This window comes from Methylotetracoccus oryzae (genome assembly GCF_006175985.1).
In the GTDB taxonomy this organism is placed as follows: Bacteria; Pseudomonadota; Gammaproteobacteria; order Methylococcales; family Methylococcaceae; genus Methylotetracoccus; species Methylotetracoccus oryzae.
This window is the reverse complement of the sequence record NZ_SRSH01000003.1, coordinates 57,672-173,014: the sequence shown is the minus strand read 5'-3', so window position 1 is coordinate 173,014 and position 115,343 is coordinate 57,672. Positions and strand designations below refer to the sequence as shown.

Genomic DNA, 115,343 nt, shown 5'->3' with positions numbered 1-115,343 from the left:
ACGATGCCGACGGCGAGATACACCGCGATCACGACCAGGGACACCATCGCCGGGGTGCTCCGCGAAACCGTGCGCCAGGGGCGACGAAAGTGCTCGCGGCGACGCATCACGAGCACCAGGGCCCCGGCCATGACCAGCACCAGGAAAAACAGGCCGTCGGTCCAGAACAGGGTCGGGATCAATGCAGGCGTACCCGGGGATCGACGAGGGTATAGGAAATGTCCGTCAGCAGGAGCCCGAGGATGTACAGCGTCGAACCGAGGTACACCATTGAGCGGACGATCGCGAAGTCCTGCTGCTGGATCGCGTCGATCGTATAGCTGCCCAGGCCCGGAATCGCGAAGAAGGATTCGTTCAGCAGACTGCCGGTGAACAGCAGCGGGAGCAGCACGACGATACCGGTCAGGATCGGGATCAGGGCGTTCCGTAGTACGTGCGTGAACAGCACCCGAAGTTCGCCCAGCCCTTTCGCCCGCGCGGTGCGCACATAGTCCTTCTCGACTTCGTCGAGAAAGAGCGTCCGATACCAGCGCACGCCGGACCCGATCCCCGAAATGACGCTGATCGTCAGCGGCAGGATCAGAAACCGCCAGGCATCGCGACCTCCGTCGTAGCCCGAGATCGGCACCAGCTGCAGCAGCTTTCCGAACAGATATTGGCCCCCGATGATGTAGAACAGCGACGACACGGACATCAGCGCAACGCACAGGGCCATGCCCCAGAACTCGAGATAGGTCAGCCGGAACAGCACGACCAACAGCGCCAGCGAGACATTGACCGTGACACCGAGCACCAGCGACGGCGTCGCGATCGCGAGCGAGGGCCACATTCGGGTCCTTATGTCGGCACCGATGTCACGACCCTGGTCGGAGCGACCGAAACGGAACAGAAACAGACCGACGGACTTCTGGTAGAAGATCGTCTCGGTGACCTGGGCCGTTCCTTCAGCGCCCTCATTCCAGAGCAGCGGCAGGTCGTAGCCGCGCTCGTGCTTCCAGTCGAGGATGGCCTCCGGCCCCACCCGTTTCTGCCCGAGCTGCATGCGCGCCATGTCGTCGGGTGTGTTCACGACAAAGAACAGCAGAAAGGTCAGGATGTTGACTCCCAGCAATAGCGGGACGGCGTACAGCAGGCGTCGGATCAGATAGGCGCTCACAGCGCGCTGGCCCTCTGGCGTCGGCGATAGCCGTGCCAGGCCGGCACCAGCGCCGCGAAGAACAGGATCAGGCCGACCAGCAATGGCCAGACCCGGGGGCGGTTCCATTCCCGTTGGCGCGCCACCCGCTGCGCCGGTTCGATCAGCTGGTATTTGAGTTCGTTATTCGCCATCAGATTGGGCTTCAGATTGCGGAACCAGGCGTGATGCAGCGCAAAGCTCTTGGGATGGTAGCCGAAGATCCAGGGCGCGTCGTGGCGGACGATCTCCTGTAACTGCTGGATCACCTCCAGGCGCGCAGGCCCGTCGTCCATGTTCCGCATGCGCTCGAATAGCCGGTCGAAGCGTTCGCTCTGGTAGTTGGCCGCATTCTCGCCACCGAGCCCGGCCTTGCGGTTCGGCCCATACAGCAGAAAGAAGAAGTTCTCGGGATCGGGATAATCCGCGTTCCAACCCCACTGAAAGATCTGCGCATTGCCGTTCGCCATCTTCTGCTGGAACTGGTTGTAGTCGGTGGCCCGCAACACGAGCTGGATGCCGAGCTTGTCGAACTGCTTTCGATACCAGTTCAGCAAGGATTTGTCGTCCGGCCCGCGCGCCGTAATGTCCAGATACAGCACCAGGGGCTTGCCGGTCACCGCGTCGACACCGCGCGGATAGCCCGCCTCGGCCAGCCGTTGCCGGGCTGCCTCGATGGACTTGCGGCGTGGCGCATTCCCGACCCAATCATAGACGTAGGGATTGATGCCGCGCGGTCCATCAAGATGACCGAAGATCCCCGGCGGCACCATGCCCTGCGCGGGAATGCCCCGACCATTCATGAAGATCGTGATGAACTCCTCGTAGTCCAGCGCGATGCTCAGCGCCTGCCGCAGTTTGCAGTGACGCTCGTCCAGTCCACCGATGACGGGATCCAGCAGATTGAACCCCATGTAATACGAGGAAGCGGCAACCGCTGTCTCGAGCGAGATGCCCTGAGCCTGCATCTCGCGCGTCAGTTCGGCATTGCCCTGCGCGCTGAACTGCACGGCCTGATCGAAATTGTCCGAGGCCAGGCCCGACGAGTCGTAGTAGCCCTGCAGAAACTTGTTCCAGTAGGGGATCGTCTCCTTTTCCAGCGCCAGCACCACGCGATCGATGAAGGGCAAGCGATTGCCGGCATTGACCAGCAGGCCCGATTCCCGATCGCCGGGCTCGCCCTCGGTCGGGTAAAACTCGTCATGAAAATAGGGATTCCGGCCCAGCACGATCCGCCGGTTCGGATTGTTCTCGATCAGCTGGTAGGCGCCGGTGCCGACCGGATACCAGTCCAGCGTGACGTTCTTCGCCACCAGTCCCGGCTGACTATAGAAGCGCTCGGCCTCCCACGGCATCGGAGCGAAGAACGGCATGGCCAGCCAGAAACGGAACTGCGGATACTTCCCGTGTAGGCGCACCCGATAATGGTGAGCGTCCACGACCTGCACCCCCTCCAGGGCGTAATCACGCAGATCGAGCACGGTCCCGGGGCCTTTCGCATCGAGATCGCGCTTCAGCACGTCGGCCAGTTCCCTGAACCCGACGATGTAGGTCTTCATCAACTCGGCAATGGGCGAGTGCAGTTGCGGATGAGCCAGACGCTTGACCTGGTGTGCGTAATCGTCGGCCGTCAATTCCCGGGTCGCAAGCTCACCGAAGTCGTCGAGCCTGGCGATACTCGCCAGTTGCTCGTCGGTCAGCGCGTGATAGCGATAAGCGCCCTCGGAATCGCGCACGAACGCGGGGTGCGGCTGGAAACGAATCCCCGGCTTCAGACGGATCGCATACTCGCTGTAGGCGATGGCGGCCTCCGGCGCATCGTCCGGCAGGACCTTCAGATCCCGGTCCAGATAGCGAACCGTCGGCAATACAACAGCAGTGAGCGGCTCGAGGGCATACGGCCGCTGCAGATAGTGGTACTGGAGTGGCGGCTCGTAAACCTGCCCTATGATCCGGAATTCGTCCGAGCTGTAGGCGCGCGCCGGATCCAGATGTTTCGGGCGCTCCGAGAACGAGGCGAACAGCGTGCGTCCGGATGCCGCGCCCGCTGGATAAGGGCTGTTCCAGGGCCCCTCGCCGCAAGCCGTCAACAGGATGGCGATGGCAGGCAAAAGGACGGCAGCAAGGCAGCGAGGAAAGGCGGGCAACGGCATCGAACGGCGGAAGAATGAGGATCAGACGGGGCTGACCGAGCGGGTCGATTATACGCGACGCGAAGCGATGCCCACCGCACCCGGGGCGATGCTGGACACCGCGTGACGGGGCGGACATACTGGGCCGCTTCAAAAATTCGCACAATACGGAGGAAGCCAACGATGGGGTTCATGCAAGGCAAGAAGGTGTTGATCGTCGGCGTGGCCGGCAATCGTTCGATCGCGTGGGGCATCGCTCAGGCGATGAAGCGCGAAGGCGCCGAACTCGCGTTCAATTACCAGAACGAAAAGTTACGCGAGCGCGTCGAGGGACTGGCCGCTGAATGCGGCTCCTCCATCGTCCTGCCCTGCGATGTGTCCAGCGACGACGAGATCTCGGCGCTGTTCGAGCAGCTGGGCCAGCAGTGGGACGGACTGGACTGCATCGTCCACTCCGTGGCTTTCGCACCGCGCGACGCGCTGGAAGGCTCTTACATCGACTCGGTCACACGCGAAAACTTTCGCACCGCGCACGACGTCAGCTCCTACAGCTTCGCCGCGCTCGCCAAGGCGGGCCGCGCGTTGATGGCGGGAAGAAACGGTTCACTGCTGACCCTGAGCTATCTCGGCGCCGAGCGTGCGCTGCCGAACTACAACGTCATGGGCGTCGCGAAGGCCAGCCTCGAAGCGAACGTGCGCTATCTGGCCTACTCGCTGGGGCCTGAAGGCACGCGGGTCAACGCAGTGTCGGCCGGCCCGATCCGGACGCTGGCCGCATCCGGCATCAGCAACTTTCGCGACATGCTGGCCAAGGCGGAATCGGCCGCGCCGCTGCGCAAGAATGTCACCATCGAGGAAGTCGGCAACGCCGGGGCGTTTCTGTGCTCCGATCTGGCCTCCGGCATTACCGGCGAGATCGTCTATGTCGATGCGGGCTACAACATCGTGGGCCTGCCGGCGTTCTAGCCGCACGGGCCATTCGCTCGATATTGCGGTGTGCTGAACGCGGGACGCGCTGACTGGATTCGGCGCTTTCCGCGCAGCGCCGCTGCGGAGGAGGAAGCAATCCCGGCCGACTTCCGACGACACCCACAGTGACCGAGCGATGTTGGAAATTGGGCGCTCTGACTTAAGGCCAGGACACGCATTGCGCAAACCCGGTCAGTCAGGTTGTGCCGGAGATTCCGCCCGTTCCGAACGGGCACCGAGCCCCCCGAATCCTTACCCCGCTGATCCTCTCCGGCACGGTGCCAGATTACCGTCACGGTTCCGACTGACAACAGTGAATATTCCCGGTGCGGACTGTGAAATGCGTCACAGCCACTCCGAAACCAGCGCCATTCACCCGATATTGAGGGGGTTCCGGTTCGCATGGGGCCCAGCCGCGGGCGACTTCACCGGCCCTCAAACAGCCTCGCCGACGGCATCACCGGAGCTTTTCGCGCCGGATCACGTTTCAGTTTTCACCCGCCCGTCGCGTTCATGTGGCGAATGATGACCGGCTGCGCGGTCAGATCGAAATGGTGGCGCTCGGGCTTCAGGTCCATGGCCGCCACGATGGCCTGCCGCAGGCGCTCCGTATCGCCGGGGTGACTTCGAATCACGCGCTTCAGATCGACCGAGTGCTCGTTGCCGAGACACAGCAGCAGCCGACCCTCCGCGGTCACCCGCACCCGGTTGCAGCTCCCGCAGAAATTGTGGCTGTGCGGTGAGATGAAGCCGACCCGCGTGTCGCTGCCGGCCAGGCGGAAGTAGCGCGAGGGTCCGCCCGTCGTTTCGGGCGAGGGCAACAGCGTGAAATCCCGGTCCAGGGCTGTCTTGATCTCTTCACTGGAACAGAAGTCTTCGCTCCGATCCCGACCATCGACGAACCCGAGCGGCATCTCTTCGATAAAGCTGATATCGGTTCCGCTATCCCTGGCGAAGCGAACCAGCTCCACAACCTCGTCGTCGTTGCGGTGCTTCATGATCACGGCATTGAGTTTGATACGTGCGAAACCGGTGGCGACGGCCACTTCGATCCCCCGCAACACCTGCGTCAGGTCACCGACTCGGGTAATGGCCCGAAAACGTTCCGGGCGCAAGGAATCAAGGCTGACGTTGATCCTGCGCACACCAGCGGCTTTCAGTCCCGCCGCGTTCTGTGCGAGCTGCGAGCCGTTGGTCGTGAGCACCAGCTCGCGCAAACCCGGCAGGCGGCCGATCGCTTCGATCAATCCCAGTGCACCACGTCGGACCAGTGGCTCTCCGCCGGTGATCCGGATCTTGCCGACGCCCAGTTCGGTGAAGGCGCGAGCCACCTCTTGGACTTCCTCCAGACTCAGGATCTGTGCTCGCGGCAGAAACGTCATGTCCTCCGCCATGCAGTATTGGCAGCGAAAGTCACAACGATCGGTAATCGAGATCCGAACATAGTTCACGGTCCGACCGAAACGGTCGGTCAGGAGGGTGGGAGGGGCGCTGGTCATGGTCGTTCGCGAGGTTGCACGGCGCAGTTCGGTGTCCGGCGGAAATTTTTACATGCTTTTGACCGGCGCGAGTAACAAAATGCTCGGGAATTTTCTGGTGGGCGGCCGGTCGGAGAGTCGCGTATGACTCAACACCCTACGGCGGCGATGATCAGCAGGTTACTTGATGCGCCGCAAACCACGATGCTTGGAGTTTGCTTGAAAAACACATATTCTTTGCACTCCCTGAACGCGACCTGCTGGGATTTGGCAATCGCACATCCATGACCGAACTCCTGCGCTGGCTTCAAACGGGCTCCGCCCTGTCCGAAGATAACGCCAGCTTCATCGAGGACCTCTACTCCAAGTACCTGCGCGATCCGGCTTCGGTGGACCCGAGCTGGCAGCGGACGTTCGCGACGATGCCCTCCGCCGGGCTGGCCGAGCGAGCATCGACGCGCCCCCCATCAGGCGAAACGCGACCGGCCGAGGCATCGAAGGCCCAGTTGCGCAAACAGACCGCAGTGGACCGGTTGATCGACCAGTACCGAACGCTGGGTCATCAAGCTGCCGATAATAACCCGCTGAAACACGCCGGGTTACCGTCGATCCGTGAACTCGAGCCTGCGACCTACGGGCTGGAGCAGACCGATCTCGACCAACTCTTTTACGTCGATCTCCTGAAGGACGACCAGCAACTGACGCTGCGCGAAATCCTCGCGATACTCCGAGAGACCTATTGCGGTCCGATCGGTGTCGAGTACATGCATGTCATGGACACCGAGATCAAGAACTGGCTGCAGACCCGGCTCGAAGGCACCCGCGCCCGGGGAAGCTTCGATGCCGACGAGAAGCGGTGGCTACTGAAGCTACTCGTGGCCGGCGAAGGGATCGAAAAATATCTGCATCGCAAGTACGTAGGACAGAAGCGCTTCTCGCTGGAAGGCGGGGAGGTCCTGATTCCGCTGCTCGACGACATCATCCAGCGGTCGGGGGCGAACGGAACGCGCGAAATCGTCATTGGTATGGCTCACCGCGGTCGCCTCAATGTGCTGGTCAACATTCTCGGCAAAAAGCCCTGCGAATTGTTCAAGGAATTCGAAGGCATCGCGCCGCAAGACCAGTTCGTCGGCCATAACGGCGACGTGAAGTATCACATGGGTTTCTCGTCCGATGTGGTCAGCCCCGGTGGCCCCGTGCATCTGGCCCTGGCTTTCAACCCGTCGCATCTCGAAATCATCGGCCCGGTTGTCGAGGGCTCGGTGCGGGCGCGTCAGGATCGTCTCGGGGACGACGGCGAACAGCAGGTGATGGCGATCCTGATTCACGGCGACGCCGCTTTCGCTGGTCAGGGCGTGGTCATGGAAACGCTGAACATGGCCGAGACGCGCGCCTACACGACGGGTGGCACGATCCATATCGTTATCAACAACCAGATCGGTTTCACGACGAGCAATCCCTTCGACGCACGTTCGACCCTCTACTGCACCGACGTCGCCAACATGGTCCAGGCGCCGGTGCTGCACGTTAATGGGGATGACCCGGAGGCCGTGCTGTTTGCGGCGCGTCTGGCTGTCGACTATCGGATCGCGTTCAACCGCGACATCGTCATCGACCTGATTTGCTACCGCCGGCACGGGCACAACGAAGCCGACGAGCCGGCCGTGACCCAGCCGGTGATGTACCAGTTCATCCGGCAACACCCCCCGGTGCACCGTCTCTACGCCGAGCGCCTGATCGCGGAAGGCATCGTTACCCCGGACGATTTCCAACGGATCGACGACGAGTATCAGGCATCGCTACAGGAGGGTGACGAAGCGCTGATCCGGCCGACGATCGCCGACGCCGCAAGCTACACGAAGACCCGCTGGGACTACTACCTCGATCAGACCTGGACGACGCCCTGCGAGACGGGTGCCCCGCTGGAAACCCTGCAGCAGGTTGCCGAGCGCATGCTCGCAGTCCCGCCGGATATGGAAGTCCACCCCAGGACCGCAGCCATCCTGCAGGCGCGCCAACAGATGGCGCTCGCGCTCAGCCCAGTCGACTGGGGTTTTGCCGAGAACCTGGCGTACGGAAGCCTGTTGTGGGATGGCCGCAGCGTCCGCCTGACCGGACAGGACGTCGGCCGCGGCACCTTCTTCCACCGCCATGCGACCATCTACGACCAGAACACCGGCGAGGTCTATGTTCCCCTCCAGAACCTGAAAGCGGGACAGGGCCACTTCCGTTTGTTCGACTCCCTGCTGTCCGAGGAAGGCGTGCTCGGCTTCGAGTACGGCTACAGCACCTCGGAACCCGAAACCTTGGTGATCTGGGAGGCGCAGTTCGGGGATTTCGCCAACGGTGCGCAGGTCGTTATCGACCAGTTCATCTCCTCGGGCGAGACCAAATGGGGACGCTTGTCGGGCCTGGTGATGCTGCTGCCGCACGGGTACGAAGGTCAGGGGCCGGAGCATTCATCGGCGCGCATCGAGCGTTACCTGCAACTCTGTGCCGAGCAGAACATCCAGGTTTGCGTGCCCACGACGCCGGCGCAGATCTTTCATCTGCTGCGCCGACAATCGCTGCGCCGTTTCCGCCGCCCGCTGATCGTCATGACGCCGAAAAGCCTGCTGCGCCACAAGATGGCTGTCTCCAACATCAGTGAACTCGCCGACGGCCAGTTTCGGAACATCATCGGCGAATGCGAGCCGCTGGACCGGAACGCCGTGACGCGCGTGCTCCTGTGCACCGGGAAGATCTTTTACGATCTGTTCGAGAATCGCCGGAAGGAAAACCTCGACCATATCGCCATCATCCGGGTCGAGCAGCTCTACCCGTTCCCGATGGACGAATTCCTCGCGGAGCTGGCCAGCTTCCCGAACGTCCGGGAACTCATCTGGTGTCAGGAAGAGCCTGAGAACCAGGGCGCATGGCACCAGATCAAGCATCGGTTCCTCGGCGTCATGGAAGGCGACATCGCGCTGAGCTATGCGGGGCGGCCGATGTCCGCCGCCCCCGCCGAAGGCCACTTCAAGCGCCACATCGAGCAGCACCGCAAGGTCATCGAGGACGCGCTGTTCGGATCAATCGGATCCGGAGAATCTCTGGGAATCGTTCATGCGTATCGAAGTCAACGTACCCAATCTGCCTGAATCCGTCAGTGACGCCACGCTGCTCGACTGGCACAAGAAGCCAGGCGACAGGGTCAGCCGAGACGACAATCTGATCGACCTGGAAACCGACAAGGTCGTGCTCGAGGTACCGGTCCCCGAGAACGGCATCTTGCAGGAGGCCGTCGGCAACCGCGGTGACGTGGTCACCAGTGGCCAGTTGCTCGCGGTCATCGAGACGGATCCGGGCGCGGCCGTGTCGCCCTCCGCGGCTGTTGCCCTGCCCGAGATCATCGCCGAGCCCCCGCCGGCGCCCGCCCCCGCTCCGGCCGCAGTCGTGACCGCAGCGCCGTCACGCCTCGAGACCGTTCAGCAACCCTTGAGTCCGGCCGTGCGCCGACTGGTCGTCGAGTACGGTCTCGATCCCGCGCAGATACTCGGCAGTGGCCGCGAGGGCCGGCTGACCAAGCAGGACGTGCTGGATTATCTGGCACGCACCAACGGTGAACAGCCCGCCGCCGCGCCGGCAGTGCCATCCCCGAGTTCTGAGGTCACGGGCGCTGGCGCAACGTCACGCGGCGATCGTCGTGTGCCCATGAGCCGATTACGCGCCCGAATCGCCGAGCGACTGCTGGAAGCCCAACGCACCACTGCCACGCTGACGACCTTCAACGAGGTCAATCTGCAGCGCATCTACGACGTCCGTAACCGCCTGAAGGCGCGCTTCGAAGAACGCCAGGGCGTCAAGCTCGGGTTCATGTCCTTCTTCGTCAAGGCGACGGTCGAGGCCCTGCAACGCTTTCCGATCATCAACGCATCGCTGGAAGGCGAGGACATCGTCTACCACGACCGCTACGACATCGGCATCGCCGTCTCGACCGACCGCGGGCTCGTCGTGCCGGTGCTTCGCAACGCGGACCAACTCAGCTTCGCCGCCATCGAAAAGTCGATCAACGAATTTGCCAAGCGGGCCCGCGAAGGCAAACTCACGATCGAGGAACTTTCCGGCGGGACCTTCACGATCACCAACGGCGGCATCTTCGGGTCGATGCTCTCGACGCCGATTCTGAACCCGCCGCAGAGCGCGATTCTCGGTATGCACGCCGTCAAGGAACGTCCGGTGGTCGAGGACGGGCAAATCGTCATTCGCCCCATGGTCTATCTGGCGCTGTCTTACGACCACCGCATCATCGACGGCCGCGACGCGGTGCTGTGCCTCTACACGATCAAGGAACTGCTGGAGGATCCTGACCGTCTGCTGTTGGGGGTTTAGGCGCGGCGACAGCGACGTGCGGTCGCCTTCCGCGACCGCGGTCTTCCGTTCGCCATTAACCTCGCCGGAAGTCGCACCCCATGGATCCGCTCAGTCTCGCCCTCTTCCTGCTGCTCTGGTGCCTCGGCTTCCTGCTGCTCTGGCGGGTCGACAGCCCGTCGCCTACCGTCCCGGACTGCCCGGCCGCTAGCCGAACCGTCTCGGTCATCATTCCGGCCCGCAACGAGGCGGTCAATCTCGGGCCGTTGCTGCAGTCGCTGCGAGCACAGACGCTGCCACCAGCCGAGGTCATCGTCGTCGACGACCAGTCCACCGACGGCACCGCAAACGTAGCGCTCTCAGGAGGTGCCCGCGTCATCACGGTGCCCCCCCTTCCCGAGGGCTGGTGCGGCAAGCCGTGGGCCTGTTGGCAAGGCGCGCACCGCGCCACCGGCGCGGTACTGGCTTTTCTGGATGCCGATACGCGCCTCGAACCCGACGGCCTGCGACGCCTGATGGGCACACAGGCTGAGGGCGGCGGGCTGGTCTCGGTACAGCCTTACCACCGGATGAGCCAACCCCATGAACAGCTCGCCGCCTTCTTCAACATCGTCAGCTATGCCAGCCTGGCTTCCGCCGGCCCCTTCGGGCGGCATCGCATGAACGCTGCGGCTTTCGGGCCTTGCAACATCTGCACGCGTGAGGACTATTTCACCGCGGGAGGCCATCGGGCCGCTGCCGGTGCGGTGATCGAGAGCCTACCGCTGGGGCGAGCCTTCGTGGAAGCCGGGCTTCCGCTTCGGAGTCTCGGCGGCAAGGGCACCGTGTGGTTTCGAATGTACCGAGGGGGACTGCATGCGCTGGAGGAAGGCTTCGGCAAGAGCTTCGCCGTCGGCGTGACGCAGGGCCCGCCCTGGATTACGGTGTTGATCAGCGGCTGGCTGATCGCCGCCTTCGAACCCATCCGGCATCTGATTCAGGCTGGCATCGTCGGAAATGCGGGCACACTGGCCGTCTGGTCTGCGTGCTATTTGCTGTTCGCCGCTCAGTTGCACTGGATGCTGGCCCGGCTCGGCAATTTTCACTGGACGACGGCCTTGGCCTATCCGGTACCGCTGATGTTCTTCGTCTACGTCTTTCTTCGCGCGCAGTTGATCGCACGGCTGACCGGCAAGGTCACGTGGAAAGGTCGGACCATCGACACATGAAGCCGTCGAAAACCGTGGCGGATCGATCGGGCAACGGGCCATGAGGCTGATCTACTTGCCGACCGGGGCAACTGTTCTACTGGACATTGCCGCCTGGCTCGTCATTCATCTGGGTGTTGCGGCGGGTCTCTCGGCACTCCCTCTGCGTCATTTCCATACCGACGCGCGCTGGTTCCGCCCGCGTTTCTGGGAACGGGACGGTGAGTTTTACGCCGCAGCGTTCCGGATCCGCTCCTGGAAACGCCATTTGCCCGATGGCGCGCCCCTGCTGGGCCGACTCGGTTTCCCGAAGCGCCATCTCACCGACACCTCCACGACTCATCTGGAGACCTTCATCGCCGAGACCTGTCGTGCCGAAGTGGTTCACTGGATCATTCTGGCCTGCGCACCCTGGTTTTTCTTCTGGAACAAGCCGGGCGTGGGCGTGCTGATGCTCGTCTATGCCGCGATAGAAAATCTGCCATTGATCGCAACCCAGCGCTACAACCGCTTTCGTCTATTCCGTGTCGTCCGGAAGCGGAGAGCCGCGAGTGCGCGTTGAGACCCCCACTGCGGTGCGACTCGAAGGCGTCGTTCGTCGCTATGGCGAGCTGGAAGCCGTCCGCGGCATCGATCTGACCATCGGGCGCGGGGACTTCTTCGGGCTCCTGGGTCCCAATGGCGCGGGCAAGACGACGACCCTAGCCATGATCTGCGGACTGATCGATCCTACGCGGGGTCGCATCCTAATTGAAGGCGATGCGCGGCGGCCGCTCGCCGGAGCCACGAAGCGGAAACTCGGGCTGGTACCCCAGGAGTTCGCGTTCTACCCCACCCTGACCGCCCGCGAGAATCTGGCCTTCTTCGGCCGCATTTACGGGCTCGCCGGCCACCGGTTACGCGAACGGATCGACGCGGTGCTGAACATCGCCCAACTGCAGGAGCGGGATCGAGAGCCCATCACCCACTATTCCAGTGGCATGAAGCGGCGGCTCAACATCGCGATCGGCTTGTTGCACGAACCCGAGATTCTGATACTGGATGAGCCTACCGTCGGTGTCGATGCGCAAAGCCGCAGCGCCATCCTGGAAACCCTGCGCAAGCTCAATCGGGATGGAACGACCGTGCTGTACAGCACGCACTACATGGAAGAAGCGGAACGGCTCTGTAATCGCGTCGCGATCATCGACCAGGGGCGGGTGATGGCCACGGATGCGCCGCGCGAGTTGGTGCGGGCACTGGCCGCCGGTCTCATCGAGCTGCAACTCGGCGTGCCGGCCACTGCCGACTTCCTGACGAGCTTGCGACAACTCGGGACGGTCGAACTCCCGGGTCCCGATGCCATGACGCTCACGGTCAGCTCGCTCCAACCCGAAGTGGCGCTGCCCGAACTACTCGGTCTGGCCCAGGCGGCCGGCCTGCCGATTCGGCGACTACACCTGCTCGAACCCAATCTGGAGGCCGTCTTCCTTGCCTTGACCGGTCGACAATTGCGGGACTGAGGCTCATACCGACATGCTGTCAGCGATTGCCGCCATTGCCGTTAAGGAACTGCGTCTGCTGTGGCGCGATCGCCAGGCGCTCGCTCTGTTGTTTCTGATGCCGGCCTTTTTCATCCTGGTCATGAGTGTGGCGCTGGAAGGCGTGTTCGATGCCGGCACCCGCAGCCACCCGCTGCAAATCCTGATCGTCAACCAGGATCGGGGAGAAGCAGCCCGCGACACCCTTGAACTGGCGCGTGCGCTCGAAGGCATCACCCTGGTCGAAACAGGGCCTGGCGGTCCATGGACGCGGGACGACGCCGAGGCCGCGATTCGGCAGGGACGCTTTCACTTTGCGCTGCTGTTCGGACCCGATTACAGCGACCGCATCGCCGGAATCGAAACAGGGACTGCCGCTGCGCCTTCATCGGAAGGCAACCTGCACCGTTCCAACGAAACGGTTGCGCTGGCCCTGATCGTCGACCCGGCCATCAATCGCCAATTGCAGACCATGGTAGCCGGCACGCTGACCGGCATGATCGAGCGCGTCCGCCTGGGGACCCAGTTGCCGGCACGTTTCGAGGAGGCTTTCGGCGCTGAGGCAGACGACGTCCCTCCCCCCACGGTGGGAGATCCTTCGGCAGCCCCTCCGGATCCGGCCGATGAGGTAGCGGCGGTACTGGGCGACGATGCGCAGCGCGTCGAGCTTGTGTTGCAGCCGCCCAGCGGCTTCGATCGCGCACGACGACCCTCGGCAACCGAGCAGAATGTGCCGGCGTACGCCATCTTCGGCGTGTTCTTCATCGTGCTGACGATCGCCAAGAGCTTCCTGCGAGAAAAGCTCGACGGCACCTTCGTCCGCTTGTTGACGGCACCGGTGCGGAAAAGCGTCCTGATCATCGGCAAACTGATGCCTTACCTTCTGGTCAATCTGCTGCAGATCGCCCTGATGTTTGCCGTCGGTGCGGCTGTCTTCGGCATGCATCTCGGCAATCTGCCTGCCTTTGCCCTGTTGTCCTTCGGCACGGCAGCCGCCGCCAACGGCCTTGGCCTGCTGGTCGCGGCGCTGGGGCACAGCGAGGCGCAGGTCGACACCTTGGCCGTACTGCTCGCGATCACGTTGGCCGCGCTCGGCGGGATCATGGTTCCGACTTTCGTGATGCCCGAGGGACTGCAGCAACTCTCCCGCCTCACCCCGCACGCCTGGGCCTTGTCCGGCTATCAGGATGTGATCGTACGCGGACTCGGTGTCAGCGACATCCTGACCGAGACCGCCGTGCTGCTGGGCTTCGCATCGATCTTCTGGGTCATCGGGCTTTGGCGCCTGCGGCTCAACTAGCGACTGATCCGACAACCCGCGCGGCGATCTTTGGGTTGAGCCCTCTGACGGACAGGGTGCTAATCACGCTTAATCCGAGCGTTTCGGGGGCCCGGAATCCGACACCCCGTCAAGTCTATCGCACCTGTAGCGCCGTTGCGCCCGAGGTATTCAACGCGGGTTACGACCCGTCCCCGGTCCACGCCACTCCCATCGCCGTGTCGGAACAGCGCGTCATGAACGCGCTCGCTGCCCCGCGGACCCTCACTCCGGCTGCCCGCGCTCTGCAATGAACTGTGAGACGCGTCCGCGCAACGCGGCAGGCTCACTTCCGGGACAAGCCCACGAGCGAAAGCCAGGACACCCGCCAGCCTATCCTCGCGATTGAATACCCGCCCGAGTCGTATCGGGAACCCTTACCGGGGTCCCTTCGACGCGATCCCCCCATCTACGTAGATATACGTATTGGTCGTCACGCAGCGATGCGGGACACTTGAAATCCCTACCACTTGCGGCATAACCGGACTGAAGTGCGGGCCACTCTTCGAACTCCGTGGCACTGGCCAAGCCGGGCGGCAGCCAGGGCAGCCATTCAATGCCGGCATTACCGTGTCGCCCGCATGAGCGGCATCGGTTGGCGGAAGATACGCCGAATGGTGTAAGGCCCGCTTGACAGCGCACGCCGGCCAAAACATCGGATGACTGTTTTTAAAGCCATTTTTCACAATGGCACGACCCATGCTTTACATAGACGCGTTGAAACAGCACGGATTTCAGACCGCCTATGCAGCGGGTTGGCACTCGCCCGAGCGACGTCGGGGTCACATCGGTGGGCCTGGCCGAACTCGAAACGCAGATTGACCCTGTGGCTCGCCCTGGGTTTTGAGCTCCGCCGGGGCGCATCAGGTGCACTTGAACGAGTGGCCGGCGCCGCGCGGGACTCCCGGACAGAATCCGCGATTCGTCACACGATCGATGTTGCTGTAAGTGAAACGTTTATGCCGGGGTTACCGCGCGCGAGTGCGGGAAAGGTGACCTTCCCCCCAGGGTCACCGATATCCCGGCTCCCTATTACAAGAGCCGGTCGCGCGGCCTCACCGCGCGACCGGCACGCGACGAAATGGCGCGGGCCCCAAAACGGGCCTGCCTCCGCTTCGGCGCGCGGGTAGCCGGCGGCCGGGGGGCTGCGCGCCCACTGTTTTGTGCCGGGGTTGCCGCACGCAAGTGCGGGAAAGGTGGCCTTCCCCCCAAGGTCGCCGATACCCCGGCACCCTGAACCACAGCCGGTCAGGCGCGGATTTTCCGCCCGACCGGCACGCGCCGAAACGGCGCGGATCCCAACGGGTCCGCCTCCCTTTCGGCGCGCGGGTAGCCGGCGGCCGGGGGGCTGCGCGCCCACTGTTTTGTGCCGGGGTTGCCGCACGCAAGTGCGGGAAAGGTAGCCTTCCCCCCAAGGTCACCGATACCCCGGCACCCTGAACCACAGCCGGTCAGGCGCGGATTTTCCGCCCGACCGGCACGCGCCGAAACGGCGCGGATCCCAACGGGTCCGCCTCCCTTTCGGCGCGCGGGTAACCGGCGGCCGGGGGAGCTGTCTGCGCGCCCACTGTTTTGTGCCGGGGTTGCCGCACGCAAGTGCGGGAAAGGTGGCCTTCCCCCCAAGGTCGCCGATACCCCGGCACCCTGAACCACAGCCGGTCAGGCGCGGATTTTCCGCCCGACCGGCACGCGACGAAACGGCGCGGATCCCAACGGGTCCGCCTCCCTTTCGGCGCGCGGGTAACCGGCGGCCGGGGGAGCTGTCTGCGCGCCCACTGTTTTGTGCCGGGGTTGCCGCACGCAAGTGCGGGAAAGGTAGCCTTCCCCCCAGGGTCACCGATACCCCGGCACCCTGAACCACAGCCGGTCAGGCCGCGGACTCTCCGCCGGACCGGCACGCGACGAAACGGCGTGGGTCCCAACGGGTCCGCCTCCGCTTCGCCCCGCGGGTAGCCGGCGGTCGGGGCGCCGCCCGCCCACTGTTTTGTGCCGGGGTTGCCGCACGCAAGTGCGGGAAAGGTGACCTTCCCCCCAGGGTCACCGATACCCCGGCACCCTTCTTCAGCGTTCCGGTCCCCGCGCGCGACCGGGTCATCGCATCCTTACCGGCGGCTCTACGTACCCGCGAAACCGCGCGGACCTTAAAGCTGCCCGACGCAGCCCATGCAAGCCCATGAGTTAGGAACACGGTTCGCAGATTTACCCTTCCGGAAAATGGCCGTCGATGTAGAACCAGCGACCGCCCTCGCGTGCGAAGCGGCTGATCTCATGGATGCGAAAGGCGCGCCCGTTAACCCTGTATCGTGCTTCGAATTCGACGATCGCATGGTCCGCATCGATGGGGTCTGATCGCTTGACCCGCAAGCCCAGCCATGTCGTGGGCGGCCCATCGGCCGCCGCATCCGCGGGCCGAGTGCTTGGATGCCAGGTGTCGGTCAAATACTCGTGCAGCCCCAGCACATGCGCCGAATAGCGGGAGCGCATCAGTGCTTCAGCAGTCGTCGGCCGATCACCCAGATGGTAGCGGCCGCAGCAGGCCGTGTAGCTTTCACTGCTACCGCAGGGACAGGATTGGCCGGAGGTTCCGCTCATGCGCGCGGTCGCAAGGCATAAGCCTGATCGAAAGCGAGTTCGAGTGCCGGCGACACTCCGCGCAGCCCATCGACGACCGCCATCGCCCAGTCGAAGTATTCCTGCCTGCGCTCCAGGGTCCAGCCGACGGGCGGGGATTCGGCGACGTCGCGCAGATTGCAAATCTTGTCCGCGAGTTTGACGAGCTTTGCCGCATCCGACAGCACGGGAGAATGCTCGATCTGCAGGCGCTTGCGCTCATGCTGCGGCAACCGTTTGTCGTCGGTGACCTCAAGCACGATGGCGCAGATCTCAGGACCGAAGCGCTGTTCGATATCCATCGGTTCCGCTACCGTGTCCTCGATCGTATCGTGCAGCAGCGCCGCACAGATCACGGTTGGATCGGTCACGCGACCCTCGCGGACCAGGATCTGGGCCAGCGCGATCGGGTGGTTGATGTACGGTGCCTGTTCGGCGTTTTTGCGGCGTTGATCGCGGTGCATGTCCGCGGCGAATGCCAGTGCATCAAAAATGAGCTTGAGGGACTCGGGCTCTGGAAACATGGCGCACGACCACTCGGAACAAGGGGCTCGCGTCAAAATGTACCGCAAAACTCGTATCGAACGAAGCTGTGGAAGGCTGCGCATGCGCGAACCATAGCCCCTCCCCCCGTTTTCGGTACCACCATGGCGGTGTACGCGGCACCTGTCGCTGCCTGCCCGAATTCTGCATAATGAAACAGCAAATTATTGACCGAAAGCGGTATTCGACAGGCGCGGGAAATACGCTCGATGCGGCACACCACACTCCGATTCAACAGCATGGCGATCCCGCGCGACCAGGCGACTGACGCGCACCGACCGGTGAAGCGGCTCTACGTCTTTGTTGCCGCACTGCTCGTCCTGGTCATGATGAGTGCCCCGGAACCTGCGACCGCCGGAGAGGTGACCTGCACCAGCGATGCCGGCGACACAGCCCTCTGGTTCTCCCCGCGGACACCGCAACCTGGCGAACCCCTCCGCATTCTTGCCGTCTCGGCGACCGACGCACTCGATGACATCATGGTCGTCAGCGATCAGGGCATGACCCGCCGGCTGTCGACGACCGCCCGCGGTGGGCCGCCCTGGAGCGCCGAAGCCGTTTTCGACGAGCTGGATGCCGGACACTACGTGTTCCAGGCCAGATCCAACGGGGCTCTGATCGCGTGTTCCGAAGTCACGGCGCGGCGCCCGATGAGCGGACCGGCGGACCGCGGCTGGGATCGAAAGACCGAGGCCTTCTACGCGGCCTGGATCGAAAAGCTGTTCGACGCGCCGCCGGGTGAGAATCTGAGCTTTCCCTCGCTGGAGCCGGTTCTGCGCAATGCCGAACGGAACTTTCTGTATGGCCATCTCGGCTGGGACGAGGACCGGCGTCTGCCGGCAGAACCCGATTGCGCTGACCTACCCTATTTCCTGCGCACCTACTTCGCGTGGAAAGTGGGCCTCCCGATGTCCTTCCGGACCTGCAGCCGGGGCTCTTCCGCAGCGCCGCCGCAATGTGGCGCTCCCGTGATCGAGACGGGATTCACCGGACAGCCGGCCGCTACCGCAAGCTTCCAGCGAGTGGCGCGACGGTTGGTTGACACCGTGCACTCCGGCAGTGCGCGCACCGGCCTGAGCGACAATCAAACCGATTTCTACCCCATCCCGCTGCGGCGGGAGACCTTGTGGCCGGGCAGCGTGTACGCCGACCCTTACGGTCACGTGCTGATCCTGGTCAAGTGGCTACCGCAGACGGCCAGTCAGAGTGGTTTGTTGCTGGCCGTCGATGCGCAGCCCGACAACTCGGTCACGCGCAAGCGCTTTTGGGAAGGCACATTTCTGTTTGCCGGGGGCATCCGCAGCGCCGGCCCGGGATTCAAGGCCTTCCGACCGCTGGCCGTCGACCGCGACGGCGCGGGCCCCGCGCGGTTGTTGTCGAATCTGGCCTTGCTGGATGATCCGCGCTTCCCACCGTACTCGGCCGAGCAGCGCGACCTCGGCGGCGAAGACTTTTATGCCCGCATGAGTCAGTTGATCAATCCGCGCGGGCTCGATCCGGAGCAGGCCTACACCGACACGCTGGATGCCCTGCTCGAACAGGTTCAGACGCGGATCGAATCGGTCGAGAACGGCGAGGCCTATCGCCGCCGCAACCCGCGAGCGGTCATCCCGATGCCCAGCGGCGCGGCAATTTTCGAGACCATAGGCGCGTGGGAGGACTATGCCACCCCCTCCCGCGACATGCGGCTGCTGATTGCCATGAACGTGCTGGCGGCTGTGCCGGAGCGTATCGTCCGCTACCCGGAACTCTACCGACTCGATGGCCGCTCCCCCGGGGCCGCCAGGCAGGAAATCGAGGCCCTGCATGAGCGCAGCATCGCTCAGCGCGAAATCACCTACCACCGCAGCGATGCCAGTGCCTGGACCTTGACCCTGGCCGACTTGTTCGCCCGCCAGTGGGCCCTCGAGGCCGCGTACAACCCCAACGACTGCGTCGAGCTGCGCTGGGGAGCGGATCCTTCGTCAGCGGAAGCCGCGACCTGCCGGTCTCATGCCCCGGCCGACCAGCGCGCGCGCATGGAACAATACCGCGTCTGGTTCCACGAAACGCGACGACCACCGCGCTGACCGCGTTCCTGTCGGCCCGAGCACCGATTTCATCCAATCCCCTTCATCTTCAGGATGCCCATGTCGAAGATCAAGACGATCGCCCTGTGCGCATGTTTGTCCCTGAGCGGTTGTGGTGGCCAGAAGAAGCCGCCGCCGGTCTTGCCGTCCCCGGTCGCCGAGGTTCCCGTCTCGGTGCCCGTCAAGCGGCCGCCGCCCTTGAGTCCGACGAAAAGGGCCATCGTCAACGTCGCCAAGGCGGAGTGGGACTACTTCGGCCAGCAACGCATCGTCTATCAGGGCAACGAGGAGAGCATCCCGCACGTCGGGTTCTGGGAAGATGACGACAGCCATGTGTTCCGGGTCAACATGTACTGGAGCGCCGTCGGCATGCCCGGGCTCGACGGGAATGACTGCAAGCAGCCGTGGTCTGCGGCGTTCATCAGCTATGTCATGCAACGGGCGGGCGTACCGTCCTTCCAGTTCCCACCGGCCCGCGCGCATTGGGTGTATCTCAAGCACTTCGTTCGCGACAATGGGATGCCGGGGCAGGGCTTCGTTCCGCACGGCATCCGGGAGTACCGGGCCCAGCCCGGCGACCTGATCTGCGCAACCCGTGAGCACTACGGCGCGCCCATGCTTCGAGGTCCCGCCGATGCCTCCTTTCTGGACAACAACAAGCTGCATTGCGATATCGTCGTTACGCGCGAGGGCTCCACGCTCGAAGTGATCGGGGGCAATGTGCGCAACTCCGTATCCAAGAGCGTCCTGACTCTCGACGGCAGCGGGTATCTGCAACCCATCAAGCGCCGCCCCTGGTTCGTCGTCGTTGAGAATCGGCTGTAACGCGATGCGACGCACGAGATCGGTCGCCGCCGCGTGCGGGCCCGACCGCTACCACACTGGCCTGCACCGATGATGCGTGGTCGCGATCCGGCGACGCTGGAACTGAATCGGGCACTGGGTTGGCTCGGCGCAGGGGCACTGCTGGCCGGGTCGGTCATCGGTACCGGCATCTTCCTGGTGCCGTCCACGATGGCGCGGGAAATGGGCTCGGTTCCGGGTGTCTTCTTCATCTGGGTATTCGGCGGTCTACTTTCCTTGGCCGGCGCACTGAGTTACGCCGAACTGGGCGCGGCCTATCCGGAGGCCGGTGGGGAATACGCCTACCTGCGTCGGGCTTACGGGCCGGTCTGGGGCTTTCTGTACGGCTGGCAACAGATCGCGATCGGCAAGACGGGGTCGATCGCCAGTATCGCCACCGGCTTTGCGCTGTTCCTCGGCTTTTTCTTTCCCTGGCTGGCGTCGGAACTCGGTTCGGTCGGTGGCTGGAGCTTCAACGGGACGCAGGCTGTCGCGCTGACGACCGTCATCGTACTGACCGCGGTGAACTATCTCGGCATCGCGGTGGGCGGCAACGTGCAGACGGTCCTGACGGCCCTGAAGGTCGCAGCCATCCTGGCGCTCGCGGCGCTGGTCCTCAGCAGCGGCGGCGGCTCCTGGGCCGAATTCCCGGTGCTGGCTGCGGAGCAGGGCAAGGGCGGCGCGGCGCTGGTCGGTGGCTTTTTCGCTGCCCTGTCGGCTGCCCTGTGGGCCTATGACGGCTGGAACAACGTCAACATGGTCGCAGGCGAGGTCCGCGACCCACAGCGCGTGATTCCCAGGGTCCTCGTGTTCGGCATCATCATGGTCATGGCCGTGTACCTGCTGATCAACGTGGCCTACTTCTATGCCCTGCCACTCGCAAGCCTGCAGCATTCCACCCACGTTGCGCAGGACGTCGCCGAACGCCTGTTCGGTCCCTGGGGTGCTGGTGCAATCACCATCGCCGCGCTGATTTCGACCCTCGCGGCCCTGAACGGCGCGATTCTTTCGGGGGCACGGGTATCCTATGCGATGGCTCGCGACCGGCTGTTCTTCCGCCACATGGCCGACCTCAACCCTAACCATCGCACACCTGCCAAGGCCCTGCTGTTGCAAGCCCTTTTCGCGTGCGGACTGATCGTGCTGTTCGGACACGACAAACTGGCCTTCGAACGCCTGTTCAACTTCGCGATCTTCGGCATGTGGGGCTTCTACGGCATCACTGCCTTCTCGGTCATTGCACTGCGACGAAGTCAGCCGTATGCGCTGCGGCCTTATCGCGTTCCGGGCTATCCCTGGGTCCCGCTGTGTTTCGTCGCCGTCGCCGCCGCATTCTGCTGCAGCATGCTGATCCAGAGACCTGGAGACACCGGCCTGGGCATCGCCCTGCTGATCGCCGGATTGCCGTTCTACCGGTTCTGGAAGTCAGGCACCCGGGACTCATGCCGCGGCGAGACCAAGCCCCAGGACTGACCCGTCCACCCCATTCGCGGCATATCTTCAAGGAGCAAGTTCGGTAACAATAGGGAACTGATACCGGCAAACCACCCGATAGAGCGCGATGATCGACGATGGATGGAAGGGAAAGGCGCTGCACGAACTGTCACCGGAAGCCTGGGAGAGCCTGTGCGACGGTTGCGCGAAGTGCTGTCTGCACAAGATCGAGGACGAGGACACGGGGGAAATCCTGTTCACGAGCGTCGCCTGCCGCTTGCTCGACATCGACCGGTGTCGCTGTACCGATTATGCGAACCGCAGCGAACGAGTGCCGGAGTGCCTGCAAATCCGCGATGCCCTAGACCACCCCCAGTGGCTGCCGAGCACCTGCGGCTATCGTCTGGTCGCAGAGGGCCAGGATCTGCCCGACTGGCACCCCCTGATCGCGGGACGAGCCGACGCCGTGCACCGCGCCGGTATCTCGATCAGGTCCTTCGCAATATCCGAGGAGCAGGTCGGCTGCGTCGAAGAGCATGTGATCGAATGGCTGCGCTAATGATCAGGCGTTTACCCAGGCCCCAGGTTACGACACCGCGATGAAGGATCTGAAACCAGTGGCCGGAACCTACGTGCAACGGGTCGAACAGGCGCTGATCCGCGACTTTGGTGCGCGCGGGGAAGGTCTTGAACAACTCGCCCAATCGGTTGCCACCGAACTCCCCGACGAAATCAGCGCGCTGTTACAGCAAGCAGCCGCGCAGCTGAACAGTCCGCTGCCTCCCGACCAATCCCTCAAGGTCGAGGACGCGCTGACCCTGGCATTCCTTTGCGGACGCTTGCTCGAGCAACTCGACCAGTTCCGGAGGACACGAGCTGAGGCCTTGGTCCATCTCGGCACCGACGGCCGCACGGTCACCGACCCCGAGCCGGCAGACCTCGACCGATTGTCCCGTTTCATGGTGCTCCGGGACCGCTGGCTCCGCAAGGCGGCCGACTTCTCGCTGAAGCTGCTGGTCACTGCTGTCGTGATCCTGGTGCTCGGTTTCGCGCTGGGACTCATCTAGGGGCTCGTGCGCCTCCGCTACCGGCAGCGATGACCACGAAGACCCGCATCGAATGGACCGAGATGACATGGAACCCGGTCACCGGCTGCACCAAGCTGAGCCAGGGTTGCAAGCACTGCTATGCCGAGCGCATGGCCACGCGGCTCCAGGCCATGGGCAACCCGCGCTATCCCGACGGTTTCGAGCTCCGCCTGCACGAAGACCTGATCGATGCGCCCCGCCGCTGGAAGAAGCCGTCGCGAGTGTTCGTGAACTCGATGAGCGATCTGTTTCATGAAGACATCCCGAAAGGCTTTATCCAGCGGGTTTTCGCGACCATGGCCAGTTGCCCGCAGCACACATTCCAAATCCTGACCAAACGCAGCCAGCGGCTGGCACACTTGGCAAGAGCGCTGCAATGGACGCCGAATGTCTGGATGGGCGTCAGCGTCGAGAACGCCGCCGTGACGCACCGAATCGAGGATCTGCGCACCGTGCCGGCTGCCAGGCGATTCCTGTCCTGCGAGCCCCTGATCGGCCCGCTAGAGAATCTCGATCTGAGCCGCATGGATTGGCTGATCGTCGGCGGGGAGTCGGGGCCCGGGGCCAGGCCGATGCAGGCTGAGTGGGTTCGGGACCTACGCGATCAATGTCGCAGGTCCGGTACCGCATTCTTTTTCAAACAGTGGGGAGGCGTGCGCAAGGATCTGACCGGACGCCTGCTGGACGGTTGCCTCCACGACGCGATGCCCACCTCGCCCCTGGAGGCTCTCTAGGCCATGCCGCGACGCGTCCAGCAACGCCGCATCAAAGGTTGGCGCAAACCAGCAGGCGCCGTCAGCGTCGCGCGACCGAGCCGCTGGGGTAACCCCTTTCCGGTCGAGCATGGAGATCACGCAACGGCGGTGGCACGTTTCGAAGACTATCTGCGCAACCACCCCGCGTTGATCGCCGCCGCACGCGAGGCGCTGCGCGGCAAGGATCTGATGTGCTTCTGTCCGCTGACGGAGCCCTGTCACGCCGACGTCTGGCTCAGAGTGGTCAACGAGATCGTCCCGCCGGCACCGGAACCTCAGACAACTGCTTCGCCTGCCACCACGAAGGATAACGGACCATGATTCATCATTTCTCGCTCACGGCCCGGAGCCCGGCACATGTCGCCGCAGTTCTGGCCGAAGTGCTCGGCGGCCGCAGCTTTCCCTTCTCGATTTTCCCCGGAAGTCATATCGCCATTGCCGACGACCCCTCCGGCACGGCCATCGAAGTCTACCCACTGGGCACGGAACTCGTCCCCGGCGGGCGGACCGACGCAGTGCATGCCGTCACGAATCCGCAGCCCGACATTTTCAGCGGCACCCATGCCGCAATTTCAGTGAGCCGGTCGGAGGAGGAAATCCAGGCGATCGGCCGTCGCGAGGAATGGCGTGCCGTGACCTGCGAGCGGCGGGACTTCCGGGTCATCGAGTTCTGGGTGGAGAATCGCTTCCTGATCGAACTGCTGACCCCGGCGATGACGGAGGACTACCGCCGCGCCATGACCCCGGAGCACCTGAAGGAATCCGCACGGTATCTCGGGGCGAAGTGAACCGGGGCCCCGAATGCCCCCGCCTTCTCGAACCAGGTCCACCGTCGATGAAGAGGAGACTCCACGGGTTGCGCCATCGTTTGAAGACACTTGACACCCGAGCCAGGAACTCGGAAATTAGTCGCGGAATTCGCGCCGGCCCCGAACTCTCAGCGGGGCGGACCGCACGGGTCACTTGCAGAGCCGCCTGCTACAATACAGCGCCTTACCACACGGCTGCTACCGGCTCGCTGGCTGTGACGATGCAGTTAGCCGACGGGTTTCCCCGAGACATTCCGCCCTTCGCGGCGACGAAGGTTCGTCTGGGCCGCAGTCGCAAACAGATTCAGTCAGATAGGTTTAGATGATGCAGCGAAAGAATACAGTCGGCGTCAAGGTGGGTGAGGTCCAGATCGGTGGCGGTGCCCCCGTCGTGGTCCAATCGATGACCAACACCGACACGGCGGACATCAACGGTACGGTCCAGCAGGTTTATGAACTGGCGCGCGCCGGTTCGGAACTGGTCCGCATCACCGTCAACAACGAGGAATCGGCCGCCGCGGTCGCCCGCATCCGCGACGAACTCGACCGGCGTGGCTGCACGGTGCCGCTGATCGGCGACTTCCACTTCAATGGCCACAAATTGCTGGCCAAATACCCCGACTGCGCCGAGGCGCTGGGCAAATACCGCATCAACCCCGGCAACGTCGGCCGGGGCTCGAAACGCGATCCGCAATTTGCGCAGATGATCGAGTTCGCGTGCCAGTATGGCAAACCGGTCCGCATCGGCGTCAACTGGGGCAGTCTCGATCAGCAGGTCCTCGCACGCCTGCTGGACGAGAATGCACAGTTGAACGAGCCCAGACCGCTGCCCGAGGTCATGCGCGAAGCGGTGATCACTTCGGCGCTGGAAAGCGCGCACCGGGCGCTCGAGTTGGGCCTGCCCAAGGACCGCATCGTGCTGTCATGCAAGATGAGCGGCGTTCAGGAATTGATCGCGGTCTATGAATCGCTTTCATCGCGGTGCGACTACGCGTTGCATCTGGGCCTTACCGAAGCCGGAATGGGGTCCAAAGGTATCGTCGCATCGACGGCAGCGCTGTCGGTCCTGATGAACCAGGGTATCGGCGACACCATCCGCATCTCTCTGACGCCCGAGCCGGGTGCCGACCGCACGCTGGAAGTCATCGTCGCGCAGGAAATACTGCAGACGATGGGCATACGGTCGTTCACGCCGATGGTCATCTCCTGCCCCGGTTGCGGCCGCACCACCAGCGATTATTTCCAGAAGCTGGCGCAACAGATCCAAAGCCACCTCCGCCACAAGATGCCCGAGTGGCGCAAGGTCTACCGCGGCGTCGAGGACATGAATGTGGCCGTCATGGGCTGCGTGGTCAACGGCCCGGGCGAGAGCAAGAACGCCAATATCGGCATCAGTCTGCCCGGCACGGGGGAACAGCCGGTGGCGCCGGTCTTTGAAGACGGCGTAAAGACGGTCACGCTGAAAGGCGATCATATCGCCGAAGAATTTCAGGCACTGGTGGAGCGCTACATCGATAGCCACTACGGTCGCGTCGACACCGACGCGGCCGCCTGACAGCGGCCTGGCCGCAGCCATTCCGCCCGCGGTGCTTTCGGACCGCGGGCGCGCGCTTCCGAACCCGCTTCATTCGTCCATCGTGATCACGACCGCGTCACCGCCGAGACTCAGCATGAGCCCCGTTCGCTTCGCCTTGAGGTGCATGATCACGCCATTTTCGTTCTGTAGCCACAGATCGCCTTTGCTGGCGTCGCCCAGCGCGAAGCCCACCCGGCCCTGCGCGTAAGCTCCGGGAAAGGCGGCCAGGGACTTGAGGTTGTAGACCTCGCCCGAGGCATTGATCGACGAAACCCCGATACCGCCAACGCCCAAACCGCCGACCGTGAAGGCATGTTCACGGCCATGGAAACTCAGCGTTCCGTGCCCACCCCCGGCGCTGCCGATGTAGGCAACCTGAACCTCTTCCATCGTCACATAACCGCTGAGCGGCTTGCCCTGAAGACTCAGTAGGGGTGCATCCTCTCCCGGGCGTGTCGCGCAGCCGCTCATCAGCAGCGCCGCACCAAGCGCCGCGACGCTGGCACGGAGCCATGGCGACACACCGCTAATGCGCAACCGTTCATTTTCTATAGACATGTCATTACTCCCATACGCAGTCCGTTGTGATTCAGTCTGAGTCTTCGCCTAATGATGATGCGCATGGTCCCCAGGTGGTGGCTGCGACAGATCGTTCATCAGGGAATGCCAGCGAGCGCGGAGCGTCGCAAAATCATAGCCGGACTCCGTGAGCCTCATTCCCCGGTCGGTCATCAATAATCCCATGATCAGAACCAGTAACCCGGAGACACGGAGTAATTCGTTCAGGACCCGTCGCGACAACAAATGTGCGAAGAAGCCGAAACCGAGCAACGGTCCCAGCGTGCCCAGCCCGAACAAGGCCAGAATCAGCGCCCCCTCCCGCGGACTGCCCGTCCCTGCCGCCATGACATACATCGCCTGCAGTGCTCCGCACCCGAGCAGAAAACCTGACATCAGGCCGATCATCAACGGCTTGGGTTGCCGTCGGATTCCGCTCTGCACCCCGCGCATGACCGCTTGCGGAAAGGCCCAGTTCAGCCACGCCATCCCCGAGAACAGCTTGAGCATGCGAATGCCCCAAAGGATCAGATAGACGCCGGAGATCGCCGCGACCACACCGCGCATGAAGGGCGTGATGGTCAACAGAGCACCAAGCGCTCCGAAACCTGCGCCCAGCAGCGCGTACGATACGGTCTTGCCGGCCCCGTACAAGGCATGGGCCGCGATCAACGAGCTCAGTGTGCGCGGTTCACCGCCTGTCGTGTACGACACCACGAAGCTGCCGCACATGCCGATGCAATGAAAGCCCGTCAGAAACCCGACCGCGACGAGCATCGCGTAACCGATTTGCGGGTCGTGCATTTTCGCCATCACACCGGGCATGATGGCGATCCCCCAGTAGACCAGCCCGCCGACCAGGGTCAACACCACCGCGTACTTTGCGACGGATAGCAGCCAAGCGCCGGTCCGCCCCATCGGCGGCGCAGCCAGACCGACCGTCGTGGCAACATAGCCCTTGTCCTCGATGGCCGCCAGAATGCGGCTCAGGCGAAGAACAGCATCGTCATACCGCACCACGATGTCCGAGGTGCCAAAATGGGCACTGACGTCAGTGATGCCATCCAGGGCCTTGACTGCGTCCTCGATTGTGGTCTCGCAGCCACTGCACTGCATACCCTCAATTCGCAAGGATTCGGAACGTATGGTCATCTGCAACTCCATTGAACAGGTGTGGCCCGAACCGCCCGGCAACGGCCCCGGTCCGTGCCGCCACCCGGCACCGTCTTTGGCGCGAAGCTTAGCATGCGTCGCTGATCGCAGGCGCGTGAGATCCGGCGCAGAGCCGAAGAACGTTGGGCTTCCCTGGTATGCGATACCAGACATGGCCTCATGTTGCCTGGGGGACGCCTCCGAGACCCGGACGGCTTCCCGCACGGAGGCCGACGGGAACGCGAGCAGCGCGCGGACCATGCGCCGGTCGCGGGCATGCACCGCGAGCCAGGATGACAGCGGCCCACAAACAAACTTGGTTAGAATATGGCGTGCGGATACTACGACGTTTTGTGTAGCTCCTTGATCGTTCATGCCTCGCCCGTCTGTAGCGGATGCTAAGGCGGATGGAGGCCGTCCCGGAGCCACGCTGGACTGCGCTGGGCAAACAAGAACTACTTTCACGCCGTCAAACGCCGGCGCGCTGCGCCGGGTTGGTTGGTCCCTTCCACCGCGATACCGAGACCTGAATGCCACCTACTCTCCTTTCCATCAATAACTATCTCTATCGACGCGGCGGGGCCGAGGTCGTTTTTCTCGAACAAAACCGGCTGTTCGAGGAAATCGGCTGGCGAGTCATCCCCTTTGCGATGAAACATCCCAAGAACGAACCCTCCAAATGGACCGACTATTTCGTCGAAGAAATCGAGTTCGGTGAGAAATATTCCCTTTGGGAAAAGGCCCAGAGGGCGGCGAAGATCACGTACTCGCTCGAAGCACGAAAAAAAATGGCCAGTCTGTTGGCGCGGACCCAGCCGGACGTGGCTCATGCCCATAACATCTACCATCACATCTCGCCCTCGTTTTTCGGGACGCTGAAAGCCCATGGCGTTCCTAGCGTACTGACGCTGCATGACCTGAAAATCGCGTGCCCCGCCTACAAGATGCTCGCGCATGACGGCGTCTGCGAACGCTGCAAGGGCGGGGCGATCTGGAACGTCGTCCGTCACCGCTGCGTCAAGGAGTCCTTGAGCCTGTCGGCGGTCGTGTTCATGGAATCCGCCGTGCACCGCTTGCTTGGCTGCTACTCGCGCGACGTCGACCGCTTCGTCACCCCAAGCCGGTTCTACCTCGAGAAGTTCGTCGAGTGGGGATGGCCCCGGGAACGTTTCACCTACATCCCCAATTTCGTCGACATGAATCACCTGAAGCCCCGTGGGGAACCCGGCACCGCCTTTGCTTATTTCGGGCGCCTCGGACCGGAAAAGGGCCTGGCAACCTTCGTCGAGGCCGCGGCACTGGCAGGCGTTCGCGCCTGGATCATCGGCACCGGGTCGGAGGAGCCGCGGCTGCGGGCCCTTGCCGAGGCTCGCGGCGCCGATGTGGAATTCCTCGGTTACCGGACCGGAGAGGATCTGTTCGATCTGATTCGCGCGGCCCGGGCCGTGGTCCTGCCATCGGAGTGGTATGAAAACGCGCCGATGAGCGTGCTCGAAGCCTATGCGCTGGAGCGTCCGGTGATCGGCGCCGACATCGGTGGCATTCCGGAACTGATCCGGCCGGGCGAAACCGGAGATGTCTTTCCCAGCGGCGATGCTCATGCGCTGGCCGACAGGCTCCGCAGCTATAGCAGCCTGTCAGCGACACACATCCGGGAGATGGGAAGGACCGGGCGCGCCTGGGCGCTCAGCGACTTTACCGCCGAGCGCTACCGCGACCGTCTGTTGAGCCTCTACCAAGAAATGGGAGCAACCGCTGCATGAGACCGAAGATCAAGATCATGTGGCTGGGCCTGCGCGGCTTTCCCGGCATTCAGGGCGGCGTGGAAATGCACGGTGAGAAACTGTGTCCGCTGCTGGCTGAACTCGGCTGCGACGTGCATGTCATCGTGCGCTCACCGTATCAGCCAAAAGAGTTCGGCGATACCTGGCACCAGGTGCGGTTTCATCGGCTGTGGGCACCCCGCTCCAAATCGCTGGAAGCAATAGTACACAGTACCTTGGGCGTGCTGTACGCCGGCCTGATCAACCGTCCCGAGATACTGCACATACAGGCGGTCGGACCGGCACTGGTCACCCCACTCGCCCGCCTCCTCGGACTCAAGGTGGTCGTGACGCACCACGGGCCCGATTACGAACGGCAGAAATGGGGACGCATCGGCAAACTGAGCCTGCAACTCGGCGAGCGACTGGGCATGCTCTGGTCGAATGCGCGCATCGTGATCTCTCAGGGGATCGCGAATGCCGTCCGGACGAAATACGGTCGCGAATCCACGCTGATCCCCAACGGCGCCACACTGCCGGACCGCCCCGAGGCGACCGACTGTATCGACTCCTTCGGGTTGGAACGGGGGAAGTATGTGCTGCTGGTGAGCCGGCTCGTGCCGGAGAAGCGTCATCTGGATCTGATCGAGGCGTTCAACCAGGCCGCGGTACCCGGCTGGAAGCTCGCGCTGGTCGGGTCTTCCGATCATCCCGACGACTACACGCGCGCGGTGCTGGGAGCCGCCGAAGCCACACCCAATGTCGTCTGTACCGGCTTCCAGACCGGCGCGGCCTTGGCGCAACTCTACACGCATGCGGGAATCTTCGTGCTGCCTTCCTCACATGAAGGTCTGCCCATTGCTCTGCTCGAGGCCTTGAGCTATGGTCTGACCGCGGTCGCCAGCGACATTCCCGCCAATCTGGAAGTCGATCTGCCGCCCGAGAATTACTTTCCGCTCGGCGACGTCGAGAGTCTGGCCCAGCGTATCGTCCATTTCGCGGCGCAGCCGATCACCGCGGAAGAGCAGGTTTCACGCCGTGACTGGGTGGCACAACGTTACGACTGGGACGATATTGCGCAGAAGACGGCGAGTCTTTATCGGCAGGTCGTGGGTCAGGAATAGCGCCGCGTCGGGCTCAATCGTCGTCAGTCTTCGGCTGAACGGCGCGGTGCCTTAACGGAAGGTCGAAAACGGGCCAGCACGTCCAGTTGGTGCACGATGATCCCTAACTGTCCCGCCGCGAGCTGCCGGCTGCGGGTAGCAGTCCAGCAGGCAAGCCGGGCCGGGTCGAGGGCACCGCGTTCGCCCTCGCCACGGATGAAGCCGAGCATCGCCTGCAGGCACACGCTGTCGCGATCCCGATAGGTATTGCGAAGCGGCGTCAGGTTCCAATCGGACGAACCGTAGGCAACGGTGTTCCAGTCCGGTGTGGCGAGGGCTGCCAGCAGCCGGGTGCCGGAATGGGCGCCGCCCGTCGCGGTGCCCTCCACTCGCCGCTCTTCCATCGAACGATCATATCGGTCGAGCAGTTCCTGCTCGAAACCCGGATCGTCGAAGGAGGGAAAGAGGAAGGTACCGCCATCGTAGTTCAAGCTGGCGTACCAGTACCCCCCGGGAATCAACCACTCTTCCAGCTTGCATCGCACCGCCGACGGATCGAGCAAATCGACGACGGCGTGGGCCGTGATCAGATCGTAGCGCGCCGGTGGCGGATTGAACTCGGCGATACGGCAACAGGCGAACTCGACGTTGACCGTTCTGGCTATCGACTCCCCTCGCAGCCAGGATCCCTTGTCCTTGACCACGAGATCGGCGTTCCGGAGTTCATCGACGATACGCCGGCGGGCCGTCGCCAGTAGGTCAGGATCCTGATCGAGCGCGGTGATGGCTAGATCGAGATTCGGAAACCAGCGCAACAGCCTCCGAATCATTGCACCGGTACCGCTGCCAAGGTCCAGACAACTCAGCCGCCCGCGTGCATGGCACTCGTCAACGAGCACCTGCCGCACCGAATCATTCAGACTGCGCTCGTCGAGGAAGAACTTGGCATCCAGAAAATCCCCGAACGGAATCGCCTGTTCGTCCTGTCGTCTCATGGTGAGTAGCCTGCGAAATCCCGGTCGTTTTCCCACAGGGTAACGCTCAAGCGCGCATCGCCCAGCGCCAACCGACCGGCCAGATCCTCCTGCAGGATGCGGGCAAAGCGTTCGAGGCTCGGGTTCAATCCGCCGAAGGTGATCTGGTCGTTCAGCGTACGATCACGATATTGCCCGATCACGCCGAGCAGGCTTCGCTCCAGGTCGACGATATCGATCAGATAACCGTGTTCGTTGAGCTCTCGCCCTTCGATCAGCACCTCGATCCGATAGTGATGGCTGTGCAGTTCGTTTTCCTCGCCCCAATCCCCTCCAATCAGAAAGTGCTGGGCGATGAAGTCGCGCGAGATCGAAAGTCGGTACATGGCCCGTGATCGTCACGAATATGTCAGAAGAACTTGCAATGCCCCGGCGGACGGCTCGGCCGCCAGTTCGAAGGCTTCCTGGCAACGCGCTGCCGGCAGGCTGTGGGTCACCAGGCGCTCGGGCCCGATCCTCCTGATCCAGTCCCATGCCAAGGCCAAGCGCCGCGCCTTGGTCCACCGTCCGGTGAGCCCGGGCGCGAGTGTGCTGACCTGGCTCGAGATCAGGCGGATGCGCCGGCGATGGAATGCCCCGGACAGGTCCAGCGCAGGACCGGACCGCGCATACCACGAAGCGACGACGATGCGCCCATCGAATACGGTTCGCGCCATCGCGTCGTTCAGCGCGCCAAGGTTACCCGAGACTTCGACCACGCCGTCGAAATCGTCTTCTCCCGACAGCTCCCGCGGCAGCTTCGGGACCGACTCGGCCACCGTGTCTGCCCCGAGCACGACCGACCACTGCCTTCGGGCCGCCACCGGATCAACGGCGGCCAGCCTTGCCAGCGGGAAAGCGGCCAGAATGGCCGTGGTCAGCAGGCCCACCACACCCTGCCCGGTGACCAGCAGGCGTTCGCCGACCAAGGGCGCAGCGTCCATGACGAAATTGAGCGCCGACTCCATGTTCGGCAGCAAGGCGGCCGCCTGCGACAAGACACCGTCGGGCACCGGCCAACAGTCGGCCGTGTCGGCCAACACGTGGTCCTGGTGCGGATGGAACAGAAACACGCGTTGCCCCACCCATCGTTCCTCCGCCGAAGAACCCCCGCGGACCACCCGTCCGACCAGCGCGTAGCCATAATGCAGTGGATAGGACCAGCCTTGCCTGCTCAGCGCCGGTATCGTTTCATCGAGCGCGACGCCGCTGGGGAAGTCGCCGCGAAAGATCATCGACTCGGTCCCCGGGCTGATCGCGCTCAACTCCGTCTGCACCACCACCTGGCCCGCACGCGGGTCGGCGACCTCGATCTCCCTGCCCTCGACACATCCCGGGGCGACATGCATCAGCGCGAGGGCCTTCAACCGACGTCTCCGAACGTCCCAAAAGCGATGATGTCGTTGTCGAGTGTGTGGTAACGGCAGGCGCGAAGCCCCAAAGGCCGGCCGGAGGCATCCTGCTGTAAGCCTTCCACGGCGCGCACGCCGCCGATCAGCCGCGGAACGATCGTGATCACGCAATAGTCGACGAGACCGGTGCGCAGGAACTGCGAAATGATCTGCGCGCCCCCCTCGACCATGATCGTTTGGAGACCGAGGCCTTCCAGCGCCTGCAGTGCTTCAAACAGATCGACGCAACCCTGCGTGTCGGCGCTCACGGCCAGAACCTGGGCCCGCTCGCGTAACCGAACGGCCTTTTCGGACGCGCCGGCCCCGCTCGTCGTGACAATGATCGGCCGCGGATCGCTGCCCGACAGCACGCGCGCATCCTCGGGAATCCGCAGTTGGGAATCAAGGATCACCGGACGCGGACTTGCCCCGGCACACAGCCGGACATTGAGGAGCGGATCATCGCTGATCACGGTGTTGACGCCGACCACGAGCGCATCGTGGCGGGACCGCAGGTGATGCGTCAGCCGCAGCGAGGCGGGACCGCTCAGAGCGCAGGCCGATCGCGTGGACAGAGCGATGCTACCGTCGAGACTCTGCGCATAGCTCAGCGTCACGAATGGGCGCGTCCCAGGTGCCCCTGCCCCACGGCGGGCGGCCAGGAGTTGCCACAAGGCCCCCAGAAAGGCAAAGTCCTCCGCGTCCCGCGTCGGCGGCTCGAACGACAGCCAATGGTCCATCTTGTCCGCCTTCGTCCGCAGATACCGCACGTTTTCGGTATGGTGCGGAATCTCGATGGGCACACGTTCGGAAATTCGAATGCCGTAAGACTCGAGTTCCTCGATCTTCCGCGGATTGTTGGTTAGAAGGCGCACGCTCTCGATACCGAGGTCTCGCAGCATCAGCGCGGCCACGGCATAGTTTCGCTCGTCGGCGCCATGCCCCAGCCGCAGATTTGCTTCGACCGTATCCAAGCCTTCGTCCTGCAGGTTATACGCCCGCAGCTTCTGAATCAGACCGATGCCCCGCCCTTCCTGGCGCAGGTAGAGCAGCACGCCGCAATCTGCCTTGCCGATGCGTTCCAGGGCCTGCTCGAGTTGCTCCCCGCAATCGCAGCGCGTCGACCCGAACACATCGCCAGTCAGGCACTCCGAATGGACCCGCACGAGGACATCCGCGGCGCCCTTCACATCGCCATGCACCATGGCCACGTGTTCGCGGTGATCCAGCGTGCTGCGGTAGCAATGCAGTACGAACTGGCCGTGCCGGTTCGGCAGGCGGGCGCGGACCAGGTCTTCGACGGTGGGATCAGGCCGGGATTTCATGAGTTGAGGAAACAAGCAATGGCAAACGGCGCCTCAATGAACCGCGACCGTTGAGCGCCGTAACGTGGCAACGGAGCGGTGGGCTGGCTCCATGATGATCAGCGTCGCGTTCGACGTCCAAACAAACAGTGCGAGGGACCGGCGCCTGCAGGTACGTCCTGCAGTTTTGCGCCAAACACGGCAACGGGCAAAGAGGCTAGGCCCGGCACATCAGCCGTCTCCGCACTCCAGCAGGGAATGGGATTCTTCGTCGAGTTCATGCACAGCAAGCCGCGAGAGCTCGCTCAAGCCAAACCCCCCGTCGCGATTATGTTGAATGATGGCCCGCCGCATCCGCGGGTCCCAGAACTTCTTGACGTGGTCGGCGATCGAGTGAACCGCGACTCGCCGTTCAGGCTCCGCTTCGAAAAAGACCGCTATGTCGTTGACCATTTTGACCAGATTCTCGATTTGCATCACTTCGGCGCTCCCGCCCTCCTGCAATTTGACGAACCAATACCCGGTTACCCCCGGCATTCTAAGCCAAGCCGCCGCTGCAGGCGACGTGTTGTCTGCGCAGCGCTCAGGGCGTTATGGCCAAGGCCGCGAGTGGCGTCTTCCCGACGATAGCGACGGCTGTACCACAAGCCTGTCGCCCGACACGCGTTCGGAGTGATTGACTGGGCGCGCCCCTGCCTCAGGGAACCTTGCGGAACCGACCCGAACGCCCGCTAGCCGATGACGCGCTGGGGGTAGGCGTAAATGGTGTGCACGCCTTGCCGGGCGAACCCGATAAGCGTGACGCGGGATTCTTCGGCCAGCCGAATCGCAAGGCCGGTAGGCGCCGAGATAGCCGCCATTAAGCCGATGCCCGCCGCCGCACATTTCTGAACCATCTCGTAACTGGCGCGGCTGGTCACGATGACGAAGCCGGCTTCCCGATCGATGGATCGCCGCGATAAAGCACCGATCAGTTTGTCCAGCGCGTTGTGTCGCCCGACGTCTTCCCTGACCGTCTGAATACCTTGCCCGGGAAGCACCCAAGCGGCGGCGTGCACCGCCCCGGTCAGTCGGTTCAGTGTCTGGTGGTCGCGCAAGGCGTCCAGCGCCCCGTGGACATCGGCCGGCGACACGCGGACCGTGCTCTCCACCGGCGCCGGGTGCCGCACGGCCTGCCTTAGGCTTGCAGTGCCACACAGCCCGCAGCCTGTTCGACCGGTCAGGTTCCGCTCGCGGCCGGAGAGCCGCTCGCAACGCTGCTCCGGTATACGCATGCGGACCTCGATGCCTTCCGCTCGCGGAATGACCTTTGCGGATTGCATTTCCGACGGCGAAGCGATGATGCCTTCCGTCAACGAGAACCCCAGCGCAAAGTCCTCGAGATCGAGCGGAGTGGCCAGCATGACAACGTGCGGCGTCCCGTTGTAGACGAGGGCCACGGGCACCTCTTCGGCCACCTCGTCGGAGGCGGGGAACGGCGCCCCGCCCTCCGCTCGCATCACGGCGATCTGCCGGTGGCTCAGCCAACCGAACTCGCCGGCGAGCGCGAGTGTCATGGAGCGCGACCTCTAGCCAGCCCCGGCCCCAGCCTTCTCCAGCAGCGCCAGCTGTTCCTCGCTGAACGCGCGGTACTCACGCTGCCAGTCGGACGGAGCGCTGACCGGCGTGACCTGAACGGCGGTGACCTTGTACTCCGGACAATTCGTGGCCCAGTCCGAATTGTCGGTCGTGATCACATTGGCACCGGATTCCGGAAAGTGGAAGGTCGTGTAGACGACACCGGGCTGAACCCGTTCGGAGACGCGTGCCCGCAGCACGGTGTCACCGGAGCGGCTCTTGATGCCGACCCAGTCGCCGTCCTTCAACCCGCGCAGCTCCGCATCGTGCGGATGGATTTCGAGCCGATCCTCTTCGTGCCAGCGGGAATTCTCCGTACGTCGTGTCTGGGCGCCGACGTTGTATTGGGACAGGATCCGTCCCGTGGTCAGGATCAGCGGATAGCGGCTGGACGTGCGCTCCGGTGTCGGCACGTATTCGGTCGGCATGAACAAACCTTTGCCGCGCACGAACTGCTCGGAATGCATGATGGGCGTGCCCTCGGGGGTGGCGTCATCACACGGCCACTGGACGCTGCCGAGCGCGTCGATTTTCTCGTAGCTGACGCCCTTGAACGTCGGTGTCAGCCGGGAGATCTCGGCCATGATCTCCCGCGGATGCCGGTAATTCATCGGATAGCCCAGCGCGTTCGACAGCATCTGCGTGATTTCCCAGTCCTCATAGCCCGCCTTCGGCGGCATGACCTGACGCACCGGGGAGATGCGGCGCTCGGCGTTCGTGAAGGTTCCATTCTTTTCCAGGAACGAAGACCCCGGTAGAAAGACGTGGGCAAACTTTGCCGTCTCGTTCAGGAACAAATCTTGGACGACTACGCACTCCATCGCCTTCAGCGCAGCCAACACATGCTGGGTATCGGGGTCCGACTGGGCAATGTCCTCGCCTTCCACATAAAGACCCCTGAACGAGCCATCCAGAGCCGCCGCGAACATGTTCGGTATGCGCAGTCCCGGCTCACCTTCCAGCGTAACGCCCCATTCCTGCTCGAACATCGCCCGGGTCTCGAAATCCGAGACATGCCGATAGCCCGGGAACTCGTGGGGAAACGAGCCCATGTCGCAGGATCCCTGGACGTTGTTCTGCCCGCGCAGCGGATTCACGCCGACGCCTTCCCGGCCGACATTGCCGGTTGCCATCGCCAGGTTGGCGATGCCGATGACGGTGGTCGAGCCCTGGCTGTGCTCGGTCACACCCAATCCGTAATAAATCGCGCCGTTGCCGCCCGTTGCGAACAACCGCGCGGCGGCCCGCACCGACTCGGCCGCGACGCCGGTGACGTTCGCGGTTGCCTCCGGGGAATTCCGCTCCTGCCGTACGAAGTCGCGCCATTTGTTGAAGGACGCGACATCGCAGCGCTGCTGGATGAAGGCTTCGTCGGTCAGCCCTTCTGTCACGATCACATGGGCGAGCGCATTGATCAGAGCAACGTTCGTGCCGGGCCGCAACTGCAGGTGGAAGTCCGCCGCGACGTGGGGCGACTTCACCAGATCGATGGCCCGCGGGTCGATCACGATCAATTTCGCGCCCTGCCGCAGACGCTTCTTCATCATGGAACCGAACACGGGGTGACCGTCAGTCGGATTGGCGCCGATCACGACGATGACGTCGGCCTTCATGACCGAATCGAAAGTCTGCGTCCCGGAGGACTCGCCGAAAGTGCGCTTCAGACCGTAGCCGGTCGGTGAATGACACACGCGCGCGCAGGTATCGACGTTGTTGTTGCCGAAAGCCGCGCGGACCAGCTTCTGGACCAGATAAGTTTCTTCATTGGTGCAGCGACTGGAGGTGATACCGCCAACGGCATAGTGACCGTATTCGTTCTGGATCCGCTTGAACTCCGACGCGGCGTACGCGATCGCTTCTTCCCAGGTCACCTCGCGCCACGGATCGTTGATGCTCGCGCGGATCATCGGTTTGGTGATGCGGTCGGGGTGCGTTGCATAGCCGAAGGCGAAGCGTCCCTTGACACAGGAATGGCCGTGGTTGGCATGTCCATCCTTATTGGGCACCATGCGCACCAGTTCCGCGCCCTTCATCTCGGCCTTGAATGAACACCCCACGCCGCAGTAGGCGCAGGTCGTCACGACACTGTGTTCGGGCTGACCGCGGTCGATGACCGACTTTTCCATCAGTGTGGCGGTCGGACAGGCCTGCACGCAGGCGCCGCAGGAGACGCACTCAGACTCCATGAAGGTCTCCATCTGCCCCGGAGATACTTTGGAGTCGAACCCACGACCGTCCAGCGTGAGTGCGAACGTGCCCTGCACTTCCTCGCAAGCGCGCACGCAGCGAGAACAAACGATGCATTTCGACGGCTCGAAGGTGAAGTACGGGTTGCTCTCATCCTTGCTTGCGCCCAGGTGGTTTTCACCCTCGTAGCCGTAGCGCACGTCGCGCAGCCCGACGGCACCCGCCATGTCCTGCAATTCACAGTTGCCGTTGGCCGAACAGGTCAGGCAGTCCAGAGGATGATCCGAGATGTAGAGTTCCATGACGCCACGGCGGATCTGACCGAGCTTGTCGTTTTGCGTGCAGACTTTCATGCCCTCGCCGACCGGCGTGGTACAGGAGGCCGGGTAACCTCGACCGCCTTCTATCTGCACGACGCACAACCGGCAGGAGCCGAACGGGTCCAGGCTGTCGGTGGCGCACAGGCGCGGGATCTCGATACCAATCGACGCGGCGGCTCGCATCACCGACGTGCCTTCCGGAACACTGACCTTGAAGCCGTCGATTTCAAGGCTGACCGTCTTGGAAGAATCGCGCGGGGGCGTACCGTAATCTCTGTCTCTGTGTGCCATGGAATAAACCTCATACTGGCGGCTTGGCGCATTGCCTCCGCCGGAAGCGCTCCGACTCACGCCTGGGGCATGGCCGACATAAAGAACGAGAGCGGCTAAGCCGCGTCCGCCTTATCCACCCCGAAGTCCTCGGGGAAATGATTCAGCGCGCTGAGTACCGGGTATGGCGTCATTCCGCCGAGGGCACACAGTGAACTGTTCAGCATCGTATCGCACAGATCACGCAACAGCGCGACCTGCTCACCGCGGCGCGCTCCGGCAATGATCCGGTCGATGACTTCGGTGCCGCGAGTCGACCCAATACGGCAGGGCGTGCATTTACCGCAGGATTCCACCGCACAGAACTCCATCGCATAGCGGGCCATTTTGGCCATGTCGACGGTGTCGTCGAACGCCACGACACCACCGTGCCCGAGTACCGCCCAGATTGCTGCGTAGGCCTCGTAGTCGAGAGGGACGTCGAACTGTGACTCAGGCAAATAGGCACCCAGCGGACCACCCACCTGCACCGCGCGAATCGGTCGTCCGCTCGCCGCGCCACCGCCGTAATCGTAAAGCAACTCGCGCAAGGTAATCCCGAATGCTTTTTCGATCAGCCCCGTCTGCTTGATGTTCCCGGCCAACTGGATGGGGAGCGTGCCGCGCGATCGTCCCATGCCGAAATCGCGATAATAGGCCGCCCCGCGATCCAGGATGATCGGCACCGAAGCCAGGGAAATGACATTGTTGATGATGGTCGGTTGGCCGAAGAGTCCCTGTATCGCCGGCAAGGGAGGCTTGTAGCGAACCAGCCCGCGTTTCCCTTCCAGGCTTTCGAGCAGCGACGTCTCCTCGCCGCAGACGTACGCACCGGCGCCTAGGCGCACCTCGAGATCGAACCGATGACCGCTTCCGAGAACATTGGCGCCAAGATAACCGGCCCCGTATGCAGCTTCGATGGCCGCGTTCAAAGCGCGATGGGCATGCGGATATTCGCAGCGCAGGTAGATGTAACCCTGGGTTGCGCCCACGGCAAGCCCGGCGATCGTCATGCCCTCGATCAGCACGAACGGGTCGCCCTCCATGATCATGCGGTCGGAGAACGTTCCGGAATCGCCCTCGTCGGCGTTGCAAACGATGTATTTTTGCTCGCCGGCCGCGTTGAGCACGGTATTCCACTTGATCCCGGTGGGGAACGCGGCACCGCCGCGCCCGCGCAATCCCGAATCCGTCACTTCACGAACGATATCCGCCGGCTTCAGTTCCAGAGCCCGCCTCAATCCGCGGTAGCCGTCGTGCGCCAGGTAGTCGTCGAGGCTGATCGGATCGGTGATGCCGACACGGGCGAAGGTCAAACGCTCCTGGCGTTTCAGGAAGGGGATCTCCGCGGTCAGACCGAGCCGGAGCGGATGAGGGCCGCCTTCCCAGAACCGGGCCTCGAACAGAGCCTCCACATCGCCAGCCAGGACGGGTCCATAGGCCACGCGACCTTCGGACGTCTCGACCTCGACAAGCGGCTCCAGCCAGAACATGCCGCGCGAGCCGTTCCGGACCAGACGCAGCGCAACCCCACGCCGCGCAGCCTCGGCAGCGATCGCCTTCGCGACGGCCTCGGCACCCAGCGAGAGCGCGCTGGAGTCACAGGGCACGAAGATCGTTGTGCTCATTTCTCGCTCCTGAGGTCTGCTACGATCGCATCGAAACGTTCGGGCGTGACGCGTCCGTAAACGTCGTGGTCGACCATGATGGCCGGCGAACACGCGCAGTTTCCAAGACAGTAGACCGGCTCGAGACTGATCGTGCCATCCGGCGTGGTCTCGTGAAAGTCGATACCGAGTTGCGCCTTCGCATGGGCCTCGAGCCCTGCCGCGTTCATCGACTGACAGCTCTCCGCCCGACACAAGTGGATCGTATGCCTGCCCGGGGGAGTGTCACGGAAGTAGTGGTAGAAGGTGATGACGCCGTGCACTTCGGCTCGCGATAAATTCAGCTCATCGGCAATGATCGGCACGGCATCGGGCGGAACGAAGCCCAGCGCATCCTGGATACCGTGCAGCACCGGAAGCAAGGCACCCGGCTTCGCTTTGAGCCCGGCGACAATCGAGCGGACCGTTTCGTGGTCCCATGCCTGTGATGACATTGAATCCTCTGAGACTGAAGGGATCGGCTGATGATCGGTGGCGCATCGACCCCGCGCGGACTCGGGACAAGCCTCGCGGCGCTTCTGGCGACGCCCGATTTATTGGCCAGTTATTTAAAGCGAATCCTGCGCGGCGCGCAACTTTTTTCCCGACCCTCACAGTCGGATTATCCGGGCTTTGCTGGCGGTGATCCGGGAGGCGTTTGCGGCATGGGCAAGCCCCCCCGATCGACCCTACAATGGTGTGCGCAGGCCGAGCCGTCCAGGGGACATGATGAGAGACATCGAAGCACTGAGCCGCGACATCGCGACGGAAGTACGACTGACCGCGGGTTGGACGGGGAAGGATCACCTCGATCCGTGCGTCTCGCGCGCGATTCGCGCCGTGCCCCGCGACCGGTTCGTGCCCGAGGAACTGCAGCCGTTTGCCTTCGAAAACGCCCCACTGCAAATCGGTTGTGGGCAGACCATCTCCCAGCCCTACATCGTGGCGCTGATGTCTGACCTGCTAGGACCGCTGCCGACGGACCGGATGCTCGAGATCGGCGCCGGTTCAGGCTATCAGGCGGCCGTGCTGGCCTGCATCGTCAAGGCAGTCTATTCGGTCGAGATCATCCCCGAACTGGCGGAAGCGGCAGCGCAGCGCCTCAAAACACTGGGATTCGGGAACGTGTCAATCCGCCGTGCGGATGGGTGCGAAGGCTGGCCCGAGCAGGCCCCGTTCGATGGCATCATCGTGACCGCCGCGGCACCGCAGATCCCGCCCGCGCTGATTGCTCAGCTCAAGACCGGCCGACGGCTGGTGATTCCAATCGGCGCTCCTCATGGGCACCAGCAACTCTTGGTCGGCACGAAACAGGCGGATGGCACCTTGACGACACGCGTCGTGCTCGATGTCGCATTCGTCCCACTGACCGGGGCCATGGGAATGGAGCGTCCGGATCGGAGCCCCGCACCATGACGGTGAGCGACCCCTAGCGTCTCTGAGCTCTCGTTGTACGCCAGGCTCGTTCTCGCCACTCTGGCTGCAGGGGGCTCGGGACCCCGAGCGAAACGCTCCGCCCTGTTGCGCCCGATGTGCCAGAACTTTCTCCGCCCCATACAGTCGGACGAGGCGGAGTTCGCTTCGCAATTGCGCTATCCGGATCGTTGGGTGACACTGATCTGCGAGCGTTCCCCGGACCTTTCCGCTGCCCGCCTTCCGAAGGGCATTTACGCTAATGAGGCTGTCACGTGTCTGCACTGAAGTTTATCCCAGGGCTGGTCGTCGTCCAGTGTGCTGCCGCAGCACTGGCCCTGGTGGCCGTGGGCGGCGCGAGCGGGATCGGTTGGGCGCTGGCCGCTGCGATTGCCGCCGCGCTGACCGTGGTCGTCGGTCTGTGGTTCGGCTCGATTGCCGAGCACGTAAAGAAGGACGCGCTCGCAGAAGTGCGTGATGACTTCGCGCGCGACAGAGAGAGTCTGCGGGTCTCGGCCGAAGCCGAGAAACGCCAGATCGTCGAGGAGAGCCATCAACGCATTGTCGAGGAAACCCGCCGAGCGCACTCGAAGGCAAACTTCAAACTTGGCGCAGCCGTGACGGGGATGGTCGGCCTTGCGGGAATCCTGCTTTACATCGAATTGTTCACCCTGGCACTGGTGACAGCGACCACGGCGGGGGGCGCATTGGCCGGCTATCTGGCGCGGGCGCGACAGGAGGCGCGCGCGCTGCGCGGGCCGCCGCTGAAGACACTGGCCAAACCCGCTGAAATGGCCGAAGCCGAACTGATCGAGCGCCGCCCGGGCAAGCCCCTGACGCGCTCGATCAAGCAGATCTCTTGAAACCGTTCCTTGCCTTGTTCGTCACCCCAGGCAGTTAAGCTGCAGACACTTCAACACCGAAGCCCTGCTCGCGGTCCTCTGCCGAGACAAGCCGTTATCTCTTCTTTGTTGGTGCGGCCTCGTTCGGCGCAGTAACGCGGATCGAAACCGCTTCGGTGTAGCGCACCACGACGGTATCGCCCGGCTTGACTTCATCCAGACGCTTCACTTCTGGCCCGGCCTTGACCGTTTTGGTCTTGCCTTCCGGCCCGCGCAGTTTCACCATGCGGGTCTTGTAGTCGATGGACTCGACCTCCGCCGTCACTTCGACGCTCTGGACTTCGGTCATTCCGGGCTTGCCGCCCAACGGAGCACGCTCGACTGCACTCGCGGTACCGGCGGCCGGGGTGACCTTTTCCGAGCTGACGAAAATCTCGACCGATTCAAGGAACTCGGCGGTCACGTCATCACCCACGCGGATCTGCGCGAAATTGCGCACCTCGGGCCCACATTTGATTTTGGCCGTCTTGCCGTCGGGGTAGACGAGTGTCACGACCCGGCTCTTGCTATCGATGGCCTTGACCTTCGCCGTCACTACGGTCAGTTCGCCTTCCACGACGCCCGGCCGCTCCGTCACCGCCGGCGATGCGGCCGTGTCGCTCACCTTCGGTGCCGCTGCGATCGCTGCCTGGGCAGGGGCTGACATTGCGGCCGCCTGTGCCGCAGTTCCCGCATCGCGCGATGCGCACCCCGAAACCAAAGACCCGGCGGCAATCGTGCCGGAAACCAGCAGCGCTAACGTTTTGATGCGGTATTCCACAAGTCCTCCATTATTCATGATCGGTAAACCCCTCAGCCTGGGCGTCCCTACTCTCCGCTGGGGACGCAGGCCGATTCGGCACCCGCGCCGCCCCGATTGGTTCGATCGTCCACCGGTTGTCGGCCAGGCAGGTTCGCTGACAGGCGCGGCGAGTCTAACGGCTTGCCCGGCCGTTGCCAACCGGGCGAGGCCGGACCGGCGTGACGGGGTCAGAAACGGAACCCGCGATGCCAGCCGTCGGTCAGCGTATTCAGGAAGGCGACGATCGCATCGACATCCTCCGGCTGGAGCCCCATGCTCCCCATCGCACGTCCACCGCGGATTTCCCTGTCGACCGTCGACGGGACTTCTGGGGCCGGCCAACAACCCCGGCGCAGCGCGGCTTCTTCACTGACGTTGACGTCCTGCCCTCGCGGGTTCTGGCAGCGCGGCCGTGTATCCCGAGAGTTGTAGAACTCCACGATTCCCTTGAGCGTGTTGAAATAGCCATTGTGGCCATAGGGCGCCGTCAAGGCGATGTTCCGCAGCGTCGGCACCTTGTGCTTCCCAAGCTGTGCCACGCGATCCTCGGAACCTTCCGCAAAGCTGCCACCCAGCCCCAGATCGATGAAGGCGCCCTGATCAGGATTCAGCTCAGCCGGCATTCGGTAGAAGCGGCTGCGAGGATTCTTGGGGATGCCAATATTGTGGTAGGAGAAATCCGTTCCGGGCCTCGGCAGGTTGTTGGGGCCCGGGATGGCGCGCACCGGATGACACTGGGCACAACCCAGCTGATTGTACAAACTCTCACCGGTGCGCTCCTGCACGGTGAAGCTCGCTCGACCCGCGACCACGGCATCGAACTTGGAACTGTACTGACCGAATGCCGCCGTCCGTTCGAAGGCCGCGATCGCGGTTGCGATGGCGTCGAAAGCCCGTACCGGATCGGCCAGCACAGCGCGGCCGAAAACGCCCCTGAACAGAGCGGCATACCCGGAGTTGCGGACCTTCTCGACGACCGTCGCGGCGGCGACTTGCGGGTCGGGCTGAGCGCGGTTGCCCATTTCCAACGGGTTCAGAAACGGCTGTTTGGCCTGCTCTTCCAGATTCTTCGCCCGTCCGTCCCAGAACTGCCCCCCCCGCCAGATCCGGAGGCTTGGGTCGAACTGCAGTTCGGGATTGGTGGCCGCCGTGGCGTACATCACGGTTGGCGTATTGCGCCGTCCAAACAGGCCGCCGGTCGCCCCTTCGGAGGTAGGCTGCCATTTGTCGGGATCCGTGAAGGCAAAGGTTGGGTCGTGGCATGCCGCACATGACTGCCCCGGCGGATCCGAAAGGTTCGCATCGAAGAACAGGCGTCGCCCGAGGCGCTCCATGTCGGTCAAGCCGGCCGCACCCGCAACGTCGGCGTTCATTCCGGTGATGAATGCCAGCCAGAACAACATCAGAACAGTCAGAAGCTTGTGTTTGACCACTGGGATTTCAACTTGAAAAGGATTCACTCAGTCACCCGGATAAGGCCCGAAAATCATGTCTATCTGCCGGAACCGGCGGCTCCGAGTCAGACGAGCATCGGACGGCCAGCGCTTCTTGATCACGGCAAGCACGACCACTCCAACGAAACAAGCAAGAAACAGGCCCCTAGATACCTAAAGCATGATCCATCGGTACCAGAATTAGCGCTGACGCGCTCGGCCAACGAACTGCACTGGGTGGCTGTAAAAAAAACTGACGCCTCTCCCGCACGCGGCAATCCGGGGCGACGCGCCGGAAGGCACCGTGACAGACCGAGTTTGAATTGCCACAATGGCCGACGGCGGCGCCACCAGGCACCGGCACTGCGACAGGATGTGTGTCGCGGGGAGCCCAGCCAAGCCAAACCCGATTGACCGGCGGATTGGCCGCTCAACGAGGTTTACCGCGGAAATCAGCCATTCGTCCCGGGCCCGCAATCGTTCCCAAGATCGTCTGATGCGCACACTGATTCGACTGTCCCTGAGGGCGCTTGCGCTCGCGGTACTCAGCACGGCGGCGTCGGCCTTACGTGGGGCCGAGGAGCGTTCGCCGATTACCCATGGCCTCATGGTCGGAGAGGTGACCCAGGACGCTGCAGTCGTCTGGGCGCGTTCCGACCGCGAAACGACGATGCACGCCTGGGTGCGGGCGCTCCAATCGGACACCGCACTGCATCAACAGGCGCCTGTGATTGCAGCTCACGACTATACAGGGAAACTCGTGTTTCGCGACCTGGAACCGGACACCGCGTACCAGTACGCGGTCCGCTTCGGGGGGGATTCCGAACCGCCGCGACATGATCCGGTTTCGGGCAGCTTCCGGACCGCACCGGTGCCGCGCGCCCGCCAACCGGTGCGCTTTCTGTGGGGCGGGGATCTCGCGGGCCAGAATGTCTGTCGCGACGCGCAGGAAGGTTTCCCTATATTCCCGCAACTGACCCGCTCGCGCTGGGACTTTTTCCTGGCCCTGGGTGACATGATCCACGCCGACGCTCCCTGCGAGCATCGCGGCAAATACGGCAACGTGCAAATCCCCGGACGGGACAGCGCGGCACGCAGCCTCGCCGAGTTCTGGACCGTTTGGAAATACACCCGCCTCGACCGCGGCCTCCAGGATTTCCTGGCGCGAACGCCCTATTTTCCAGTCTGGAACGACCACGAGGTGGTCGACGATTTCGGACCCCTGCACGACACGTCCGCCGCGCGCGCGGTTGCGGCACCGGAACATCTGCTGCCGATCGGTCTGACCGCGTTTTTCGATTATAACCCCCTGCTGTGGTCGCAGGACCGCCCATCCCGGCTTTACCGAAGCGTGCGCTGGGGTCAACACGCCGAGTTGTTCCTGCTCGATACCCGCCAGTATCGGGACGCCAACGGCGCAGAGGATCGGCAGGATCGACCGAAGACGCTCCTGGGACGCGAGCAGTTCACGTGGCTTAAACACCGGCTTTCCAATTCGGACGCCACATGGAAGTTCATCATTTCCAGCGTGCCGCTCGCTGTGCCAACCGGTAGCCAAGGCGAAAAGGGGCGGGACGGTTGGGCCAGTGCGGATCAGAAGTCCGGCTTCGAACGGGAATTGTCGGACTTGACCGCGTTCATGCGCAGCGAAGGACTCAAGAACATCGTCTGGCTCACGGCCAATGCGCAATTCGCGCAGGCGCTGAGATTCCGCCCGTTCTCCCCGGACTCACCATTTGTCATGCACGAGTTCACGTCGGGTCCACTGAACGCAGGCCTGCTGCCGAATCGGACGCTCGATGCCAGCTTGCGCCCGGAACGGCTGTTTATCTTCGGACCTGACAACCCCACGAAAATCAAAAGCTTTTCCGAAGCCAAGGAGTGGATGAATGTCGGAGCAATCGAGATCGACGAGAACGGCTTGCTGACCTGTCGCATCATGACCGCGACGGGACGCACGGCCTGGACGAGCGAACCGCTGCAGCCTCGCTAGAGCAGGTACATCGCGGGACGGTGCGCGCCACGTTCTGTCGACGCTGACCGGAGGCGACGCGTTCGCCTCCCCGAGTTCGGCTGATTGCCCGAGCACGGCGACCCCAGAAACCACCGCTACATCAGGATTCCGTTACCCTAAGACGCCACTCCGGTCGCGCCGCCAGGAGGCGCTGCCAGTCCGCCGGGGTGTCGAGGTCTCCCTGATCGGACAGTTCCTCCCATACGTAACCAAGGCGCAACAAGCGTCGGCGGGTCTGCGCCAACACGCGCGCCGTGCCCCATTCGACCCTTTCGAACAGGCCCGCCTCGAGACGAGTGAGGCCGATCAGTACGTACCCGCCGTCCAGTGCCGGCACCAGGACGCCGTCGCTGCCGCTCGCGAGTGTGCCGGCTGCCGCGATCAGGTCCTCCGTCGTGAGACCGGGCGCGTCGCTGCCAAGCAGAACGACCGCCGCGGCACGCCGTAGCCCCGCGCCGAACGCACCGCACATGCGCTCGCCGAGGTCGCTACCGCGCTGCGACTCGAGACGCACGCCGAAATCCGTCGCGCAACGCTCGAAAAGCGGGTGTCCCGCATCCGGCGCACACCACAGTTCCACGCGCCCATTCACGGCGTGAGCCGCCGCACAGCAAACCTCAAGAGTATGCCGGACCAGTGCGCCCTGGAGACGTGCCGCCCCGTCTGCTCCCAGGACCGGAATCAACCGCGTCTTCGCGAAGCCCGGAACGGGGGCCTTCGCAAAGACCTGGAAAAGCGAACCGACACCGGATTCCGCGCCCTCCGGGGACTGCCCCGCACTCGGGAAGGCTCGGTGCAGCGGAACCATCAGATCGTGCTCTTGACCGCCCCACCGGGAAGCGGGATTCGGCGGCCACAGCGCAACAGCAAGAGCTGGCCCGCAGCTCTCAGCCTCTCGACGCGCCGCCCCGGGAATGGCAAGGTAAGGCGTGTCCGCGTGCCCTTGTGGCGCGTCCACTGGCTGTTCGAGGCCTGCCTGATGAGCATGACAGAGACCGCAATCACCCGCCTGAGCCTCTTCGCAATCGCCCTAGCTCTGATGTTGTTCTGGGAGTGGCTGAGGCCGTTCCACCGCGGCGGCGAGCGCAAAATCTCCCGGGTTACACGCCATCTCGCGTTGATGACCTTGAACTTCGGCGTGTTGCGCATGCTCAGCGGCGGTGGCGCTTTCGGTGTCGCATGGTTTGCAGCAGAACGTGGCTGGGGCCTGTTCCCGGCAATCGGACTGTCCCCATGGGCGGCCGCGGTTCTGTCCCTGTTACTGCTCGATGCTGCGATCTACGCCCAGCATGTCGTCTTTCACAAGGTACCGCTGCTGTGGCGGCTCCACAAGGTCCATCACAGCGACCTCGAGTTTGACACATCGACGGCGATTCGATTCCACCCGTTCGAGTTGGTGTTGTCGATGTTCTTCAAGATGGCTTTGGTCGCCGCCTTTGGGATCGCGCCCGCCGTGGTGTTGACCTTCGAGGCCCTGCTGAATGCCTGCGCTCAATTCAACCACGGCAATGTTCGTCTCTCCCCTCGAACCGAGCGGGCAGTCCGGCAGTTATTGATCACACCGGATCTGCACCGCATTCACCATTCTCGGCGCCGGTGCGAAACCGACTCGAATTTCGGCTTTTCGGTGCCCTGGTGGGACTGGTTGTTTGGCACTTACCTCGCCACGCCTGACAGCGGCCAGGAAGGGCTGCAAATCGGACTGGACGAGTTGCGCGACCCGATGCGCCTGCGATTCATCGATCTTTTGAAAGTCCCGTTCCAGTCAAACCCCAAGTCCCCACCGACCTGACGGAAGGAAACCCGCCGGTACCAACCGGTCGTTTGCTCGACCCGGCGTCCGGAACGCGCCGATCCGCCGGCGCCGCACTATCCTTGGACTGTGCGTCATTTCACACAGAGATCTCAGGGTTTTCCCGTGGGTCGGCCCGGATTCCGACGCGATCCTTCCCGGCAAGCGCTTGTCGGCTCACGAAAGCGCGCATGGGCATGGCACTTGCCTGATCGCGGGGGCAGGTAATCCCGGGCCCCTGATGCTCGGACGTCCGCGGCCTGATTTCCAACTCATTGACAGGATCGATCCATGACCACTACCGTGATTTCTCGCGCCGGGACACCACGATCCCGTGACCAGGGCAGATTGCTGCTCGGTACCGGGCTCGCGTTCGCTTCGCTCATCCTGATCCCCGCTATCGCCGCAAGGATCGGGCTCGGATCGAGCGTAACCGGGGCGCTCCGCATCGCCTTGATGAAGGCCTCCAGCCGTGCTGTCGGCGGATCATCGGGTGGTTCTGAAGCCGCGACAACCTGTTTCAGCTGCCACTGAGCGTGCTCCGGCCGCACATCCCCTGCCGGCGTCAAGCGGTTTATGCCGCGCACTGCGTCATGCCGGCAGCAGGAGGCTTAGGCCGGCACATCGAGGCCCGCGGGGCAGCTTCTCCGCAGGCACTGGGAATATCGACAAACGCGTCGCATCCCGCTACAGTTACGCCTTGATCAATAACCGTTCGGGGTTCGCCCATGGCCTCCGAAGCGCCGAAGTCAGACGTCGCACAGGAAGATGTCTGCGACCTCTGCGGCCTTCCCGTCGAAGTCGACGATTACGAAATTTCGACTACCTCCGGTAAACGGCACTTTTGCTGCGAAGGCTGCTTCGGGATCTTCAAAATGTTGCACGAAGACGAGATCCTGCCGAGTGCCGGGTCAGGCTGAGGCCAGTCCTTTCAATCACAACGAGGTCGTCGTACGGGGCTACCACAACAACGGCCCTTAGCCGGCGCGCCGGGACGCCAGTACACGCAAGACGTTACCCCAGCCAACTCAGGGAACGATTCGACGTCATCGAGGCCCGCGATTCGTCGGCCGCATCGTAATTCCTGTCCTTACAACACACGGAGAGAGCATCGCTCATGGTATCGCTATCAAAACATCCCCTTATCGTCTTCGGCCTTGGCGTCGCCGTGGGCTATGTCGCGCACAAATACCGCAAGGAAATCATCGATTCCGCTAACCGGGCGGCCGAAAAAAGCAAGGACTTCGTCCTTCAACAGCGCGAGAATCTGGAAGACTTGATGGCTGCCGGCAAGGAAGCCGCTGACGACGCCGGCCAGGCCTAGGCCGGAAGACATAATCCCGCAAGCGACAGGATCATCGAATCGCCAAGCCACGGGTGCTGCCATGGACAGGGCAGCGCCCCGCACAAAGATTTACGGGTTAGCGTTTTATGACGCCCGGGACTGAAATCACCGTCCGCTACCGCGCCTCCGGACACGCGCGCTTCGAACTGCCGTTGGCGCTCTGCCAAACTGCCGAGGGCGCCCGTCTGACCGCCGCGCTGACACCCATCGAAGGCGTCTACCGCGTCGACCTTTATCCCCGTCAACGCAAGCTTTCGGTTCGCTTCATCGAGAGCATCTGTTCTTTCCAGAACCTGAGCGAGGCCTTGCTCACGGTCGCGAGCGGCACCGGCGAGCATTCATGCTGTGGCTCGGAAGCCACTGACAAGCCCGGGAAGGTCGCGCCGCTGCCGCTCCGCGATCGTACCGGGACCGGCTTGAGCCTGTTGAACCGCCGACAGCCTGCCCCTGCCGGAACCGGCCTGCTCGCCCGCATTCCGGTCAAGGAGACAACCGTCGTCGAGTTCCTGAACGACGTGCTGGTCCTGTTCTTGATCAAGTTGCACTGGCACATGATCACGCAGCACTGGCTGCGCGAACCCTGGCGCTATCGCTACGAATGGATGGCTGCGATTTACATGATTTATCTGCTGGTCCGCTCCCGCCGACCCAAGAGCTGAACCATGGATGACCTTTCCAAGCGACCCGCATCCCCCCAGCATTTCACTCTCGTTCATCAGCTGCGCCGGCGCGTGCGGATCGTGGCCCCGACGCTGCGACGGGATCTCGAGCGCACTTACGCTGCCGAGATTCTGCTGCGCAAGCACAAGGCCGTCCGTCAGGTCCGGGCGGTCCCGGAATTGGGCTCGCTGGCGATCGACTTCGACCCCGCGCAGTTGCCACGCGAAAAACTGCTGCTGGTATTGGATCGCCTGATCGGCAACCTCGGTAGCGGGCCACGCACTTCCCTCGCTGCCGCAGAGACCTTCGATCTGTCGGGCCCCTCCCACGACTACACGCTGGGCGTCGAGGGGATGACCTGCGCTTCGTGCGCACTGCTGGTCGAAATGATGCTGCGTCGTGACCCGCGCATCGAGCGAGCGACCGTCAACTTCGCGACCGAAACCGCGGCAATCCGTGGCAAGCTCGACAAGGAAGCGCTGGTCGCCCTGATCGACCGCTGGGGCTACTCCGCCATACCCCTCGGCTCGCTGGCGCAGCGCAAGGTGATGCTCGAGAGGGAGGAGCGGCGGCTGACCGAGGCACGGCGGCGGTTCTTCTGGTCGGCGGTGCTGAGCGCTCCAGCGATCGCGATCGGCATGGCCATGCCTCATGGCAGGATTTTTCACTGGGTGGAACTGGCGCTGACCGCGCCGGTGGTCTGCTGGGCCGCAGCACCCTTCTTCGCTAAGGCCTGGAAACTGGCCAAGCAGCGCTCCGCAAACATGGACACGCTGGTGGCCCTGGGCTCGGGCGCAGCCTACGGTTACAGCATCATCGCGCTGTTGACTCGCCAGCGCGAGTTGTACTTCGAGGCCGCGGCCGGCATCGTCACCTTCGTACTACTGGGCCGCTTCCTCGAGGAAAAGGCCCGCGGCCGGGCCCAACAGGCCATCCGCAGCCTGATCGACCTGCAGCCGCTAACCGCCAATATCCTGCGGGACGGTGTGGAGCACGTCGTCCCCATCGACGATGTCGTGGTGGGCGACCTGATGCTGATTCGCCCCGGGGACAAGATCCCGACCGACGGGATGGTCATCGAGGGCCTGTCGACGGTGAACGAGGCGATGGTCACCGGTGAAAGTCTGCCGGTGGTCAAGGAGCCGGGACAGCGCGTTATCGGTGGCTGCGTCAACGGCGCCGGAGCGATGAAAGTCCGCGTGACGGCCGTCGGAGCCGAAACCGTCCTCGCGGGGATCGTCAACATGGTGGATCAGGCTCAGGCCACCAAACTGCCGATTCAGAAAACCGTCGACCGCGTCAGCGCGGTTTTCGTGCCCGGCGTCATGGTGATTTCCGGGTTGACCTTCGCCGGTTGGCTCGCGGTCGGTGCCGGCGTTGGAACGGCTTTTTCCAATGCGATCGCGGTCCTGCTGATTGCCTGCCCCTGCGCGCTGGGACTCGCGACACCGGCCGCCATCATGGTCGGTACCGGTCAAGCCGCCAAACGGGGCGTGTTCATCCGCAACGGCGAGACGCTCGAGTCCGCCTCGCGCCTGAGGGCGGTGATCTTCGACAAGACTGGCACCCTAACCGAGGGGCAACCGCACGTCGTCGACTTCATCAATCAGTCGACGCTCAGCGACCGGGAGCTGTTGGCCATCGCGGCCAGCGCTGAAACCAATTCGGAACACTTCCTGGGGCAGGCGGTGCTCGCCTACGCGCGCGAGCAGGACGCGCCGGTCTACGAGGCGAAAGACTTCATTGCCGTACCCGGCCGCGGCATCCGCGCCAAGGTCAAGCGGCGCGAGGTCATCCTGGGCAATGCCGAATGGCTCACCGAGCAAGGCGTTTCGCTGGAATCCTGGGAAAGTGTCGCCGAAAGTCTGGCTGGCGCCGGCAAGACCCCCGTGTATTGCGCGTTGGGCGGTCGTGCCGTGGCAGTGTTCGGGATCGCGGACAAGGCCCGCGACAACGCTCCGCAGGCCATTGCCGAGTTGCACCGCATGGGCGTGCGTACCCTGCTGGTCACCGGTGACGTGGCGGCCGCCGCTCACTATATCGCGGACTGGGTCGGCATCGACGAAGTCGTTGCGCATGCACGCCCAGAACGCAAGCTGGAAATCGTCCACGAACTGCAGCGCGAAGGCGATCTGGTCGGCATGATTGGTGACGGCATCAACGACGCGCCGGCACTGGCGGCTGCCGATGTCGGCTTCGCCATCGGCAGCGGCACCGACATCGCGATGGAAACGGCCGACATGACGCTGGTCCATGGCGACATCACCAAGGTTGCCGAGGCGATGGGGCTGAGTCGCGACACGTTGCGCATCATCCACCAGAATCTGTTCTGGGCGTTCGCCTACAATACGGTGGCGATTCCAGTCGCGGCGTTCGGGCGCCTCAGTCCGATGATTGCCTCGGCGGCGATGGCGCTCAGCTCGGTTTCGGTTGTCGTGAATTCGCTGCGTCTGCAGCGTCGCTGACGACCGCGCGCCCACGACTCAATCCGGCACCTTCCGCGGGCGGGGCGGCATCAAGCCGTCCCCTGCGCAGCCGTATCGAACGGACGGGACGGACGGGACTCTATCGGCTCCCAGCGCCAAAGGCCCTGATCTTCCATCGACAGTGCGTAGTCGTAGTAGCGCACGGTTGCCTGATCCTCACCGTTGCCGATCGCGAGGTAGGCGATGTGGCGTTCCCTCAGCCAATCCAACAGCATCTCCACCTGCCCCGCGCTCAGCGCGGTATTGGGGCGCTCCAGAATCACGAAGGCCGGCTCCGCAAGGAACAAACGAGCACAGGAAAGCAACTGTTGTTCCCCCAGTGACAGCACATCGCCCCAATGGCGCTCGGTATCGAGACCACCGGTCTGTTTGACGACACGCTCCAGACCGACCTGGTGCAGCACCGCCAGTACCGTGTCATCGGCGACACGTCCTTCCTGCCCGTTACCCAGCAGCGCCTGCCGCAGCGTTCCGGGCGGCACGTAGGGCCGCTCCGGCAACAACAGGATGCGGGAGAGCCCGGGCCGCTGGATGACTCCTTCACCGGCCCGCCAAATACCCGCCGTCGCCCGGAGCAGCGCCAGTTTCGCCCGCTCGTTAGGCCCGGTCACCAGGACCCGCATGCCGGGTTCGACCGTGATCGACAGATCAGCCACCAGAACCCGCCCGTCGCGAGGCGACTTAAGCGTCAGATGATCGAACACCAACGGCCCCTCATCGCTCTCTGCGATACGGATCTGCGAGACCGCTCGCGACTGTGCCTGCTCGATGGCCTCCCAGAGCGAACCAAGTCTGGCGATCACGGCAGCGAACGCGGAAATCGACTGGAACTGCGTGACGATCAGCGAGAAAGCACCCAGCAGTTGCGCGAACGCCATCGCCGATTGCGTGATGACTCCGAACTCGACTTCACCCCGGATGAACATCGGCGCAACGATCAGCGCCGGAATGATCTGTATCAGGTAATTGTAACCCGTGGTGAAGAAACTCAGATTGCGATTCACCGCAATAATCTGGCGAAAGTTCAACACCAACAGGTCGAGGTGGTGTTGCAGCCGGTCCCGTAGCCCTCGTTCGCGCCGCAGCAGCGCAATCGACTCCGAATTCTCCCGAACATGTATCAGATCGGACCGGAAATCGGCCTCCTTGTCGAGCTGGCTGTAGTTCAGCCACACCAGCGGCCGACCCAGAAACACGGTCAGATAGGAACCCATGGTGGCATACAGCACCGCCACGCCGAACAGCAGGGGACTGATGGTCCACATCACGCCGGAGAAAGCGATGATGGTGAATGTTCCATTCAGAATCATCAGCACGAATGACAGCGTCGTCGTCGTGAAGGCCTTGATGTCATCAGCGATCCGCTGATCCGGATTGGCGATTTCCCCTGTCTCGTCCAGGCGGTAGTAAACCGGATGGACAAGGTAGAGACCGATGGCCCTACGCGTCAGCCACTCCCGCCACAACAGGCCCAGTCGCTCCTCGCAGAACCGATAGAGCACGGCGACCACCGTCGAGGCACCGAACATCGCCACGTAAAGGACGGCCTGCCAGACGAACTCCAACATCTTCCTGTCGGCGACGGCGGTCATGAAATCGCGGCCGACGTAACTGCTAATGACGTTGAACGCGTTGATCCCGACCAGGAAAACCAGCAGGAGCAGTGACAGGACACGCGCCTTCCAGCCAACCTCGGACCCAACGAAAGCGCGTACGACCCGCACGAAGCGCATCCAGGCCGCGCGGTTCAGCGGAAGTTCGGAGTGATCGGTCATTGGCTGCCGGATGTTTCGGGTTGACCAGGGGCCGCGCGCCCGCGCTGCCGCTTTTCGGAGGCAGGACGGTACACGCTGCGGCCCTCGCGTGCAATCACTTGCCGCACGGAGTTGCCCTGCCGTTGCATCAAGGCCCGGTAGGCCACCGCTCGGGCCACGCAACTGCACGTTCGCACCGCGCCTTCGCTTCGGTACACGCCCGGGCGGGGGCGTAGTGCAATGCAATCCCGAAGCGCCGAAATGGTCCAGGCTCCGATCACGAAAACCAGGGGTGACGACCGTACACGGCGCAAGGAGGTATGCCGCTACGCCCGATCCCCTCAATCAGGCTCACGCCGCTTGCAAGCCCTCGCCGCCATTGCGCAGCACTTCCGCAATCCTCACACCCACGCCGTACTCTCCATAGATGGGCGGAAACGCATGTTCCTTTCCTTCGCAGTGCCTTACCGCAGCCGCGACAATATCCTTATGCCGAAACCCGGAGATAATATTCGCGCCGGATTCGACAGTCTCCATCCGCTCCGAATTCTCACGAATGGTGACGCAAGGCACACGCAAGATGTAGGCCTCTTCCTGGATACAACCACTGTCCGTCAGAATTATCTCCGCATACTTTTCAAATGCAAGCGACGCCAATGGGGGCACGGGATCGATGACTTCGACGTTACCGAGCACGGAATAGGGAATCGCATGTTCCCTCATGGCATGCCGTGTACGCGGATGCATAGGAAATATGATGCGGCTGAACATGTTTCCCGCCAGCCACGCCAGTGTCTCAAATACACTGACCATCAACGCCTTGTGGTCAGTGAACTCCTTCCGATGCAAGGTAACGTATGCATACCGGCCCGGCACCGGCCTCTCAAGCATTTCCGAAAAGTCGTGGATTATATCAACGCTGGTGTTGCCTGAATGGAAAACCTTGCCCCGAAGCTCATGGTTCTTTTCAAGATATCTCTTCTGTGCTTCGGTATTCGTGAACATCAAATTGGCCGTGCTGTCACAAATTATCCTGTTACGTTCCTCATACATCGCCTTGTCATACGACCGCAAGCCGGCTTCAACATGCGCTAGAGGCGTGTCCGAGTAGAGCGCTGCGACCGTCCCCACCAGCGACGCCGCCGTATCTCCGTTGACGAGCAGCAGATTAATTGACTCTTGCCTTATTAGTTCACGAACCCAATCGATTGCCCGCCCAATTGTATATTCATCCGGAAGAATATGGTGTGGTGCATAACCCATTTCACCAAACGCCACACCCTGCATCACGTAGTCCGAATGCTGATTCGTGTGGAGCACAAGGAACTCCATGCCAAGTTCTCGGAGCCCCTTCACTACGGGGTAGTTCTTTATGACTTCCGGCCGTGTTCCGAGAACGATAGCAATCATCATCTTACATCCATTCCATTAAAGTGTAGAAACCGCGGCAGCGAAAGCCTGAGCAATAGCGATATTTCCTTTCTCATTGAAATGCACAGGGTCCTCATAGTGTTCCCTTGTGAGGTGATCAAGAGAAATGGTTCGAGCCCTAGAAAACTTTGCGGTGGATTCCTTTAGCGCTTTATTATAATCGAGCCTGAGCTCAGAGGTGGGCCGCTCGAAAAAACTATGGCCGTCGGGAAATATCGGTGGTATTTCGCCGCAAATTATGACCTTGAATTTCTTGATAACCAATGTTCTCAGTATTTGGGTATAGTACTCTGAGAACAGTTCGATATCCGTTCCGTTTCCGACGTCATTTGTACCGATCAATAAGCAACAAATAAAGGTGTCACTGACTGCATCAATCTCCTGATTGATCTTGAACCAAAGGTCTCTCGCTGTGAACCCGTTGACACTCCGGTTTATGGTGCGCCACTGGTATGGCGTCTGTTCCGATAAAAACTTCCCCAAATAAAGAGGATAACAACCGTAACTGCGTGCTCCAAAGGTCTGGCTATCACCGAAACAAATCAAATTTTGATAGTTCATTGCTATTCCATCATCAAATGAGACTGGACGACACGCGACGAGGTTGGTGTTCTAGCTGGCACGACTTCGCGAGAGCTTCTGGCGCTTGCGGCAAGCCGAAGCCATCCTCCGCGAACGCCGCCACTTGCCGTCAAAGCCTATCGCGAGGGGGCGCGACGGCACGGTAAACCTCCAGGGTGCGCTGGGCGACTTCATTCCAATCCGGGATCGACTTCAGTATTCTAGCCATCAACTCCCGGATGCCCGCCCGGTCGCAAGATTCCGCCATCGCGATGATCCGATCACTCAGTGCGTCGCAATCTTGCGATTTGAAATAGTGACTTGGCGGAAGCGCGAGTTCGATGTGTGCCGGAATGTCGCTTAAGATCACTGGTAGCCTGTACGAAAGGGCCTCCAGCGCTGCGATCGGCATCCCTTCGTAAGACGACGGCAGCACGAACATTCCTGCGTGGCTGTACAGCTCCGCCAGTTCGTTCCCGGTCCGAAAGCCCGCCAGAACTACGTTATCGTTTTTCGACGCCAGTTCGTTGACGCGCGCATTAAATGGATCAAGTCTGTCTGCCCCACCGACCAGCACCAGCTTCCAGTTGTTTAGTCGGGCTTTTGAAAAGGCGCGGATCAGAAGGTCTTGGCCCTTATGCTCCGTAAAACGTGCAACCTCGATCACGTAGCGTCTCGATGTCAAACCCAAAGAGGAAAGTAAGGTGGTTTCCGGCGTCGGGCGAGCAGCGGCAACACTGTTGCGGATTACGATACATTCACGCTTAAACCGCGTTTCCACTGACGCGCGAAGTTGCTCCGAAACAACGATACGCTGATTCGCAAATGTAACTCCCGCCCACTCTCCAGTCCGCAGGACCCATTGTGCGAATCCTCCCCATTTCGCTGCATCGTAGTCCTGACCATGGTGGGTAATTACGACAGGGAGACGTGCGAGACGCGCCAGAGGCGCCATCAGTGCTGGCCCGATACCGTGAATATGAATGAGATCTGGCCGTTTGAATGCGGCATAAAACAGCCCGATGAGAGAGTGGACGAATGCCTCGATGCCTTTTCCTCTGGGAGCCCAAAGCGGCGTTACATGGACACCTCTAAACTCATGCCTGACCTTTGTAGGTGAATGCCGGCGACGCGACAAGACCTCGACCTTGCAGCCCATTTGTGCCAAGAGCGGGTATAAGGCCTGCGCGTGTGTCTCTATACCACCCTCAACGCTATCGATACCCCGAAACCCGAGCGCAATCACATGCATATTTCTTTCCCTCGAAACCTAAAGACCGGTTATATCCGACACGGACAGCATGCCATCCTTGAACAGTAGAGCCTTACATCATACCGAGCCCCCCCATACTCATAAGTGTGCCGTAACCTAAGTTAACTCCAACCCGAAAACCTCATTCAAAAGCGAGCCCATCCTTCTCCAGCGCCGAACGCAGTTCATCAGCATTACTTACTGTTTGTGACATATTAGATTGGACAACTGCCCGCGGGACCGCCCGCAACGGCATTTCGGGATTGACGCCGAGAAATTCACACACCCGCGCCAACGTACCACAATTGTCCGAGCGGAACCCCTCATAGCTAACTCGGATGTAGGCGTGCGAGGCACTCAGGTGACCGAAACGTTCACCAAGATAGTGCTTCATCCTTACCCTTTTCAGTGCCTCCCGCACATTCAACGTGACGACTAGATCTTGTGGATATTCTTGACCGAAGTATCGCTGACTCGCTCTAGCGCAGGCAATTGACTTCAACCATTCGAAGTTGTCGCTTCTTACAAGATGAATGATTGAGATGTCGCTACGCGATTGCAGCCAGCGAATATGTGGGTTGAATCCTTCAACCACATGTACGGGGCTGAAACTGGGATGGAAAAGCCACTTGGGGCTCGAGCGAAAGAGCAGGCGGAAGCCGATCGCCTCGATCTCGGATCCGTGCCGGTCCTTTAGGAAGGCTTGCTCTTCCGGCCGCAACCCGTCGAATCTACCACGCAGAAAATCCTCGGCCAGCCTGACCCTAGCAACTCCAAAAACGTGCTCAGTTGACTCCCAACCGCATGTCACACGCGGATGTAAACCCAGCTGTTCCGCGAAAGCGCTGCTACCTGTACGGAAGGTACCGACGATCAGATACGGCCTCATCGAAATGTTCCGTAATCGATGTTGGCGGAACTCAGGCACTCGACACTACACACCCTTCACCAAGGCCTCTTCCCCCCCCCACAATGAGGGTGTCGTAAAAGCTCAATACGTTGCCGTTCCGAGCACTTGAGTAGGTGCTACCGGTGGTGACGATGGCACCGCGAGAGTGCGCCCAAGCCATTCAAAGCGGGAACGGAATTTCCTCAGCCCCACCCACAAGCCGTTCCAGAACGCCCACCAGGCCGCCCAAGCCAGTGCCCGGCTCAGGTTGTACGCCATCGCATGGAGGGCGAATTCAACCCGGACGCCGGCCAGCCCGCGGCGGTGGAAGCGTCGGAGTCCCTGTCGGCCACGGAGGTGGCTGAACACCGGCTCGACCATGGCCTGGCGACGACGATAACGTTCACGGTGCTCGTCCTGGCGCAATTTGGCCCGCAAGGCCTCTTTCGCTGCATCGATGGCATAGCGCTTGATCTTGCGCCCCGTCTCGCTGCGCGTGCACTGCGGCTTGAGCGGGCAGTCGGCACACGCCGCCGTGCCGTATGCGGTGTAGCCCGGTGCCGTGGCGCTACCGCGATACTGTCCGCACGGCGTTAATCGTTGCTGGTGCGGACAGCGGTAGGCATCCTCCTCCGGCAGATACTCGAACCGGCTCTTGGGAAACTGCTGGTCCGACTGTTTGTTCCAGTCATCGCCCAGACTTTGTCCCTCCGGGCACAGCAACTCGATCGCGCGCTCGCCCGTGGTACGGATAACGCCCTCGCTGAAATAGCCCGCGTCGAACAGGGCCGTGTCGACCGGCCCCAACGCTTGCGCCCGGTCCAACAAACCGGCCACCGGCTCGGTTTCACTCGACGGATGCACCGCGCAGGCCACAATGACCCGTGCCTCGTTGGCGAGTACCGAGGGCTTGTACGAGGCCCGAAAGTCCTTGGAGTGCTTCTGCGGCTGCACCACGGCATCCGGCTCCAGGGGATGAATCTGGGTCTTGGTGGGGTCCTTACCTTTGGCCGTTTGTTTGGCCTGGCGTTCTTGCAACTGTGCCTGGGCTTGCTCCAGTTGCGCCACCCGCGCCGTCGTCGACACTTGATCCGGATGCGCTTCGGCCGCTTCTCGCGCTTCGGCCAATGCGGCCTGCAAGGCCTCCTCCCGCACCAGTTGAAACCGCGAGGACATCGCTTCGATCACCGTGCCATCGCCCGCCACCGTGGCCGTTCCGGAACCGGTCGCCTGCAAAACCTGGCGCGTCAGTTGTTCGAAAAAGCCCGCCGTCAGCAGGTCCTCGTGCTGCCGCACAAAGCGCCCGAGCACCGAATGGTCCGGCATGATGCCGCCACTCAACCACCAGCAGCCCACATCCGACCGCGCGCACCGCTCCAGGTCTCGCAAACTGCTGAGACCCTGCATGACCCCATACAGAATCACCCCCACCATCGCCCGTGGCGCATACGGCGGACGACCGCCGGGGCGGTAGGCCTGCTCGAACTCGGCCAACGACAGCTGTTCCAGCAACGGCCGGATCCGTAGCGGCGCCTTCAACCCCACCGCTTGCAGGTGCTCGTCCAACCGCACCTGGTTGATAAAGATCGAGCGCGGATCCGGCGACTCAAACTTGACCCGCGGCGCCGACCGCACCGCCGCTGCCGCCGCTGTCACCCCCGCCGCGCGTTCCAGGTCCGCAAACAGCGAGAGCTGGTTGCTCGTATCCAGTACCCTGACCCGCCGTCTGATCCTCTTGGCCACCATCACATCGTTCCAGACTCGTTGCTCTTCAGCAATTTTACCCCGCCACAGCCGGTCGGCACCTTTTACGACAGCCTCCACATGGCGGTAGAAAAGCGCCAGTTCCGACTCCACGGCCGGCAGCGGATCGGCTACCGGCACGGCGACGCCGAGCCGGTCCAGCAGCGCACTGCCGAGCTGGATCGCCTCGTCGTAGCGCGTTCGATTCGACAGACTCATCACCTGCACGCAGGCCGGCTCCACCAGACGTGGGACCTCCGCGACACGCGCCGCGAGCCGGTCGTACAACGCGTCCGCCTCCGGGTAGCGAGCCTGGCAATACAGGATGAGGTGCAGCTCGGAGCACAGCATAAAGGCCAGGTCAGGATTCGCTTCCCAGAGATCCGTCGGGGACACGCCGAGACTGAGGTGCAGCAAGCGTTCGGCGACGTCGAACGCCCCGGCGTGGCGGGCTTGCACGGCCGCTTCGAAGAAGAGCGCGCGCGCGATGGACTGCTCCTCGACAGCGCCGATCAAGTGGGCCGCCAGCGCATAATGCTGTGCCGCGAGCGAACGCAGCGAGGGATCGCCGGGTACCGAAGCGAAACGTCGCGCGATCTCGAGGTGCCGATGATCGCGCCAGGCGGCATCCCGCAGCTGGTACACCGCCTGCAGCATGCGGTCGTGGCAGAAGCGAAGCGGGGACTCCGGTTCCGGCGGCAGACGCGCCAGCCCGCTGTGCGGCAGCAGAATCCCTGGTTCCAGTGCGGGGACGAGCCGGGCGCAAAGACTTTCCGGATCGCAGTCCAAGGCGATGGCCAACCGCTCCAGGGTGCATTCGTTGCCCAGACACGCAACGGTGACCAGCACGTCGATCGTGTCCAAAGCCAGCGCGTGCAGACGACCCGCCAGAAAATCGGCGATGTTGGCGCTGGCCGGGTAACGGCTGATGGCGTCGAGGCTCCAATCCCACGTGGCCCGATCGGGATCCGGCGCGATCACTCCGTCCGCGTACAGTGCCTTGAGCAACTCGAGTGTAAAGAAGGGATTGCCGCCGGTCTTGGCGTGGAGCGCTGCCGCCAGCGGCCGCACGGCTTCGCGCGGCGCTCGCAGCATGTCGGTCAGCAATGTGGCGAGGTCCTGGACCGGCAGATTTCCCAGGGTCAACACGGGGACCGGAACCCCGGCGGCCGTGGGTCGACGGAGCAATGCCGCCAAGGGATGCGCAGCATCGATGTCAGCGTCCCGATAGGTACCGATCAGCAGCAGACCATCGAGTTCCGGCTCGTCCAGTAGCGCACCGACGACGTCCAGCGACGCCCGATCCGCCCACTGGAGATCGTCGAGCAGGATCACCAGCGGACGGGCCGGCGTGGCGATCTGCCGCAACAAACCCACCAGCAGCCCGCGCAGCCGCGCCTGATCTTCGACCGGCCCCAGTTCCGGCGCGGGTGCCTGGGGCCCGAGCAGCGCTTCGAGTTCCGGAATCAGGTCGAACAGCACAGCCGCATCCGGGCCGACGCCAGCCAGTATCCGCTGGCGCCACCGCGCGACCTCCGGCTCGGGCTCGGCCAACAGGAACCGACAGAGCTGCCGCAGGCATAGTCCCGGGCCGAGCAACGGCCGTCCGGGCTGGAACTGCTCGAACTTGCCGCTGACGAACCAGCCCTGGTTAAGTGTGACCAGCTGCTGTATTTCCAGGATCAATGACGTCTTCCCGACCCCGACATAGCCTGTTACGAAAAGCCCACGGTTGCCGCCGCCGACTCTGCGGGCCTCCTCGAACGCCGCTGCCAGAGCTGCCAACTCCTTGTTGCGGCCATAGAGGCGGCGCGGCGCCCGCAAGGCCAGCGGCATATCGCGCTGCCGGAGCGGCACCTGGTCCAGAGGGGTGTCCTCGTGCAGTGCTCGACGCAGCGCCGCCAGGTCGTGGGCCAGGCTCGCGGCGCTTTGGTACCGATCGTCCGGCTCCTTCGCCAGAAGGCTCAGAATGACCGCGGATACGGGCTCGGGGAGCCAGGGTGCATGTACCGCCGGCGGTACCGGCGATCGGGTCAGGTGGGCATGGATCAAACCCACCGCATCGGCCGCTTCGAAGGGCGGGCGGCCGGTTGCCAGGAGATAGAACACGGCCCCCAGGGAATAGAGGTCGGCGCGGTAGTCGACCGGGCGATTCATCCGTCCGCTCTGTTCGGGTGAACGGTAAGCCGGATCGCCGGCCAGGCGGCCGGGGTGGCCGAACCCGGGCCGCTCCTCTGCGAACGTCGTCGCCTGGGCGAAGTCGATGAACAGCGGCTGCGGTTCGTCGCGCCCGATCAGGATATGCTCCGGAGTGATGTCCTTGTGCAGGATGCTCCGTCCGTGCATGCCCGCCACGGCACGCGCCATGGCTTCGCACAGCGCCAGGAACTCCGCCAGGCCAACACGACCGGGAAGGCCCGACTGGCGCAGCGGTAAGCCGTTGAAATCCTCTATTGCCAGTTCGCCCCTGGCCGGATCGAATGCCACCAGCGTCGGACAGCCGGGAACACCGCGCAGGCGCTCGAGTATCCGTTGCTCATGGCGCAGGGAATCCGCGGAAGGGCTCGCAACGCCATCACCCAGGGCCCGCTTGACGAGCAAGGGCCCACGCTTGGGATCGACCCTGCGGAACGCTTGCCAACCGGCACCGCGCAAAATGTCCGGCTCCGCTTCCGGATGCCGCGGGAGTTCAGCCAATGGATTTCCCTGCTCCGAGGTTCAGACGATCCGAGATGGCCGGACCATTCGGGCGGAACCGGGCCTCGTGCCGATCCCCTCGACCGCTCGCTCAAGCTCCGCAGAGCAGACCCGGCCGCATCGCTGTCGGGGTGTGATTCTAGAGCATCGGGGCACGCCGACGAAGAGAATGAGCGGGGAAGCTCGCGGAAACGCGGCATGACGCCCAGGTGCACGCAGCAGCCGTGCCACTCACGGCCTGAAGACGCCTCAGTCAGATACTGGCATCAGGCAAAGGCATCGTCCGCGTGATCGCCGGATCGACCTCATGAGCGCTGTGACACGAGCTGGGGCAGTCTGAGGATAGTGCCCCTCCCGGCCCCGCAGCCAGGCCGCGGGGCCACTCTCCCCGCGCGACGGGACCGATCACGCCAGCGTCGGATAGTCGGTATAGCCTTTCGCGCCGGGCGTGTAGAAGGTTTGGGGATCCGCTGCGTTGAGCGGAGCCCCCGACCGGATGCGAGCTGGCAGGTCGGGGTTGGCCAGAAACCCGGTTCCGAAGGCCACGGCATCGAGACCAGCGCCGGCAATCACCGCCTCGGCCTCGGCTGGCGTGTAGCCCATGTTGGCGACCAGCGGGCCGCGAAACTGCGCGCGTGCCGGCGTCAGGACATCACCGCTCTGCTCCCCGAGGAAGTCGCCGCGCATCACATGCAGATAGGCCAGAGCGAGCGGGGATAGGGCCTTGGCGAGATGGGCCGTCAGCCCGACCGGGTCGCTGTCGCTCATGCTGTTGTAGGAGTTCAGCGGCGAGAGGCGCACGGCCGTGCGTTCGGCACCCCAGACGCCGGTAATGGCTTCGAGCACTTCGAAGAGCAGCCGGGAACGGTTCTCCACCGAACCGCCATAGCGACCGGTGCGCCGATTGGACCCGTCGCGGAGAAACGAGTCGATCAAGTAACCATTGGCCGCATGAACCTCGACACCGTCGAAACCCGCTGCCTTCGCGTTCTCCGCCGCCCGGAGGAAGCCGTCGACGATGCCGGGAATCTCATCGTCGCGCAATTCCCGCGGAGTCGCGTAAGGCTTCTTCCCTTCCGGCGTGTGCACCTCATCGTTGGTGATCGGAATCGGGCTGGGGGCCACCGGCTGCGCGCCGCCGTTGAACAGCGGATGACAGGCGCGTCCGCCATGCCAGAGTTGCAGGAAAATGTGCCCGCCGGTGGCATGCACCGCATCGGTCACCCCGCGCCAGCCGAGAATCTGCTGTTCGTTGTAGATGCCGGGCTCGGCGTAGAAGGCCGAGTTGCCCTCCATGATCATCGTGGCCTCCGCGACGATCAGACCCGCCGAGGCGCGCTGGGCATAATATTCGGCCATCAGCGGATTCGGAACATGGCCCTCGGAGGCACGACAGCGCGTCAGCGGAGCCATGAAGATCCGGTTGGGAAGGTCGTGACCTCCGAGTCGGAGCGGGGAGAAAAGCGTCGGTGTCGGCATGGGTTTCGAGTTGGGTATTGAGTTGGACATTAGGGCGGGAGGGCGCGGGAAGCCGCGAACATCAGCCGGCTCCACGGCGATTCAGAAGCGCTCCTCGCAACTGCGCAGTTCGATCTCCCAGGACCAGGCGCCAGGGGGCTGGTCCAGGACCGCCAGGTAGCTGGCGGCGATGTTTTCGGGACTGAAGCCCTGGGCTCCGGCGCCGGCGCCGCGCGTGACAACGCCATCGATGACGAAATGCGCCACATGGATCCCCAGGGGACCAAGTTCCTTGGCCAGGCTCTGGGCCAGACCGCGCACCGCGAACTTTCCCATCGCGAAGGCGCTGGACTGGGCAAAGCCTTTCACGCTGGCCGTCGCACCGGTGAAGAACATCGCCCCGGTCCCACGCGGCAGCATACGTCGCGACGCTTCCTGCGCGACCGCGAAGGCGCCCATGGCATTGGTCTGCAGGGCGTGGCTGACCGCCTCGCTATCGAGTTGTGTGATCGGCCCGGGCAGGCGCGCGCCGGCATTGAAGAGGACGACTTCCGGCGAACCCAAATCCCGCTCGACAGCGGAGAACAGCTCGGCGACACCCGCCGCAGAGCGCACATCGACGGCATACGCGCGGCAGTGCAGGGTCGCGGCGAACGGTTCGAGCTTGCCGAGATTCCGGGCCGCCAGCGCCACGACGTAACCGCGTTCAACCAGGCGGCTGGCGAAGGCACCGCTGATGCCGGGCCCCGCGCCCACGATCAAGGCCACCGGGGCGTTCATGCGAGCACCTGCACGGGGAGCCATGCCGCGACGCCAGACACGATGTCCAGCCGCCTGCGGCGGGATTCCCTGAAAATGCCGTCGGCAGTGTCCGGCGCAAGAAACGTTCGAGACATGTTGGGACTCCGTAAAGGCCGGGACGAAAGACCGGCCGTTCGCCATTTCTATACCGATTGGTTTATAACATACCGATCGTTAAAAATAGCTGTCAACCACCCTCGATCGAACTCCGACATGGAACGCGGCCGCCCCAGAGCTTTCGACGTCGACCAGGCGCTCGACGCCGCCTTGCGCGTCTTTTGGCGCGATGGCTTCCAGGCGGCGACGATGACCGAGTTGACCGCAGCGATGGGTGTCAGCAAACCGAGCCTCTACGCGGCCTTCGGGGACAAGGCGTCGCTCTACATCAAGGCCTTCGAGCGCTACCTCGAGCGGGAACTGGCGGAACACCGGCGAGCGCTGGAGGCCGAGCCGGAGGTCCGGCGAGCCGTCGAAGTCTGCCTGCTGTCCGCGGTCCGGGCGATGACTGACCCAGCCAAGCCGCGCGGCTGCTTCATCGTCAACGGGGTTGCCGATTGCGGCTCGCCCGGCACACCGCCCGCGGTCGAAGAGGCGCTGTTGCGGAGCATCCAGGGGGCGGTCGAGATGTTTGGCGCACGACTTGCGCGCGGAGTGGAAGATCGCCAACTCCCCGCCTCAACCGACGTCGGCGGCCTGTCAGCGTACCTGGCCACCGTGCTCGCGGGGCTCGCCGTCCAGGCCCAGGCGGGCGTTGGCTGCGAGGTTCTTCGATCCGTGGTCGGCTCAGCCCTGTTGGCTTGGCCGAGGAACGATGCCTGAGCTGGCCGTTGACGGTTCTGCCCGCAAGCCGCGACCCGCGGGCCGCCGAATTCCTGGCGTCACTTGTCGCTACGATCGGGAGGCTCCAGTAGTCGCTGCAACTCGGCAAAGTCGATCGGTTTGACGACGTGATGATCGAAGCCTGCCTCGCGGGTCTGCCGGCGGTCCTCTTCCTGCCCCCAGCCGCTCACCGCGACCAGCGTCACGCCGGAACCGGCGGCGGATTGCCGAATCCGGCGCGCGACCTCAAAGCCGTCCATCAGCGGCATGCCGAGATCCAGCAGCACCACACCGGGTCTGAAACGAGCCAGAATGTCCAGCGCCGCCGCGCCGTCATAAGCCACCTCCGTGGTGCTCCCCAGGGTCTGCACGAGCAACGCGAGGGTATCCGCCGCGTCCCGGTTATCGTCGACGATCAGCACCCGCTGTTGGGACTGGCGCCCTGACAAGGGCGGTATCAGCGACGCTGCGACGGGTGTCTCCGGCGCCGCCAGCGGCAGGATCACGGTGAACTCGCTGCCCTGTCCCGGTCCGGCGCTGTGCGCCGCTACACGGCCACCATGAAGTTCGACCAGACGCTGTACAAGGTGCAGGCCGATGCCGAGGCCGCCCTGTGACAGTTTGGACGTGCGCTGGACCTGTCCGAACAGGTCGAAGACCTGCCCCAGGTGCTGCGCCGCGATGCCCATCCCCTCGTCACTGATGCGGACCACGGCCTCATCGCCCTGGCGCTCGGCAGCGACGTGGATGGTTCCGCCCGCCGCCATGTATTTGGCCGCATTGTTCAGCAGGTTGCAGAACACCTGCGTCAGCCGGACCGGGTCGCCGTCGACCTGCAACGCCTCGGATGGGAGCGTCACGGTCACCGAGTGCGAGGCTGACTGGATCAGGGGCTGGGCCGTTTCCAGCGCTTGTGCGACGAGGGTGGCGACCGTGCAGCGCTCCTTTTGGAGGTCGATACGGCCGCGCGTGATGCGGGATACTTCGAGCAGGTCGTCGACCAGACGCACGAGTTGCCGGGTCTGCCGTTCCAGGATTTCGCGAAGCTGCGGAAAATTGGGTTCTTGAATCCCGGAGCCCCGCAGCGTGTCCAGCACGGCGCAGATCGGCGCCAGCGGATTGCGCAGTTCATGCGCGAGCGTCGCCAGGAACTCGTCCTTGCGCCGGTCGGCGTCCCGCAGCGCGTCTTCCGCCTGTTTCAGGCGGCTGATATCGAGGTTGATGCCCGCCCAGCAGAGCACCTTGCCGTCCTCATCCAGCACGCGCACGCCGCGCGCCAGAACCGGGTGATACTGACCGTCGACTCCCCGAAAGCGATGCTCGATGTCCCACTGAGCGCCGGTCCGGACGCACTGCTGCCAGGCCGCCAGCGTGCGATCGGCATCCTCGGGATGCAGCACCTCGCCCCAGCCGAAATCGGAACACTGCGCCTGGGTGAGCCCGACCAGCTTGAGAAAGGATTCGCTGGCGTAGGTGTTGCGGCCGTCGGGGGTACAGATCCACACGCCGTAATCGATGGATTCGCCGATGGCCCGAAAAATCCGTTCGCTCTCCCGCAGGGCTTCGGCCTGGGCGACACTTTCACTGATGTCCATGATCGCGATAGCACAGCCGGCGATCATCCCCGATCCCGTCAACACCGGGGCGGCGCTGTTGAGCACAATCACCTTCGAACCATCGAAGCGCTCGATCTGCAGCCGCTGCCCCACGACCGGGGCCCGCGTGCGTATCGCTTGCGCCGAAGCCCATTCTTCCGGCTGGACCGGCTGCCCTGTCTGCACCCACCAGGCCCGATAGGCGCCGTAGTCGGCGACCGACCGAACCGAAGGCCGGAGACCACCCCAGATCCGTTCGAAGGCCTGGTTGGAACGCACATACCCCCCTTGCGTATCGAGGATGGCCTCTCCGACGGGCAGTGCTTCCATGACCGCTTCGAGTCGCATCCGCTCGTCGGTGGCCTCGTTGAGAGCGCACTGCAGGCGCTCCTCCGCCCGTTTGCGTTGCGTGATGTCGTAGACGACGCCCATGGCTCGAACCGGCCTTCCATCGGCAGCGAAATGAACCTGGCCTTTGCCCGCTACCCAGAGGACCATGCCGTCATCGTCCCGGACGATGCGAAATTCCTGCTCATAGCGGCCTGCTCCCGCCAGCGCGGCCTGAAATGCAGCGTCCACCGTGGCGCGGTCGTCCGGATGCACCCGGCCGAGGAAGTCGGCATAGCTGAAGAGCCCTTCCTGCGACAAGCCGAAAAGACCACGGTAGGACTCGGACAGCGTGGCCCGGTGCGAGGCAAGATCGCTATCCCAGATGGCAATGCCGCCAGCCTGCTGGGCGAGGCTGAGGCGTTCCTCACTGGCCCGCAATGCCGCTTCGCGCTGCCATTCTGCGGTGACTTCGAGGCCGATGCCGCCTACGAACCGGTTCCCGGACGCATCGTGAAATGGAAACTTGGCGACGCGCCAATGGCTATCGCTCCCATCCGGATCGGGGACGGTTTCGGTGATTTGGATGGCCTGGTCCTTCGCAAAAACCTCCAGGTCGTGGTCGTGGAGCTGCCGGGCCGTTGCATCGGGCCATAGCTCCGCGTCGGTCTTGCCGAACCAGTCCTCCCGCGGGATGGCAAACCACCGCTCCAACGCCTGGCTGACATAGACGTACCGGCCGTGTGCGTCCTTCATCCAGGCGAGCGTGGGACTGTTGTCCATGAAGAGACGGAATCGCTCTTCACTGTCCCGCAACTGGCGCTCGGCGCATTTGCGTTCGGTGATTTCCTCGACCACCAAGCCAAAGCCGGTGATGGCCCCGCTCTCATCGAATACCGGATACCAGCTTTCGTTCCAGTGGTGCGTCACGCCGGGCCGTGCCGGCGTTTCTCCGGCAAACTCTCGATTGATGACGGGCCTGCCCGTCGCCAGAATCTCGCGGCTGACCGCTTCGACATCCGCCAGCAGCGATGGCACGATGTCGCCCACTGCACGCCCAAGATGGTCCTCCGCTGCCGGGCCATTGATCTCCGCCAGCCAGCGATTGATGCGCCGGTAGCGGAGATCCCGATCCAGAACACACAAGCCGATCGGCGCGTGGTCATAAATCCAGGCCAGTTCGTCCCGCTGTTCGCGGACTTGCCGCTCGCTGCGGCGCAAGGCGTTCTCCGCTTCCTTGCGCTCCGAGATGTCCGTGAATGCACCGAGCATGCGCAGCGGCGTGCCCTCGACATCACGCAAGGCACGGCCGCGCGACAGCACCCAGCAGTCGCGGCCATCTCTGGGACGGAGACGGAACTCGACCCGGTAATCTGCATGGTCATCCCAGTGCCGCTGCAGAGCCTCCCTCACCCGGTCGCGATCGTCTGGATGAATGCCGGCGAACAGGGTTGCTTTCGCGTCGGATAGCTCGTGCGATGAGGGGTAACCGAGCATGGCTCGACACCGCTGTGATAGAAACACCGCGTGCGTGCGCAAGTCCCAGTCCCAGACCGCGTCCTCGATGGCCTCCAACACCAGTTCATGACGCGCGTCGGTTTCGCGCCGAGCGGCCTCGGCGGCGTAAAGCGCCTGGTAGAGCTTGTTTTGTCGCCGCTGCCACAGCACCACACCGGACGCACCGAGCAGCGCGAGCAGGCTGGCCACTGCGACGAGCGTCTTCAATGCTTGGCTGCGAGCGGTCGCCAGGGCCGTGTCCCGCTCGACCTCGGTGATAACTACCCAGGGCGAACCCCGCACCGGCTGATGCGCCTGGATCGTGCCATCGTCGTGGGGCGTCGCAGCTGAGCGCGGGCTCGGCCCGTCCGCCTCGCCATCAGCCCGGGGTGGCGAAATCCGAAAGGCCACGCCGCCATCGTGGTTCTTGATTGAAGTCGTGCCGACGATGCCACGCAGCGGCCAAAGCGCGAGCAGTGGATAGAGGGACTTGCGCGCATCCTGGATCAGGACGATGGCGCCCAAGGGATTATCCTCGGGCAATATCGGTGCGATCACATCGATCCTCGGCACCGCGGTGTCTCCTTCCCGGTGCAACGGCGTGAGCACGGGTTGGCGGGTTCGCAGCGCCGCAACGACTGCGTCCCGGTCATCTGCCGTCAAGGGCGCGGGACCGTCCCGGACGCTCAGGCTGGGGTGGCCGTCGCGATCCAGCAGCAGGATGTCGACGTAACCGTAAGCCAGTTGCAGGGTGCGGAAGCGGTCACGCAGGTGCTCCGCCTGTTCCGCAGTCGGCGTGCGCATCCACTCCGCCACTTCATCAAGAACGTACGGACTGTCCGTGAGGATCCTGGCGTCCCCGAGCCGCTCGGTCCTCCACTGCCCCGCCATGACCGCCTTCAGTTCGCCGATCGCGGCGAGTTCGGCCCCGACGAGTTGCTCGGCCCGCTGCAACTCCATTCGATAGTAGGCGGCAGCGCCGGCTCCCAGGCCGATCAAAACCATTGCGGCCAGGCCCGCACGCAGGATCTGGTGCCAGGCCCCAAAGACGTTGGCGGGGAGCAAGCGTCGGATCATCGTGACATTCCCTTGGGGGCTATGGGTCGCCAGTGCGCCGGAGGCGGCAGATTGCGAAACGGGAACTGCGGCATTGCTGAGGGTCTGACGGCGACAGCCGACGGCGGATGACCCGGCACCGCGTCGGATGCGGGGAAAGCCATCCCTGGAGCCCTGGCAGGCTAGCAAAACACGTAGGCGTCTCTTTCGCTATAGGCGTTTTTTCCTATTGACGATCCCGGGCAGGACGCATTGGCTTCGGGGCCAGCGCGCGCGGCCCGGGCAGGACGGAAGTCTGCCTACTCCAAGCGCGTCAGCGCCCTATGACCCAGCGAAGAAGTGGCCTCGTCGGGCATCGGCAGGCCGGACCGCTATTGGAACTCGAGGCCGGCGGCCCGCCACGCCTGGGCGCCCCCGTCGAGATTGACCAGGTTCCGGTAACCCAGGGCATGCAGCGACCGTGCGGCCGAATTACCCATGGGCCCGCTGCGACAATACAGATAGATGGGCGTGTTCTTGTCCCGCGGGAAGCGGTCCTGGTACTGCTCGATCGCATCGTACGGAACGAATAGATCGGTCCCCTTGATATGCTGCTGCTCGGGCGTGTGAACATCGACCAGGAAGATATCGTCGCGCTGCATGAGGCTCTGCAGCTCAGGCGCGGTGATCATTCTCACGTAGTCGGGTTGCTGGAAATTGCAGGCCGTAAGGAGGCAGGCAAAGGCCAGAGCGGCGCACCGCGCCGTTTGGGTCGTCTTCATCGTCTTCCGTCGTCAACAAGTGGAAAAAGTGCGGGAACTCGCGCCGCGAACCACGTCCGGTCAGCCGGCGAAACCCGCGGGACCTCGGCCGAGGGGCGCAGGCGTCGAGTCGTGGCGAGACCCTCGGTATGCGCGGCAGATGGATCTCCGAGCATGGACTAAATGAACCTGCGCGCCTTGAGCAGCCGCAATACCGCCAGACATAACGCGACGACAGCCACCGTGATAGCCAATTTCACGAGGATGACCTTCATCAACGGCGCGGCACCGGCGCTCACGCCGACACTCAGCGGGATGCGCAGGACATCCTTTTCCGGAACGCCGGCGTCTCCGCCCCGAATCAGGTCGATCGCGTAATAGCCATTCCTCTCGAGCACGAACCGGGACTCGATGACGCCCTTGGGATAAGCGACGGCAGCAACTTCCGCCGTGATATCCCGATCCGCGAAGCTCTCCGGAGAACCCGGATCACCACCGACGAACTCCCGTTCCACGAGCCGAATCCCGATGGGTAATTTCCTCAGCTCGTTACCCACGAGGTCGGCCGTAAAGAAGACATTGCCCGGCTGCGGGATCTCATGGCAGTAGGACTGGAAAACCTCTTTCGTCAGGCGCGCATCCTGGCTCAAATCCGCGGGCTGCAGGTGGATACTGAAATTGACCGCGAAGAAATCCGTGGCCGCCTCGCACCCAACCCGGTTATCCGAAATTTGCTGAGAGGGATTGTTGTTGTAACCCGGACTGCCACATGCCGTCATCAGCACCGCGCTGACCGACCATACCCACCGCTGGAATCGCTGACGAACGCTTTCCATATTCTTCGTGTCGGTTGCGCTGTTTCGGGCAAGGACCAATGTGTCATGGCAGCGGAAAGCCGCGACGACTCGTTCCCGCCCCTGCCCCCCGGCAAGACACTGCAACGGGGTGCGGCTGCACGGACCGGTGACATCGTTACGCCAAAGCCACACGCGACTGTCAACGGCATCGAAACCCCATGTGGCGCCAGACGATCCCGGCTGATGCCTTGCGATGAACCGGACCACACGCGGAACCGCGTCAATCAGGGTTGTGTCCGAATGGTGCGCTCCGGGTTCACAGTCGTCAATCGGCTGGGGCGCCGCCCCTACCGCGGACGGGTGTACTCGGCCACCAGCGCCAGGATGTCATAGTCACAGGACCCGCATCCGGAACATGCACCCGTCGCTCGGGACAGGCCGTCGAGGTCGGTCACACCGTTGTCGACGAGCCGCTTGATTTGCGCCGCCGTCGTCCCGCTGCACCGACAAACGACGTCCTTTGCGGAATCCTGACCGGGGTCATTTCGTGTCATGTGTCGCCACCCGGCCTCCACGGGCCGATGCAACCTGGCAGCAACCGGCCGGCGCTACCCGAAAAAAGGTACTGAAGCAGCACTTCCAGCACCAACACGCGATGCAGCATGTCCTCGTGGTCGCAGGACTCGCGCTTGTCGCTCCAGATCGCATAGGGGTGTGGCAGATGACGAAACCCGCGATAGCGAGACTGCATGTCAATAGTACCGTGCTTGCAACGCTGTAGGCTTCCGAGCGAAGCGGAACCAGCCTGAGCCTTCCCGATGCCGGCGCGCCCGAAGGTCGCGGCACCGAGACGAAGCCATGTCGAGACAGACCGCCACCGCCGCCAGGACTCGATGCTCGACATCGAGCAACGGGATCGGGACAATGCGCGCATGCCCGGGGAGCCACCGAGGGGCTGTTTCCCCACCGGACCATCGAGGCCTGCTTACCGAGTAACGCCGCGGATACCGGCCAATTCCCGCTACCTTCCGTTCCGTGTTCAAGCTTCAACCATGCACGACGACTTCATCCGCAATCTCAAGTGGCAGTACTCCCTGTTCTCCACACAGGATCTGATCAGCATCTGGGAAGAGCGGAACAGGCCGGAATCGAGTTACATCGAGGAAACCTTCGAAGCGGTTCGCCAGATTCTGCATGAGCGCGACGCGCTCCCGTCGGAGGATCCACGCGGCTCAGCACGGCAGGACGAGGACACCCGATCGGAGCAGGCAGCGAAGGACTCGTTCGAGTTCCCCTGCTCGGTCTGCGCGCACAAACTGCGCATTCAGCTTCCGATCGATCCGGGCAGCCACGCCTGTCCGAACTGCGGGACGCGCTATCAACCGGTCCGAGTCCAGACCGAGCCATATGTGCTGGTGATGGTGCCCGGCCCACAAGCCGAAGCGCAGCATGCGGGCAGCACCCGGCAAGCGCGCGCGATGCCGGACGAGGTCAAGGCGGCGCTGAACGTGCTCGGCCTCACCGAGTTTGCGACCTTTGAAGAAGCGAAGCTGGCCTACAGAAACACGGTCAAACAGTATCACCCAGACAAGGTCGCGCATCTCGGCCCGGAACTTCGGGTCGTGGCTGAACGAAAAACGAAGGAAATCGTTGCCGCGTACGACGACATCAAGAAATTTTTCGAAGGGGCCGGTCGATAAGCTCAAGCGACGCCTTCCGAGGGCTCGCCCTTCCAGCCGGCAACCGCAACGCCGGTCGCCACGCGGACACAACGGCTGAAGCGCAAGGCACTCGCCTTCCGTTCAGCACGCGGCGTCTTAACCGGGCCAACGGATTGGCGATCCCGACCCAGGCGGTTCGTGCGCTGTGCGCACGAAATCACTCGCGCGTTCCGGTCAGCATGCGACATCAGGACCGGTCGAACGGATCTGCGGTGCCGATCGGGCCTGCGGCAGGCACCCGGAGCGGCTCACTGCCGTGCGGGATCGAGTTCAGCCAGGCCGTTCAGCACGTGGACGTACGATTCGGGCGTGACACTCAACTCCCCCCGGAACGGGTTGTCCAGCGCCACCACGAGAAAAATCATGAAGCCCAGAAACAGCGAGTAAATGCCGCTCAGCATCAGGTGTCCGCGCAGTGTGGGCAGGTGAAAGGTGTAGGTCAACGCAATTGACAGGATGGCCCCGGCCAGAATGACGACCCAGAACACGCCCGGGAGTCCCGTCTCGACGGAATCCATACGCATCCGCCGCGCGTCCACCAGCTTGTTGAAGGCCGTCAGCGCCTCGGCCAGGATCACCTGCTGATTAGCATTCGAAGGCTGGAAGCCCGTCAGCACGACCTGAAACCGGGACAGCAGCAGCGTGCCGCCACGCGGCACCTCCCCGTGCCGATGCGCTGGCCACGCCACGTCGATCACGTAGTTCAGGTACTGCTCCAGCTGGTTCTGCAACTGACCACGTTCGGGCTCCGGAAAGGCGGAGACATCCCGATACAAGGCGGCTATCGCAGACGCTTCCTTGCTGGCCGTGGAATTGGCGGAGTCGTAGTTCTGCCAGGTGGCGACGGCCACCAGGCCCAGCAGCAGACCATACAGCACGCCCGCGCCGGCAAAGTACCCGTTGACCGATTCGTTGGTTTCATCCGACAGCCGGAAGGTCCGGTAGATCCATTTCCGGCCGAGCATCAGACCCAGCACGGCGGGCAGCAGAAATGTCAGCGTCGTGACCAAACCCAGTACCCAGGTCGGTTCGTCATAAATCCAATACATCACGCGAAATCTCTGCTCCGTTCCTCTGTTCGAGCCTGACCCGTACCGTGCCCTTGGCGCATTCCGATCGGCGCTCACCCAGCGCCTTCCGACGGCTGGCCGATGGATGGACGGGCGAGGCAGCAACGCCAGGTCATCCGGACGCCGACCGCGAGCGACTGTAACAGGAATCCGGGGAGGATCGAACCTTGCGCTCATCCGGGGCACGAGGCAGGTGCGGCGCCGAAACTCGGCACCGCCGCTCGCCTAAACCTGCTTTTACGGTGGATAAGGACTGAGCCGGCCCAGCGCACCGATTCCGGCACCGGACCGGCACGACGGCGCCGGCACGAGTGGCCTCGTACGGTCTCACTCAGGGCAACGAGAAGCGGCGGTCGCGAGCGCGGACCGTGCTCGCGACAACGCTGAGTCAAGTGTCTACCGAAAGCGTATACTGAGCAACGGTCGCGGGAGACGACCGGGAAGCGCACGCCAAGCCCCCCGTCCCGGCAACGCACAAAAGCCCTCGGAAACGATAAAGTCAGCCCGCACGCTGCACGCGCACAGACCGGCGACGCGGAAAGAACACGACACGCGGTAGATGAGTCATCGGCAGGCCCGCCCTTGTACAGCGATTGCCGAGAAGCGCCCTGACGAGACCTCACTGCGCGCCGAGCGGAGCAGACACCTGCACACCAACCCCCGACCCCATCGCGTGACATCGTCGGAACGCGGAGCAGGTGTCTGACCGGTTCGGCTCGGAGACGCTGGACGGTTGCCACGCCGTCCTTCATCGATGCCGCGCCTGACATGACGACCGATCAGGCGGAGGCGGATCGTCGGTTCGGGCCGCAGCATGAACGGACCGGTGGCGCGGCAGACCACCTCTGGTCAGCGGAAGGCCACGGCAAGGTGATGATGAGTGGGAGCGGATCCCCGACCGGAGCCGGCGGCTGACCGCGCCGGTGTTGCGAATTACTCCATTGCGGGGCGCGCGCCTTTTTCAGCAGCCAACACATTCCCTTTGATCCTTCCGCTATGCATCTCGAAGACCGACAGGCCCAGCTCAGAGAACTCTTTGCCAAAGGCAAGGCGCAAGGTTTTCTGACGTTCGAGGAAGTGAATGATCAGCTGTCCGGCAGCCTGATCGATTACTCCGAGCAAATGGACGAAATGATCGGGCTGATCAATGCCATGGGCATCGAGGTCCGGGAAGAGGCGGCCGAGATCGAAGTGCTGCCCGAACCCGTGACCGCCGACGCACAGGACATCACCGATGAAGCAGAAGAGGCGGCCGAGGCGGCCGCCCTGTTGCTGAAGGACGCCGACAAGATCACCAGCACCGATCCGATGCGCATTTATCTGCGGGAGATCGGCGCCGTCGAACTGCTGACCCGCGCCGAGGAACTGGCGATTGCCAAACGTATCGAGGCGGGCCTCCATCAGGCGGCCTCGGTCCTGGTACGTTTCGCGCCTTCGATGGAACACCTGGGGCACGTGATCGATGGGGTCGAAGCCGGGGATACCGATCTCTCCGAGTTCGTCACCGGCCTGGTTGATGCCTGCCCCGCGCCTGCGCCGGTCAGTGCCGAGGAAACACTGGCCGGGGAAGACTCGGCGCCCGACGACGCCGTTGACGACGACGGCGAACCGGATCCTCGCGCGATCATGGCGAAGCTGGTCGACTTCAAACGCCAATACCGGAACACGCTGGACGCCCAGCAGCAGTTCGGACGTCACGACGAACGCTCCCGGGCGGCCTTCGACGGACTGGCGGATCTTTTCCTCGAGTTCAAGACCACGCCGCGGTTCCTCAAGGAGTTGTCCGAACTCCTGACGGACTCGATGAAGCGCATCCAGGCGCAGGAGCGTCTGATCATGGATCTCGCGGTCGAGCGGTCGAAAATGCCGCGGCGCGAATTCCTGCAGAGCTTTCCCGGACACGAAGCCGATCCCGCGTGGCTGGCCTCCCAATTGCACCACGATAAGGAATACGCCGAGGCGCTCGCGGTCCATGCCGCCGAGATCGAGCGCGCCCAGGACTGCCTGGCCCGGATCGAACGGGAAAATGGCCTCAGCGTCGGTGAGACCAAAGAACTCCACCGCGCGCGGCTGGCGGGAAATAATGCGGCCGGTCTGGCGAAGCAGGAGATGATCGCGGCCAATCTGCGACTGGTCATCTCCATCGCGAAGAAGCACACCCACCGCGGAATGCCCTTTCTGGACCTGATCCAGGAAGGGAATCTGGGCTTGATGCGGGCGGTGGATAAGTTCGAATACCGACGCGGCTACAAATTCTCGACCTATGCCACCTGGTGGATCCGGCAGGCGATTTCGCGCGCCGTCGCCGATCAGTCACGCACCATCCGGGTGCCGGTTCACATGGTGGAACTCATGGGCAAGGTCAACCGGACGGCTCACCGCATCTCGCAGGAGACCGGCTGTGCGGCCACGGCGGCGGAGATCGCCAACCGTCTGGAGATGCCGGAACAGCAGGTACGGAAGGTATTGAAACTCGGGGAGCAACCGATTTCGACGGCCACGCCGGTGGGCGAGCAGCGCGACAAGGAGTTCGGCGACACGCTCGAAGACACGAGCGGACTTTGTCCGCTCGAGTCCGCAACCGTCGCCGGTCTGCGCGAAGCTACCGAGCAGGCCCTGGCCTGTCTTACCGAGCGCGAAGCCCGGATTTTGCGCCTGCGTTTCGGCATCGACACGCATACGGATCAAACACTGGATGAGGTCGGCAAACAGTTCGATGTGACGCGGGAGCGAATCCGGCAGATCGAGGCCAAAGCCATGCGAAAGCTGCGCGAGTCCACTCAGTCCGGGCCGCTCAAAACCTTTCTGGATTCCGAATAGGGCATCCGGTTACCGTGGCCGGAGCGCCGCGAGGCGCTGGCCGATAGGCATCGACGTGACGGAGCAGCCCTTCCGGCAGCGAGGCAGTCGCTCAGCGCCGCCGCCCGTCATCGGGCGCCCCGGCTATCCCGTTCAGGTCAGGCCGTCAGTACGCTGCGAGATCAGCGTCACCTCCGGAGTGCTGGCCGTCTTGATGCGACAGCCGCGCTGACACTCGGGGCAGGCGTAGCGCTGTTCCTCGGTGACCTTGTACGAAAAGGAGCGTTGCCAGGTCACTTCGACCCGAAAGACACAGCCGCAGGCGCCACAGGTCTGTTGGAAAGCGACCTTTCCCGCGGGCGTTGCGGACGGCTTCGAGTCAGTGGGTAACATGGCGCTCTCCAATGGTTAGGCGGCGCGAACGGTGCCATACGGGACAGCGGCGGTTGGCGCGGGGGTCGATCCTCCGAAGCCATTGCCGGCCTGCGCAGGGATCGATCGATACTCGTGGGGCAGACGTCGGGCGCAGGTCCCAACGGGGAGTTCGAATGACCGCCCGCGGTTCGCGGGCCGGTCGCGACGGGTCCAGGCTTACGAACGCGCTACACCCGCTACCGCAGGGTAACACAGTGACTCCCTGCGATGGGGTAATTTCCCGACGTGGCCGGGCGTTCGATGCAAGACGCGAGGGCCATCCGGCGACTACGGGTCGTGCGGGGCGGGAACCGGGACGGGCGGGTCAATCGATTCCCCGGGTCGCGGCCGGCGAGGACTCTCTGGTGCTCGGTGCGCCCCTGTCCGGCCGCCCGAGCAGGGCGAACGGGAGTGATACCCTCGACCCGCGGGGAACCGCAGCGCACGGCAACACCACCCGGCCACCCCATCGGAATGGGCCAGACCCTGACGCCCGGACTCGGTCGCGCATGCGCGGGCTCGCGGTCTGAACCTCATGGGAACATGCGTTCCCAATGACTGCAACGGAGGCACGATGCCCGACACCACCATCGCCATTCCCGGGTTTTCGGAGCCCTTCAGTTCGCTGAGCCACCTGCTCGCTGCGGGCGTCTACTTCGTCGCCGGCATCTACCTGTTGCGCCGGGGAAGGGGCGATGCCGCACGGCTGTTCGTGCTGGCCGTTTTCGTTTTCTCCGCGGTGTTTCTGCTGAGCATGAGCGGCGTCTACCACCTGCTCGATCCACAGGGCACGGGCCACACGGTGCTCCAGCGTCTGGACCACGCCGGCATCTTCGTGCTGATTGCCGGCAGCTTCACACCGATCCACTGGCTGCTGTTTTCCGGCGGGGGCCGCTGGGGCGTATTGCTGCTGATCTGGAGCCTGGCCATCACCGGGATCACGCTGAAGGCGATCTTTTTCGAGGACATACCGGAGTGGCTTGGACTTTCCCTGTTCATGGGGCTGGGCTGGATCGGGCTCGCCTCCGGCATCGTGCTGTGGCGCCGCTATGGGGGCCGGCTGGTCAGACCGCTGGTTTACAGCGGCGTGGCCTACACGGTCGGCGGTCTGCTGGAATTCCTGCGCATGCCCATACTCGTGCCCGGCGTCGTGGGACCGCACGAGTTGCTGCACCTCGGCGTCATTCTCGGCGTCGGCTTCCATTTCCGCTTCCTGTTCGGCGTCCTGGAGACGATCCTGCCGAAAACCGGGCACTCGCCGGGCGTAACGCACACGGCGCGGTCTCGCACAAGTCGGGAGGCACCGTGACACGCGGCCGTTCACACTCATCCTGTTCCGGGAGGGGCCGGGGAGACGAGACACGCCATGAATATGCCCGAATAGGCTCGGCTGCGGGGTCCATCCCGCAGACGGTCCCGTCTCCCCGGCCCCACTCCCGTTACCGATCGAAGGGGGAGTGAACGACCCCCTCTTCATCCGCGGTCGGCGCCGGCTGACATCCGCCTCTCGGCGCACAAAAAAAGGCCGAGGCCCGAATTGAATCGGACCCCGACCTTCTTGCGCTTCTGCCCAGCGTAGGGGGCGCGATCGCCCCCCGGTCGCGTTGCTTAGTAGCGACGGCCGCCGCCGAACCCACCGCGGGGACCGCCCGGACCACGATTGGCGCCGCCACCGAAGGCCCCACCGGTGCCACCCTCACCGCGCGGACGGGCTTCGTTGACGGTCAGGTTGCGGCCGTCCATGTCCTTGCCGTTCAGCGCGGTGATCGCGGCATTGGCGTCCGAGGCGCTGGCCATTTCGACGAAACCGAAACCTTTCGATTGCCCGGTATCCCGCTCGGTGATGACATTGGCTGATTGCACTGCGCCAAAAGGACTGAACATCCCTTCCAGATCATGATTGGTAACCGCAAAATTCAGGTTGCCAACGTAGAGTTTCTTGCTCATATAAGTACCGACTAGTTTGAATAAAGACACCGTTACCGGATGGTAACTGTTTGAAGCGTAAACCCTTTAGGCTTTCGTCCGCGTTTGACCCAAGGTAGGGAAAAACACGAGGGAGCAGGAGGAGGCGGGACTAGCAGGTGCCGAATGGCAGAGACTGAAAGGTATATTCCGGATCCTCGACGCGAAATAAAAATCGCGCCGCGACAAACTGGGGTCACGGTAACCTGCCAGACCATGAATGTCCACTTAAATTTTCCATCAGCTTTCCGCCCGGATCGGAAACCCCTTTTTTGCCAAAAGAAAAAGGGGTAACGGAACGCTGAAAAAAACGGACGATCCGCGCTGGCCAACCGTAACGAGCTTTCGATCGCGTCACACCCGCGCCAGCGGCACTGCTGCGCTCGGCCGGAGCGCTCCAAGGCGGGTGGCTTGCCGGTCAGGTCCCGATCTCGCGGAGAGGGTCGACATCCGAGACCTGATAGGTCCGGACCGTGAACTCCTCCAGACGGTGGCTACCGAAGGTGGTGGTCAGGGCGACATCCGCGGCATCGCGCCCGCGAGCCATCAGAATTCGCCCGACACGCGGCTGGTTGTTACGCGCATCGAAGGTATGCCACTGCCCGCCGAGGAACACCTCGAACCAGGCGCTGAAGTCCATCGGCGGCTCCACCGGAACCTGGATGTCACCGAGGTAACCGGTGGCATAGCGCGCCGGAATGCCCATGCAGCGGCACAACGCGATGGCCAGGTGCGTGTAGTCGCGGCAGACACCGCGTTGATCGATGAAGGTGTCATAGGCCGTCCTGTCGCAGCGGGCCGCTTCGTGTGAGAACACGACGTGGTGGTGCACCCAGTCGCAGATGGCCTGCACGCGGTCCCAGCCGGTCGGCCCCTGGCCGAACTGCTGCCAGGCGAACTCACTGAGTTTCTCGATCTCGCAGTAGCGGCTCCCCAGCAGGTACAGCAACGTGTCCGCGGGCAGTTCGCGCACGCGGTGCTGCTGCGCGTCGCGGACGACCGGATCCGGGAGGCCGTCGTCAGCAACGATCGCATCGGACCTCAATCGCAGGTGGCCCGACGAGCAGAAGGTCCGCGCGCAGCGATTGCCGTAGACGTCAAAGAAGTCCTCGATGATCACCGCGGGGGTCGAGACCAGCCGCTCCGGACTCACCAATGACGGCGCTCGACTCGGATGCGTGTACAGCATCAGGATCATTTCCGTCGGCTGCGGAAATGAATAGGAAATCTCGAAACCAATTCTGATAAACATGCCGTTGCTCCTCGGAATGCAGACGGATTGAAAGGGGATCACGGCGGGAGGCGCAGCGACTCGAAGTTCCCGGCTTCCCGTTTGAGCACGGGTACGGGCAGCGGCACATGGCGTGCGCCGATACGGGCGCCGCGCAATAATGACGTCTTGGCCGAGGTGATGTCGCGCCCTGCTACAGTACGCGAAGCCGCCGGGGCTTGCATCACAATTTACCGGGCACCGTGTGCGGCACCCGCCACCGGCGCATCTTGATAGTCCAGGAGAGAGCAATGACCTACTGTGTTGGCATCCTGCTCAAGGAAGGCATGGTGTTCGCTTCGGACTCACGGACGAACGCCGGGGTCGACAACTTCGCGACCTTCTGCAAGATGACGGTCTTCGAACGTCATGACGACCGGGTCTTGGTGCTGTTGAGTTCCGGCAACCTGGCCGGGACCCAGGCCGTCATCAGCTTGCTGCGACAGCGCGGCGGGACCGACGGTCCCAGTGTCTGGACCGCCCGCACCCTGTTCGATGTCGCCACGCTGGTTTCGGACGCCATGCGCGATGTCGACCGGCGGGACGGTCCCTATCTGTCCGGCAGCGGCGGATTCAACGCGTCCTTCATCGTCGGCGGACAGATCGCCGGTGAGCCGATGCGGCTATTCCGGATCTATGCCGAGGGCAACTTCATCGAAGCCGCCCTCGATTCGACGCCGTACTTCCAGACCGGCGAAGCCAAATACGGCAAGCCGATCATCGACCGGGTCATCACGCCATCGACACTGCTGGCCGATGCTGCGAAGTGCGTGCTGGTGTCCTTCGATTCCACGATGCGCAGCAACCTGTCCGTCGGCATGCCGATCGACCTGCTGTGCTACGAGCGCGACAGTCTGCGGGTCCGGATGCGCCGCCGCTTCGACGTGGGAGATCCGTATTTCATGGCGCTGAGCGGTGAATGGAGCGCCGGCGTACGCGATGTCTTCAGCCGGCTGCCCGAACCCGATCTGTCGACCTGAAGGCCCATTCTCCGGCGCAGCACAATGGCGCCCTAAAACGGGGGCTGGCGCACGAGAGCCCCCTGCCCAGACAGGCGCGTAAAGCTTTGACAAAGCCCGTCACGGCGGATTATTTTTTCGCCGGGGCAAGCTGAACGCGCGCGTCCGTTTTCCAGCGCCGAGTCCGTCGTTGCGAAGCGGGGACGCCGAGGGGTCATCCTGATGAGCAATAGGCAATACGACGACGAACGACCCGGCGAGTCGTCCGCGGCGGGCGAGTTACCCGAGCACAGTGCCGATATTCGGCTGGGGCGGGAACTCCTGAAGGCCACCCTGCCTTTCGCCGCGGAATCAGTGCCGGAGAGTTGGTGGCAAGTGCTGTCGACCTTCACCTTACTGGGGCTCGTACTGACCGGGGCGGGACTCGCACCCGCGTGGCCGCTCCGAGCGGCGCTATCCCTGCTGGGCGCCCTGCTGATGGTGCGCTCCTTCATCACCTATCACGACTTCATGCATGGGGCGATCCTGCGCGATTCGCGCATCGCGCGCGTGCTGTTCCAGATTTACGCGGCCTTTGCCCTCACACCGTCCGCGTCCTGGCGCAAGAGCCACAACTACCACCATGGCCATGTCGGCCAGATCGAAGGCTCGGGCATCGGGTCGTTCCCGGTCATGACGACCCGCATGTGGCGCGCGGCGACGCCGGCGGAGCGTGCCCGCTACCGTGTAGAGCGACATCCGCTCACGGTTCTGTTCGGCTATGTAACGATCTTCCTGCTGAATATCTGCGTGCTGCCGCTGGTATCCGATCCGTCCCGTCACTGGGACTCGGCCCTGTCCCTGGCCGCCCATTTCGGCTTGATCGCGGTCCTGTGGGTGTTCGGCGGTTTCGACACCGCGTTCTTCGTCGTGCTGCTGCCGATGACGATCGCGTCCGCGCTCGGCGGCTACCTGTTTTTCGCCCAGCACAGCTTCAAGCGGATGATCGTGCTGTCGCCCGAGGCCTGGTCGTTCTACCGGGCCGCGCTCGAATCGTCGAGCTATATGCAGCTCAACCGCGTGATGCAGTGGTTCACCGGCAACATCGGCTATCACCACATTCACCACCTCAATGTCAGGATTCCGTTCTATCGGCTACCGGAAGCCATGGCGGCCATCCCCGAACTGCAGTCGCCGGCGACCACCTCCCTGGCGCTGGGGGAAATCGTCGGCTGTTTCCGCTCGAACCTCTGGGACGAAGACCGGCAGCGGATGGTTTCGTATCGCGAGGCCAACGGCTAAGTCGCCGACTTTCGCTCTGGCGTTCATTCCTCTCCGCTTGCAAGCGGCCTCGCGGAAGATGAGGCGGGCCATGATCGCCGCGGCCGCGGCTCCTACTGATTTCCATTGACTTGCGCGCCGCCGAGGCGCAAGGTTCAGGGAAATGCTGAAGCCGGACCGCTAAGGTTCAGGGCAATGCTGAAGCCGGACCGCTTCGGCAGCTCAATCCTCATGGACGAATTCGCTCCCACAGCATCATGGCCACAAGAAAACGGCGCACCCCCGCCGCGGCGGAATCCACCGCGACGCTGCGGAAGGAGACCGTCGACCCCGAACAGACTCGCTTTCCGATCGTCGGCATCGGTGCCTCGGCCGGCGGCCTGGAGGCGCTGCAAGCGTTCTTGCAGCATGTACCGACCGACAGCGGCTGCGCCTTCATCGTCGTCCAGCACCTGGATCCGACGCACAGCAACATGCTGCCGGAGCTGTTGCAACGTGGCTCCGCCTTGCCGGTGGCCCTGGCCAGCGAAGGATGGAAGGTCGCCCCAAATCATGTGTATGTCATCCCACCAAACCGGGATCTATCGATCCTGCACGGCGTGCTGCACTTGTTCGAACCGACCGAGTCCCGGGGCCTGCGTCTCCCGATCGATTTCTTCTTCCGGGCGCTGGCGGAGGACTGCGGGCACTCTGCCGTTGGCGTGATCCTGTCCGGTATGGGTTCGGATGGCACGCAAGGGCTTAGAGCCATCAAGGGCAAGGCCGGGCTTACCGGAGTCCAGACCCCGGCCTCGGCCAAGTTCGACGGCATGCCGCGCAGCGCCATCGACGCCGGGGTGGCCGACATCATCGCCCCGGCGGACGAACTCCCTGTGAAGTTGTTGGCGACGCTGCGTCACGGTGACCAGGCAGGGGAAGAGCACGAAGAACCCAGTTCCAGCGCTCTGGCCAAGATCCTGATCCTGCTGCGTTCGCACACTGGCGCCGACTTCTCCCAGTACAAGAAGACGACCCTCTACCGCCGTATCGAACGGCGCATGGGCGTCCATGCGCTCGCCCGCATCTCCGACTACGTTCGATTTTTGCGAGAGAACCCTCAGGAACTCGAGTTGCTGTTCCGGGAGTTGCTGATCGGCGTGACCGGTTTCTTCCGTGATCCGGAGGTATGGGAAGCGCTCAAGACACTGGCACTGCCACGGGTGCTGGAAGCCCTGCCTCCCGGCACCAACCTGCGTGCCTGGGTGCCCGCCTGCTCGACCGGCGAAGAGGCTTACTCGCTCGCGATCGTACTGAAGGAAGCGCTGGAGGCGCAGCACCCGGAGCAGCCCGTGTCCATGCAGATCTATGCCACCGATCTGGATGCCGAGGCTATTGAAGCGGCAAGACGCGGGGTCTATCCCAAGAAGGCCGCCGCGGACATCTCGCCTGCACGGCTGGCCCGCTTTTTCGTTACCGACCCGCGCGGCTATCGTATATCGCAAGAGATACGGGAACTCGTGATCTTCGCACCGCAGAACCTGCTGTCCGACCCACCGTTCACCAAACTGGACATCCTGGTCTGCCGCAATCTGCTGATCTATTTCACTGCCGAGGTCCAGAAAAAGGTGGTACCGCTGTTCCACTACAGCCTGAACCCTGGCGGAATTCTGCTTCTCGGCAGTGCGGAAACCATCGGCGCATTCAGCGACCTGTTCACACCCATCGAGGGCAAGGCACGCCTGTTTCAGCGGAACGTTGGAACACCCCGCATCGGGACGATCGAATTCCCCACCAGTCCGATGGCCACGCCGCAAGCGGTGCTGCCCCAAGTAACGCCGCTCGCGCACACCGCCAATCTTCAGACACTGGCCGATCAGGTACTGTTGCGGCGCCACGCCCCGGCCGCTGTCCTCACCACGCATCAAGGTGACATTCTGTACATCAACGGCCGGACCGGAAACTACCTTGAGCCGGCGTCGGGCAGGGCCAACTGGAACATCTACGCGATGGCGCGCGAGCCGTTGCGCTTCGACCTGACGCAGGCATTCCAGCACGCGCTGCGACAAAAAACGACCCTCACCGTGCCGGATCTCAAGCTGGATGCGCCTCAGGGAACGCGTTACGTGACGTTGACGATAGAGCCCCTGGAGCAGCCGGAGCCACTGCGCGGCATGGTCATGATCGTGTTCCACGAACGCGCCGAACCGACGCTGGAGACCGTGATGGCACCACGCCGGTCGTCACGGCGCAGTGCGCGGGAGGCCGCCTTGGAGCAGGAGGTCGAGCAACTCCGCGTGACCATCCAGACCACACGCGAAGAGATGCAGAGTTCCCAGGAAGAACTCAAGTCGGCCAACGAGGAACTGCAATCGACCAATGAGGAACTGCAATCGACCAATGAGGAACTGACTACATCAAAGGAAGAGATGCAGTCCTTGAACGAGGAACTCCAGACGGTCAATGCCGAGTTGCAATCGAAGATCGACGATCTTTCGCGAGCCAGCAACGACATGACCAACCTGCTGAACAGCACCGAAATTGCGACGGTATTCCTGGACAGCGCACTGCACATCCGGCGTTTCACCGTTCCGGCCAGCCGGATCATCAAGCTGATTCCCAGCGATGCCGGACGACCATTGAGCGATATCGTCAGCGACCTGAACTACCCCGAGTTGTACGCCGATGCCGAGGAAGTACTCCGTACGCTGGTGTTCTCCGCCAAGGATGTCCCAACCAGCGACGGACGCTGGTTCACGGTTCGGATCATGCCTTACCGCACAGCCGAAAACGTGATCGATGGCGTCGTGATCACGTTCGCCGACATCACCGTCGCCAAGACCCTCGAGGCCCAGCTACGCGAAGCCGCGAGTTAACGGCCCTTTCAGAAAGCAGAAACGCGGAACCGACGCGCGCCCAACAGGTGGCCGATGGGCACACGACCTGTCGGTTTGACCAGACGGGGTCTCCGTTCCCACAACGAGGCTATGCTTGAGGCTCGGGGACAACTTCTTAATGGATACCACAGTGACATCAAACTCAAACTCGGAACTTGCCGTGGGCTCGAGCGATGCGGACATTCGGAAGCTGCTGCATGACCTCCAGGTCCACCAAATCGAGTTGGAAATGCAGAATGCTGCGTTGCAGGAGACCGGCGTGCGGATCGAGGCCGACCGCGAGCACTACACCGATTTGTACGAACTGGCGCCTGCAGGCTATCTGACCCTCGACTGTTCGGGCGCAATCCGCCAGTGCAATCTGTCCGCCTCCCGCCTCTTGGGCGCAGCGCGGGAGGAGCTCAAGAAAACGCGGCTGAGCGCCTTCATGACGGGATCGTCTTTGTCGCCGTTCAATGGCTTCATGACCCGCGTCTTCGAAAGCCGTGGCGAGCACTCGATCACGGTTGCGGTGCAGCCCCTCCCCGCTGTGCCACCGATCCACCTGCACTTGACCGCGCTGCTCGACACCGTCGGCGAGACCTGTCGCGTGGCGATGATCGACGTCAGCACACTGAAGCGCAACGAGGACAATTACCGCCTCATGCACGAAAGCCTCCGCGACGGCTTCGTCCGGACCGATCTCGAGACGCGGATACTCGAGTTCAACCAACCCTTCGCCGAGCTGTTGGGATTTACCGCCGAGGAACTCGCGAGACTGACGCTGGTTGAGTTGACACCGGACGCATGGCGAGCTGCCGACGACCGCATCCTGCGCGAACAGATTTTTCCGCAGGGCTATTCCGAGGTCTACGAAACGGCCTATCGGGCCAAGGACGGCCGGGTCGTACCGGTGGAGTTGAGAACCTATTTATCGCGCGACGTGGCGGGCCGTGCCAGCGGCTTGTGGTCGTCGGTCCGGGACATTTCAGAACGCAAGCGCATCGAACAGGAACTGACGCGTCAGGCCGAGGAACTGCGCGAGTCCGCTTGGCGCAAGGATGAATTCCTGGCCATGTTGGGCCATGAATTGCGCAATCCGCTGGCCCCGATCGTGTCGGCCGCCGACGTCCTCGAAGGCAGGGGCGTCGAAGACCCTGCCCTGGTGCGCTGGGCCACGGCGATCATCAAGAAACAGAGCGCGCATCTCGTCTGTCTGGTGAATGAACTGCTGGACGTGGCGCGCGTGTCGCGCGGCAAGATTACGCTGTCCAGGCAGGTTCTCGATCTGGGAGAACTGCTGAGCGGCGTCGTGGAGGACCATCGATCGGGGGCGGAGGCGAAAGGACAGTCCCTGACTCTGGCAATGCCCCCTCAAGTCGTCCGGGCCGAAGGCGATGCCGTGCGACTGGTGCAGATCTTCGACAATCTGGTCCACAACGCCCTGAAGTACACGCCGGAGGGGGGACGGATCGAATTGGATCTGCGGTGTGAGGGTGAGAACGTGGTGGTCGAAGTCCGTGATTCCGGCATTGGCATCGCAGACACCATGATCCCTTACGTGTTCGAAATGTTCAGCCAGGCCAAGCCAGTGCACCATCGGTCAGACGGTGGTCTGGGCGTCGGACTGGCGCTGGCCAAGCAACTGATCGAACTGCACGGCGGCAGCATCGAGGTGTTCAGCGACGGCCTGGGGCGGGGTAGCCGGTTCGTAGTCAGCCTGCCACGGGCCGACTTGGCGTCAGAACCTCCCGCGATGGCGGAGACCGAAACCCGCGGGTTGCCGGCGCGCCGGCGCATTCTGATCGTCGATGACGAGCGGGAAATCGCCGACACGCTGGCCTTTCTCCTTACCGAACAGGGCCACTCGGTCCGAGCCGCTTACGATGGCGAGGCGGGGCTCGCAATCGTCGCGGAGGCTCCTTTCGATGTCGTCATCCTCGACTTGAGGATGCCGCGCCTCGGCGGCCTCGAGGTCGCCCGCCGCTTGCGCAGCCAGCCCCGTCTCGAGCATCTGACGCTGATCGCGATGACCGGCTTCGGGACGGCTGCCGATGCGGCCGCGTCCACCGCGGCGGGCTTCGACTGGCATCTGGTCAAGCCGGTGCGCCTGTCCCAGCTGGAAACCATCCTGGACCAAGGAGTCCCGCCGCGACCGGCGTAGCGCTTGGGGCCACTCGACGAACACCGCACTGGCTTGCTCCGGAGCCGACCGGGCAGAACGCGGTTGCGCCCCACCTCACCGGTGCGAACCTTTGTGACCTCGGATCGAGGCGATGCCTCCCGGCATTTGGGGAAGCCCTGAGCGACTCGGAACCCGGTCAGAAGCTCGCCTGAACACCGACGGCGACGTTGGTGTTCGGTACCGAACCCGCCCGAACGTTCTCCGAGCGGTTCGAATGTTGCACGCCGCCATAAAACTTCGCTTCCTCACTGAGGCGGTAGGTCAACAGGAGTTCCCCCTGCCAGACCGTCTCGAACGCCCCGTTGCGCTCGTCACCAACCAGGCTGCTGGTCCAGTCATTGCGCTCGAAATGCAGTCCGGACATCAGCGTGAAGCGCTCGGCGAACTCGATCTCCAGTTCCGTGGAGGCATAGTTGTTGACGTAGGACACATCGTCCGCGAGCAACGGCTGGTTCGCCCCGTTGGCCGTACCTTTCTCGTAATGGTATCCGACGGTCAGCGTGATGGCCTCGGCGAGCGTCCACACGACGTGCGGTCCAAGCGTCCAGAAGTTCAGATCCCGCTGCCGGAACGTGTCGTTGTAGCGGCGCGTGCCGCACCGGCCCAGCAGGCGCAGCCCGATGCCCGTGGTCAGCTCCTGATCGACCCGGAGCATGCCAATCTGGCTGGTGACGCGTTCGGCGGCGAGCGGAACCGGCCCGGACTCTTCGCCACCCGGCCGCTCGGCACGGATTTCTTCAGGGTCGCGCGGCACCCGCACAACGTTTTCGCCGAGGTAAAGATCCGGCGCATAGTAGTACCGGAACAGCAACGCGGTTTTGTCCGAGAACGCCTGCTTGGCCTGCACACGCAGCGTGCCGTGGCTGTAGACCGACTGGTCGAAGTAGACGAACCCTTGTCCACGCAGGTCGAGTGTCGTCGTTCCGTAGGCGTTCGTGAAGGACCGCGCGACATCGAGCATCGGCTCGAACACGACGTCGCTGCCCTGCCCGGTCAGGCGGTTATCGAGCGCCGGCTGGGTCGGATCGTTGTCGAGCGACAGCCGCCGCGTGGCCGAGAACACACCGACGTCGTCGGTGTAGAACAGGGTCCCGTGGGTCTTGGCGGTCCAGGCACCCTGTGCGCCGGACACTTCGGCACTGGCTGACAGACAAAGGGCGGCGGCGGCCGCGTGCGCCGGGCGCAGCGTCGCCCATCGGCGCCAACTCCAGCCACCAGCCCCTGCGCACCACGCGAGCAGAGCGGGCCGGCTCCCCTGCCGCCCACGGCCGACCTGCGAGTGGACTCGCGCGGGCTTTGTTCCTTCACTCATTCCCTGGCTGTCACGTTGGCGTTGGTTGTAGATACCCGGCAGTCGGCGCGCCGGACCGGTTCCGACCGGCTTTGCCGAACGGGCGTTGCGGCGCGCGGCCGCATCATCCCGACCTGCAACCGGGACCACAAGGACATGCACATATGGATTACGCCTACGATGGTGCCGGACAGCGTCACCGGAGTCCAGCGAGAAGCTGTGGCTGGAGATTTTTCGGGGGTGGACGAAGCGCCCGTGACCATTCACCCCGCCTCGCGCGGTAGCCGGCGCGGGGCCGGGAGGGCGAGACCGTCTGCGGGAGGGAACCCGCAGGCTAGCCTCCACGGACGGATTCACGGCGTGTATCGGCCTCCCGGACCGCTCCCGTTAGAGAGGCGTGAAAAGTTGCGAAGCGCCCCGACCCAACGCGCAAATGTGCTTTTGGCTGCTGCCGGCCGGACTGCGCCGCCCTGCCCAACCAATCGTAGCGCTCGCCGAGTGATGGGGCGACGCCCATTCCCGTGGGGGCGCGGGCGGGCGCCACCCGCGGGAAGCTGAGGTTACCCCGGCGACCGGCGCCGGGGCGCGAGAGCCTGGATTTACTTGTTGAAGTTCGCGGTGACAGATTTGCTGGCACCGAGCGCCAACGTACAGACCGGCACGGTACCGACACAGGCGCCGGACCAGTTCACGAAAACGACGCCGGGTTCCGGTGTCGCGGTCAAGCGCACGACCGTACCCGCGGGCAGGCTCGTGGAACACGACTTGCCACAATCGATCCCACCGGTATCGCTCGTCACCAAACCCTTGCCGCCGGCCGTCTTGACTGAGAGTGTCGGATTGGCCGGAACAGCGGGCGGCGGTGTGCTCGGGGGTAAAGTGACGGCAGTCACATCGCCGTCGCGGACCGCCCACACGTACATCGTCGTCTTCGTGTCGTAAGCATGCTGCAGACCGATGCCAAAGTTGAAGCCGAAAGCGCCCCGATCGGGGTAGGCCGTCCTTGGACTTGGCAGGTCGCCGCCCCAATAGAGGCCGCTGACCAGATTGGTAAATGGCCCATTGTTGAACACGTAAGGGGTCCCGCCCCAGCCAAAACCCATGTTCAGCGGGTTCGGTGACGTGGTGTCGCAACTCGCCGTACCGACGAAACCGGGCTGGCCGCAGTAGCCGCGATTGCGCAAGGTGGAATAGTGGAGATGAGCCAGTTCGCTGCCCTTGGATCCGGCGAATACCGAGCCCGGAGCCGATATCCAGTAGCCGACGTCGCTGCCCCCGTTCACCATTCCCGAACCGTCGGGACCGAGGCCGAACCAGTCGAAACTGACGCCATTGACCGGCCGCGTTTTCGGCAGGCGCCACCCGGTCAGGGTCACACCACGCACGGTGTCGAAATAGGCCAGGCTGGCAGCCCAGGCCCGCGCCTGCTTGAATGTCATCCGGCCAGTGGGGTGAGCGCCCGAGGTGCGGGCGTAATTGGCGTCCTGCAACCAGGTGACCTTGAGTTGCGTATCGTAGATCAACCCGCCGCCGCGGTTCAGAAGCTGGGCCGAAGCGGAGCCGAAAGCGAACATCGCCGCCATGGCGGCACATCGGATGAAGAGACGTCTGGAGCGGCTGGACAGGTGATTGATCATCATCATTTCGCTGATAGGTGAATGTCATCCCACCCTCGGGAGATAGGGTCCGCCGCCGGGGAAGGGCTTTGAATCGCGGAGTTCGCCACCGCCGTGGCGCAAATTTCGCGGATCCGTATCTATTGAATGCCTGTTTTTCGCCAAAGGGTTCACTCCGTGTAGGGATTTCCGGTACACGAGGGGTAAGGGCCATCCGGAGTCCGCCGTGGATCCATCCCCGCCACCACCCGATTGCAAAGTTAAGTCGGGCACCGCAAGCTGCACGCTTGCGATCACCGTTTCTTCCGCCGCTGTGCGGAAAGGCGGTGAGTGTGCCGAGGCGCGGCGCAGATGGCCTCCACTGTCGGCTGTGCTCGATCGGCAAGGAGGGGGTACCCATGTTTTCGCTCGACCAAGGCTTGTAGTGGCCCTGCCGGCCACCGGGAACTGAAGGCATTGCGATGAACCCGATCCGTTTCGGCCTCGAGACGCGGAGCCCTGAATGACGTGGCCGCTAACGAAACCTGCGAAAGCCGCGGTGCTATGTATCGCCGAGCTATCCGGTTGTTACGCTTCGTATGCCCAGGCCGAAACACCCCGGCCAGCGCTGGATAAGGAAGAACAGGGCTTGCTTCAGCGCGCGCTGGGCCAGGGTGTCGTCGGATCACCCGTGGCGGCGCAGCGTCTGGATAATCCGGCGGCACTGTTGGCACCGGCAGATCGCACCATGACCTATCGCCTGCTGGATGCCGAGCATTCCAAGCAGACCGAGATTCACCAGATCGCGGCGTCGCCTGCCCCCCAGGGCAACCGTCTATGGCAGCACCGGCTCGGCAAACGCGAAGTGAGGCGGCTCGTCGAGCTCGCCGATGGGAGTCTGGCAGTTTCCGCTGTCGACGATTTCGGGGACGGTGTGGCCGCCCGATACAGTCCCCCACGGCCATTCCTGGTCAAAGGCATGATTCCGGGCGAGCAGCGCGAGGCGTCGCTGAGCGTCCAGGCATTCGATCTGGAACAGTCCGATCGCCTGCTCTATTCGGGATCGCTGAAGGTTGCCGTAGCGTACCTCGGTGCCTATCAGGTGACGGTGCCGGCGGGGCGTTACGATGCCGCTCTCGTCCGCTATGCGGCCCGCGGCACGATCGGACCGGCCGACGTCGACACGACCCAGTACCTGTTCCTCAGTCCCGGGACCGGCATCGTCGCTGCGGTGGAAAGCAGGGAGGTTTCCGCCTTCACCGTATACCATCGTTCGGAAAACCTGGCGGCCGTCCTGACGTCCGTATCGGACCCGCAGTAGCGTAGTCAGGCCGGTCAGGTCGGCGGTGCATAGAAAAAGCCGACGCCGAGCATCGCGTAGACGCCGACCAGCATCACGCCCTCCAGCCAGGTCGAGGTGTTGTCCCCGATCAGGCTGCGGGCAATGATCACCGACAACACGATCCCGACCAATTCGAACTGCGAGAACAACAGGTTCATCGGCAATCCCATCAGGGAGCCGCTGATCACCAGCAGCGGTGCCACCATCAGGGCCAGCTGCGTCGTGGACCCAAGATTCACGGACAAAGCCAGCGTCATGCGGTTCTTCGCGGCGAACGACACCGAGTTCATGTACTGAGGGACGTTGCCGACCATCGCCAGCAGAAAGACGCCGGCGAAGACCGGGGTGAAACCCATGGCATCGGCCGCCGGCTGGAGGGCGCCCGTCAACAAGTCACTGACGAACGCCAGCGCGACGGCCACGGCCGCGAGAACCCCCAGCGCCAGATTACGGCTCCAGTCCGGAACGGGATCCGCAACCTCGGGCTGTTCTTCACCCTTTTCCTTCAGAGCGGCTGAGACGCCGCTTTTCCCGAGCGGGGAACGGCTGGTCATGAGGGTATAGGCCATGCTGGCGAAATAGATCACCAACAGTACGATCGAGATTTCGAGGCTGATCTCCTGATCGACTTTGGCACTGAAGGTGAACACCGCCGGGATCACGAGCCCGAAGGTCGCCAGCATCAGCAAGGCACTGTTGATGGCCACCATGTCCCGGTCGAAAGTCTGGACCGGTTTGCGCAGCCCACCCGCAATGATCGTGATACCGAGGCCGAAGAGTAGGGTTCCGACCACCGAACCGGCGATCGAGCCTTTCAAAACGTCGATCAAGCCATTCCGCAGCGCGGAAATGCCGATGATCAGTTCCGGCGCATTCCCCATCGTCGCGCTCAAGAGCCCCCCGTAAGTCGGACCGAGATAGTGCGCCAGCGCCTCCGTCGCTTCTTCCATCAGACTGGCAAGCGGAATGATCGCCGCGGCAGATGCGGCGAAAACGATGATCGGGTTGACGCCGAAATGATCGAGGCCGAAAGCAATCGGTATGAAGACCAGCAACCAGTGCATTTTCATGATGATGTTTCGTCGTGTCCCTATCGGCGGGCAACCGATTTGCAAGTCGGCCCGATCAACTGACTAACGGCCTTTGCTGCGGGATAAGGAATTCCGGCTCCGTGCAAGCCGTGGCTCACCCCTCGCGCGAGCGCTGCGCTTCCGCCCTTCCGGGGTTCGGTTCCAGAACACGGCAGCCCGCAGGGCCTGGGGCAATCCCGCGCGACGCGTGCGCGATGTTCGACCACGTTTTCGGAACCGCGAGAAAGGTATCCCCTAGCCTACTTGCCCAGCATCACATAACGGCGCTCCCGTCATCTATCGGGAATACGCACGCCGCGCCGGTCTGATGCTGGGGCACCCGCGGCCCCGACTTTTTCCACTGACACGTTACCGGAAACGAAGACGTCTTGGCGACCCGGTCAATAGGCAGACCTGCCTGGGAAACCGTACGCATAGAAACATACGGTTGCGCCGCAGTACGCTTTTCCGTGGAGAATAGCCAAACCTATCGAAAGGTAGGAACGGAAAGCCACGGGTCCTGGCGACCCAGGACAGCCGAGCTACCGACGGCGACCATCGTGAAGGTCGTAACAGGGAGTTCGGCTTTTTCTTTTGGCTGCCGCACTGCGGCAGACATCAGACAGGGAGATGAGTCATGAACACTTCAACAAAAATTCGGCACGCCCAATCGGTCAGCAGCGCCTTGGTCAGACATCCCACCCAGGAATACGCTGCAGCGGTTTCCGTCAAACTGCTGACGATATTGGCGATCGTGATGATGCTGTGCGTACCGACGGCCGCTCGGGCCGCAGATGTGAGAACTGGCCCCAGGGTATATCAGTCGACGCTCACGGGCGAAATCATGAGTGCGGCGGTTGAGGTTCCGGCTGGCGGTTCGGCCGCCTTCTTTACCACGCCCAGTACCGGGTACTTTGTTCTCATGGAAACCTGGGGACCGGTCGTTGGCAGTTCGTTCGCGCTGAGCAGTGGAGGGCTATTCTCGCCCGGACTGGCTCTTCCGCAGAACGAAGTCCTTACCTGCACCGCGGTCGACTGGGATTGGTCTGTCAGCTGCATGATCACGGGGGTTTATCAGAAGTAACCAACACGGCCAGGGCGATCGCACGCAGGCTTCGAGTTCGTGATTCACACGCTGCCTGCCATTTCCGCGAATACGGGACTCCAGTGGCCTGACGCGCGACGCCCACTGGGGTTCTGGGGACCTGTGGCTCCCCCGGTGAGAAGCAGCGTTATGTATTGACGCCGGAGGAATTGACCCGCGCCGGCCTGCTTCAGGCGATTGGTGCAATCAGTTCGCGATAGTCGTTCCGGGCGTGGTTCACGGCCGGCGTGACTGGCCAGCCGCGCAGTTGGTCGGCGTCGAAGGGTTGTAGCAACGCACGGATCGCATCGAGCGGCGCCGCGGGATCGAGCCAGATCCGGTAAGCATTGTCCGGCAGGATCAGCGGCATACGGTCATGCACCGTTGACACCCGTTCGTTCGCCGGCCCGACCAAGATGGTGCAGGAACGCAGGGTGTAGCCATCCGGCGCATGCCAGGTGTCCCACAACCCGGCCAGGGCGAGGCCCTCATCTCCCGCACTGGTGAAATAGGACGGCCACTTCTTGCCCGCTTCCGTTTTCCATTCATACCAGCCCGAGGCCGGGATCAGGCAGCGGCGGCTCTTGAGCGGGCCCCGGAACACGGGTTTGGTCTCGACGGTCTCGATCCGCGCGTTGAACGTGCTGTAGGGCAACTTGGAGTCCTTGGCCCAGAATGGCACCAGCCCCCAGCGGAAATCCTCCATCACGTAGCCGCCGTGATCAGCCTGGCGGATGGCCGCGATCGTCTGTGTCGGCGCGATGTTGTAACGCGGCGCACGTTCGGGGAATTCCGTTCCGAGAATCTGCTCGATCCGCTCGAAGCGGGTTTGCGCCACCGCAAAGCGTCCACACATGACACGCTGCTCCAGAAAGATCTGCATCCACTTTGCCGGCGTGGAAGGCAATCGGCAAGCACTGAACAAAGGTTACGGCGCGGCTCAGCGGCTTGTCGTATCGGATCGAGCTGAATAGCATGCCGTAGTATCACGCTCGACCTGAGAGACCGACGATGCCTACCGACTATCCCTCGGCGCCGCCACTGGACGTCAGCCACTGGTTCAACACCTCCGAGCCGCTATCGCTCGCCGCGCTCCACGGGCGGGTGGTAGTGCTGCATGCCTTCCAGATGCTCTGCCCAGGCTGCGTCAGCCATGGACTGCCCCAGGCGCAAGCCGTCCACGACCACTTCCATCTGCACGGGGTTACGGTGATCGGCCTGCACACCGTGTTCGAGCACCACGAAGCAATGACGCCAGTCGCGCTGAAGGCGTTCATTCACGAATACCGGCTGCGCATTCCGATCGGCGCGGATCGCCCGGCAACGACCGGCGTGATCCCGCACACAATGCGTGCTTACCAGCTGGAGGGCACGCCGTCACTGGTGGTTATCGATCGTACGGGGCGGATTCGGGAAACCGCCTTCGGACATGTCAAGGATCTGCGTCTCGGTGCGTTGCTTGGCTCTTTACTGTCGGAAACGCCGGCGACTCTGGTGACCGAACCAGAAGCCGCGGCACGGCAGCACGAGCCTGGAAGCTGTCACGAAGGCACCTGCCGGTCGTTGTAGCTCGTCCGGATCCGGCGCGCTGCCGCGGGTGAGCCGCGGCCCGTCATCGCCCGGCGGATCAAGCCTGCGCGTGACCGCAATAAGGGCTTTCCAACCCTGAGGCTGTCCTCTCGCTTTGGACGAATGCGTCCGCTGAATCAGCGATTGCGCTCGCCGCGTCGACATCTCGTCCCTGCATCGCATCTGCCGTAGCGCCTGGTGCCCGGACTCATTCGATGATCGGGTGTTGGAACGACAGCGGATCCTCGACGGGTTCCAGGTGCGTAACGATCAGGAGATTCGGAATGACGGCATGGATGTCGGATTCCAAACGCTCGAGTAGATCATGGCCCTGCTGCACGCTCGTGGCACCCGGCACGAGGACATGCAGGGTGATCAGACGCTGGGCGCCAGCGATCTGCGCTCGCAGATCGTGAAACTGAATTCCGTCCCGGCGATAGCGGTCCAGCACCGTATTGATCGCGGCGCGCTCACCGGCGGGCAGCGGATGCCCCAGGAGCCCGGCGAGCGAGCGGAGGATCAGCTGGGTGCCCGTTCCCAGAATATTCACTGCCGCCAGGAGCGCGATAGCGGAATCCAGCCAGGTCCAGCCGGTCAGCATGACGCCGCCCAGGCCGCCCAGTACTGCGACGGTCGTCCAGACATCCGTCATCAGGTGTTGGCCATCGGCCTCGAGCGTGATCGAGCCGAACCGCTTTCCGGCGCGCAGCAGGCTGCGCGCGACCCAGCCGTTAATGGCGGTCGCCCCGGCTGAGACCCAAAGCCCGATGTCCAGCGCGGCCAATGGCGCCGGGTGGAGCAGCCGGTCGCTGGCGGCCCAGACGATCCCGCCCGCCGCGACCAGGATCAGCGCGCCCTCGAAGCCACTGGAGAAGTATTCTGCGCGGCCATGACCGAACGGATGCTTCTCGTCCGCCGGTTGATCGGCCACCTTGAGTATGAACAACGCAAATACCGCTCCGGTCAGGTTGACCAGGGATTCGGCGGCATCCGACAGCAACGCGACAGAGTCGGTCAGGAGGTAGGCGAACACCTTCAGCGCCATGGTGGTGACTGCCGCAGCGATCGACCACCAGGCGTAGCGCGTCAGGGACGGGACCGCGCCGACCGCGGGCACGGGCATTCCTCCCGACTCAGGGCGACCGGCGAGGAAGCGCCGCAGTCGGCTCACCAGGCCCGCCGCCCCCCGATACCCCACGAGAGGCACAGCGACGGCAAGCACGCCGCCCAGCATCGCGAGTAACCAGTCGTCACCATGCAGCGGCCGGAGATTGAGATGAGCGGCGAGGCCAGGAATCTGCACGAGTAGCGCGGTCGTTCCCAGTGTTGCCACGGTCATCACCCAGGCGGCCTTGGTGCGGAGGCCGCTCAGCATGGCCGTTGCGGCGGCGCTGGCACAGGTCAGCACGACCATTGCCATCGCACGGGCATGCTCGATGTCTTGTCCCGGCGCCAGACTGCGTTGGTAACAGGCGATCACCAGACCCGTCAGCAGCGCGCCGATCACCGCGATCAGGCACCACTCCGCCACCGAAAAGAACCGGGCGGCGGGCTGGCGCTGAACCCGTTCGAGGGGACCCGTGGCGGGCAGTTCCTGAAACACGAGCAGCGCCGTCGGATGAATGATGGTTTCGTACCAGACGATGTGAATGGGCAGATACAGGATGGGATAGCCGGCCAGCGGAATCACGGTGGCGGTGATGACCAACGGGATGTGCATCAGCAGGATGTACAGAAAGCTCAATTGGAGATTCCGGAACAACTGACGGCCCTCGGCGATGGCCTGGACGATCGTGCGGAAGTTATCGTCCAGCAATACGATGGCCGCGGCCTCGCGCGCACTCCGGGTGCCCCGCCCGCCCATGGCGATCCCGATGTCGGCCGCCTGCAAGGCGGGTACGTCGTTCACGCCATCGCCCGTTACGGCGACGATCTCACCGCGAGCCTTCAGCGCCCGAACCAGGGCCAGCTTTTGGGTGGGCAGGGCCCTAGCCACGACTGCGACGGACGCCAGATCGAGCGACCGATTTTGTTCAAGGCTCACGGCAAGATCATCGCCGAGCATGACCTGGCCGCCCTGATCGAGCAGCCCGAGTTCCTGCGCGACGCAGGCGGCGGTTGCGGGGTGATCGCCGGTCACCATGACCACCCGGATGTCGGCTGCTCGACAGTGCTGCACGGCCTCGAGCGCCCCCGCCCTGAGTGGATCTTCGAATGCCAGAAGCCCCAGAAGCTGGCCTTTCAGATCCGGTTCGCCGCCGGGCCAGTCCGGTCCGAGATCCCAACGCAGGCAGGCGAGCACCTTATGCCCTGCGGCTGCCAAGCGATCCACTTCGTGCCGCCAGCGCGCAGACTCAGCCGGGTCGAGATTCGCCGCGGCCAGCAGTGCTTCCGGCGCGCCCTTGCTGGCTGCAACCAAGCATCCATCGGCTTGCACCACCGCGGTTTCGCGACGCCTCTGCTCGGTATACGGATAGGTCGCGACGACGGCGGCCGGCGCTCCGTGCCCCGGCATTTGTCGCCATCGTTCGAGAATGGCCGTGTCCATCGGGTCGCCCGATTCGTCTCGCGCCGCCAGAGCGGCGAATTCGAGCAACGCCATGTCGGTCACACCGTGAGCGGGGACGAGGTGCTCCAGCCGCAGGCGGCCTTCGGTGAGGGTACCGGTCTTATCGGTGCAGATGCAGCTGATCCGGCCCATGTTTTCCACCGCCACGCTGCGTCGCACCAGGGCCTTCCGCCGCGCCAGGCGATACACCCCGACGCCGAGAAAAACCGCAAAAACGACCGGAAACTCCTCCGGTAGCGCCGCGACGGCCAGCGTTGCCGCACTGATCAGGGCATCCATCCAATCGAAGCCTTGGCGGAGTCGCACCCCGGCCAATATCAGGCAAAGCACGCTGGCGATCACCACCAACAGCGTCACCAGATGAGCGATGGCACTCTGCAGCGGCGTTCGCTCTCGGGCCCCGCCGACCTTGGCGGCGCGCACGATCTCCCCGTACAGGGTTTCTCGTCCGGTGTACACCACACGGAGGTGGGCATTTCCGGTCAGCAGCCGAGTACCCGCCAGCCCCCAATGCGTATCGCTGATCCACACGGCATCCGTGGATGCGTCGCGCGAAGCAGGAAAATCAGCGGCAGCGCACTTCGCGACGGGATAAGCTTCTCCGGTCAGCGCCGCTTCATCGGCCTGGAGATTCTCACCCGCCACCAGCACACCGTCTGCCGGGAAGGTCTCGCCGGCGGCAACCCGAACGAGGTCGCCGGGGACCAACTCACAGGCCGGGAGCTCGAGCAACGCACCGTCCCTGATCGTCCGGGCGGTTTCCGCCAACTGACGGCTGAGGCTCGCCGTCGACGCCTGAGTCCGACGATGCAGAAAGGCATCCATACCGATCAAGGGCACGATCGCAATCAGCAGACTGGCCGCTTCCGCGGTGCTGCCCAGCGCCGCGTAGACCAATCCGACCCCGACCAGAAACCAGATCATCGGATCCTGTGCCGTGTCGCGAGCCAGACCGAGCCACGGACTCTCGACCACTTCGAGGATCTCGTTCTGTCCGTAGGTCCGTCGCCGCGCCAGGACAGCCTGTTGGGACAGGCCCTGCTGCCCCGCGGGTATGTCGGACCAACGGGAATGGGGAATCTCTCGACGCATCGGCAGATCGGGAAAACGCGTGCCACGGGTTCGGCATGGAAGGGCCGGTCATTATGAGCGCGTTGGCCCCCGTCATGTCACCTTCCGATGGGCCAATGACGGAGCCGCGTTAAGGCAGCCTTAATCCAGTCGCGGCATACTGACTGGGAAAACGCGCTCGGCGCCTGGGCGCCGAAACCCCGCATCCCCTCGTTTCTTTTTCGGAGAACGCACGTTGAAACCACGCATCCTCGTCTGGGACCTACCCACCCGGCTGTTCCATTGGTCGCTCGCCTTGAGCTTCGCCGGGGCCTATCTCACCGCCGAAAGCGAACGCTGGCGCGACGTGCACGTGACCTTGGGTTACGTCGTCCTGGGTCTGCTGGTGTTCCGCTTGTTCTGGGGCTTCATGGGCAGCCGCTATGCCCGGTTTGCCGAATTCGTCCGCGGACCGTCCGCGATCCGGGCGTATCTCTCAAGCTTGACGGCCGGGCGCCCAACCCACTATACCGGCCACAACCCGCTCGGCGCGGTCGCGATTCTGCTGTTGATCGGATTGGGCCTCGCCAGCAGCGTCTCAGGCTGGCTGCTTTACGCCGAAGTCGGGGGTGAGTCGCTCGAGGACGCGCTGGAGGAACTGCATGAGGTGCTCTCCAATGGCATGCTGGCCGTCGTGGTCCTGCACATCGCCGGCGTCATCCATGGCAGTTTCGTGCATCGGGAAAACCTCGCCTGGGCCATGCTGACCGGGCACAAGCAGGGCGCAGCGGAACAGGCGATCCCGAGCACGCGGCCCTGGGCCGCTCTTGCACTGATGGCGGGCGTGCTTGCCATCGTTGCCTGGGACCGCTTCGACAGTGCGGCATCCGAGGGGACGGAAGCTCCGTATCTAGATAGCGAGCTGGAGCTGGAGGACGATGACGAGGCGGTAGAGATCGAAGAGGAACCGGAAGACAACGACTGACCGGAACGCGCGCAGTCGCAGCGCGCCGGGCTGTCGGTCATGTGGCCCGCCGCGCCCGGCGCCGATCGCCTGCTCAGCGGGTTGCGATCCTCGATCCTGGCGTAGATGGCTCCCTGGTGAGCCCCTGCGATCTCCGGGAGGTGCCCCCGGGAAACAAAGCGGGTGATCAAGCCTCGGTCCAAAGGTCGTTCAAAGCCAGCGTGATCTGATCGAACGGTGCCGCGCTGACTGCATCGTCGTCCTTATACAGGCCGGCAACCGTCCAGCGCCCGCCTTCCAGCAGGTAGGTTTCGAGTATCCGGGCCAGCGGATCGACCAGCCACAGGTGGGGCACGTCGTGTTGGGCATAGACTGCCCGCTTGATCACGCGGTCCTTCTTTTGCGTCGTGGGCGACACCACCTCACAGACCCAGTCGGGCACGACCTCGAAGCGTTGGTCCTGCGGGATCTTCGGCATCCGCTCGCGCCGCCAGCCGGCGATGTCCGGTACCAGCACTTCGGTGTCACGCACGAAATGGATCTCGGGTTCATCGATGATCCACCAGCCCCCGGGTCCACCCCTGCCGCGGTGAAAGGCGAAGCCGATGTTCATTCCCAATACCGAACTCGCGGAGGCATGCGGTCCGGCGGGGCGCGGCTGCGTGTGCAACTCCCCGCCGATGATCTCGCCGACGAGGGCTTCGGGCAGTGCAATCAGTTGGTCGTAGAGGCTGATTGGGAGCGGTCGGGTCGCGGACATGATCGGAATACCTCACGCAAAGACGCCAAGAGGAAGGCACAGGCCGGCGCCGCCACAGGTGATCATTATCCACCGCACCGGCCAGGAGTCGAGCGGCTGCGGCGGCAGCGTCCCGCGCGCCCGGCGCCCGGCGCCCAGTGCGGAACCGGCGTTCAGCGGCGGTAACGCAGCAGCGCGATCAGGGTTTCACGCGGCGCCTCCCAATCCGCGATTTCGGCGTTCAGCCAGATCATGCCTGCGTGGGTCTCCTCGCCCTCGGCGACGCGGAACACGACGAAAAGCGCCTGCCGCAGCAGCGTCGCGCCAAAGCTTTCGGCGCCGGCCTGGATCTCGCTCCGCGGGGCGTGCTGAAACTAACGGTGCCGATATCGTCCTTGTGGGACTGGGATCGGTCGCTATCCCCTACTCGCCTGTGTCCATGACCAGGGCTGCCGCCGAGCCCCTTACTACCTACCAGCGAGCTTCAAGCCTTCTGCGGGGAGGAGAAAAGCGGGTTCATGGCCGAGCACGCTCTTGAATCAGCCCATCCAGCAGCTTGACGAAATTCCGCTTCGCTTTGTACCGTACCCGCAGCGTCGCCAGATAACCACGAAAGTCGTCAATATTCCCCGCGGCCTGCATCAATCGACCGACCTTACGGAGATGACGTATCGCTTCCTGGTAAGCCCGATTCTCGGTTTCCTCGATGACGCTGGGAATAATGCGGCGATAGAGGGTCACGGCATCGTCGCGCCGAGGCCCTTCGAGTTTTCCAGCCAGCGACAGCAGCAGATCCCGTCGGCACCCGCCCCGTTGAATGACCTGCCAGGCGGTGTCGAGATCGTTCTCCCACAGAGCGATCTCCACCCGTAGCGACCAGTCAGGCAAAGCCGGTTTCGGCCTGAATCCGCTGAGCGCTTCGGCCGATCGCTGGGCGAGCGCCTCGACTGCGGCGAGTGCACGCTGTCGCTGCTCCGGCCATCGACCGAGCCGGTCGGCCACATCATGTAGCTTGCGGTAATGTTCCACCGTTGCCCGTACTTCGAACTGGATCCAGGTGAGTTGCAGTGCGTCATCATCGCGACCGCGTTTGAGATATTCCTTAACAAGAAAGTCTCGCAGCCGATCATCTGGCCGGTTCGGGAAAGACTTGATACCGCGCTCCGCCCAGTCCAGGGCCAACTCGTCGTGACCGGCCTTGTGGTAGATCTCGGCGATCGTCAGGTACTGGTATGGGGAGGACAGGTCGCGGGACTTCACCGCCACCAGCGCGTCGGTGTCGCCGGACATCTGCGCCAGCGTTTCCATGATGTGGGTGATCCGGAACCGGTCCGAGAAATCGCTGCGATGCTTCTGATCGCTCGGGCCCAACGGCTGGATCTGTTCCCACTGCCGTTCCGCCAGGGAGCGAAAGCGGGCGATCCCTTCCTTTCCCAGCACGTCCTGATAAATCCGCACGCTGTCGGAGTAGGAGTCGAAAGACACAGACAGTTCGTATCGGAATAAACGTTCGGCCAGCGCAACCGGCTCGGGCCTGGCCAGCTGACAGGCGCGCAGGTGCAAATCGCCAAGCCGGGCGAGGACATCACCCACCTCTCCGCCGGAATCGTCGACATCCTCCGCCAGCAACTGGTCCACCTTTTCGATGGCATATTCGGCCAGCTCGACCAACGCACCCGCCGAACCGGGTGTCAGCAGTTCCTCCAGGGAATCGACCAATACATCAAGATCGGAGGCGAGATCACCCGCCTCATCCCAAGCGACAAATCCGCGGACGCGCGTCGCGTCGTCGATGGCCTTTCGAAAGGCTCGCAGAATGTCCATCGAACCGCTGGCGCGTTCCGCCTTCAATAGCAGACTGCGATGCAGCGCATCATCGCGCTGCGCTTGCTCCATGATCAACTGGGTGAGGACTTCGGGCGACTGGACGAGCAGATAGTCCCGGATCAGGGATTCGGGATCACGCCCATGGTCAGGGTCGCCAACCTCCGGGTCGGGAATCGTTTCGTCTAGCATGGCTAGGCCCACGGCGACGCAGTGCTTGCAGAAATAGCCATCCGCCGCGCGCGGACAACTACAGCCGTAGCCGAGTTCGTCACCGTCGGCCCACAACTCGACGTGGTAGGGCTCAGAGCCCATGACTTGCGCGCTGACCAGCTCATCACTGCGACGCAAGCGCTCGACAGCGCCGTCCACCAAGTAATCTTCGCCTCGCGTAAAAGCACTCGCTCCGGCCAGCGCTTTCAGAGCTGCCGGGGTGATCAGTCGCTCAAGTTTGGCCATACGGTGGTTTGGTTATTCATCGCGGAATCGGAGGCCCCAGCTTCTGCCACGCAACGTCCTGCATTTTCATGATGGACTTGGGGCCGTCGACGGAATGATCACAGCCGTTGACCAGCTACAGGGTAACCCGTGTCGGTGGGCGACGCCCACGCGACCCGCGCAGCTCTCGCCCCCCGGCTCATTGAAATGCGGTTGAAGGACCTCTTGCACGCCGGTGGATCCCGGCCGATCGAGACAGAGTGAGCTGCCGTTCCATGGAAGCGCGCTGTCGCAAGCCCCGGTCGCAACAGTTTACCCGAGCCCTGTGTAACGGTGTGTCACCGTTACACATGTGCATTCCGGCACGGGCGCTTTGTAATCTACAGAAATGCAAAACGACGAAAGTCGGGCGCGCAACGGGCTGCTCACAAGCATTCGGTGCATTCAACCGCAACATTCCCGGAGTAGAGTCCCATGCGCCATTTCACGATCGCGGCCCTCGCCGGCTGCGTTTTCTTCAGCACGCCCGCTCTTGCGGCCAAACCCAGTTTCCAATGCGGCAGGTCCGCTCATGAAATCGAAGAACTGATCTGTAGCAACGACGACCTGGCGGCACTGGATGTGTCGTTGAATAATCTTTACAAAACCGTGCTCAAGAACACCCCGCCCAGGGCACAGGCGCGCCTGAAAGCGGAACAGTCCGGCTGGGTCAAGGGCCGCAACGACTGCTGGAAAGCCGACGACAAGGTGGCCTGCACTCGCGCCGAATACGAGTCCCGCATCAACGAACTGAAAGATCGATAACACAGTTGAAACCCACGTTCCGACCAGGAGAGCACGACGATGACGAAGAAAGAATGCCTAGCCAAGATGAACGCGCAGATCGAGGACTGGAAGTGCGAGATGAAGGCACTGGAAGACAAAGCAGCAGACGCAGGCGAGGACGTCAAGGCCAAATGTCACGAGGCCATGGACGCGCTGCGCTGCCAATGCCAGGAAGGGGAAGCCAAGCTGGAGGAGTGGAAGGCCAAGGCCGAGGACGCCTGGGAGGACTTCCAGGATGAGGCCGAGGACGCGCTGACCTCGTTGAAGACCTCGATGAGCGATTCCATCCAACGCATCAAGTCGTTCTTTGCGTAAGATTCGGATGGCAGCGCAGGCGCGACACCGGTCGCGCCAAGCGCCACCGGAACAACGGTTTTGAATCCATCAGGAGAATGCCCGCCATGGGTAACACCGCGCTGCTGTCCACACTGGCTACCGCGATGACCCTTGCGGCCTGCGGGGAATCCTAGCAACAAGACGCCACCAAGGCCGCAAACGACAAGGCCGCCGCGACGCTAGAAAAATCCGCCGCCCCGCACTGATGGCACGTTCCGAGAACCACCCTCATCGCACACTGACAGGAGAGTTCACATGAGTCTATTCAGCTCGATTCTGGCGAAACTGGGCATCGGCAGCGCCGAAGCAGCACCGGCAACGCAGGCAGCGCCGATCAGCACGGTGGATGTGGTCGCCAAGCTGGAAGGCATGGCGGCGACGCATGCCGAAAAGCTGAACTGGAAGACGTCGATCGTCGATCTGTTGAAGGTTTTGGCCCTGGACAGCAGCCTGGCGGCTCGGAAAGAGCTGGCCACCGAGTTGGGCTGCCCGGTCGACAAGATGGGCGACTCGGCACACATGAATGTGTGGCTGCACCAGACGGTCCTGAAAAAGCTGGCCGAGAACGGCGGCAATATTCCGAAAGAGCTGCTCGATTGAGATTTCGCTGGCGCAGTTCGAAGTGGGCGGATGCATTTGGGCATGCGCCTTTCCGGCAACATGGGCCCGGACGCGGTCGCGCCCGGGCGGATCGAGGAGGTCGACATGTCGAAGACGGTATGGCTTTTGATGGTTGCCTTCGCCGCGTTCGTGCTGCGAGCGCCAGTGCTGATGGCGGCCGAAAGCCGCGTGGAGCGGGTCAGTTTCAAGGCCGGGGCCGCATCGGCGACCCTGAAGGGCGCGATCAAGGGTGACCAGACGGTCGACTATGTCCTCGCTGCCAGGGCCGGGCAAATGATGAGTGTCACCCTCGACACCAGCAACGGTGCCAATTTTTTCAACGTCCTGCCACCCGGTTCCGACGCAGCGATCGCGAACGGTTCCACACTCGGCAATGCCTGGGCCGGCACGCTACCCGTCGACGGCGACTACCGAGTGCGCGTCTACCTGATGCGCAGTGCGGCTCGCCGGAACGAGCAAGCCCGTTATACGCTCACCCTAGAAATTGCCGGTAGCAAGGCGGCGGCCGCGGCGCCAACGGGTGACGCCAAGGTGGCCGGAACGCCGTACCACGCGACTGGAAAAGTGCCGTGCTCGGTCGGTCCCGATCCGAAAGGCTCGGCCCAATGCTCGTTCGGGGTCATCCGCGGCGCGCCCGGGACTGCCGAGGTCCATCTCGCCGACCCCGGCTTCGACGTCAGTCTGCACAAGGACCAGCTGCGCGTTCTCCGATTTGCCGGCGCGCGGGTCACAAGCCCCGATCCCAAGGTAAGGGTGACCGCCGAGAAGAAGGGCGACGAGTGGTCGATCGCTATCGACGGCTTCCAGTTTTTCACCATCCCGGAGGCGGTAATCGTTGGCGGTTGAGGTCGTCTCCGGCACCGCGATACGTCACGGGACAGCGAATCGGGGGAAGCCCTGAGCCGTTTCCTGGTCGAGCAGCCGCGGCACATACTCGCGGTCGCGTTGATGCACCTTGCACTGTGGGCCGCGGTGCGCGGCGGCCGAATTCCAGCCGTTCGGCACCCTCACGTGCTGTTCGTGCCGGCGCTGGTCTGGCTGGCCTATGCCGCCTGGGAATGGCTGGTGCTGGTAAAGTCGCCGGAGGCGAACATCCGCGTCGATTGTTTGATCATTTGGCCGCTGCTGGCCCTGCTGACCCTCTGGGCAGCGGTACGCGCCTTTCGCTCTTGAGTCAGCGGAGGCCGTCGCGCGAAGTGCGCCGTAACCACTGCGTCAGCGGAGCGGAGCCCGCAGTAGACAATTGCAACACAGGCGAACACCGCCAGATGCACTACACGAAACCGACTTCTTTGGCACTGATCATCCTGTCGCTCGGTGCCGGCCCCGTCGCCGCCGACGCCGACGGACCCGATTTCTACCGGGTCACCGGGGTCAGCCCGCACGATGTGCTCAACATCCGCGCGGTCCCCAAGCCCAACGGGACCAAGTTGGGCACGATCCCGCCCGGCGGGGCCTGCATCCGCAATCTCGGCTGCCAGGGCGGCCTGAGCGTTCAGGAATTCTCCACCTTGAGCAAGGCCGAACAGGCAGCCCGCCTGAAACGGAACCCCTGCTGGTGCCGGGTCGAATACCAGGGCGTCACCGGCTGGGTGGCCGGGCGCTATCTTGCCGAGGGCAGCTGCCCCTAGCCCGGTCCATGCGCCTCCATCTCTGTTCCATCAACTCTTCAACGACGAGAGAATCCGTATGAACCTCACCAGCCTGCTCATTTTCCTCGCCATCGGCGCCGTCGCCGGCTGGCTCGCCGGCCAACTCCTGAAGGGCGGCGGCTACGGCCTGCTCGGCAACATGGTCATCGGCATCGTCGGCTCGGTGGTCGGCGGCTTCGTCTTCGGTCTGTTTGGCATCGCCGCGGGCGGCCTGATCGGCTCGATCGTCACCGCGACCGTCGGCGCCATGGTGCTGCTCTACGTCGTTGGCCTGATCAAGCGCGCGTGAAGCGCGCAATGATCCAGGTGGGCACGCAGTGGCGAAACCCTGAATCCGGTTTTCGACCGGCGATCCAGGGTTCGCCGCCACCTTCTCTGCTGACCGCCGATCGTCGCTGAATTCACGCCGCACAACCCCTCACGCGTCTGCTCGTCTGACCCATCGCGTCGGATGGATCAGGCGTCAGCGAACCCTATCCCCCCTTCACTCGGAGCCTTGCCAACCCATGTTCGCACGCGCCTTCGCCTTCGCTCTCATGGCCTGCTTCGGGTCGGGCTGCATCGCCACTCCCGGAACTGGTCGGTCTTCGCCAGAACATGCCGACCGGACCGCGGAGCTCCAGGCGGTCTTTGGCCAGCCCAGTCAGGCTGGCTTCGGTAGCGCCGTTTTTGCCGAACGGGTCGAACGGCCTCAAGACCTCGAGGCTGCGGCCAAGCGCTGTTACCGTCATTTCCTGGGGAAACAATGGGCAGAGACCGGCGAATCAGTCTGGATGGCGCCGTGGCAGCGCGTCTACGCCCGCCCGCCGGGCCTGCGCGCCGATATCGTCGCGGAGCTGCGCGGCATCCGGAATCCCGCCGCCCGCTCATCGATCTCGGTGCTGCTCGAGGGTCACGATACGCCCGACGCCGCCCAGCATGCGCTGTCGACCGTCTACGATGACGCGGGGATGGAAATTGTCCAGGTCTACACGCTCGGTGATGGCGCGGCGCTATCCGGCGTACTCATCGCGGGTCGCACCCGCAACGGTGCATCGACTTTGCTCATTTTCCTGATGGATTGACTACGAGCAGTTCCAGCACCATACCTATCGGGCGGGAAAGGACGTCAAGGACCGGGCGGCGCGCCTAGATCGATCGCGCTCGATGACGCCACCTCAATGACGATTCCGGTGAGGGAGCGATAGTTCGTGGGCGCTGCATAAGTCCTCAGCCGGCCGCGGAGGAAAACCCGCGTAGGCCGACCAGACTCGGCATCCGCCCGAAACGTTGCCAGCAGGGCATCCCGCCCCGCATCATTCCGCACGTGCACCGGGAAGGACTGGCCGACCGGATCATCCTCCGCCGCTTTCAGACCGAAGCGCCAGGTGTTGGGATTTGGCCCTTCACCGCTCCAGTAATCTGCAAGCACCCTGCGGACACCCGCGTCGCCATAAAGGTTGCCATGATCGACGAAACCCCAGACGCGGACATCCCTGTCCTCCAGACGCCGGACGTCGTCCGCGCTCCGCTCAAATCCGTGCTTGCTGATTTCCACTGCGGAAATGTAACCATCGGAAGGAACCCAGCACCCTGCCACAACGAAGCTGCCGGCCAGCGTCGCGATGCGCAGCACCCGAGGCATCGTGCGCCTCCGTCTGTGCGCGGGGAATTCGCTGCTGACGCCGCACGTGCGCCGTCTCGAACGACGACGGCCGCAGGCTTCGGCTACGCCGGCCATCGGTTCAAATGCGTCCGGAGAGCGGGGAGACAACCACGGATCACGAACAGCCCGGCGGCCGATCCATTTTGACCAACGCCGCACGGTTACAGCGGGTTACAGACCGCTTGCGAGAGGTCTGCCTGAGGCGATGCAGGAACGTAGACCAGTTCCCCCGACAGTCGACGGAAATCGGTTTCAGATTGTCAGGGCGGCTGTCACTTGCACTTCGGATGCGTGCCGATGTCGTCCGCGCTGACAACATGGTTCTTTGCATTCGTAAGTTGGACGCATTGATGCGTCTTGGCGTTGTAGTAGATGCCGTAAAGTGTGTCGCCCTGGGTGATGGTGTCGACGTTCTTGAAGCCCTTCGCGGTCATCATGTCGAAGGACTTGATCGAGTTCACGCCCTTCAGATCCGAAATCTTCGCCTTTGACGCATGATCTTTGGTGGCCGCGCTCTGCGTTGCCGTCGGATAGGTAGGCTTTTCGTGATCTTCGGCGGCGCGGCAGCCCTTCTTGTAGGAATCCCCGTGCTGGTTCTGGTCATAGCGACCCTTGAGGCAGTCGTTATAGCCGCGCTGGTATTCACGCTCCGAGGGCGTTGTGGCCAACGCGGCAGGGGCGGCCCCGATGACGAGAACGGCGGCGGCAACGATGGAAACCTTCATGATCGGCGGGCTCCTAAAAAAAAAGAAAATCACGAGGCGCTGGGGGTCATTGGGGACAGAAAATGTTCCCCACAGTCGCGCCTTGCGAAGGAGTGGGAAAGATAAAGGAGTCAGGCTGATTAGTCATCGTCAGCATCTGGCGGGGACAGCGACTCGCAGCAGGGTCCTATGACTAAATTCTCGCTCGAAACCTTCACCGCACTTGACCCAGACCGTAACCCCGGCGTAATTCCAGCGAAAAACAAAAAGGCTTGCATCTCTGCAAGCCTCTGTTTTCTTGGTGGGCCCTCAAGGACTTGAACCTTGGACCAAGGGATTATGAGTCCCCTGCTCTAACCAACTGAGCTAAGGGCCCGAGATGGTGGGTAGTTTACCCGTTCCCGGTTGCTCCGCGGGAGGGGCTGGACAGCCCGGCGCCCGCGGAAGCGGTCTGGTGTCGATGTCTATTCGGTATCGAGAAAGCTGCGCATCTGCTCCGACCGCGACGGGTGGCGCAACTTGCGCAGCGCCTTGGCCTCTATCTGACGAATCCGCTCGCGCGTGACATCGAACTGCTTCCCGACTTCCTCGAGGGTGTGGTCGGTATTCATGTCGATGCCGAAGCGCATCCTCAGCACTTTCGCTTCCCGCGCGGTCAGGCCGGCCAGCACCTGCTGGATCGTCTCCCGCAAGCTGGCGACGGTCGCATGTTCGATCGGCGACATGACGCGGGAATCCTCGATGAAGTCACCGAGATGCGAATCCTCGTCGTCGCCGATCGGGGTTTCCATCGAGATCGGTTCCTTGGCGATCTTTAGCACCTTCCGGACCTTGTCCTCGGGCATTTCCATGCGGCCGGCCAGTTCGTCCGGCGTAGGCTCGCGGCCCATCTCCTGCAGCATCTGGCGGGAAATCCGGTTCAGCTTGTTGATCGTTTCGATCATGTGCACCGGGATACGGATGGTGCGGGCCTGATCGGCGATCGAGCGCGTGATGGCCTGGCGAATCCACCACGTGGCGTAGGTCGAGAACTTGTAGCCGCGGCGGTATTCGAACTTGTCGACGGCCTTCATCAGACCGATGTTCCCTTCCTGGATCAGATCCAGGAACTGCAGACCCCGGTTCGTGTACTTCTTGGCGATCGAGATCACGAGGCGCAGGTTGGCCTCGATCATTTCCTTCTTTGCAAAGCGCGCCTGATTCTCACCGATGGCGACGCGCCGATTGATTTCCTTGATGTCGGCGATGCTGAGTCGGCTTTCCTTCTCGATCTGCTGCAGCTTGCTCTGCGCCCGCTTGATGTCCTCGGCGTGAGTCTTCAGCGCTTCGCTGTAGCCTTTCCCGGCTGCGATCAGGCCGTCGACCCAGGTCGGATCCGCTTCGCTCTTCTGGAAACTGGCCAGAAATTCGGCGCGGGGCATGCGCGACCGCGTCACGCACAAATCATGGATGATGCGCTCCTGTTCGCGGATGCGCACGACCACGCCATGGAGGATGTCCGTCAATTCCCGGAAGAATTGCGGCGTCTTCTTGAATTCCATGAAGGTTTCGGCCAGTGCATCGAACGCCTTCTGGGTCTTGTCGTCCCCGAAACCGTGTTTCTGATGCGTGCTCATGGCCGCCTTGGCCCGCTTCCGGAAGATCTCGAGCTTTTCCTTGACGACTTCAGGATCGGGACCCGTGTCGGCTTCTTCGAGCAGGTCCGCGTCCGACTCTTCGTCGAGGACGACGGCCGCCTCCGGTTCGTTGGGTTCGAAGAAGTCCGAAATCAGGTCTGACAGGCGGAGTTCACCCCGCTCGACCTCGTCGAAGGCCTTCAGGAAATGATCGGCCGATGCCGGGAAACGCACGAGTTCCCGCGCGGCCTGATTGATGCCTTCCTCGATGCGCTTGGCGATGCTGAGCTCGCCTTCGCGGGTCAGCAGCTCGACGGTTCCCATTTCGCGCATGTACATGCGCACCGGATCCGTCGTCCGGCCCAGTTCGCTGTCGACCGAGGAGGCCAGCGCGGCTGCTGCTTCGGCGGCTTCTTCCTCATCTTCCTCCGTGACGACGGCCGCCTCGGGGATCAGATCCGGGTCCGGGACGTCCTCGTGAACCTCGATCCCCATGTCGTTGATCATGCAGATGATGTCTTCCATCTGCTCAGCATCGACGACATCGCTCGGCAGGTGATCGTTGACCTCGGAATAGGTCAGGTAGCCCTGCATCTTTCCCTTGGCAATGAGTTCCTTGAGCTGAGACTGTTGCTGTTCTAAGTTCATCGGTAACCCGGTGGCATTAAATTTTCAGAGTCTATCAGGGAGCGCCGCTTGACACAAATGACAAGATCCAACTCACGCCACCCCGATCAAAGCGGTTCCGCCGCGGCTGCAGCAGACACTGCCACGCGGCTTCAGTCATGTGTTTGTTATACTGATGTGCTGACCACACACGCCGCCGGACAGTTCCCTGACCAAAGCCATCCTCAAGTCGACTGCCGTCGTCGCGCTGTTGACGCTCGTCTCGCGCATCCTCGGCTTCATCAGGGACGCGGTCATAGCCGCCTTTTTCGGGGCCGATGCGGCCACCGACGCGTTTTTCATCGCGTTCCGGATTCCGAACTTCCTGCGCCGCCTGTTCTCCGAAGGCTCGTTCTCGCAGGCCTTCGTGCCGGTCCTGACACGTTACAAGGACACGGGCTCGCCGACCGCCCTGAAGCTTTTCCTCGACCATACCGCAGGTGCCCTGGCAACCCTGGCCCTGGGTATCACGGCGGCCGGCATCGTCGCCGCCCCGGCACTGGTCTTGTTGTTCGCGCCGGGATTCCTGCGCGACGCACCGCTGTTCTCGCTGAGTACCGAGACGGTGCGTATCACGCTGCCCTATCTCGGACTGATCACGATGGCGGCTTTCGGCGCCGCGATCCTGAATACCTTTGGTCATTTCGCGATTCCGGCGATCACGCCGGCGATCCTCAACCTGACCATGATCACCGCAGCGATCGCGGTCGCGACCCACGTCGAGCAGCCGATACATGCCCTCGCCTGGAGCGTCACGATCGCCGGCCTGCTGCAACTGCTGTTCCAGGTACCCGCCTTGTCCCGGGCTGGCTTGCTACCGCGGCCGCGCTGGGGTTTCGGCGACCCCGAGGTGGTCCGCATGTTGAAGCAGATCGGCCCGACTGTCTTGAGCACGTCCGTGACGCAGATCAACGTGCTGCTCAACACGCTAATCGGATCCTTTCTGGTATCCGGCAGCGTTTCCTGGCTGTACTACTCGGATCGTCTGGTCGAATTTCCGGTCGGCCTGCTGGGCGTCGCGATCGGCACCGTGATGCTGCCCCAACTGTCGCAAAGCCACGCAGCGGCCAATGCGCACGCCTTCTCGGCCTCGCTGGACTGGGCGCTCCGCATCGTGTTGCTGGTCGCCGTGCCCGCAACGATCGGACTGGTGCTCTGCGCCAAGCCGCTGCTTTTTTCGCTGTTTCAGTATGACCAGTTCAGCCTCCACGACGTCGAGATGACCAGCCGCAGCCTCGCCACCTACTCGCTCGGCATCACCGGCTTCATCGCCGCGCGCGTCTTGCTGTCCGGCTTCACCGCCCGCCATGACTACCGGACGCCCTTCCGGTTCGGTGTCATCGCGATCGGCGTCAACCTGCTCGCCAGCGCCGCGCTGGCTTATGCCGCCGCGCCGCTCGGCTGGGGGCATGCCGCACTGGGCCTTGGAACCAGTCTTGCGGGCCTGCTCAACTCTGCGTTGCTGCTGCGGGAACTGGTACGGCTGGAGATTTATCGCCCGCCGGCCGGCTGGGGCCGGTTGATGCTCCAAACCTTGGCCGCATGCACGGTGATGGGGGTGCTGTTGACCGTTCTCAACCCCGAACCTACCGAGTGGCGCGACTGGCGAGCAATGGAACGGCTGACCCATCTCGGGTTGCTGGTTGCGGGCGGCATGATCGCTTACGCAAGCTGCCTGTGGGGTCTGGGCCTGCGCCCGCGCCACTTGCAGTTCCACCCGACCGTTTAGCCTGGCGGCACGCCCCCATGCGGCTGATCAACGACCTGCGTTCCAACGACGCGCTGCGCCAGGGCAGCGTCGTCACGATCGGCAATTTCGACGGGGTACACGTGGGGCACCAGCGCATGATCGAGGCACTGGCTGCGGAGGGACGGGCCCGCGGCCTACCGGTCGTCGTGATCATCTTCGAGCCGCAGCCGTTGGAGTTCTTCATGCCCGACCGGGCACCGTCGCGACTGACCCGGCTGCGGGAGAAAGCGATACAGTTCGGCAGGCTACCGGTCGACTTCATCCAGTTGCTGCGCTTCGACCGTGCCTTTGCCGATCAGGCGCCCGAAACCTTCATACAGCGTGTGCTGGTCGACCACCTGCACGCGAAGCTCCTGGTCGTCGGCGACGATTTTCGGTTCGGCAAGGCCCGAAGCGGCGACTTCCGGACGCTGGCGGCGGCCGGCGACGCGCATGGCTTCGAGGTCCGCGACACCGCGTCGATCCGCGTCGACGGCGACCGTGTCAGCAGCACCCTGGTGCGCCAGCTTCTGGCCGACGGCGATCTGGACGCCGCCGCAAAAATGCTGGGGCGTCCGTATTCGATCTGCGGCCGCATCCTTCCGGGTGACCAGCGCGGGCGGACGATAGGCTTCCCGACCGCGAACATCGGGATGGCGCGGAAAAACGCTCCTCTAGAGGGCGTTTTTGCCGTTACAATGCGGGGCTTGGAACAAGCGCCCCTGCCGGGCGTGGCCAACATCGGCATCCGACCCACCGTCCAGGGTATTCCCAAGCTGCTGCTGGAAACCCATCTGCTCGACTTCCACGGTGATTTGTACGGCCGCCGCGTGGAGGTTCTTTTTCATCGCAAACTACGGGACGAGCGCAAGTTCGCCGATCTCGCCGCGCTGCAAGCCCAGATCGGGTGCGACGTCGCGGCGGCTCGGGATTTCTTCGGCACGCTTCGGGCCTGAGGTCGTCGACATGGCATCACCAGCATGGACTACAAGAGCACACTGAATCTCCCCCAGACCGCCTTCCCGATGAAGGCCAATCTGGCGCAGCGCGAACCCGAGCAA

97 protein-coding genes, 1 tRNA gene and 1 riboswitch (2 of these 99 cut by a window edge) are annotated in these 115,343 nt (G+C 63.3%); of the genes, 49 read left to right on the top strand and 49 right to left on the bottom strand.

All coding sequences use genetic code 11. From position 1 onward, the window contains the following. The 3 genes in view from BWR02_RS04795 to BWR02_RS04785 are tightly spaced (each overlapping or abutting the next) and all read right to left on the bottom strand, a layout consistent with a single transcriptional unit that may run on beyond the window. A protein-coding gene (locus BWR02_RS04795; protein WP_139556713.1) for an ABC transporter permease crosses the window boundary here: on the bottom strand, positions 1-179 show its start. Its footprint begins 1,213 nt before the window's first position; 179 of the gene's 1,392 nt are visible here — the first part of the coding sequence; its start codon is at positions 177-179; its stop codon lies off the left edge, out of view. Further along, entirely contained in the window at positions 179-1,156 is a 978-nt protein-coding gene (locus BWR02_RS04790) for an ABC transporter permease (protein ID WP_139556618.1), read from the bottom strand. Before BWR02_RS04790 ends, BWR02_RS04795 begins: the two co-directional genes overlap by 1 nt. Next, positions 1,153-3,321 carry an ABC transporter substrate-binding protein gene (locus tag BWR02_RS04785; RefSeq protein ID WP_236101926.1) on the bottom strand — a complete coding sequence of 723 codons (2,169 nt, stop codon included), beginning with the start codon at positions 3,319-3,321 and terminating at the stop codon, positions 1,153-1,155. Before BWR02_RS04785 ends, BWR02_RS04790 begins: the two co-directional genes overlap by 4 nt. Positions 3,322-3,489: 168 nt before the next feature. Here BWR02_RS04785 and BWR02_RS04780 point away from each other — a divergent pair, with 168 nt between their 5' ends. Further along, positions 3,490-4,272: an enoyl-ACP reductase FabI gene (locus tag BWR02_RS04780; RefSeq protein WP_139556616.1), complete on the top strand. Its 783-nt coding sequence runs from the start codon at positions 3,490-3,492 to the stop codon at positions 4,270-4,272. Between the two features lie 497 nt (positions 4,273-4,769). Here the strand turns inward: BWR02_RS04780 and moaA are convergent, their stop codons facing one another. Beyond that, positions 4,770-5,774 carry a GTP 3',8-cyclase MoaA gene (gene moaA / locus BWR02_RS04775; protein WP_139556615.1) on the bottom strand — a complete coding sequence of 335 codons (1,005 nt, stop codon included), beginning with the start codon at positions 5,772-5,774 and terminating at the stop codon, positions 4,770-4,772. Between the two features lie 263 nt (positions 5,775-6,037). Between moaA and BWR02_RS04770 the strand changes: the two genes are divergently transcribed. From BWR02_RS04770 to BWR02_RS04745, 6 genes are all read left to right on the top strand, one after another. Next, positions 6,038-8,890: a 2-oxoglutarate dehydrogenase E1 component gene (locus BWR02_RS04770; protein WP_139556614.1), complete on the top strand. Its 2,853-nt coding sequence runs from the start codon at positions 6,038-6,040 to the stop codon at positions 8,888-8,890. Then, complete coding sequence (gene odhB / locus BWR02_RS04765; protein WP_139556613.1) at positions 8,856-10,121, top strand: 2-oxoglutarate dehydrogenase complex dihydrolipoyllysine-residue succinyltransferase; 1,266 nt, start codon at positions 8,856-8,858, stop codon at positions 10,119-10,121. Before BWR02_RS04770 ends, odhB begins: the two co-directional genes overlap by 35 nt. 80 nt (positions 10,122-10,201) lie before the next feature. After that, positions 10,202-11,308, top strand: a complete 1,107-nt coding sequence (locus BWR02_RS04760) for a glycosyltransferase family 2 protein (RefSeq protein WP_139556612.1) — start codon at positions 10,202-10,204, stop codon at positions 11,306-11,308. A 40-nt stretch (positions 11,309-11,348) separates the two neighbouring features. Then, the gene (locus tag BWR02_RS04755) at positions 11,349-11,849 is read left to right on the top strand and encodes a glycosyl-4,4'-diaponeurosporenoate acyltransferase CrtO family protein (RefSeq protein WP_139556611.1); all 501 of its coding nucleotides are present in this window, start codon (positions 11,349-11,351) and stop codon (positions 11,847-11,849) included. Then, entirely contained in the window at positions 11,839-12,789 is a 951-nt protein-coding gene (locus tag BWR02_RS04750; protein WP_162560015.1) for an ABC transporter ATP-binding protein, read from the top strand. Before BWR02_RS04755 ends, BWR02_RS04750 begins: the two co-directional genes overlap by 11 nt. A 13-nt stretch (positions 12,790-12,802) precedes the next feature. Further along, the gene (locus BWR02_RS04745; protein WP_139556609.1) at positions 12,803-14,107 is read left to right on the top strand and encodes an ABC transporter permease; all 1,305 of its coding nucleotides are present in this window, start codon (positions 12,803-12,805) and stop codon (positions 14,105-14,107) included. Between the two features lie 2,217 nt (positions 14,108-16,324). Here the strand turns inward: BWR02_RS04745 and BWR02_RS04740 are convergent. Both BWR02_RS04740 and BWR02_RS04735 read right to left on the bottom strand, forming a co-directional pair. Beyond that, a complete protein-coding gene (locus tag BWR02_RS04740) occupies positions 16,325-16,717 on the bottom strand; it encodes a YchJ family protein (RefSeq protein ID WP_139556608.1) in 393 nt (130 codons plus the stop codon). Continuing rightward, positions 16,714-17,259: an HD domain-containing protein gene (locus tag BWR02_RS04735; protein WP_139556607.1), complete on the bottom strand. Its 546-nt coding sequence runs from the start codon at positions 17,257-17,259 to the stop codon at positions 16,714-16,716. Before BWR02_RS04735 ends, BWR02_RS04740 begins: the two co-directional genes overlap by 4 nt. A 228-nt stretch (positions 17,260-17,487) precedes the next feature. Here BWR02_RS04735 and BWR02_RS04730 point away from each other — a divergent pair, with 228 nt between their 5' ends. The 9 genes from BWR02_RS04730 (at position 17,488) to ispG (ending at position 25,831) form a co-directional block, all read left to right on the top strand. Then, the gene (locus BWR02_RS04730) at positions 17,488-19,347 is read left to right on the top strand and encodes a hypothetical protein (RefSeq protein WP_201276153.1); all 1,860 of its coding nucleotides are present in this window, start codon (positions 17,488-17,490) and stop codon (positions 19,345-19,347) included. A 60-nt stretch (positions 19,348-19,407) separates the two neighbouring features. Then, positions 19,408-20,172: a DUF2272 domain-containing protein gene (locus BWR02_RS04725; protein ID WP_139556606.1), complete on the top strand. Its 765-nt coding sequence runs from the start codon at positions 19,408-19,410 to the stop codon at positions 20,170-20,172. A gap of 69 nt (positions 20,173-20,241) precedes the next feature. Beyond that, positions 20,242-21,663 (top strand): APC family permease, encoded by a 1,422-nt coding sequence (locus BWR02_RS04720; protein ID WP_236101924.1) that lies wholly within the window; start codon positions 20,242-20,244, stop codon positions 21,661-21,663. An 88-nt stretch (positions 21,664-21,751) separates the two neighbouring features. Further along, positions 21,752-22,183: a YcgN family cysteine cluster protein gene (locus BWR02_RS04715; RefSeq protein WP_139556605.1), complete on the top strand. Its 432-nt coding sequence runs from the start codon at positions 21,752-21,754 to the stop codon at positions 22,181-22,183. A gap of 40 nt (positions 22,184-22,223) precedes the next feature. Next, positions 22,224-22,691 carry a hypothetical protein gene (locus tag BWR02_RS04710; RefSeq protein WP_139556604.1) on the top strand — a complete coding sequence of 156 codons (468 nt, stop codon included), beginning with the start codon at positions 22,224-22,226 and terminating at the stop codon, positions 22,689-22,691. 29 nt (positions 22,692-22,720) lie between these two features. Then, entirely contained in the window at positions 22,721-23,446 is a 726-nt protein-coding gene (locus tag BWR02_RS04705) for a DUF5131 family protein (protein ID WP_139556603.1), read from the top strand. 3 nt (positions 23,447-23,449) lie between these two features. Next, on the top strand, positions 23,450-23,788 hold the full coding sequence (locus BWR02_RS04700) for a DUF4326 domain-containing protein (RefSeq protein ID WP_139556602.1): 339 nt from the start codon (positions 23,450-23,452) through the stop codon (positions 23,786-23,788). Continuing rightward, entirely contained in the window at positions 23,785-24,255 is a 471-nt protein-coding gene (locus tag BWR02_RS04695) for a hypothetical protein (protein WP_139556601.1), read from the top strand. The genes BWR02_RS04700 and BWR02_RS04695 overlap by 4 nt, the downstream gene beginning before the upstream one ends. A 343-nt stretch (positions 24,256-24,598) precedes the next feature. Further along, positions 24,599-25,831, top strand: coding sequence for a flavodoxin-dependent (E)-4-hydroxy-3-methylbut-2-enyl-diphosphate synthase (gene ispG / locus BWR02_RS04690; RefSeq protein WP_139556600.1), 1,233 nt, complete (start codon positions 24,599-24,601; stop codon positions 25,829-25,831). 69 nt (positions 25,832-25,900) lie between these two features. Here the strand turns inward: ispG and BWR02_RS04685 are convergent, their stop codons facing one another. Then, on the bottom strand, positions 25,901-26,410 hold the full coding sequence (locus BWR02_RS04685; RefSeq protein ID WP_139556599.1) for a hypothetical protein: 510 nt from the start codon (positions 26,408-26,410) through the stop codon (positions 25,901-25,903). Positions 26,411-26,458: 48 nt separating this feature from the next. Then, positions 26,459-27,562, bottom strand: coding sequence for an urease accessory protein UreH domain-containing protein (locus BWR02_RS04680; RefSeq protein WP_162560014.1), 1,104 nt, complete (start codon positions 27,560-27,562; stop codon positions 26,459-26,461). A gap of 530 nt (positions 27,563-28,092) precedes the next feature. On the opposite strand from BWR02_RS04680, the gene BWR02_RS04675 reads away from it, so the two are divergent. Both BWR02_RS04675 and BWR02_RS04670 read left to right on the top strand, forming a co-directional pair. Continuing rightward, the gene (locus BWR02_RS04675) at positions 28,093-29,325 is read left to right on the top strand and encodes a glycosyltransferase family 4 protein (RefSeq protein ID WP_139556597.1); all 1,233 of its coding nucleotides are present in this window, start codon (positions 28,093-28,095) and stop codon (positions 29,323-29,325) included. Further along, a complete protein-coding gene (locus tag BWR02_RS04670; protein WP_139556596.1) occupies positions 29,322-30,449 on the top strand; it encodes a glycosyltransferase family 4 protein in 1,128 nt (375 codons plus the stop codon). Before BWR02_RS04675 ends, BWR02_RS04670 begins: the two co-directional genes overlap by 4 nt. Before the next feature lie 23 nt (positions 30,450-30,472). Here BWR02_RS04670 and BWR02_RS04665 read toward each other — a convergent pair whose 3' ends face one another. The 9 genes from BWR02_RS04665 to BWR02_RS04625 all read right to left on the bottom strand — a co-directional run bounded on the left by BWR02_RS04665 (position 30,473) and on the right by BWR02_RS04625 (position 40,670). After that, complete coding sequence (locus tag BWR02_RS04665) at positions 30,473-31,423, bottom strand: class I SAM-dependent methyltransferase (protein WP_139556595.1); 951 nt, start codon at positions 31,421-31,423, stop codon at positions 30,473-30,475. Then, a complete protein-coding gene (locus BWR02_RS04660; protein ID WP_139556594.1) occupies positions 31,420-31,788 on the bottom strand; it encodes a 6-pyruvoyl trahydropterin synthase family protein in 369 nt (122 codons plus the stop codon). The genes BWR02_RS04665 and BWR02_RS04660 overlap by 4 nt, the downstream gene beginning before the upstream one ends. A 12-nt stretch (positions 31,789-31,800) precedes the next feature. Further along, positions 31,801-32,808 carry an MDR/zinc-dependent alcohol dehydrogenase-like family protein gene (locus tag BWR02_RS04655; protein ID WP_139556593.1) on the bottom strand — a complete coding sequence of 336 codons (1,008 nt, stop codon included), beginning with the start codon at positions 32,806-32,808 and terminating at the stop codon, positions 31,801-31,803. Continuing rightward, positions 32,805-34,157, bottom strand: coding sequence for a GTP cyclohydrolase II (gene ribA, locus BWR02_RS21520; RefSeq protein WP_139556592.1), 1,353 nt, complete (start codon positions 34,155-34,157; stop codon positions 32,805-32,807). The genes BWR02_RS04655 and ribA overlap by 4 nt, the downstream gene beginning before the upstream one ends. 210 nt (positions 34,158-34,367) lie before the next feature. After that, the gene (locus BWR02_RS04645) at positions 34,368-34,613 is read right to left on the bottom strand and encodes a formate dehydrogenase subunit delta (RefSeq protein ID WP_139556591.1); all 246 of its coding nucleotides are present in this window, start codon (positions 34,611-34,613) and stop codon (positions 34,368-34,370) included. Between the two features lie 254 nt (positions 34,614-34,867). Next, complete coding sequence (gene fdhD, locus BWR02_RS04640) at positions 34,868-35,692, bottom strand: formate dehydrogenase accessory sulfurtransferase FdhD (protein ID WP_139556590.1); 825 nt, start codon at positions 35,690-35,692, stop codon at positions 34,868-34,870. Positions 35,693-35,704: 12 nt separating this feature from the next. Further along, positions 35,705-38,551: a formate dehydrogenase subunit alpha gene (fdhF, locus tag BWR02_RS04635; protein WP_139556589.1), complete on the bottom strand. Its 2,847-nt coding sequence runs from the start codon at positions 38,549-38,551 to the stop codon at positions 35,705-35,707. A gap of 95 nt (positions 38,552-38,646) precedes the next feature. Continuing rightward, positions 38,647-40,197, bottom strand: a complete 1,551-nt coding sequence (locus BWR02_RS04630) for a formate dehydrogenase beta subunit (RefSeq protein ID WP_139556588.1) — start codon at positions 40,195-40,197, stop codon at positions 38,647-38,649. Continuing rightward, positions 40,194-40,670 carry a formate dehydrogenase subunit gamma gene (locus BWR02_RS04625; RefSeq protein ID WP_139556587.1) on the bottom strand — a complete coding sequence of 159 codons (477 nt, stop codon included), beginning with the start codon at positions 40,668-40,670 and terminating at the stop codon, positions 40,194-40,196. Before BWR02_RS04625 ends, BWR02_RS04630 begins: the two co-directional genes overlap by 4 nt. Before the next feature lie 274 nt (positions 40,671-40,944). On the opposite strand from BWR02_RS04625, the gene BWR02_RS04620 reads away from it, so the two are divergent. Together BWR02_RS04620 and BWR02_RS04615 are read left to right on the top strand one after the other, a co-directional pair. Further along, on the top strand, positions 40,945-41,631 hold the full coding sequence (locus tag BWR02_RS04620) for a protein-L-isoaspartate(D-aspartate) O-methyltransferase (protein ID WP_139556710.1): 687 nt from the start codon (positions 40,945-40,947) through the stop codon (positions 41,629-41,631). Between the two features lie 272 nt (positions 41,632-41,903). Next, a complete protein-coding gene (locus tag BWR02_RS04615) occupies positions 41,904-42,491 on the top strand; it encodes a hypothetical protein (protein WP_139556586.1) in 588 nt (195 codons plus the stop codon). A gap of 94 nt (positions 42,492-42,585) precedes the next feature. Here BWR02_RS04615 and BWR02_RS04610 read toward each other — a convergent pair whose 3' ends face one another. After that, a complete protein-coding gene (locus tag BWR02_RS04610) occupies positions 42,586-43,308 on the bottom strand; it encodes a hypothetical protein (protein ID WP_162560013.1) in 723 nt (240 codons plus the stop codon). A 191-nt stretch (positions 43,309-43,499) separates the two neighbouring features. Further along, the gene (locus BWR02_RS04605; protein WP_139556584.1) at positions 43,500-44,744 is read right to left on the bottom strand and encodes a cytochrome-c peroxidase; all 1,245 of its coding nucleotides are present in this window, start codon (positions 44,742-44,744) and stop codon (positions 43,500-43,502) included. Positions 44,745-45,240: 496 nt separating this feature from the next. On the opposite strand from BWR02_RS04605, the gene BWR02_RS04600 reads away from it, so the two are divergent. Then, positions 45,241-46,737 carry an alkaline phosphatase D family protein gene (locus BWR02_RS04600; RefSeq protein WP_162560012.1) on the top strand — a complete coding sequence of 499 codons (1,497 nt, stop codon included), beginning with the start codon at positions 45,241-45,243 and terminating at the stop codon, positions 46,735-46,737. A 121-nt stretch (positions 46,738-46,858) separates the two neighbouring features. Here BWR02_RS04600 and BWR02_RS04595 read toward each other — a convergent pair whose 3' ends face one another. Further along, positions 46,859-47,566 (bottom strand): TIGR04282 family arsenosugar biosynthesis glycosyltransferase, encoded by a 708-nt coding sequence (locus BWR02_RS04595; RefSeq protein WP_139556582.1) that lies wholly within the window; start codon positions 47,564-47,566, stop codon positions 46,859-46,861. A gap of 171 nt (positions 47,567-47,737) precedes the next feature. Here BWR02_RS04595 and BWR02_RS04590 point away from each other — a divergent pair, with 171 nt between their 5' ends. From BWR02_RS04590 to BWR02_RS04565, 5 genes are all read left to right on the top strand, one after another. Continuing rightward, positions 47,738-48,550 carry a sterol desaturase family protein gene (locus BWR02_RS04590; RefSeq protein WP_162560011.1) on the top strand — a complete coding sequence of 271 codons (813 nt, stop codon included), beginning with the start codon at positions 47,738-47,740 and terminating at the stop codon, positions 48,548-48,550. Between the two features lie 728 nt (positions 48,551-49,278). Beyond that, positions 49,279-49,470 carry a heavy metal translocating P-type ATPase metal-binding domain-containing protein gene (locus BWR02_RS04580; RefSeq protein ID WP_139556579.1) on the top strand — a complete coding sequence of 64 codons (192 nt, stop codon included), beginning with the start codon at positions 49,279-49,281 and terminating at the stop codon, positions 49,468-49,470. 197 nt (positions 49,471-49,667) lie between these two features. Next, positions 49,668-49,874, top strand: coding sequence for a hypothetical protein (locus tag BWR02_RS04575; protein ID WP_139556578.1), 207 nt, complete (start codon positions 49,668-49,670; stop codon positions 49,872-49,874). 107 nt (positions 49,875-49,981) lie between these two features. Continuing rightward, positions 49,982-50,554, top strand: a complete 573-nt coding sequence (locus BWR02_RS04570; RefSeq protein WP_139556577.1) for a cation transporter — start codon at positions 49,982-49,984, stop codon at positions 50,552-50,554. Between the two features lie 3 nt (positions 50,555-50,557). Continuing rightward, complete coding sequence (locus BWR02_RS04565; RefSeq protein ID WP_139556576.1) at positions 50,558-53,020, top strand: heavy metal translocating P-type ATPase; 2,463 nt, start codon at positions 50,558-50,560, stop codon at positions 53,018-53,020. A 50-nt stretch (positions 53,021-53,070) separates the two neighbouring features. On the opposite strand, the gene BWR02_RS04560 is transcribed toward BWR02_RS04565, so the two are convergent. The 8 genes from BWR02_RS04560 to BWR02_RS04525 all read right to left on the bottom strand — a co-directional run bounded on the left by BWR02_RS04560 (position 53,071) and on the right by BWR02_RS04525 (position 65,606). Then, positions 53,071-54,816, bottom strand: a complete 1,746-nt coding sequence (locus BWR02_RS04560; RefSeq protein WP_236101922.1) for an ABC transporter ATP-binding protein/permease — start codon at positions 54,814-54,816, stop codon at positions 53,071-53,073. Positions 54,817-55,146: 330 nt separating this feature from the next. Continuing rightward, positions 55,147-56,205 (bottom strand): non-hydrolyzing UDP-N-acetylglucosamine 2-epimerase, encoded by a 1,059-nt coding sequence (gene wecB / locus BWR02_RS04555; RefSeq protein ID WP_201276152.1) that lies wholly within the window; start codon positions 56,203-56,205, stop codon positions 55,147-55,149. Positions 56,206-56,223: 18 nt separating this feature from the next. Then, positions 56,224-56,787: an SGNH/GDSL hydrolase family protein gene (locus tag BWR02_RS04550; RefSeq protein WP_139556574.1), complete on the bottom strand. Its 564-nt coding sequence runs from the start codon at positions 56,785-56,787 to the stop codon at positions 56,224-56,226. A gap of 130 nt (positions 56,788-56,917) precedes the next feature. Next, positions 56,918-58,039: a glycosyltransferase family 4 protein gene (locus BWR02_RS04545; RefSeq protein ID WP_139556573.1), complete on the bottom strand. Its 1,122-nt coding sequence runs from the start codon at positions 58,037-58,039 to the stop codon at positions 56,918-56,920. A gap of 142 nt (positions 58,040-58,181) precedes the next feature. Continuing rightward, positions 58,182-58,928 (bottom strand): sulfotransferase, encoded by a 747-nt coding sequence (locus BWR02_RS04540; protein WP_139556572.1) that lies wholly within the window; start codon positions 58,926-58,928, stop codon positions 58,182-58,184. A 102-nt stretch (positions 58,929-59,030) separates the two neighbouring features. Continuing rightward, the gene (locus tag BWR02_RS04535; RefSeq protein WP_139556571.1) at positions 59,031-63,368 is read right to left on the bottom strand and encodes an IS1182 family transposase; all 4,338 of its coding nucleotides are present in this window, start codon (positions 63,366-63,368) and stop codon (positions 59,031-59,033) included. A 405-nt stretch (positions 63,369-63,773) separates the two neighbouring features. Then, entirely contained in the window at positions 63,774-64,847 is a 1,074-nt protein-coding gene (locus tag BWR02_RS04530; RefSeq protein WP_201276151.1) for an alkene reductase, read from the bottom strand. 81 nt (positions 64,848-64,928) lie between these two features. Beyond that, on the bottom strand, positions 64,929-65,606 hold the full coding sequence (locus BWR02_RS04525; protein ID WP_139556569.1) for an SDR family NAD(P)-dependent oxidoreductase: 678 nt from the start codon (positions 65,604-65,606) through the stop codon (positions 64,929-64,931). Between the two features lie 234 nt (positions 65,607-65,840). Between BWR02_RS04525 and BWR02_RS04520 the strand changes: the two genes are divergently transcribed. Then, a complete protein-coding gene (locus BWR02_RS04520; RefSeq protein WP_162560010.1) occupies positions 65,841-66,446 on the top strand; it encodes a TetR/AcrR family transcriptional regulator in 606 nt (201 codons plus the stop codon). Between the two features lie 59 nt (positions 66,447-66,505). Here the strand turns inward: BWR02_RS04520 and BWR02_RS04515 are convergent, their stop codons facing one another. The 5 genes from BWR02_RS04515 to BWR02_RS04495 form a co-directional block, all read right to left on the bottom strand. Continuing rightward, complete coding sequence (locus tag BWR02_RS04515; protein ID WP_139556567.1) at positions 66,506-70,942, bottom strand: PAS domain S-box protein; 4,437 nt, start codon at positions 70,940-70,942, stop codon at positions 66,506-66,508. 350 nt (positions 70,943-71,292) lie between these two features. Then, entirely contained in the window at positions 71,293-71,682 is a 390-nt protein-coding gene (locus BWR02_RS04510; protein WP_139556566.1) for a rhodanese-like domain-containing protein, read from the bottom strand. Positions 71,683-71,840: 158 nt separating this feature from the next. Then, complete coding sequence (locus BWR02_RS04505; RefSeq protein WP_139556565.1) at positions 71,841-72,497, bottom strand: hypothetical protein; 657 nt, start codon at positions 72,495-72,497, stop codon at positions 71,841-71,843. A 308-nt stretch (positions 72,498-72,805) separates the two neighbouring features. Then, a complete protein-coding gene (locus BWR02_RS04500; RefSeq protein ID WP_139556564.1) occupies positions 72,806-73,012 on the bottom strand; it encodes a (2Fe-2S)-binding protein in 207 nt (68 codons plus the stop codon). After that, on the bottom strand, positions 73,009-73,209 hold the full coding sequence (locus tag BWR02_RS04495) for a hypothetical protein (protein WP_139556563.1): 201 nt from the start codon (positions 73,207-73,209) through the stop codon (positions 73,009-73,011). The genes BWR02_RS04500 and BWR02_RS04495 overlap by 4 nt, the downstream gene beginning before the upstream one ends. 301 nt (positions 73,210-73,510) lie before the next feature. Here BWR02_RS04495 and BWR02_RS04490 point away from each other — a divergent pair, with 301 nt between their 5' ends. Beyond that, positions 73,511-74,158, top strand: a complete 648-nt coding sequence (locus tag BWR02_RS04490; RefSeq protein WP_201276150.1) for a DnaJ domain-containing protein — start codon at positions 73,511-73,513, stop codon at positions 74,156-74,158. 269 nt (positions 74,159-74,427) lie between these two features. Here the strand turns inward: BWR02_RS04490 and BWR02_RS04485 are convergent, their stop codons facing one another. Next, positions 74,428-75,228 (bottom strand): bestrophin-like domain, encoded by an 801-nt coding sequence (locus tag BWR02_RS04485; protein ID WP_162560009.1) that lies wholly within the window; start codon positions 75,226-75,228, stop codon positions 74,428-74,430. A 1,017-nt stretch (positions 75,229-76,245) separates the two neighbouring features. On the opposite strand from BWR02_RS04485, the gene rpoD (BWR02_RS04480) reads away from it, so the two are divergent. Continuing rightward, a complete protein-coding gene (rpoD, locus tag BWR02_RS04480) occupies positions 76,246-78,069 on the top strand; it encodes an RNA polymerase sigma factor RpoD (RefSeq protein WP_139556561.1) in 1,824 nt (607 codons plus the stop codon). A gap of 132 nt (positions 78,070-78,201) precedes the next feature. On the opposite strand, the gene BWR02_RS04475 is transcribed toward rpoD (BWR02_RS04480), so the two are convergent. Then, positions 78,202-78,441 (bottom strand): hypothetical protein, encoded by a 240-nt coding sequence (locus tag BWR02_RS04475; RefSeq protein WP_139556560.1) that lies wholly within the window; start codon positions 78,439-78,441, stop codon positions 78,202-78,204. 595 nt (positions 78,442-79,036) lie between these two features. Here BWR02_RS04475 and trhA point away from each other — a divergent pair. Continuing rightward, a complete protein-coding gene (gene trhA, locus BWR02_RS04470) occupies positions 79,037-79,771 on the top strand; it encodes a PAQR family membrane homeostasis protein TrhA (protein ID WP_139556559.1) in 735 nt (244 codons plus the stop codon). 299 nt (positions 79,772-80,070) lie between these two features. On the opposite strand, the gene rbp is transcribed toward trhA, so the two are convergent. From rbp to BWR02_RS20800, 3 genes are all read right to left on the bottom strand, one after another. After that, positions 80,071-80,409, bottom strand: coding sequence for an RNA-binding regulator (gene rbp / locus BWR02_RS04465; protein ID WP_139556558.1), 339 nt, complete (start codon positions 80,407-80,409; stop codon positions 80,071-80,073). A gap of 436 nt (positions 80,410-80,845) precedes the next feature. After that, positions 80,846-81,679: a transglutaminase-like domain-containing protein gene (locus BWR02_RS04460; RefSeq protein WP_139556557.1), complete on the bottom strand. Its 834-nt coding sequence runs from the start codon at positions 81,677-81,679 to the stop codon at positions 80,846-80,848. Positions 81,680-81,717: 38 nt separating this feature from the next. Then, positions 81,718-81,882: a hypothetical protein gene (locus BWR02_RS20800; protein WP_162560008.1), complete on the bottom strand. Its 165-nt coding sequence runs from the start codon at positions 81,880-81,882 to the stop codon at positions 81,718-81,720. Between the two features lie 66 nt (positions 81,883-81,948). On the opposite strand from BWR02_RS20800, the gene BWR02_RS04455 reads away from it, so the two are divergent. From BWR02_RS04455 to BWR02_RS04440, 4 genes are all read left to right on the top strand, one after another. Then, positions 81,949-82,677 carry a proteasome-type protease gene (locus BWR02_RS04455; protein ID WP_139556556.1) on the top strand — a complete coding sequence of 243 codons (729 nt, stop codon included), beginning with the start codon at positions 81,949-81,951 and terminating at the stop codon, positions 82,675-82,677. Between the two features lie 201 nt (positions 82,678-82,878). Beyond that, on the top strand, positions 82,879-83,937 hold the full coding sequence (locus BWR02_RS04450) for a fatty acid desaturase family protein (protein ID WP_139556555.1): 1,059 nt from the start codon (positions 82,879-82,881) through the stop codon (positions 83,935-83,937). A 236-nt stretch (positions 83,938-84,173) separates the two neighbouring features. Further along, entirely contained in the window at positions 84,174-86,768 is a 2,595-nt protein-coding gene (locus tag BWR02_RS04445) for a chemotaxis protein CheB (protein WP_139556554.1), read from the top strand. A gap of 151 nt (positions 86,769-86,919) precedes the next feature. Continuing rightward, a complete protein-coding gene (locus tag BWR02_RS04440; RefSeq protein ID WP_162560007.1) occupies positions 86,920-88,932 on the top strand; it encodes a PAS domain-containing hybrid sensor histidine kinase/response regulator in 2,013 nt (670 codons plus the stop codon). A 157-nt stretch (positions 88,933-89,089) separates the two neighbouring features. Here the strand turns inward: BWR02_RS04440 and BWR02_RS04435 are convergent, their stop codons facing one another. Continuing rightward, positions 89,090-90,265 (bottom strand): hypothetical protein, encoded by a 1,176-nt coding sequence (locus BWR02_RS04435; RefSeq protein ID WP_139556552.1) that lies wholly within the window; start codon positions 90,263-90,265, stop codon positions 89,090-89,092. Positions 90,266-90,843: 578 nt separating this feature from the next. Beyond that, complete coding sequence (locus tag BWR02_RS04430) at positions 90,844-91,881, bottom strand: InlB B-repeat-containing protein (RefSeq protein WP_162560006.1); 1,038 nt, start codon at positions 91,879-91,881, stop codon at positions 90,844-90,846. Positions 91,882-92,362: 481 nt separating this feature from the next. Here BWR02_RS04430 and BWR02_RS04425 point away from each other — a divergent pair, with 481 nt between their 5' ends. After that, on the top strand, positions 92,363-93,160 hold the full coding sequence (locus BWR02_RS04425) for a hypothetical protein (RefSeq protein WP_139556550.1): 798 nt from the start codon (positions 92,363-92,365) through the stop codon (positions 93,158-93,160). Between the two features lie 14 nt (positions 93,161-93,174). On the opposite strand, the gene cax is transcribed toward BWR02_RS04425, so the two are convergent. Next, positions 93,175-94,251, bottom strand: a complete 1,077-nt coding sequence (gene cax, locus BWR02_RS04420) for a calcium/proton exchanger (protein WP_139556549.1) — start codon at positions 94,249-94,251, stop codon at positions 93,175-93,177. Positions 94,252-94,721: 470 nt separating this feature from the next. After that, positions 94,722-94,801: riboswitch (cyclic di-GMP riboswitch) on the top strand. A gap of 87 nt (positions 94,802-94,888) precedes the next feature. Between cax and BWR02_RS04415 the strand changes: the two genes are divergently transcribed. Further along, positions 94,889-95,335: a hypothetical protein gene (locus tag BWR02_RS04415; RefSeq protein ID WP_139556548.1), complete on the top strand. Its 447-nt coding sequence runs from the start codon at positions 94,889-94,891 to the stop codon at positions 95,333-95,335. Positions 95,336-95,525: 190 nt separating this feature from the next. Here BWR02_RS04415 and BWR02_RS04410 read toward each other — a convergent pair whose 3' ends face one another. Then, a complete protein-coding gene (locus BWR02_RS04410; protein ID WP_139556547.1) occupies positions 95,526-96,218 on the bottom strand; it encodes an SOS response-associated peptidase in 693 nt (230 codons plus the stop codon). A 128-nt stretch (positions 96,219-96,346) separates the two neighbouring features. Between BWR02_RS04410 and BWR02_RS04405 the strand changes: the two genes are divergently transcribed. Beyond that, positions 96,347-96,904 (top strand): peroxiredoxin family protein, encoded by a 558-nt coding sequence (locus BWR02_RS04405; protein WP_139556546.1) that lies wholly within the window; start codon positions 96,347-96,349, stop codon positions 96,902-96,904. Between the two features lie 208 nt (positions 96,905-97,112). Here BWR02_RS04405 and BWR02_RS04400 read toward each other — a convergent pair whose 3' ends face one another. Further along, the gene (locus BWR02_RS04400; RefSeq protein WP_162560005.1) at positions 97,113-100,565 is read right to left on the bottom strand and encodes an HAD-IC family P-type ATPase; all 3,453 of its coding nucleotides are present in this window, start codon (positions 100,563-100,565) and stop codon (positions 97,113-97,115) included. A gap of 214 nt (positions 100,566-100,779) precedes the next feature. Here BWR02_RS04400 and BWR02_RS04395 point away from each other — a divergent pair, with 214 nt between their 5' ends. After that, entirely contained in the window at positions 100,780-101,508 is a 729-nt protein-coding gene (locus tag BWR02_RS04395; RefSeq protein ID WP_139556545.1) for a cytochrome b/b6 domain-containing protein, read from the top strand. Between the two features lie 166 nt (positions 101,509-101,674). Here the strand turns inward: BWR02_RS04395 and BWR02_RS04390 are convergent, their stop codons facing one another. Both BWR02_RS04390 and BWR02_RS04385 read right to left on the bottom strand, forming a co-directional pair. Then, positions 101,675-102,247 carry a Uma2 family endonuclease gene (locus tag BWR02_RS04390; RefSeq protein WP_139556544.1) on the bottom strand — a complete coding sequence of 191 codons (573 nt, stop codon included), beginning with the start codon at positions 102,245-102,247 and terminating at the stop codon, positions 101,675-101,677. A 495-nt stretch (positions 102,248-102,742) separates the two neighbouring features. After that, on the bottom strand, positions 102,743-104,509 hold the full coding sequence (locus BWR02_RS04385) for an SWIM zinc finger family protein (RefSeq protein WP_139556543.1): 1,767 nt from the start codon (positions 104,507-104,509) through the stop codon (positions 102,743-102,745). Between the two features lie 453 nt (positions 104,510-104,962). Here BWR02_RS04385 and BWR02_RS04380 point away from each other — a divergent pair, with 453 nt between their 5' ends. The 8 genes from BWR02_RS04380 (at position 104,963) to BWR02_RS04345 (ending at position 108,986) form a co-directional block, all read left to right on the top strand. Beyond that, on the top strand, positions 104,963-105,292 hold the full coding sequence (locus BWR02_RS04380; RefSeq protein ID WP_139556542.1) for a lysozyme inhibitor LprI family protein: 330 nt from the start codon (positions 104,963-104,965) through the stop codon (positions 105,290-105,292). A 39-nt stretch (positions 105,293-105,331) separates the two neighbouring features. Next, positions 105,332-105,628, top strand: coding sequence for a sll1863 family stress response protein (locus BWR02_RS04375; protein WP_139556541.1), 297 nt, complete (start codon positions 105,332-105,334; stop codon positions 105,626-105,628). 276 nt (positions 105,629-105,904) lie between these two features. Beyond that, positions 105,905-106,249 carry a DUF3597 domain-containing protein gene (locus BWR02_RS04370; RefSeq protein ID WP_139556540.1) on the top strand — a complete coding sequence of 115 codons (345 nt, stop codon included), beginning with the start codon at positions 105,905-105,907 and terminating at the stop codon, positions 106,247-106,249. Between the two features lie 42 nt (positions 106,250-106,291). Further along, positions 106,292-107,116 (top strand): hypothetical protein, encoded by an 825-nt coding sequence (locus BWR02_RS04365; RefSeq protein WP_139556539.1) that lies wholly within the window; start codon positions 106,292-106,294, stop codon positions 107,114-107,116. Between the two features lie 165 nt (positions 107,117-107,281). After that, positions 107,282-107,443 carry a hypothetical protein gene (locus tag BWR02_RS04360; RefSeq protein WP_162560004.1) on the top strand — a complete coding sequence of 54 codons (162 nt, stop codon included), beginning with the start codon at positions 107,282-107,284 and terminating at the stop codon, positions 107,441-107,443. Between the two features lie 119 nt (positions 107,444-107,562). Then, positions 107,563-107,901 (top strand): SH3 domain-containing protein, encoded by a 339-nt coding sequence (locus BWR02_RS04355; RefSeq protein ID WP_201276149.1) that lies wholly within the window; start codon positions 107,563-107,565, stop codon positions 107,899-107,901. A 58-nt stretch (positions 107,902-107,959) separates the two neighbouring features. Beyond that, positions 107,960-108,211 (top strand): GlsB/YeaQ/YmgE family stress response membrane protein, encoded by a 252-nt coding sequence (locus BWR02_RS04350; RefSeq protein ID WP_139556536.1) that lies wholly within the window; start codon positions 107,960-107,962, stop codon positions 108,209-108,211. A 217-nt stretch (positions 108,212-108,428) separates the two neighbouring features. After that, positions 108,429-108,986 (top strand): hypothetical protein, encoded by a 558-nt coding sequence (locus BWR02_RS04345; protein ID WP_201276148.1) that lies wholly within the window; start codon positions 108,429-108,431, stop codon positions 108,984-108,986. A gap of 44 nt (positions 108,987-109,030) precedes the next feature. Here the strand turns inward: BWR02_RS04345 and BWR02_RS04340 are convergent, their stop codons facing one another. The 4 genes from BWR02_RS04340 to rpoD (BWR02_RS04325) form a co-directional block, all read right to left on the bottom strand. After that, a complete protein-coding gene (locus tag BWR02_RS04340) occupies positions 109,031-109,546 on the bottom strand; it encodes a hypothetical protein (RefSeq protein WP_139556535.1) in 516 nt (171 codons plus the stop codon). 293 nt (positions 109,547-109,839) lie between these two features. Beyond that, on the bottom strand, positions 109,840-110,292 hold the full coding sequence (locus tag BWR02_RS04335) for a hypothetical protein (protein WP_139556534.1): 453 nt from the start codon (positions 110,290-110,292) through the stop codon (positions 109,840-109,842). Between the two features lie 278 nt (positions 110,293-110,570). Then, positions 110,571-110,647: transfer RNA gene (locus BWR02_RS04330), tRNA-Ile, on the bottom strand. An 88-nt stretch (positions 110,648-110,735) separates the two neighbouring features. Next, positions 110,736-112,535, bottom strand: coding sequence for an RNA polymerase sigma factor RpoD (rpoD, locus tag BWR02_RS04325; RefSeq protein WP_139556533.1), 1,800 nt, complete (start codon positions 112,533-112,535; stop codon positions 110,736-110,738). A 187-nt stretch (positions 112,536-112,722) separates the two neighbouring features. Here rpoD (BWR02_RS04325) and murJ point away from each other — a divergent pair, with 187 nt between their 5' ends. The 3 genes in view from murJ to ileS are tightly spaced (at most 24 nt apart) and all read left to right on the top strand, a layout consistent with a single transcriptional unit that may run on beyond the window. After that, positions 112,723-114,282 carry a murein biosynthesis integral membrane protein MurJ gene (murJ, locus tag BWR02_RS04320; protein ID WP_139556532.1) on the top strand — a complete coding sequence of 520 codons (1,560 nt, stop codon included), beginning with the start codon at positions 112,723-112,725 and terminating at the stop codon, positions 114,280-114,282. Positions 114,283-114,299: 17 nt separating this feature from the next. Then, complete coding sequence (ribF, locus tag BWR02_RS04315; protein ID WP_139556531.1) at positions 114,300-115,238, top strand: bifunctional riboflavin kinase/FAD synthetase; 939 nt, start codon at positions 114,300-114,302, stop codon at positions 115,236-115,238. 24 nt (positions 115,239-115,262) lie between these two features. Continuing rightward, positions 115,263-115,343, top strand: the beginning of a protein-coding gene (gene ileS / locus BWR02_RS04310; protein WP_139556530.1) for an isoleucine--tRNA ligase. 2,742 nt of this gene lie beyond the right edge of the window; only the first 81 of its 2,823 coding nucleotides appear in the window; the start codon lies at positions 115,263-115,265; its stop codon lies beyond the right edge, outside the window.

What these genes read in the sequence shown, in the direction of transcription:
- BWR02_RS04780 (WP_139556616.1), top strand. Translation starts at nt 3,490, where the DNA reads ATGGGGTTCATGCAAGGCAAGAAGGTGTTGATCGTCGGCGTGGCCGGC.
- moaA (WP_139556615.1), bottom strand. Translation starts at nt 5,774, where the DNA reads ATGACCAGCGCCCCTCCCACCCTCCTGACCGACCGTTTCGGTCGGACC.
- BWR02_RS04770 (WP_139556614.1), top strand. Translation starts at nt 6,038, where the DNA reads ATGACCGAACTCCTGCGCTGGCTTCAAACGGGCTCCGCCCTGTCCGAA.
- odhB (WP_139556613.1), top strand. Translation starts at nt 8,856, where the DNA reads ATGCGTATCGAAGTCAACGTACCCAATCTGCCTGAATCCGTCAGTGAC.
- BWR02_RS04760 (WP_139556612.1), top strand. Translation starts at nt 10,202, where the DNA reads ATGGATCCGCTCAGTCTCGCCCTCTTCCTGCTGCTCTGGTGCCTCGGC.
- BWR02_RS04755 (WP_139556611.1), top strand. Translation starts at nt 11,349, where the DNA reads ATGAGGCTGATCTACTTGCCGACCGGGGCAACTGTTCTACTGGACATT.
- BWR02_RS04745 (WP_139556609.1), top strand. Translation starts at nt 12,803, where the DNA reads ATGCTGTCAGCGATTGCCGCCATTGCCGTTAAGGAACTGCGTCTGCTG.
- BWR02_RS04740 (WP_139556608.1), bottom strand. Translation starts at nt 16,717, where the DNA reads ATGAGCGGAACCTCCGGCCAATCCTGTCCCTGCGGTAGCAGTGAAAGC.
- BWR02_RS04735 (WP_139556607.1), bottom strand. Translation starts at nt 17,259, where the DNA reads ATGTTTCCAGAGCCCGAGTCCCTCAAGCTCATTTTTGATGCACTGGCA.
- BWR02_RS04730 (WP_201276153.1), top strand. Translation starts at nt 17,488, where the DNA reads ATGCGGCACACCACACTCCGATTCAACAGCATGGCGATCCCGCGCGAC.
- BWR02_RS04725 (WP_139556606.1), top strand. Translation starts at nt 19,408, where the DNA reads ATGTCGAAGATCAAGACGATCGCCCTGTGCGCATGTTTGTCCCTGAGC.
- BWR02_RS04720 (WP_236101924.1), top strand. Translation starts at nt 20,242, where the DNA reads ATGATGCGTGGTCGCGATCCGGCGACGCTGGAACTGAATCGGGCACTG.
- BWR02_RS04715 (WP_139556605.1), top strand. Translation starts at nt 21,752, where the DNA reads ATGATCGACGATGGATGGAAGGGAAAGGCGCTGCACGAACTGTCACCG.
- BWR02_RS04710 (WP_139556604.1), top strand. Translation starts at nt 22,224, where the DNA reads ATGAAGGATCTGAAACCAGTGGCCGGAACCTACGTGCAACGGGTCGAA.
- BWR02_RS04705 (WP_139556603.1), top strand. Translation starts at nt 22,721, where the DNA reads ATGACCACGAAGACCCGCATCGAATGGACCGAGATGACATGGAACCCG.
- BWR02_RS04700 (WP_139556602.1), top strand. Translation starts at nt 23,450, where the DNA reads ATGCCGCGACGCGTCCAGCAACGCCGCATCAAAGGTTGGCGCAAACCA.
- BWR02_RS04695 (WP_139556601.1), top strand. Translation starts at nt 23,785, where the DNA reads ATGATTCATCATTTCTCGCTCACGGCCCGGAGCCCGGCACATGTCGCC.
- ispG (WP_139556600.1), top strand. Translation starts at nt 24,599, where the DNA reads ATGATGCAGCGAAAGAATACAGTCGGCGTCAAGGTGGGTGAGGTCCAG.
- BWR02_RS04685 (WP_139556599.1), bottom strand. Translation starts at nt 26,410, where the DNA reads ATGTCTATAGAAAATGAACGGTTGCGCATTAGCGGTGTGTCGCCATGG.
- BWR02_RS04680 (WP_162560014.1), bottom strand. Translation starts at nt 27,562, where the DNA reads ATGACCATACGTTCCGAATCCTTGCGAATTGAGGGTATGCAGTGCAGT.
- BWR02_RS04675 (WP_139556597.1), top strand. Translation starts at nt 28,093, where the DNA reads ATGCCACCTACTCTCCTTTCCATCAATAACTATCTCTATCGACGCGGC.
- BWR02_RS04670 (WP_139556596.1), top strand. Translation starts at nt 29,322, where the DNA reads ATGAGACCGAAGATCAAGATCATGTGGCTGGGCCTGCGCGGCTTTCCC.
- BWR02_RS04665 (WP_139556595.1), bottom strand. Translation starts at nt 31,423, where the DNA reads ATGAGACGACAGGACGAACAGGCGATTCCGTTCGGGGATTTTCTGGAT.
- BWR02_RS04660 (WP_139556594.1), bottom strand. Translation starts at nt 31,788, where the DNA reads ATGTACCGACTTTCGATCTCGCGCGACTTCATCGCCCAGCACTTTCTG.
- ribA (WP_139556592.1), bottom strand. Translation starts at nt 34,157, where the DNA reads ATGAAATCCCGGCCTGATCCCACCGTCGAAGACCTGGTCCGCGCCCGC.
- BWR02_RS04645 (WP_139556591.1), bottom strand. Translation starts at nt 34,613, where the DNA reads ATGCAAATCGAGAATCTGGTCAAAATGGTCAACGACATAGCGGTCTTT.
- fdhD (WP_139556590.1), bottom strand. Translation starts at nt 35,692, where the DNA reads ATGACACTCGCGCTCGCCGGCGAGTTCGGTTGGCTGAGCCACCGGCAG.
- fdhF (WP_139556589.1), bottom strand. Translation starts at nt 38,551, where the DNA reads ATGGCACACAGAGACAGAGATTACGGTACGCCCCCGCGCGATTCTTCC.
- BWR02_RS04630 (WP_139556588.1), bottom strand. Translation starts at nt 40,197, where the DNA reads ATGAGCACAACGATCTTCGTGCCCTGTGACTCCAGCGCGCTCTCGCTG.
- BWR02_RS04625 (WP_139556587.1), bottom strand. Translation starts at nt 40,670, where the DNA reads ATGTCATCACAGGCATGGGACCACGAAACGGTCCGCTCGATTGTCGCC.
- BWR02_RS04620 (WP_139556710.1), top strand. Translation starts at nt 40,945, where the DNA reads ATGAGAGACATCGAAGCACTGAGCCGCGACATCGCGACGGAAGTACGA.
- BWR02_RS04610 (WP_162560013.1), bottom strand. Translation starts at nt 43,308, where the DNA reads ATGAATAATGGAGGACTTGTGGAATACCGCATCAAAACGTTAGCGCTG.
- BWR02_RS04600 (WP_162560012.1), top strand. Translation starts at nt 45,241, where the DNA reads ATGCGCACACTGATTCGACTGTCCCTGAGGGCGCTTGCGCTCGCGGTA.
- BWR02_RS04595 (WP_139556582.1), bottom strand. Translation starts at nt 47,566, where the DNA reads ATGGTTCCGCTGCACCGAGCCTTCCCGAGTGCGGGGCAGTCCCCGGAG.
- BWR02_RS04590 (WP_162560011.1), top strand. Translation starts at nt 47,738, where the DNA reads ATGAGCATGACAGAGACCGCAATCACCCGCCTGAGCCTCTTCGCAATC.
- BWR02_RS04580 (WP_139556579.1), top strand. Translation starts at nt 49,279, where the DNA reads ATGGCCTCCGAAGCGCCGAAGTCAGACGTCGCACAGGAAGATGTCTGC.
- BWR02_RS04575 (WP_139556578.1), top strand. Translation starts at nt 49,668, where the DNA reads ATGGTATCGCTATCAAAACATCCCCTTATCGTCTTCGGCCTTGGCGTC.
- BWR02_RS04570 (WP_139556577.1), top strand. Translation starts at nt 49,982, where the DNA reads ATGACGCCCGGGACTGAAATCACCGTCCGCTACCGCGCCTCCGGACAC.
- BWR02_RS04565 (WP_139556576.1), top strand. Translation starts at nt 50,558, where the DNA reads ATGGATGACCTTTCCAAGCGACCCGCATCCCCCCAGCATTTCACTCTC.
- BWR02_RS04560 (WP_236101922.1), bottom strand. Translation starts at nt 54,816, where the DNA reads ATGACCGATCACTCCGAACTTCCGCTGAACCGCGCGGCCTGGATGCGC.
- wecB (WP_201276152.1), bottom strand. Translation starts at nt 56,205, where the DNA reads ATGATTGCTATCGTTCTCGGAACACGGCCGGAAGTCATAAAGAACTAC.
- BWR02_RS04550 (WP_139556574.1), bottom strand. Translation starts at nt 56,787, where the DNA reads ATGAACTATCAAAATTTGATTTGTTTCGGTGATAGCCAGACCTTTGGA.
- BWR02_RS04545 (WP_139556573.1), bottom strand. Translation starts at nt 58,039, where the DNA reads ATGCATGTGATTGCGCTCGGGTTTCGGGGTATCGATAGCGTTGAGGGT.
- BWR02_RS04540 (WP_139556572.1), bottom strand. Translation starts at nt 58,928, where the DNA reads ATGAGGCCGTATCTGATCGTCGGTACCTTCCGTACAGGTAGCAGCGCT.
- BWR02_RS04530 (WP_201276151.1), bottom strand. Translation starts at nt 64,847, where the DNA reads ATGCCGACACCGACGCTTTTCTCCCCGCTCCGACTCGGAGGTCACGAC.
- BWR02_RS04525 (WP_139556569.1), bottom strand. Translation starts at nt 65,606, where the DNA reads ATGAACGCCCCGGTGGCCTTGATCGTGGGCGCGGGGCCCGGCATCAGC.
- BWR02_RS04520 (WP_162560010.1), top strand. Translation starts at nt 65,841, where the DNA reads ATGGAACGCGGCCGCCCCAGAGCTTTCGACGTCGACCAGGCGCTCGAC.
- BWR02_RS04515 (WP_139556567.1), bottom strand. Translation starts at nt 70,942, where the DNA reads ATGATCCGACGCTTGCTCCCCGCCAACGTCTTTGGGGCCTGGCACCAG.
- BWR02_RS04510 (WP_139556566.1), bottom strand. Translation starts at nt 71,682, where the DNA reads ATGAAGACGACCCAAACGGCGCGGTGCGCCGCTCTGGCCTTTGCCTGC.
- BWR02_RS04505 (WP_139556565.1), bottom strand. Translation starts at nt 72,497, where the DNA reads ATGGAAAGCGTTCGTCAGCGATTCCAGCGGTGGGTATGGTCGGTCAGC.
- BWR02_RS04500 (WP_139556564.1), bottom strand. Translation starts at nt 73,012, where the DNA reads ATGACACGAAATGACCCCGGTCAGGATTCCGCAAAGGACGTCGTTTGT.
- BWR02_RS04495 (WP_139556563.1), bottom strand. Translation starts at nt 73,209, where the DNA reads ATGCAGTCTCGCTATCGCGGGTTTCGTCATCTGCCACACCCCTATGCG.
- BWR02_RS04490 (WP_201276150.1), top strand. Translation starts at nt 73,511, where the DNA reads ATGCACGACGACTTCATCCGCAATCTCAAGTGGCAGTACTCCCTGTTC.
- BWR02_RS04485 (WP_162560009.1), bottom strand. Translation starts at nt 75,228, where the DNA reads ATGTATTGGATTTATGACGAACCGACCTGGGTACTGGGTTTGGTCACG.
- rpoD (WP_139556561.1), top strand. Translation starts at nt 76,246, where the DNA reads ATGCATCTCGAAGACCGACAGGCCCAGCTCAGAGAACTCTTTGCCAAA.
- BWR02_RS04475 (WP_139556560.1), bottom strand. Translation starts at nt 78,441, where the DNA reads ATGTTACCCACTGACTCGAAGCCGTCCGCAACGCCCGCGGGAAAGGTC.
- trhA (WP_139556559.1), top strand. Translation starts at nt 79,037, where the DNA reads ATGCCCGACACCACCATCGCCATTCCCGGGTTTTCGGAGCCCTTCAGT.
- rbp (WP_139556558.1), bottom strand. Translation starts at nt 80,409, where the DNA reads ATGAGCAAGAAACTCTACGTTGGCAACCTGAATTTTGCGGTTACCAAT.
- BWR02_RS04460 (WP_139556557.1), bottom strand. Translation starts at nt 81,679, where the DNA reads ATGTTTATCAGAATTGGTTTCGAGATTTCCTATTCATTTCCGCAGCCG.
- BWR02_RS20800 (WP_162560008.1), bottom strand. Translation starts at nt 81,882, where the DNA reads ATGCAAGCCCCGGCGGCTTCGCGTACTGTAGCAGGGCGCGACATCACC.
- BWR02_RS04455 (WP_139556556.1), top strand. Translation starts at nt 81,949, where the DNA reads ATGACCTACTGTGTTGGCATCCTGCTCAAGGAAGGCATGGTGTTCGCT.
- BWR02_RS04450 (WP_139556555.1), top strand. Translation starts at nt 82,879, where the DNA reads ATGAGCAATAGGCAATACGACGACGAACGACCCGGCGAGTCGTCCGCG.
- BWR02_RS04445 (WP_139556554.1), top strand. Translation starts at nt 84,174, where the DNA reads ATGGCCACAAGAAAACGGCGCACCCCCGCCGCGGCGGAATCCACCGCG.
- BWR02_RS04435 (WP_139556552.1), bottom strand. Translation starts at nt 90,265, where the DNA reads ATGAGTGAAGGAACAAAGCCCGCGCGAGTCCACTCGCAGGTCGGCCGT.
- BWR02_RS04430 (WP_162560006.1), bottom strand. Translation starts at nt 91,881, where the DNA reads ATGATCAATCACCTGTCCAGCCGCTCCAGACGTCTCTTCATCCGATGT.
- BWR02_RS04425 (WP_139556550.1), top strand. Translation starts at nt 92,363, where the DNA reads ATGACGTGGCCGCTAACGAAACCTGCGAAAGCCGCGGTGCTATGTATC.
- cax (WP_139556549.1), bottom strand. Translation starts at nt 94,251, where the DNA reads ATGAAAATGCACTGGTTGCTGGTCTTCATACCGATTGCTTTCGGCCTC.
- BWR02_RS04415 (WP_139556548.1), top strand. Translation starts at nt 94,889, where the DNA reads ATGAACACTTCAACAAAAATTCGGCACGCCCAATCGGTCAGCAGCGCC.
- BWR02_RS04410 (WP_139556547.1), bottom strand. Translation starts at nt 96,218, where the DNA reads ATGCAGATCTTTCTGGAGCAGCGTGTCATGTGTGGACGCTTTGCGGTG.
- BWR02_RS04405 (WP_139556546.1), top strand. Translation starts at nt 96,347, where the DNA reads ATGCCTACCGACTATCCCTCGGCGCCGCCACTGGACGTCAGCCACTGG.
- BWR02_RS04400 (WP_162560005.1), bottom strand. Translation starts at nt 100,565, where the DNA reads ATGCGTCGAGAGATTCCCCATTCCCGTTGGTCCGACATACCCGCGGGG.
- BWR02_RS04390 (WP_139556544.1), bottom strand. Translation starts at nt 102,247, where the DNA reads ATGTCCGCGACCCGACCGCTCCCAATCAGCCTCTACGACCAACTGATT.
- BWR02_RS04385 (WP_139556543.1), bottom strand. Translation starts at nt 104,509, where the DNA reads ATGGCCAAACTTGAGCGACTGATCACCCCGGCAGCTCTGAAAGCGCTG.
- BWR02_RS04380 (WP_139556542.1), top strand. Translation starts at nt 104,963, where the DNA reads ATGCGCCATTTCACGATCGCGGCCCTCGCCGGCTGCGTTTTCTTCAGC.
- BWR02_RS04375 (WP_139556541.1), top strand. Translation starts at nt 105,332, where the DNA reads ATGACGAAGAAAGAATGCCTAGCCAAGATGAACGCGCAGATCGAGGAC.
- BWR02_RS04370 (WP_139556540.1), top strand. Translation starts at nt 105,905, where the DNA reads ATGAGTCTATTCAGCTCGATTCTGGCGAAACTGGGCATCGGCAGCGCC.
- BWR02_RS04365 (WP_139556539.1), top strand. Translation starts at nt 106,292, where the DNA reads ATGCGCCTTTCCGGCAACATGGGCCCGGACGCGGTCGCGCCCGGGCGG.
- BWR02_RS04350 (WP_139556536.1), top strand. Translation starts at nt 107,960, where the DNA reads ATGAACCTCACCAGCCTGCTCATTTTCCTCGCCATCGGCGCCGTCGCC.
- BWR02_RS04345 (WP_201276148.1), top strand. Translation starts at nt 108,429, where the DNA reads ATGTTCGCACGCGCCTTCGCCTTCGCTCTCATGGCCTGCTTCGGGTCG.
- BWR02_RS04340 (WP_139556535.1), bottom strand. Translation starts at nt 109,546, where the DNA reads ATGCCTCGGGTGCTGCGCATCGCGACGCTGGCCGGCAGCTTCGTTGTG.
- BWR02_RS04335 (WP_139556534.1), bottom strand. Translation starts at nt 110,292, where the DNA reads ATGAAGGTTTCCATCGTTGCCGCCGCCGTTCTCGTCATCGGGGCCGCC.
- rpoD (WP_139556533.1), bottom strand. Translation starts at nt 112,535, where the DNA reads ATGAACTTAGAACAGCAACAGTCTCAGCTCAAGGAACTCATTGCCAAG.
- ribF (WP_139556531.1), top strand. Translation starts at nt 114,300, where the DNA reads ATGCGGCTGATCAACGACCTGCGTTCCAACGACGCGCTGCGCCAGGGC.